The sequence below is a fragment of the Mesorhizobium sp. B2-5-11 genome, assembly GCF_006440835.1.
GTDB lineage: Bacteria > Pseudomonadota > Alphaproteobacteria > Rhizobiales > Rhizobiaceae > Mesorhizobium.
In genome coordinates this window covers 445751-561093 of the sequence record NZ_VFUK01000004.1, presented here as the reverse complement: position 1 = coordinate 561093, position 115343 = coordinate 445751, and the positions used below count along the sequence as shown (strand labels likewise).

The following is a 115343-nucleotide window of genomic DNA, read 5'->3' as shown; positions in this document are numbered from 1 at the left end:
AGTTCAACCGCCATCGGCATGTCGTTGACTACGCCAATTCTCATTCGTTGGTCGCCAATTTCGATCTCATTCAGTCGCCTCGCCGATCATGTCCACGACGGCATGGATCAGCGCCTCGTCCTGAAAGGTACTCTTGGTCAGATAATAGTCGGCACCGGCGTCAAGCCCGCGCGAGCGGTCTTCTTCCCGATCCTTGTATGAAACGATCATGATGGGTGTGTTCCTGAGATGGACGTCCTTTCTGATCAGGCTCACCAGTTCGATACCATCCATGCGCGGCATGTCTATGTCAGTGACGACGAGATCAAAAGGACCAGATCGGACGGCATTCCACCCGTCCATACCGTCGACTGCCACTTCGACGTCATAACCGTGATTGCCCAGCATCTTGCGCTGGAGTTCGCGAACCGTGAGTGAATCGTCAATCACCAGCACGCGCTTGCGTCTGCTCGGTCCGGGACCGCCCGCGGCTCGCCGAAGGGCTCGAAATCCGCTGGACGACGCAAGCTTTTCCACCGATCGAACCAGATCATCGACGTCGAAGATCAGAACAGGCGAACCGTCCTCCATCAGGGCCGCTGCGCTGATGTCCTTGATCTTGGCAAACCGGGAATCGAGAGGTCTGATCACCAGTTCGCGTTCCCCGAGAAAACGGTCGACGATTACGCCGTAGGCGTCCCCACGACCCGTTTCCACCACGACGACCGAGAGTTCCTCTGGTTCGGACGCAGACTCTCCTCGATCCAGCACCTCGCGCGCTGTCACCAACCCGATCTGTCGATCGTTCAAGCGAAAATGCGGGCGGCCCTGCAGGAGGTTGATCTCCACGCGCTGCAATTTCATTGTCTTGGAGATGGCAGCGAGTGGAAACGCATAGGGCTCCCCATCGACTTCGACGAGTAAGGTGCGCAGGACTGACAACGTCAGCGGCAGTTGCAGTTGAAACCGGGTTCCTCGACCAAATTCCGAGGAGACGCTCGTGATTCCGCGAACCTCCTTCGTCATCGCCTGCACTGCGTCGAGTCCCACGCCACGGCCGGAGACGTCGGACAGGCCAACTTTCATCGAAAAGCCGGGCAGAAAAAGGAATGCCAGCAATTCCGTTTCGCTGAGCGCGTCGGCGCTTTCCCTGGTTGCAAACTGCCGGGCGACGACAGTCTCGCGCAGCTTCGAGAGCTCGATCCCTCTGCCGTCGTCCACCACGGCTATTTGCAGCAGTCCGGCATTGTGCCTCGCTTCGAGCCTGATGAGTCCCTCTTCGGGTTTGCCGGTTGCGAGGCGCTCATCAGGCGGTTCAAGCCCATGGTCTACCGCGTTGCGCAGAAGATGCCCCAAGGGGGCATCCAGCTGCTCGAGGATATCGCGGTCGATGCCGGTCGAGCCGCCTACGATCTCCAGTCGCACCCGCTTGCCAAGTGTACGACCGAGGTCGCGGACCGTTCTTGCGTAGTGTCTCACCCCGTCTTCAAAAGGTCGCATCCGGCTCGCCAACGTCTCCTCGTACAATCGGTTGGCAAGATCGGTGGCTTTCCGATCGACTGAATCCAACTCATCGAGACGCTCCGCCAAGAAGGCTTGGCTCAACCGAAGCTTTCGCTGCGTTTCAACCAGCGCTTCCACCACAGCCGCATCTTTTGCGACCGGCAGCAGCACTGCATCAAGATTGTCGAACGCACTTGCGATGTCTGATTGAAGGTGCTTCAGCCGCAGCAGCCCGTCAGCGAATGGCCTGAGCCGCCGAGCTTCCATCAGCGACTCGCCGGCCAAACCGAGCAATCGGTTCAGGCTTTCTGCCGTCACCCGAACCATTCTATCTGAGCCGATGCTCCCTCGGGCTTGAGCTTTCGGCTCGACAAGGGGGTTCGCTGACGAGGTTGCCGCCGGCTCCTTTCGGCTATGCTCTGGCGTTGCGAAATCAGCTGCCGAATCTTGGGGTGCGGGCTCGGGGAGGGACAGTTCCTCGAACTTCGCCAGAAAGCTTTCGACTTCCGGGTTGACGCTCTCGTTCGATGATCCCGATGCGATCAATTTCAGAAGGTCAGAGCCTTGCAGAAGCGCATCTATATGCTCCTTGCGTACCCTCAGATGCCCACGTTGCGCGGCGACCAAGCAATCTTCCATTGCATTTGCAACTTTGACGGCGGGCGTCAGATCGATGATGCGGGCTGCTCCTTTCAGCGAATGCGCGGCCCGCATGCATTCTTCCAGTGCGTCGGTGGCGACAGGATCGCGTTCGAGCGCCAGAAGGCCGGAGGTCAAAGCCTGTGATTGCGTCTCCAGTTCGGCCTGGAAAAGGCTCAACATCGAAACCTGGCTGAAGTCCTCATCTGTCATGCCATGCTCCGATCCATCATCGTGAGCAGTTGTCCCGGGTCGAGACAGCCAACAGCCCGTTCCCGCCAGGGCAAAACGGCAACAGTAGCCGCCGACAGCGTCTTGCCGATCGTAGCTGGCACGGCGAGAGTGTCGCGTGCCCGGTAGCGATGTAAGCCGTGGACCTCATCAACCGTGAAAGCAACCCGCTTGTCCCGCTCGCCCACCACGACGAGGCGGCGAAATATCTTGGCTCGTCTGCCTTGTTCCTCCTCCTTGGCTTCGTCGATCCCGAGCAATTCAGCGAGCGACAGGCAAATCAGCAATTCGCCCCGGACATTGGCGATGCCGAGCACTGCACTATTCCTGCGGTGTGGAAGGGAATGAACGGGACGGGATTCAGCCACTTCATGAAAAATGCCAGCTGGAAGCGCCAGCCATTCGTTCCCCAACCGGAAGAGAACGGCCGTCTGCAGCGCTTCATCGTCCGTTGAAACGACCGCTGCACGACCAGCGTCATCAGGCCATTCGCCGCGATATGCCGAGGGCGCCGCACGATCAAGGAGGCGCCGTGCAATCTTCCTATAGGTCGGGCAATTCCGGCAGTGGAGATGCTGCTCCAGTTGGGGACAGGACTTGTCACCCCGAACGCCTATCCGCCGCCAGCAGTCGTCGATTTCAATCTGCTCCACTGGCAGAGCGATCCTTGTCGAAGCCGGCATCAGGTGCCGCTCCTTTTCTGGACCCGGACCAGCCTTCCGGCCAGCGCCTCGGCGCCGCTGTGGTCGCCTTGCTTGCGAAGCAGCAAAGCCAGGTGGACCAGAGCCTCTCGATGATTTGGCGCGAGATAGAGTGCCTTGCGATAGCTTTGCGCGGCCTTGGATGCAGCGCCATCCGCATCCTGAACGAGGCCCAGCAGATAGAAGATTTGCGCGGAAGGACCGAATTTCTCGAGATGGGCGAGGGCGACCTCCTGTGCCTCCTTTACCCGACCCGCATTGGCGATCCGTTCAACCGCGACTAGGCTTTCCGAGACCTGATCAACGGGCTTGGCCAGGGCCGGCGCACTGTTTTCCTTGCCGACGGTCAGTCGTGGCGGAAGAACGGGCTTGCTCTTGTTGAGCTTCGGGGTTGATGTCCGCACCGGGATAGCAGTTGTCGGCGCCGCGGCCTTGATGGGCTCCGATTCCAGGAAGGCAAAGGCCAAGGGCCATTCAGCGGAAATAAAGCCATGCAGCCTTGGAAGTGCTGCTTCCGCGGGACCGACCAGAAGAAGTCCGTCCGTGGCCAAGAGATCTTTCAGGCGGGTCAATGCGCGATCCTGCAGTTCGCGATTGAAATAGATCAGCAAATTCCGACAGAGTAGGATGTCATAGACCTCTTGCCCAAAAATTGCGCGAGTACCGAATAGGTTGCCGACCCTGAAGCGAACCTGTTTCAGCACCGCAGCACTGGGCCGCAACCCACCCTCGACCGCTTCGAAATAGCGGTCCCTGAATTCGAGATAGCTGCCGCGAAAGGAATTGCGCCCGTAGACGGCACGTTCAGCCAACGCGATATTGCGGGTACTGACGTCCACCGCATCGATGTTGAACTCGTGCGCTTCAAAGCCGGCATCGAACATGGCCATTGCGACCGAATAGGCCTCTTCACCGGTTGAACATGGCAGGCTCAAGACTTTTGTCGGCTGAGCACGCTTGTGCACGCGCGCATGCCGCGCCAACATCGTGAACGCTTCTCGGTCGCGAAAGAACCAAGTCTCCGGGATCACCACCGCATTGATCAGCTCCTGCAGCTCCTGCGGGGAACCGGTCAAGTGTTCCCTATAGGCCTGAGGATTGGCAATCCGGCACGCTGCCATCCGGTCTCTGACCGCCTGACGGACCACTGTCGGGCCAACGCTGGCACTGTCCAGTCCAATGGTTTCCATCAGGAGCTTTTCTATTGCGCCGGTCATTAAACACTCATCGCGGCCTGGCGGAGCAATGCGGTACGAATCTCTTCCGAAAGCAGCGCTTCCGCTTTGACCCACTGAATGATCTCCGTGCCATCCGAAGCCACCGGACCAAGATAAGACGGCGTTTCTGGCTCGAGGCCGAACGGCGCGAAGTCGGCAGGGTCTCGCTCGACCGTATCCGTCACCCGTTCCGCGACCAACCCAAGCAGGCGTTGCTCGCCATCTCGCGCCGGGTAGCGCGTAACAACGATCCGGGTGCTCAATAGGCGCTCCGATGGCCGGCCAAGCGCAAGAAGAGTAACATCGATGAGAGGGATGGGTATTCCGTTATAACTGACCAGACCGACCACACCGGTTGGCGCACCCGGCAGAACTTTCACATCGATATAGGGCAGCACCTCTTCAATTTGGTGGACATCGATCAAGTAGCGATCCGAACCCATACTGAAGGCGAGGAATAGCATTATCACCTCCTACTGCCGGCCCGCTATGCTCTCAGCTTGAACCTTGAAATGCTGCTTCGCATGCTACCTGAGACTTGATTGAGCTCGTCGATCGCGAGCGTCGATTGCTGAAGGGACTCGACTGTTTGCTGAGCTGCCTCGCTTAGCTGGGTTAGCGTGTCGCTTATCTGTCCCGCGCCGATCGCCTGTGCTTGCATGCCTTCATTGGCGACTTCGAAACGTGGCACCAACCCCTGGACCTGCTGGATGATGTCGAAGAGTTGCCCGCCGACCTGCTGGATTTCGTGCATGCCCCGGCGGACCTGCTCGGAAAACTTGTCCATGCCCATCACACCGGCAGCAACTGCCGACTGGATGTCTTTGACCATCTGCTCGATATCGTAAGTGGAGACGGCCGTCTGGTCCGCAAGCCTTCGGATCTCTGTCGCCACCACTGCAAAGCCCCGGCCATATTGGCCGGCCTTCTCAGCCTCGATGGAAGCGTTGAGCGACAACAGGTTCGTCTGATCGGCCACTTTGGTGATGGTGGTCACCACCTGATTGATGCTGCCAGCTTTCTCGCTGAGGATTGCGAGTTTGGAATTGATCGCACCCGCCGCGTCCATGACCTGCTGCATGGTTCCTTCCATGCGGGTCAGCCCCTCTTGCCCTCCGCCCGCGACGGCAGCCGTTTGCTCGGCAACTGTCGAGACCTCGTTCATCGTGCGAACCAGCTCGTTTGAAGTGGCGGAAATTTCCTTGGCTGTCGCGCGGATCTCAGTCGTGGTCGCGGCGATTTCAGTCGCTGTTGCCTGCTGCTGCTTGGAGGTTGCAGCAATCTCAGTTATCGACGTGCCGACCTGTATGCTGGACCTTTGTACCTGACCAATGAGAGTTGTGAGATCGTCTGCCATTGCGTTGAAGCCGTCGGCAAGCACGCTGAATTCGTCCCGGCGCCTCAGATCGAGGCGTTCGCTGAAGTCGCCTTGCCGTATCATTTGAACCGCGTCGACCAAACGTGTGAGCGGAGCTGTGACAGCGCGAAACAGCTGGTAACCCAAAAGAAGGGCTAGTCCGAGGGCTATCAACAAGCCCACGCTCAAACCGACTTCCGCCGTGCTAACGATTGAGCTGATTCGCTGCGTCGCGCTGTTTGCCTCGCCTCTGTGATCCTCGAGCATGGCTTGCAGAGCGGACTGCAATTTCACAAAGATCGGCTCTACCGTGTTCTTGATGACCGGACTTTCATTGGGAGTTTCACCTTTCGACAAGGCAGCTCGGCTCGTGTCCAGCACAGCAGTTTCCGCCAGCCGAAATTGGTTGGCGAGTTCTTTGACGACTGCGTAATTCTGCTTGTCGATGTCGGAGACGATCGTTGCTTCATACTCGTCCATCAACCGCCGCACTTGGTCGCGATTGGTCGCGATCGTGCTTTCAAGCGTGCTTTTATCCGACGGGTTGTCCTGGAGGGCATATTCCTGAAGCAGGCTATGTGCCTTCATCTGCCCCATCATGATCTCGGTGCTGTGATAGAGGTCTGGAAGGATGCCCTTCTCGACCTCAGTTGCCTCCCGCTCCGCCTGAAGAAACCAGGCGTACGCGATAACGGCGATCACGGACATAACCACCAGAACGGCAGCGAAACTGACGAGGATGCGGTGGCGTATTGTCAGACTCGTCATGGAACCGGTTCACCTATGGGGGCATCGAGGCCTGCGCGAAAAGCGCTCGTTCCGACGTTTCGAAAAGGTGCGTCGAAAAGCAGCAGTCTTATGCAGAATGGTTTCTTTTCCGTTCCATCGCTAATGATGGCAAAGCGGCTCGCCAGTCGGCGCCCCCAATAAGCGTGGTCAAAGGCATGTCTCGCCGTCGACATAGATAAATCCGACATCGGCTGGGGCGGCACGCACCGTCAAGTGGAGCGTGCATGAGCTGCTTGAGGCCAGGAGTTGAATGACTGCTTAGTCCGCTTGATGCCGAAAGCCGACCTCTCGCTTGCGTCCACTAATTTCACCTTGAATCCAACGCAAAGTAAAAAAGGGCCGAGCTGAGACACATATGGTGTGCGCGCCGAGCGGACTTTGCGCTGCCGCCCGAGAACCATCTTGGAACGAAGCCAAACGTTCTCTAATTGCAGATGCTGGTGACTTGGAAGGACGCGCACAACGGAAATCCAAGGAATTTTCGACGCACTCGCAACATCCAAGCATGAGCGGTGGAGAGAAGTTCTATACTCACCTGTTCGACCCGGGGCCTGATGACCGTCCCATGCCGGGGTTGATCCATATGGCGTGGCGTCGCAGGCGCGAACCTTCAAATTTTCCGTGATAAAGAGAATGCTGGATTCAGTAGGCTGACAATTGTAGTGCCGAGAATAGATGAGGCCCGCAATCGCTTGAAGAAATTGGAGTGAAGCTGGCCGCTGAACCGGAGGCTGACTGCGGAAGGATCGCTACGAGTTCATCTGCAAGGCGTGGGCGTCACAGCCGGAACGCTTCAGACTCAATCCGCTCCAGCAAATGCCGGGACCAAACATTTAGGCGATCAACCGGGGTGGGCAAGATGTGCCGCGTGCGCAGATATCAGGGCCCTGAATCTGCCGCTCAACAGGCACCTCGCCGCTGGCCAATCGCTCGCCGCTGGAAAACGCGGCCGCGCTGGCTGAGGAAAAACATCTTCGGCTGGGCCGGCGACTCTATGCCATGAAGCCTCCGGCAGGCTTGGACCGCGCGAAAAAAGGCGGCGTCGCCCGGCTGGGTCTGTCACACTACACCACGACGGACGAGGTCGACCAAGCCATAGAGGCCGTTGCCCGGCTCGCGGTCCGACGGGGGGCATTAAGTAGGCAAAAAGGGGACCAGCTGTGGCTGCTGTGGATAATGGTCCTGGTGTCTTGCTGATTGGGCCAGCTAGCGCGCACTCTCACAGCTATGGTGGCAGAGCATGTCGAATTGGCCTTGTTTGAGCAGTCACTCGGCAACATCGAAGGCCTCAATCGACCGTTCTGTGATCGTGTGGCGGACGCTGCGGAAAAAACCGAAGGGTCGGTTCTGTTCGATGTCCGCGTTGACGGCGATACCTGGGTTCAGCGGATAGCTGCGATTGGATATGGCGTGATAGGTACAGCTATAATCGTGATGGGGAAGAACGGACAACTTAGATGCGCATCGGTAGACGGGGATACCGCTCTTTTGGTGTCAGAACTGGCTGCCTGGAATGCGTCTCCGCTTGGTGAGCAAGCGAAGATTGATCAACGCGGAGCAGCCAACATCCTGCTGGCGACGCTCCGTAGTTCAGGTCACTTCGGCAGTGGTGGCTGGCGTTCCTGAGCGAGGCTTATGCAGCCTTCTGGCTAACCACCAGCGGGATAGTCGAGTTCCAACGATCCAGATTTCCAGGGCGGCAAATTGCTTGCCCTGTGACGTCCCGTGACTGACGGTCAGGTCTCCCTGCCTGGGCGGGTTGGCTACAATACCGGCTTCGCCAAAGCGGTCGATCTTGCTGGAAGCTTGCTGCCGCGGTCACGGGTTGGGCCATGCCGCATGGCAGCTACGTACAGGCAGCCTTACAGCAGCAGAATGAAAACCGACCGTCCTATTCCCGCCTGTACGGCACGCCCAGCATAGCCGGTGCGCTGGTCCGCGAGCGACGGATCATCAACGCAACGATCGCCGCAACATAAGGCATCATCAACATATATTGGTAGGGAATGGCGATACCGACGCCCTGGATTTGCAATTGCAGCGCGTCGAGGAAGGAGAACACCAGAGCCGCCACGCAAATCGGGTAGGGGCGCCATAGGCCGGCGATGACGATGATGATGGCCAGCCAGCCGCGCCCGTTGGTCATGTCCGGCACGAAACGCGCCGCCTGGCCGACGGAGAGAAACGCGCCGGCAACGCCCGCCATCAGGCCACCGAAGAGCACGGCGGCATATTGCACCGGCGCGACCTTTACCCCCTTAACATCGAGGGCCTTGGGATTGTCGCCGGCGCAGCGCACGATCAGTCCATAACGCGTCCGGAACAGGAAGAGCCATACCGCCGGCACCATCAGAAAGGCTATGTAGGTCAGCACCCGCTGGTCAAACAGGATGGGGCCCAGCACGGGAATATCGCTCAGCCCCGGCACCGGCACATCGGCGAAGAAAGGGATGGTCGGCGTCTTGCCGTCGCCAGCGAAAGCGGAACGCAACCAGTATGTGGAAAGGCCGGCGCCGAGCAGGTTGACGGCAAGACCGGTGACGATCTGCTCTACTTTCAGCGTGATCACCAGCACGGCAAAGACGAGAGCCATCAGCGCGCCGGTAAATCCGGCAGCGAGGACGCCCAGCCATAACGACCCGCTTTCATAGGCGGCGAGATAGCCGGTGAAGGCTCCCATCAGCATCATGCCCTCAAGACCCATATTGTAGACGCCGCTGCGCTCGGCGATAAGTTCTCCAAGTGCGGCGAGCAGGAGCGGGGTGCTGATGCGGATGGTGGCCGCCGCCACACTGACCAGGATTGAGGTTTGAAAGAGTGCGTCAAGCACGGCCGACCCTCCGCAGGCGGAAATTGCACGCTGCCCAGCCAGCTAGGAAGAACAAAAGCAGGATCGCCTGGATGGCGTATATCAGCGCCGAGGGCACGCCGGTCTTGATCTGCATGAGCGTAGCGCCGTTGAGCAACGCTCCGAACAACACCGAGGCAACGACGACGCCAAGCGGATGCAATTGGCCGAGGATGGCCACGATGATGCCGCTGTAGCCGTAACCTGCTATTACGCCTGCCTTCAGGCGGTAATGGACGCCGTAGACTTCCGTGATCCCCGCGAGCCCCGCAAGCGCGCCGGAAACCAGAAGCACAACTATGACCAGCCTTCGAGTATTGGTGCCCTGTACATCGAGCGCGCGCATGTTGGACCCGGCAGCCTTGATCTCATAGCCCAGCGGTGTGCGCGTCAACAGCATGTGAACCAAGCCAGCCGCCACAATCGCCAGCAGGAAGCCGGAATGCAGGCGTGAACCGGAAAACAGCAACGGAAGCACCGAGCCCGGATCGACCTTCGGCGTCTGTTCGAAGAAGGCGCCCGCCTCGCTCCATGGGCCGCGCAGCAGCAGCAGCGAAAGGACATAGACGATGATGTAGTTGAGCATGACGGTCGAGATCACCTCATCGACCGAGAAGCGGGTCTTCAGCACGCCCGCAAGGCCGGCATAGAGTGCGCCGCCGACAATGCCACCGATTATAACCACAGGAATTTGGATGAAAGGCGAAAATCCGGTGAGATTGTGCTGCGCCCAATAAGCGAACATGGCGCCGGCAAAAACCTGGCCTTCGGCGCCAATGTTCCAGATACGCGCGCGGAAGGCGACACAGGCGGCAAGACCGGTGAAGATCAGGGGCGTTGCCTTGACCAGCGTTTCGCCGGCGGCGCGCAACGAGCCAAAGCTGCCTTTCAGGAGAGCCGTGAAGGCGGCACCCGGGCTGGCGCCCGCGGCGGCGAAAAGCAGACTGCAAACCAAAACCGCCGCGATCGCCGCCAAAGCAAGTGCAACAATGCGCGCGGTCGGCCGCGGTTCCAGCCGGCGCTCGAGGCGCCACTCCACGAGATTGAAATCGGTCACGCCGCAGCCTCGCTCCCATGGCCGGCCATCAGGCTGCCGATTTCGTCATAGGTGGTTTTTTCCGTATCGAGCACCGCAAGGACGCGGCCGCGAAACATCACACATATACGACTGCTGAGAGCGAAAAGATCCTCCAGTTCCTCGCTCGCAAGCAGGATGGCGCAGCCTTCGTCGCGCTTGTGCAGGAGTTGTCGGTAGACGAATTCGATGGCGCCGACATCGAGGCCGCGCGTCGGCTGGTTGCACAGCAGAAGCCGCTTCGCTTTGGCGAACTCGCGGGCGAGGATGACCTTCTGCGCGTTGCCGCCAGACAATTTGCGAGAGGGTGACGACGGCCCGGTTGCGGCAATCGAATAGGCAGCGATGACCATGCGTGCATTTGCGTCGAGCGCCGCGGTGTCGATAAATGGCCCATTGCGCCAGCGCGTTTGCCATTGTTGGCCGAGTACAAGATTCTCGCCGATATCGAGATCGGCAACGAGCCCGTCGCGGAAGCGGTCGCTGGGCACGTAGCCAATGCCTTTCGCAGCAATCGTCGCCGGTGAGTACGCCTGCAGAGTTTCGCCATCGAGCAAGACCGTGCCGCCGTCGGGCGCGGCGAGGCCTGCGAGGCACTCGAACAGCTCATCTTGGCCATTCCCGGAAACGCCGGCGATGCCGACGATCTCGCCGGCTGCGATGTCGAGCGATGCGTTGTCCAGCACGGGCCTTCCATCGCGCAGGTGCGTGAGCCCACGCACCGAAAGCACCGTCTCGCCGGTCGCTTTCGCATCTGCGGCGCGCGCCGGCGCCGCAACGGAGCGGCCGACCATCATGGTGGTGAGTTGGTCGCGGCTGACGTTCGAGGTTACGACCGTTCCGACCAGTCTGCCCTTGCGAAGCACGCTGACCCGGTCGGATTGCATCACTTCCGACATCTTATGGCTGATCAGCACGACCAACAGATCTTCACTGGTGAGCCGCCGCACGATCGCAAACAGGCGGCGCGATTCCTCGGGCGTCAGCACCGCCGTCGGTTCGTCGAGGATAAGCAGTCTGGCGCCAGTGTAGAGCGCCTTGACAATCTCGACCCATTGCTGTTCGCCGACGGAAAGGTCGCCGACGTGCCGGTGTGGGTTGAGCGAGATGCCGTAGGTGGAGCAGATCGTCTCGATCCTGGACAGAGCCTCAGCCCGGCCGAGCCGCCAGCCGGAGCCCGTGCCTACCGCCACATTCTCCAGCACAGTGAAGCTGGGCACTAAGACGAAATGCTGGTGCACCATGCCGATGCCGGCGCGGATGGCTTCGCCCGGCGAGCCTAGCTGGACGGTCTTGCCGTCCACCCGAATTTCGCCGGCGTCTGGCTGGTAGAGCCCATAAAGGCAGGACGACAGTGTCGACTTGCCTGCGCCATTCTCCCCCAACAAGCAATGCAATTCTCCGGGCATGACGTCGAGCGAGACGTCGTCATTGGCGGCAAGCGCAGCGAAACGCTTCGTCAGGTGCCGAACCGACAGGCGCGGTATCTTGCTCATCTCGGATCGACCCGGCTTGGCACCACCTCCGGCGTCAGTCCGATTTCGGCTCGTTCACATTGAGCTCGATTTTCTTCTCGCCGCTCTGGATGGCCTTGGCCGTTTCAGCCGCAAGCGCCTTTACGTCATCGGGCATTTTGGCTTCCCAAGCAGGATTGAGGATGAGGTCGCCCGAACCCTGCTGCCAGCTGAACCACCTTGGTTCCTTCGGCGCGTCGAATTTGGCGTTCATGGTCTTTGCCTTCCACCATTCATCGATGATCCAATTAATGTGCGGATCCCATTTGACGATGGTGGAGGCGACGATCGACTTCGGCGCCACTTTCGACATGTCCACATAATTGCCGAAGCAGCCTATGCCGCGCTCCTCACAAACCTCGAAGGCGCCCGACATCTGGTAGATCATGTCCGCGCCGGCGGCGATCTGCGCCGAGGTCGCCTCGTTCGATTTAGCCGGATCGAACCAGGACTGGATGAAGGTGATCTTCTGTTTCACCTTTGGGTTCGCTTCCTTGGCGCCGGTGAAGAAGGCATTGATCTGATCGTTGGTATCTTCGGCCGGGAAGGTGGAGATGGCGCCGATGACATTCGACTTCGTGAGTTTGCCGGCCAGTTGCCCCATCACGTAGGCAGGCTCGTGCGCGTGGACGAATATCCAATAGGCATTGCCGCCGAGTCCGCGATTGCCCGAACCGCTCATGACGAACATCGTATCGGGGAATTCGTCCTTCAGCTTCTCGATCGCATCTGCATAGGCGGTGTCGCCGAACAAGATGTCGTAGTCGCCGGTCTCAGCATAGGTGCGGAACACCTGCTCGGCATTGTCGTAAACGTTCTCGGTATAATTGACCTCGATGTCGAGGCCGTGGGGCTTGGCGGCGATGATCCGGTCCATGGAACTCACGAAGGATGATTCCCACGGTGCTTCCTTGCCCGCCGAAAGAATGCCGGCGATCCTGAGCTTGGTCGGCTCTTCGGCTTGTACGCGGCCGCCCCACAGCCACGTCGCGGCCACGAGCGAAACAGCGACAACAAGGTTTTTCAGCATGGTTCCCTCCCTTTTCTAGCGTTCCCAGTCATGAAGCCGGCTTAACGGATCGACCACCGTCAGGTTTATGCAATCGATCAGGCCGAGATCGGTTATCGCGAAATCGGGAATCGCGGTGATCTGCAGCACGAACATGTACATGAAAGGCCATGGCAGCCTACAGCCGAGCGCGCGCGCGGCCGCGTCGAGCTCCTGCTCTTTCTTCGCCATCTCTGGAGGATCAATGTCCGATACGATTCCGCCGATCGGCAGGGGCAGGAATGACACGATCCGACCGCCGTCCGCCACCGCCTGGCCGCCATTGTTCTCGATAATGTGGTTGATTGCCAACGACATGTCGTGGGGATTGGTGCCCACACAAACGATGTTGTTATCATCAGGCGCCGTCGAAGTGGCGAGTGCGCCGGAGCGCAGTCCGAAGCCTGAAGCGAACGCGACCGGCCGATGGGAAGTGCGGCCGTAGCGTTCGACGACGGTGAGATACTGCACGTCCTGTGATGGATCCGCGTCTATATAGCCGTCGCGGACCGGGAGCACGACATCACGTCGCGTGCGTACGAATATTCTCTCGGGCGTAACGGCGATCGCCAGCACGGCCGCCTTGTCGCCCGCTCCGGGCGCGCGCACCAATAGGTCTTTCTGTGAAACCGGCGCTACCTTGAATGTGTTGGTGACAACGGCGCTGCGGGCAGGCGGCGCAAGATCGTCCACGAGCTTGCCGTCGCGAGCGGCCAGCTTGCCTTTCGCGATGACACCTGAGACATGGAAGTCCGCGATATCCTTGACCAGCAGGATATCGGCGGCGAGCCCGGGCGAGATCGAGCCGACCTTCTGGCCGATGCGCAGCGCCTCGGCGCCGTTGATGGTCGCCATCTGGATGGCGGTGAGCGGCGGAACTCCCATCGCGACCGCCATGCGGATCATGTTGTCGAGGTGGCCGCGGGCCAGGATATCCGAGGCGACCACGTCATCGGTGCAGAAGCTGACCCGGCTCGTCGCGGCTATTCCCATCTCGGTGACCATCCGCAGGTTCTCTTCGAGAAAATGGGAGATCGAAGATTCGCGAATGACGACATGCATGCCTTTGCGCAGCTTCTCCAGCATCTCGTCCGCCGTGTAGCTCTCGTGGTCGGAGCGCACTCCGGCCTGCAGGTAGCTGTTCAATCGATTGCCGCGACACATCGGCGAGCAGCCGAGGATCGGCAGACGGCTCTTTTCGGCGATCTCGACCGCCTGCAGAACGTGCTCATCCATCGTGTCGACGAACTCGCGCACCGTCTCCCATATGCCGACGCATTCCGGCCAGGAATGGGTGGCGCGGTGATCGTCCGGTCCGAAATAATAGCCGACGTTGGAGCGAGGCAGTGTGTAGGGCGTCTTGCATGGTGCGCCCCAGAAGATCTTGAGAGGGGTTGCCTTGGCCTCGTCGAGGAATTCGCGGGCGCCTTCCAGGCCGGACACCACGAGGATCTGGTCCAGGCCCGACACAATCGAAGTGGTGCCGAGCGGCACCACCGCCTTGGCGAAGCTAGTTACCGACATCTTGGAACATTCAACGTGGAGGTGGCCGTCTATCAGGCCAGGGCAGAGGAAATAACCAGTAGCATCGATCATCTCGGTCTCGGGGCCGCGGTACTCCGAGACGTCTCCGACAGCGACGATGCGATCCTTGTAGACGGCGACGTCGGCCGGATAGATCTCACCCGAAGCGACGTTGACTAGTGTGCCGCCGGTGACGATGAGAGTCGATTTATGCTCGGCGCGACCAGCACGGATGAATTCGCGTATGTCGGACAAATTCATCTCCGCTCGTGTGGCCTCGCTCGGGCTTGGGACCAAGCTTGTCTGCGCCAAAAATCCCACCTTGCGCGCTCTGATCCTGTCGTATTAGGGTCGTCCATGCAAATGGCAGTTTCTGGCTAGTTCTGGACGCACCGTTCAAATTCTTGGACGATCGATGGATTTTGAAGCGATCGATTATTTTATCAAAGTGGCGGAGGCGCAGTCGCTCTCGCACGCCGCGAAACTGTATGGACTGCCCAAGTCCAGCCTCAGTCACAAAGTGCGCGCGTTAGAGGATTCGCTCGGTGTCGCACTGTTTGTGCGCGACGGTCGGGAATTGCATTTGAGCGATGCCGGGGCCGAGTTCCTCGACCATGCGCAACGCATCAAGGAAAGTTGCGAAGGAGCCAAGGCGGCGATCGCCGAGGCGGGCCACGATATCGCCGGCACGCTGACGATCGGCTCGACCGGCGAGTTCGGCACTTCCTTCACCTCGGAACTGCTGTTCGCCTTCCGTCAACAGTATCCGCAGGTGAATGTCGACGTGATCTTCCTTTCGCTCGGCTATTTCCTGGCGCCCGAAAAGCACCAGCCTTTCGACGGCATATTCCATTGGGGCGAGCCGGCGAACTCAGACTACATCGCTCGCAAGCTCGGGGAGGCTTCCTTCTGTCTCTACGCCAGCCCGCGCTACATTGAGCAATTCGGGGAACCGTCGACGCCCGCAGACTTGGCGGGCCATGGGGCCGTCGCCTTCCGCCGCCCGAGCGGCGTGCAATCCTGGCACCTCGAGCGCGGCGCGGAAACGGTCGACTTCATGCCGACCGCGCAGTGCATGGCGAACGACTACTGGATGCTGAAATACTTCGCCGTAGCCGGCGAGGGTATCGTCTATCTGCCAGCCTTCTTCACCGAGATCGAGTGCAAGAACGGCGATCTGGTGCCGGTGCTCCCGCAATGGCGCTCGCCACTGGTTCCAATCAATCTGCTCTACATGCGACGCCGGTATGTGTCGCGTAAGTTCGCCGCTTTCCTTGATTTCTGCCTGGACTATTACCGCCAGCGCGCCGCTTACAGTTCGCCAAGATATTGCGTCGAGGTCGTGCGGCCCTTTGCGGGCGCGCGCGCCGGGGGAGAAAACAACAGATGATCCAGAGCTGGTTCGAATGCGCGCCGCAGTTGGTTGATGTCGCCATGGGACGCACGCCGGCCGACATGGTGGTCCGGAACGTGCGCTGGGTGAATGTCCATTCGGGCGAGATCATCCCCGCGACGGACATTGCCATCGCGGTCGGCCGCTTCGCCTTCGTCGGCCCGAATGCCGACCATGCCGTGGGCCCCGAGACGCAGATTATCGACGGAGAGGGCCGCTACGCGCTGCCGGGGCTGTGCGATGCGCATATGCATGTCGAGAGCGGCATGGTTACCGTTACCGAGTTCGCGCGTGCGGTCATCCCGCATGGCACCACCTCGATGTTCATCGACCCGCACGAGATCGCCAACGTCCTAGGCATGCCGGGCGTCAAGATGATGCACGACGAGGCTGCCGGACTGCCGATCAATGTGTTCGTGCAAATGCCGAGCTGCGTGCCGAGCGCTCCGGGCCTCGAGAACGCGGGTGCCAGCCTCGGTCCCGCCGACGTGCGTGAGGCGATGTCGTGGCCGAACATCGTCGGCCTCGGCGAGATGATGAACTTTCCTGGGGTGGTCGCCGGAAATGGCGACATGCTGGCCGAGATCGCTGCCACTCAGGCGGCAGGCAAGACGGTGGGCGGCCACTATGCCTCGAAGGATCTCGGTCTGCCCTTCCATGCCTATGTCGCCGCCGGTCCGTCCGACGATCACGAAGGCACCAGCCTGGCCGACTGCGTTGCGCGGGTGCGCCAGGGCATGCGCGCCATGTTACGGCTTGGCTCCGCCTGGTACGACGTCGCCGCGCAGATCAAGGCGCTGACCGAGCTCAGCCTGGACTCGCGCAATTTCGTGCTGTGTACCGACGACAGCCATTCCGGCACACTAGTCAATGACGGCCATATGAACCGCGTTGTGCGCCATGCCATCGCCCAGGGATTAAAGCCGATCACCGCGATTCAGATGGCCACCCTGAATACTGCTCAGCATTTCGGCATGGAGCGTGAGCTTGGCTCGATAACGCCCGGGCGGCGCGCCGACCTGGTTTTGACCTCCGATCTCACCGAACTCCCGGTCGAAACCGTCATCGCACGCGGCTGTGTGGTGTCGAACGACGGCAAGCTCGTCGCCGACATCACGCCCTACGACTATCCCGCCTCGACCAAGAACACGGTTCGCTTGGGCAAGAAGCTCTCAGCGGCGGACTTCGACATCGTGGCGCCCGAGGGTGCGAACCAGGTCATGGCGCGGGTCATCGGCGTGCTCGAGAACCAGGCACCGACCCGTGCCCTGGAGGCTTCGCTCGGCGTCTTGAATGGTATCGTTCAGATGGATCGGACCGGTGACGTCTGCCAGATCGCGCTGGTGGAACGGCATCACGGCACGGGAAAGGTCATCAACGCGTTTGTTTCCGGCTTCGGTTACGACAAACCATGCGCCATCGCCAGCACCGTCGCCCATGACAGTCATCACATGATCGTGGTGGGTACCAACAAGGACGACATGACGCTGGCGGCGAATCGGCTGGGACAGGTCGGCGGCGGCGTCGTGCTGTTCAGCGAAGGACGCGAACTTGCGCTTGTCAGGCTGCCGATCGCCGGACTGATGTCTGACCAGCGCGCCGAGATCGTGGCAGAAGAAGCCAATGGCCTGATCGCGGCGATGCTTGCCTGCGGATGCGCCCTCAATAATGCCTATATGCAGCACTCTCTGCTGGCGCTTGTCGTCATCCCGGAATTGCGCATCTCCGACATCGGACTGATCGATGTGTTGAAGTTCCAGCCGACCGAAGTGCTGGTCGCCACGACCACATGAGGAGGCGGATTTAACCTGACATCACCTTCGTCCTGATTATTTTCGGGTCGCTCCTCGTCTCTTCGGCATTCATCCAATAAATCAGAGCCCTTCCTCCCGCGCATAGGCAGCAAGAAGGTCCGGAAAGTCATTTTCGGGTTTCGCTTTCAGCAGTGCACGTGTGGTGATTGCATCAATATGATGGTCCATCAAGGCAGCCGCCTTGTTCCGGTCGGCCGCGGCCAGGGCGGCAATGATCTCGTGATGCTCGGATACGGCGCAGTCGGACGAATGCGGCCGTCCGTAGAGCGACAGGATGAGCGATGAACGCGAAACGAGTTCCGTGACATAGCGCAGCAACAGTTCGTTTCCGGTCAGCGAGGCAAGCAGCACATGAAATTCGCCGGCCAACTGAATCGACGACGCGGCATTGTTGGCTTTGGCCATCTCTTCCGCGTCGACATGAGCTTCGAGCTGTTTAATCTTTTGCGGCGTCAGCTTGCCGATTAGCGTGTCGACCACCAGCGCTTCAAGCGCCCGCCGCACCTCGAATATATTGTGGCCTTCCTCCAGGCTCGGCTGCGCGACGCAGGCGCCCTTGTGCGGGCGCAATTCGACCAGGCCTTCGCCGTTCAGTCTTGCCAGCGCCTGCCTGACAATGGTGCGGCTGACGCCCAGCCGCTCGCCGATCGAATCCTCAGGCAGCTTTGTTCCCGCGGTCAGCGCCTGGTCGAGTATGACGCGCTTCAACGTGCGATAGACCGCGTCGGACTTGGATACGGCGGATTTCGGATTTTTATTGCGAATGTTGATTGTCATGACCGATCCTGAAAATTCATATCCAAGCACACAAGAAGAAAAGCATCCGCAAAGCCGGAGTTTAGAGATGCAAACGGCCCGGCGTCGAGGGCCAATGCCGTCGGCTCGCGTGCCATCAAGGTTTATTCCAATCGTTGTGTGTCGTTTCTGGAGCCCTCATGCCATGAACATCCGATAGCTGGGAGGGAAAATCTCGGCGACCGTCGGATGTCGCCAGGTGCGTTGCGGATAACGCTGGACAAGCCGTTCGAACTGGGCCTGTGCGCGCTGGTGGGCTGCATCGAGATCGAAACCCGGAATGGTTCGGGCGCTCATCACGGTGCGCCCGTCAATGATGACCGTGTGCACATCGCGTCCGCTTGCGGACGTCGTCAGGCAGGCGATCGGATCGAGGACCTGTCCCAGATGGTTGCCGGACAGGTCGAACACGACGATGTCGGCGGCTGCTCCCGCCTGCAGACGTCCCAGGTCCGACCGGCCGAGCGCGTCGGCGCCGCCAATCGTGGCCGCGTCATAGAGATCGGCTGATTTCGGCGTCTCCAGATTGCCCGCCATGACGCGGCCGAGCATCAGGCCGACCTGCATGTTCTGCACCATGTCGGGTGGCCAGGTGTCCGTGCCCATGCCGATGCGCAGACCCTGGCCGCGAAGGCGGGCGAAATTGTCGAGCGCCGCGCCATGCCGCGCCATCACCAGCGGGCAATGCACCAATGTGGCACCCGAACCGGCGATGATTTCGAGATCATCGCCGTCGGCGTGGGTGCCATGCGGCAACAACGCTCTTTCGCTGAGAAAGCCGATGTCCTGGAGCCAGCGGGCGGATGTCGTGCCGAACCGGCGACGCACTGTCTCGATCTCGAATGAAGACTGGCAGCAATGCAGACGGACCGGCACGCCGAGGTCTCGCGCGGCATTGGCGGTCCTGCGCAACAGGTCGGCGGTCCAGAACTCGACACGGTCCGGTGCAAGCATGGTTCGCACCAATCCGCCGAAGCCCCCTTCGTGCTCCAGGCAAAAGGCAACGGCCCCGTCCAGACCCTCCGCGCCGCGCTCTTCGTCCACCTCGACGACGATGCCGCCATCCGCTTCGATGACGGAATGGCCGGCGCGAAAGGCAGGCCCGAGATAGACGCGAAGGCCCAACTCTGCGGCGCTTTCGGCGGCGGATGCGAATTCGTCCGATGTCTCGTTCCATGCACGATAAAACAGCGATGCGATCGGCAATGCAGTAGTGATGCCGTTGCGGATGAGTTGCGCGAAGGCATAGTGTTTTTGAAACGTCAGCTCCTCGCGCGCCAGCATTTCTACCGGCCCGGCTTCCACATAGTCGCGCGGCCAGACGCGGCCCTTCTTCCAGCCGGGTTGATGATCGAGGCCGAGCACGCCCGTATCCAGGTCCGAAAGCGCATCCAGATCGATGAAACCCGGGCCGATCAGCGCCCTGCCATGATCGATCCGCCGCTTTACAGGCCCGCCGTAGCGATGGCCGACGAAGACGATCCTGCCGTTCTCATGGACGACCTCGCCATTCTCCAGAAGGACATGGCGCCCGTCCCGGTGGCCGACAACCCATCGTGCGGTGAGCAGGACGGGTCCGTCGTCACGCTGGTTCGTCCGACGACTATGCGACATCGGGCAGATCTCCGGCCAGCGCACCGTCACGCACGAGCACGCGGCCGCCGCGGATGACCGTGCGCTTCCGTGGGGTCAGGGCCACGGCTTCCGCCAGGGTCCGCGCGCAAACCAGCACGACATCGCCGTGGCAACCGGGCGAAAGCCCATAATCCGTCAGGCCGATACCTAGCGCGCCGCCAAAGGTGCAAACGCGCGCCGTCTCTTCCAGATCGGCATCGTTGGTCATGCCGTTGCGCTGCGCAAGATATTTGGCCCGCTCCAGCATGTCGCCATTGCCCCATGGCTCCCAGGTGCCCTGGATGCCGTCGGAACCGGATGCCACGACGAGGCCGGACTGGCGCATCATGCGCAGCGGAACCGCCGGCGCGGATGGGCTGCCGACCGTCATGACGGCGATGTCTTCAGCCGCCAGCGCGTCGATCAACGTGTGCTGCCTATGCGTGTCCAGCATGCCGAGACAATAGGCATGGCTCACCATGACGCGGCCCTGAAGGGAGAGCGCCTTGGTCCGTTCGACGATCAGCTCAAGGCAGAAGGCGCCCAATTCTCCCGGTTCGTGCAGATGAATGTCGACCGGCTTGCCGTATCGATCCGCGAGCGCGAAGATTGCGTCCAGGTGGCGAACCGGATCCCGCTCGATCGTTGCCGGGTCGATGCCGCCGACAATATCGGCCCCCGCCTTCAATGCGTCCTCCATCAGCGCCTGCGTGCCTTCGCGTCCCAGCATGCCGCTTTGCGGGAAGGCGACGACCTGCACGTCGACCAATCCCTTGAAGGCTTCGCGCGTTGCAACGACACCCTCGATGTTGGTAATGCCAATTTCCGTATCCACATCGACATGGCTGCGGATATGCGTCACGCCGAAAGCCAGCGTCTGCACGATCTGACGCGCCGATTGCCTGCGCGCATCGATGCCGAGTTCCCGCTTGGCCTTCCTGTCGGCCAGGATCCTGTCGTTGCGCGTGGGTCCCACACGGTTCTGAAACCAGTCCCTGCCGACAAGCGTCTTATCGAGATGCGTGTGCGCCTCGACCAGGCCGGGCAGGGCAACCTGTCCAAGCCCGTCGATTTCATGCGCCGCTTTCCCGCTGGTTGCTTGCGCGAACCGACCGTCGCGAATGTAGAGGTCCGTGACAGCGCCGCCCAAGGGCCTGACATCGCGAATGAGAAGGTCTTCGGTCATCTGGGTCTCCCTGTTTGCGCCCCGGAACTCGGCCTATGCCAGCCCGGCGCGTTTCATCATCAGATGGAAGGCTCCTTCGGCGCGATCCAGAATGGCGTCTTCATCGTGATCGACGAGGCGGCGTCCACGCATGAGGACACGCCCGTCGACGATCGTCGTGTCAACATCCGCGCCGTTGGCGAAGCGTGCCAGCCGCTGCGCGGGGTGCGCCGGCGGCCACAGATGCGGCTGGCGCATGTTGACCAGGATGATGTCGGCGCGCTTGCCCGGTTCCAGCGAGCCGATTTCGTTCTCCATCGACAGGGCACGCGCGCCCTCGATGGTCGCCATCTCCAGCAATTGCATCGGCGGCAGGACCGCATCGTCCCTGAAGTGCCGGGCATGATAGCGGTGCGCCTGGAACATGTTGCGGAACATGTCGAAAGAGCGATCGGGCGCCGCCGCGTCGGTGCCGAGCGACACGGTGACACCCCTTTCCATCAGTTCCGTCGCCGGACAACGGCCCGAAACCGACATCAGAGCACTTGGATTATGCGCCACCTTGGCGTGGCTGCGTTTCAGCGCGGCGATGTCTGCCTCGGTCAGTTCGATGCAGTGCGCCAGCAGCGAATGCTCGTCGAACAGATCGAGCCGTTCCGCATTGGCGGCGATGGAACCGTCGCGATGACCATCCTGGATGAACAGCACGTTTTTTGCGCGAGCAAGGTCGCGAGCATTGCGGGACAGATTGTATACCGTTTGTTCGTCAAGTTCGCGCCGAGTGAACACCGGGAGAGAGACCGCAATCCGCACCCGGCCATCGCGACCAGCCCAATCATCGATGATTTCCGCGCACACTGCCAACTGGGTTTCCGGCGAAATGGTGATTTCGACATACGGAACGCATGCGTGGTCCCGATAGACATGGGACGAGGTCGGCCGGTTCGGCCCGACGGCGAGTATCTCGCGCACTCCCATTTCGGCGATGGCGGCAAGATGTGCCCGTGCTGCCCCCGGCGCCTCGGTGCGCATGATGTCCGGCCCGCCGCCAAACAGCAGGGCAGCGGTGGTCGTTCCGCATTTTATGCGCTCAAGGGCCGACAATGTGGCCTCGGCTGCCCAGAATTCCGTATCCGACGCCTCTGCATAGATACGCCCCGCGATAGTCATCCAGGCTTCGGAATCGTCTCCCAGGCCTTTGGTCAGCATGTGACCCGCATGCGCGTGCGTGTCGACGAGACCCGGCATGACAACCATTCCCGAAGCATCGATGCGCGCCACCTTCTGATCTGTGGCGGGGGCCGCGCCGTCGCCGGCGGTGACGATCCGGCCATCCTCCACCAGGACATGACCCCTCGAGAAAATCCGGCGCCCCGCATCCATGGTGACGATGACACCGTTTTCTATCAGCAAGGCCTGGGTCATTCGGAATCCCTTTTCGGAACGGTCACTTGAGCGGTTTTGCACATGAGAAACGAAATCGAACATGCCTGCCTTGATATTGTGCACAATGTGTGTACGATATCAATGGGGATAAATGGTATCCAATAGATCGGAAACTTCGTATACAAATGGGAGAAGAAAATGAGAAAATGCGTTAGGGTCCTGCTCGCCGGACTTGCGATGGTGATGTCGGTGACAGCGCCTTCGCTTGCACAGACACTGCGCTGGTCATCGGCCGGCGACGTCATTTCGTACGATCCGAATGCCCAGGTCGACAGTTTTACCCAGAGCGTCCAGAACATGGTGTTCGACGGGCTGGTGCGCCGCAACAAGGAAATGGCTATCGAGCCTGCGCTTGCGACCTCCTGGGAGATCGTCTCGCCGACGCGCTGGCGCTTCAAGCTGCGGCAGGGCGTCAAGTTCCACGAAGGTCAACCCTTCAATGCCGACGATGTCGTCGCCACCATCCAACGTCAGATCGATCCCGGCGCGCGCAACCGAGAAAACCTCTCCGCCGTAACCGGCGTCGAGAAGGTCGACGACTACACGGTCGACCTGATCCTGCGCGGACCCTATCCGCTGCTCCTGAACGATCTCGTCGCCATCTACATGATGAGCAAGCCATGGATGGAGGAGCACAATGCCCTCAAGCCCGGCAATGCCTCAACGGGGGTCGTCACCTACGCCAGCAATCATGCCAATGGCACCGGCGCGTTCAAGCTGGTCAGCTACGAGCCGGACTCGCGCTCGGTCTTCGCCGTCAACAAGGAATGGTGGGACAAGCCGCAGCACAATCTGACGGGGGTGGAATTCCGCCCGATCGCTTCGAACGCCACGCGCGTCGCGGCACTGCTTTCGGGCGAACTGGACATGATCGCGCCGGTTCCGTTGCAGGACATCGACCGGGTCGCCAACACCGCCGGCCTGAAGGTTGTGGAGAACCCGTCGCTGCGCGAGATCTTTCTCGGCTTCAGCTTCCGGCCGGAACTTCATGCAGCGCCCGGCAAGCCCAATCCGCTGCTGAACGTGAAAGTGCGCCAGGCGCTTTGGCACGCGGTCGACCTGAACACGATCCAGAAGCGTTTGATGCGCGGAAAGTCGCGCACCTCCGGCATGCTGGTCGCGCCACAGGTCACCGGCTACGATCAGTCGATCGACGTAGCGCTGGACTATGATGTCGCGAAGGCGAAATCCATGCTGGCGGAAGCCGGCTATCCCGACGGCTTCAAGGTTGGACTGGCCTGTTCCAACGACCGCTACATCGCCGACGAACAGATCTGCCTGGCAATCGCGTCGATGTGGGCCAAGATCGGCGTCGAGGCCGACGTGCACGTCGAAAGCAAGACGACCTATTTCCCTCGAATGGATAAGGGCGATCTCGATATCTATATGCTCGGGTGGGCCTCGCTACCGCCGATGGATGGCTACAGCGTGCTGCAAGCCTTGCTGGCGACCAATGACGGCAATTATGGCGGCAGCAACCCCAACGGGCTTTCCAACGCCAAGATCGACGAATTGGCCCGTTCGGCATCGACCGAACTCGACGAGGCCAAGCGGGTGGATATGCTGAAGGCGGCCTTCAAGATCACGCATGATGAGGCCCTCTATCTGCCGCTGCACCAGCAGCCGGTCGCCTGGGCGATGAGCGACAAGGTCGACATGCCGCAATTCCCCGACGAGTATGTGCGTCCCTGGTTCGCGCATATGAACTAGGAAAACGCGCCGGTAAGGCGTGCCCGCGCTTGCGAGGGAGCTTTCGCGGACACGCCTGACTCCGTTGGAGCGCCTGCTATCCGTGGTGGATCGCGAGCTGCTCCAGCGGTGGCGCAAGCCCCGCCTGTCTCGATCCGCGCTTCTTGAAAGGTTTTTCCTGATGATCCGGATTCTATCGGTGCGGCTGTTGCAGGCCATCCTCGTGATGGTTGCCGTAACCGCCATCGCCTTCATCATGTTCCGTTTCGTCGGCGATCCGGTCGCCACGATGGTGCGCGAAGGCGCGAGCCAGGCTGAGAAGGATGCCTTGCGCGTCGCTCTCGGACTCGACAGGCCACTTTTCGTACAGTTCCTCGAATTCGTCGGGCGCGCGCTTCATGGCGACCTCGGCACCAGCTTTCGCTACCAGGAGCCTGTCGTCAGCCTGCTGTTGACCAGGCTCCCCGCAACGCTGGAACTGGTCGTGGTCGCGACCCTCCTGTCGCTGTTCATCGGCATCCCGACGGGGGTTCTCTGCGCCCTGAAGCCGAACGGCTTTCTGTCGCGGCTGATCCAGTCGCTGACCCTCGTCGGCATATCCATGCCGACATTCGTCACCGGCCTGCTGCTGATCCTGATCTTCGCCGTCAGTCTGCGCTGGCTGCCGTCCTCGGGGCGTGGCGAGCTTGTCGATCTCGGTTTCTGGAAGACAGGCTTCCTGACGGCTTCCGGCCTCAAATCGCTGATCCTGCCTTCGATCACACTGGCGCTGTTCCAGTTGACGCTGATCATGCGCCTCGTGCGCTCCGAGATGATCGACGTGCTCTCTTCGGACTATGTCCGCTTCGCCTTCGCGCGCGGTCTGCCCCGCCGCTACATCTACGGCCGTCTGGCGCTGCGCAATGCCCTGATGCCGGTCGTGACCGTCACCGGGCTGCAGATCGGGCAACTCATCGCCTTCGCCATTGTCACCGAAACCGTCTTTCAGTGGCCGGGCATGGGGCTGCTTTTCACCAACGCCGTCGGCTATCCGGACATCCCCGTCCTCGCGGCCTATCTGCTGTTCGTCGGCTTCCTGTTCGTCGTGATCAACATGGTCGTCGACATGCTCTACGCATTGATCGATCCGCGGCTGAGGACAAAATGATGGCAACGCAGGTGTCTCTGTCGCGCAGGCTTCCTCCCATCTCGGTCATGATCGCCGGCTTGATCCTGATGACCATGCTGGTGCTGGTGATCTTCGCTCCGTTGATCGCACCCATCGATCCGCGCGATGTCTCCTCGTATTCGCTGATCGACATGGAAATCCCGCCCGTGTTCATGGACGGTGGCGATCCGCGCTTCCTGCTGGGCACCGACAATCAGGGACGCGATCTGGTCTCGGTCATCCTCTTCGGCCTGCGCATATCGATGCTGATCGGCGCCGGGGCGGTATTGTTGGCCGCTGCCATAGGCGTCACGCTGGGATCGATAGCCGGCTATTTCGGCGGTATCATCGACAGCATCGTGATGCGGATCGCCGATGTTCTGGTGAGCTTTCCGACGATCCTCGTCGCGCTTCTGATCAGCGGCATAGCCCGCGCGCAATTGAGCGCCGATACGGTCTCGAGCTGGGCACCGGTCATCCTGATCTTCGCGATCGCCGTCAACGAATGGGTGCAATATGCCCGCACCGTGCGGGCCTCCAGCATGGTGGAAATTTCCCGCGACTATGTACGAGCCGCCAAGGTCATCGGTCTTCCCTCCCGCCGCATCATGATGCGGCACATCCTGCCCAACGTGATGAGCTCCGTCATGGTGATCGCCACCATCAATCTGGCGGGCGCGATCTTGACGGAGGCGACCCTCTCGTTCCTCGGCGCCGGCATGCCGGCCACCTATCCCTCGCTCGGCACGCTGATCCGCATCGGCAACGAGTTCCTGTTCTCTGGCCTGTGGTGGATCGCCGTTATGCCCGCCGTCGTGCTGGTCGTCCTGGTTCTGGCAGTCAACATAATCGGCGATTACCTGCGCGATCGCTTCAACCCCAAACTGATGGCGAACTGATGGAAAACACAACGCCACACGCACTCGATATCAGGAACCTGCGGGTCGAATATCCGCTTGCCAACGGCAGCATTCTCGCTGCCGTCGACAACATCGACCTGACGATCCGGCCCGGCGAGATACATGCACTGGTGGGAGAATCCGGTGCGGGAAAAACCACCGTCGGCAATGCGCTGATGGGCTTGTTGCAGGCTCCCGGCAGGATTGCTTCCGGCACCATCACCATAGCGGGCAAGCCGATCGACATCCGAACCGGTCGCACCAAGGGGATCATTCCAGGCCGTGACGTCGGCGCGATCTTTCAGGATCCGATGACAAGCCTGAACCCGCTTTTCACCGTGGAAAGCCAGTTGTGCGAAGGCATGCTGGCGCATCTGAAGATCGGGCGCCGCGAAGCCAGGGCCCGCGCGCTCGAATTGATGAGAGCCGTCGGCATTCCCGAGCCGGAACGCCGGCTGGGCAACTATCCGCATCAATTGTCGGGCGGCCAACGCCAGCGTGTCGTCATCGCCACCGCACTTGCCTGCGACCCAAGGCTGATCGTCGCCGACGAGCCGACGACGGCGCTCGACGTGTCGGTGCAAGCGCAAATCCTCAAGTTGATCCGCGAACTTGCCGATGATCGCCGCGTCGGCGTCCTGCTGGTTACCCACAATATGGGCGTGGTTGCGGAAATTGCCGACCGGGTCACGATCATGCAGAACGGTTGCGTGGTCGAGAGTGGATTGACACGCGATGTGCTGACGGCGCCCAAGGCGCCTTACGCGCGCACGCTGATCGCCGCCGTTCCGCCGATCGACATTCGCCTTGACCGTCTGCCGGTCCCAAGCGAGGAAACGAAGACGACACTGGAGGCGCGCGAAGCCGTGCGCTCCAAGAACACCGGCACCGCTGCGGGGAGCAACGGCGAAGCCGCGCTGACTGTACGCAATCTTTGCGTGGAATACGGCCAGCGCTCGTTCATCCCGGGCCGCAAGGCATCGGTCTTCAAGGCCGTGAAGGACGTCTCCTTCGAGGTGCGCCGCGGCGAAATCTTCGGGCTTGTCGGCGAGTCCGGTTGCGGCAAGACCACGGTCGCCAACACCATTGCCGGTCTCGTGACGCAGAGTTCGGGAACCATAGAGTTTCAGGGCACGGCATTGGCCGCCCGTCGCGACAAGACCGTGCGCCAGTCACTCCAGATGGTGTTCCAGGACCCGTATTCGGCCCTCAATCCAAGGCTGCGGATCAATTCGGCGATCGCGGAGCCAATCCTGTTCTACAAGCTTGCCTCCAGCGCGGCGGAAGCGCGGCTGGACGCCGAGACATTGCTCGAGGCGGTGGGCCTGCCGGCGCAGGCCGGCTCTCGGTTCGCCCATGCCTTTTCAGGCGGCCAGCGCCAGCGCATCGCGATTGCGAGGGCGCTCGGCCCCCGGCCATCGCTGCTGATCTGCGACGAGCCGACCTCGGCGCTCGACGTGTCGGTGCAGGCGCAAATTCTCAACCTGTTGAAGGACCTACGAGATCTTGCCGGGCTGTCGATGCTGTTCATCAGCCACGACCTCGCGGTGATACGGCAGATGTGCGACCGGGTCGCCGTGATGAAAGGCGGCGAGATCGTCGAACTCGCGGATACCGAAACATTGTTCTCCGCGCCCACTCACGAATACACGCGCGAACTCCTGCGCCTCGCGCCTTCGCTCGACCGCATCCTTTGCAGCGAAAAAAGAGAAGCGAGCCTGTGATGGCAGACATTCTGATCAGAAACGGCACCGTCATCGCTGTCGATCCCGATCGGCGGATCATTCCCGATGGCGCCGTAGCCATCGAGGGAGACCGCATCGTGGCCGTCGGCGCTTCGCAAGACGTGGCGCGGGACCATCCGGCGCGCGAGACGATCGACGCCCGCGGCATGGCCGTCATGCCAGGCTTCGTCGACAGCCACGCCCATGCCGGGCACGGGCTGATCAAGACGATGGGCGGCGGCCGCAGCGACCTCTGGTACAGGGCATGCCAAGGTGCCTATACGGTGGGTTCGACGCCGGAATTCTGGCATGCGGAGGCGCAGCTTGCCGCGCTGGAACGCCTGCGTTTCGGCGTGACGACCGGCGTGTCCTTGCTGGGCGGCGGCGATTCGGTCATGCGCACCGACGATCCGGCCTATGGCAACGCCCATATGGAAGGCGTGCTTGGCATCGGCACGCGCTCCGTGGTCGCCGTCGGCACCACGCGCCCGCCGCACCCCCTGACCTATGCACGTTGGGAAGGCGCCAGCCGTGCCGATTATCCAGTGTCGTTCGACCAGCAGCTTGCCACCTCGCAAAAGCTGGCCGACCGCTGGCACGGCACCCACGAGGATCGTCTGCATCTCGCCCTGCTGACGCCGACCATGCATCAGGAACATCTTGATGGTCCCGGGGCAGGGGACGCCATCGCGCAATCGCGCAAGGTCAGGCAGATCGCCGAACAGCGCGGCCTGATCTTCACCCAGGATGGTCATACCAAGGGCAGCGTGAAGATCGCCAGGGAGATCGGCATTCTGGGGCCGCGCACACTGCTGTCGCATGCGACCGCCCTGACTGATGAGGAAATAGCGATCTGCGCCGAAACCGGCACGAGCATCGTGCACAATCCGAGCGCCGTGGCCGCCATTCTCGCGCGCTGCCCGGTCACGGAACTTCTCGATGCCGGCGTCGTGGTGGCCATCGGCTCCGATGCGACGGCGCCGGACCGCTCCGCGGACATGTTCCGTCACATGCAGCAATGCATGCACTATCATCGCACCCATTTCCACGATCCGAGTTGGCTTCCGCCGGGCAAGACGCTGGAGATGTGCACCATCGACGGCGCGCGTGTCCTGGGCCTCGACCATCAGGTCGGATCGCTGGAGCCGGGCAAGAAGGCCGACGTCATTCTGGTCGACTTGCGGCGCCCGCATCTCTACCCGGCCAACATGCCGGAATTCCGTGTCACCTATTTTGCCAACGGCAACGACGTCCACACCGTGCTGGTCGGCGGACGCGTGCTGTTGCGCGACCGCAAGCCGGTTCATGTCGATCAGGATGCCGTGCTCGATGCTGCGCAACGGGAGACGGAACTGATGATTGAGCGGCTGGGCCTGCGCGATCTGCTCAGGACCCCGGACCGGTTCTGGCGGCACAGCCGCGACACGGATCTGATCGGATAGGCTTCAATATCGAGACAGTCCCATCAGCGATGCGGAACGGCAGCGATGCACGTTCCGTCGGACGGCGGCTATAGGAATTTTCGCATGGTACGCATCGGCATCATCAATCCCAATTCGACCGTGTCGATGACGGGATCCATCGCCGTCGCGGCGCGGCGAACCGCGCAGGCCGGCACCGAAATCATCGCCATGCAGAACGACAGCGGCCCGGCTTCCATCGAAGGCCCGATCGATGGCGCGAAGGCGGTCCCGGGTCTTCTCGACCGGATCGAACGGGCCGAGCGCAGTGACGCCGTGGAGGCCTATATCATCGCCTGCTTCGACGATACCGGGCTCGACGCCGCGCGGATGCTGACGCGCAAGCCCGTTATCGGCATAGGCGAGGCCGCCGCCCGCGTCGCCAGCATCGTGGCGAGGCGCTTCACAGTTATCACCACCTTGCCGGTTTCCGTTCCTATTATCGAGGACAATCTGGTTCGCTACGGCCTTTCGCCATTCGCCACCGTGCGGGCGAGCGGCATTCCCGTCCTGGCGCTGGAAGCGAATGGCGAGGCAGCCTTGTCGATCATCAGCGAAGAAATCCAGGAGGCGCTGCGGGTCGATCGCGCCGACGCCATCGTGCTTGGCTGCGCCGGCATGTCGGATATGGCGCGGCGACTGGCCAGCCTTCACGGTGTCCCGGTCGTCGAAGGGGTGTCGGCGGCTGTCAGGCTCGCGGAATTGCTCGTCGGCCTGGAACTTCATCCCAGGCAGGATGCTTTCGCCACCTCTCGGCGGAGCATGACGGCTTCGCTCGCCGCAGCAACCCGCTCGGCTTCCACGCACAGCGTGTCGGGGGGCTGATGCCGATGGTCAAGCGCAGACTTTTGCTGGGCGTCATCGTCGCCTGCATTCCATTGATAGCGTTGGGGCAGAACATGAATGAGACAAGGCCTCACTCGGCTGCGGCAAATGACGATGTCTCCATGATCAAGATGCTTGTTTCCGAGGGGGTCCGGATCGACGCGCGCGACGAGAATGGCCGCACGGCTCTTCTCGTCGCGACCCACGGCAACAAGGTCAGCGCTGCCAGGACTCTCATCGAGGCTGGCGCGGACGTCAACGCCAAGGACGATATCCAGGATAGTCCATATCTCTACGCCGGCGCACGCGGGCATCTCGAAATCCTGAAGATGACGCTTGCGCACGGCGCCGACCTCAAGAGCACCAATCGCTATGGCGGCACCGCGCTCATTCCGGCCGCCGAACGCGGACATGTCGAGACCGTCGGCGCGCTGATCGATGCCGGTGTCGATGTCGATCACGTCAACAAGCTCGGCTGGACCGCGTTGCTGGAGGCCATCATCCTCGGCGATGGCGGGCAGCGTCATGTCGAGATCGTGAAGCGGCTGATCGAGGCCGGCGCCAACGTCAATCTCGCCGACAAGGACGGGGCGACACCGCTGCGGCACGCGCGCAGGAACGGCTATGCGCAGATGATAACCCTGCTGGTGCAAGCGGGCGCCAGATGAACAGCGCGAAAATGTCGATGACCGCGCAACCTGTAACCGACAGGCAATGGACCCTGCTTGCCCTCGTCGTGCTAATCGGGATCAACCTGCGTCCCTTCCTGACGGCCCCGGGACCGATATTGGCTGATATCGTGGCCGACACCGGGATGGGCTATGGCAGCCTGGCCATGCTGACGCTGTTGCCGATGCTGCTGATGGGCCTCGGTGCGTTCGTTGCACCGGGCATCCAGGCGGCCGTCGGAACGCGCCGGGGCCTGCTCGCGGCGCTAACGGTGCTGACAGCGGGCTCGCTGCTCAGGCTTGTCGTGCCCGGCGGCCTGTCGTTGATCCTGACGGCGGCACTTTGCGGGGCGGGGGTGGCCTTCATCCAGGCCGCGTTTCCGGGGATCATCAAGGCAAAGTTCCCGACCAGCACACCCGCCGTGACCGGCCTCTATTCCTGCATGATCATGGGCGGTGGGGCGCTTGGCGCACGTCTGGCGCCCCTGCTCGTCAACAACGGATACGACTGGCGGGCAGCCCTTGCCTGGCTCGCGGCTCCCGCCGCCATCGCGCTGTGCGCCGCATTCCGCGTTCTGTCCGACGCCAAGGCTTCAAGACCCGATCGCGCCTTGACTGGCTTTCTGCTTCGCCGTCCACGGACCTGGGTCCTGATGGCGGCCTTCGGCCTGGTCAACTCCGGCTATTCATCTATGGTCGCCTGGCTTGCGCCCTACTACCAGGCGCAAGGATGGAGCAGTGCCGCCAGCGGCAATCTTGTGGCCGTGATGGCCATTTGCCAGGCGGCTTCGGCCCTGGTGCTGCCTGTCCTGGCGCGCCGGGGCATCGACCGCCGTCCCTGGCTCTGGCTGACCCTGCTGTTGCAGGCTGCGGGGTTTGCCGGACTTGCCGTTTTTCCCGCATTGTCGCCCGTTCTGTGGGTGGGAATATGCGGGGCCGGTCTTGGCGGAAGCTTCTCGCTTGCAATCGTCACGGCGCTCGATCATCTGCCGCGGCCGGAGCAAGCGGGCGCGCTGGCTGCGCTGATGCAGGGCGGCGGTTTTCTGATCGCCGCGCTTGGTCCATTCGCCACCGCGCTTCTGCATGGCTGGAGCGGGAGCTTCAGCAGCGGATGGATCATGCATCTCGGCTGCGTGACCGTCACAGCGTTTCTCTATCTGCACTTCAACCCAAAACGGTACGCCGACGTCATGAGGGGCTCGGAACAAGAGCAGTGCGAAATGGTAGTTTAACGAAGCGGAATGCAAGTTCTGAACTCAATGACGACGTACGTCTCCGCGGGGTGAGCAGCAGGCGCTTGCGCCGCATCTCGGCCGTGGAGATCGGCTCTGCCGGATCATCGGGGCCGGGCTGGCGCAGACGACGATATACCTCCTGCAGCTCATCGTCGCCGGCTATGCGCTGTCCAAGCGCCCGCCGGTCGCGCGCTCTGTACTTCCCCGACAGTTCTCCATCCGCCAAATCGCAATTGGGGTTGCAGGCGCCCAGACAACAGCCGGGCCGATAAAGTCACACGCCATCGTTGCGAAACTACACAAACATCATCACGATGATCGCTCCGATAACTATCAGGACAAGCCCACCGATAAGCATCGGCAGCAGAGTGTTGTCCGGGTCGATATCAGAATCAATGTCCTTTGTGACCTGTTGATCATTCTTCTTTGGTTCAGCCATGGCCCATCTCACATCCGAGCAAAAACAGCGCGCGTCGAAGCCGCGCAACATTATACGGTCTTGCGTGTCGCCCCGGTGCGAACGGGTGGTATCTGACCGCCGAGGAAGTCTTCGGGCATCAGTGTGATGTCGGCGAGCGTGTAGCGGTCAAGGACGTTCAGGAAGGAGGCTGTCGCTTCGTGAAACATGCCTGAAAGCTTGCAGGAGGCGGTTAGCACACATCGGTTTCCGGTCGCGAAACATTCGACCAGCGCGAAATCCGGCTCGGTTAACCGCACGACATCGCCAATCCGGATCATCTCAGGCCGGCGCCCGAGAATGAGACCACCGGAACGGCCGCGGATTGCCTTCATATAGCCGCCACGGGTCAGGGTGTTGGCGACCTTGTTCAGATGCGTCTTCGACACGTTGAAGGTGCGGGCAACCTCCTCGATCGTTATAAGCCGGCTACCGGCGGCGGCAGTGTACATCAGCATCCGCAATGCATAATCCGAAAAGCTGGTCAGCCGCATGAATCACGGCTTCCTGTTGATCGCTGTGCATTGTAGGAACCACTCACAAACCGGTCGTGCATCACAAGTCTCTCTCGACGATAGGTTCGATGCCGATCGTGGTCTCGCCGCGGTTGAAGGCGATCGCGAGACGGAAACTGTGAGCAATTCGCAGCGCGCGATCCATAAAAAGCGTCGCCACCTCGGCCGGGCAAATGCGACGCACCGTTGTCCGAAACAATATTAGCCAGCGACGGAAATGCGCCGCGCCGAGGCCAGCTATGACCAGGTGCGGCGGCAGTGGCCTGCCGTCGTATCGGGATGTCCGAAGTAGAGTAGCGGACCAGAAGTCACACATCTTCGCCAGATGCTGCGGCCATTTATCTGGCTCGATCCGATCGTGGAAAATGGGACCGAGAAGGTCATCACGGCGAATTTCGTCATAAAACCCGTGGACTACACCGCGGATCATTGCCTCGTCGAGTATGTTGGGCAATGGCACGCCGTCGACCACGATTGTTCTCTTGCTTCGACCGTTCGCGGTCATTCCGAAGCTCCTGTTTTCTCCGATGCAAGCTGGCTGAAGCCTTGGTTCGCTCTTCGATGTGATCCTCTATATAAGATATATTATCAATCTATCTTATTGCGTGGCAAGACGCCGTGATGCCGCACCAGAAATGGGTCTGTCCGACCAAGCGGCGAATGACGAGCCCTTAATCCTAGGCATTTCCGAACTGCCTGGACATCACCCCAGGCCCGAGGCCGGAAGTATCTAAATTGGCGGGGAATTCCCGATGTGGCTCAGTTTCGAGAGTCGCCAACGCCTCATCAGATGACCGTGCCAGCCGGAGTCGCTCCCGAACCTGAAGTGCGATCTACGACAACGGCAAATCCTTCACGACGGAAATCCTGGCGTCCTCAATTCGCACTCCACTCCATGTCAAACAGGCGGCGATCGCAGGCGCGGATGTCGCGACCGTACCACCAGCGATACTCAGAAACCTCGCCAGACATCCACTCACCGACAAGGGCCTCAAGTCGTTTCTTGCCGACTGGGGAAAGACTGGGCAGGCGATCTTGTAGTTGTGCGCAGTGGAATCGCGGAGGGAAAGCCATCATGAAAACTGCACTCAACTATCGATTAAATTCGTTTGCATGATGTCCGCGAGAGCGGGAGACTGCGGTCTGAGCCACTCAGCCCAGTACATGACGCAGTCGGAATGTCGGCGCGGATAATGCTGAGAATCTGAAGGCGCACTAGCCAGGCAGAAGGTACCCCGAAGCAGTGTGCCGCCTCGCCGCACGAGCGGTTTTGACACGGATCGCCAAGGACGAGAATATGGCTGAAGCTGATACCAAATCAAACGGACCGGATCTGGTCCAGGGGATCGCGCTGTCCGACCTTCCCGATGGCGGAAAGCTTGTCGGCCATTGCGGCGACGAGCAGGTGTTGCTGGTGCGCCGCGGGGCCGAGATCTTCGCCATCGGCGCGACATGCACACATTACGGCGGGCCGCTCGGTGACGGTCTTGTGGTGTCGGATTCCATTCGATGTCCGTGGCACCACGCTTGCTTCGATCTGCGCACAGGCGAGGCCTTGCGAGCGCCTGCCTTCAATCCACTCGCTTGCTGGTCGGTGGAACAGCGCGATGGGCGGATATTCGTGGGCGAGAAACTCAAACGGACGGCGCCGAAGCCGCGCGGCGGAAGCGCGGGCGGGGTCCCCGAGAAAGTCGTCATTGTCGGCGGCGGCGCGGCCGGTTTCGCGGCGGCCGAAATGCTGCGGCGAGAGCAGTACCAGGGCAGCATCGTCATGATCAGCGACGACCATGCGCCGCCCGTCGACCGGCCGAATCTCTCCAAGGACTACCTCGCAGGGAAGGCTCCGGAGGATTGGATTCCGCTGCGCGGCCAGAAATTCTATTCAAAAAACAACATCGACCTGCGTCTCGATACGAAGGCCGTCGATATCGACCTGCGTTCTCGCGAGGTCATTCTGGCTGACGGAAGCAGGATTCCTTACGATAGACTGCTACTTGCCACGGGGGCCGAACCGGTGCGCCTCTCCATCCCCGGCGCGGATCAGCCACATGTTCACACGCTGCGCTCGCTTGCAGATTGCAAGGTGATCATCGAGCGAGCCACGACTGCGCGCCGCGCCATCGTGCTTGGCGCCAGTTTCATTGGCTTGGAAGTTGCCGCAGCGCTGCGCGCGCGCAATATCGAAGTTCATGTCGTGGCGCCGGATAAACGACCCATGGAACGGGCCCTCGGTCCGCAAATGGGTGACTTCATCCGCGCACTCCATGAGGAGCATGGAGTCGTGTTCCATATCGAGGACACCGCGAGCAGCATCGACGGCAACAAAGTGAAACTAAGCAGTGGCAACATGTTGACGGCGGATTTCGTCGTCGCCGGCGTCGGCGTGCGTCCGCGGACCGGGCTTGCCGAAAGGGCGGGGCTCACTCTTGACCGCGGCGTCGCCGTAAATGCCTTTCTGGAGACGAGCGCACCGGACATATTCGCGGCCGGCGACATTGCGCGGTGGCCGGATCCTCACACTGGCGAGAACATTCGGGTCGAGCACTGGGTGGTTGCAGAGAGGCAGGGGCAAACCGCGGCCCTGAACATCCTCGGCCATCGCGAGAAATTCGCGGCCGTGCCGTTCTTCTGGAGCCAGCACTACGACGTTCCCATCAACTATGTCGGCCATGCCGGGCAATGGGACGAGATTGCTGTCGATGGAGACATCGGTGCCAGGGACTGCCTGCTGCGCTTCAAGCGCGAAGGGCGCACGCTGGCTGTCGCTTCGATCTTCCGTGACATCGAAAGTCTAGGGGCGGAGATGGAAATGGAGCGCCAAATGGCAAGGTAGCAAGCGCTCTTGGGCACCGCGATCCGTAGAGAGCGCAACCCGTATGGCGCAGCGGTGCGTCGCTGTGACTGAAAGGAGTTCGACTTATGTCCACAGTGCAACAGGAACCGAGCACCACCAACGGATTGGACGCGGTTCATTCAAAGATCGTCAAGTTCGCTACCGGTGTGGCCAGGGAAGCGTCCGATGAGGCGCCGACCTCGGTCGAAATCTTTTCGGACAGGGGCCGCTGGTACTGCAGGGTCCGTCGCGGCGATGAAAAGACTCGGCCAATGGGTCCCTATTCCAAACAACAGGCTGAGCGGATCCAAGAGGCTCGGAGACTGTTGATTGCCAAAAGAGGCACCGCTCGGATCATGTTCGAGTAGGGAGGACATTCACAATCACGTCGGCCGGCGTACTTCTCACCACAACCATCGTTCATCATCGACTTTTTTGAAACTGTGCAGGTAGACCTCCGGCTTTGAGGGTTGTCGCGTTGTGAAGCCGCGTTGCGCGGCAGGGTGTCTGTTGACGTTTTCCCCTTGGCCAAGCCGGCATCGTCGCAGCGTCGCCAGAGGGCGCCTCTTCTGGCAATTTTCATCGTTCCACCCACCTGGTAGCCTGATCCTCCAGGCAGGACGGCCTGTCTTCGTCGCCTCGACCAACCAGGAAATTTCCGCAACAAGGTTCTTGTCGGATGGAAGGATACGCGTGAAGCCAAGCGTGCGATTACCGATGCCGTGCCCCTTTTTCAAATGGCTCAGGAGGTTGGTATAATCACGATCGAGGATGCCGCGACCGATGAAACCTGGAATAGCCTGAACGATGCGTCGCCTTCCATTCGAGCCACGGCGTAAGGGCGAAGGCTGACGTGTCTCCGGAAAGATCTGATGGTGGATCAATCGCTGATATGGCCGACGCGATGCATGCGGATCTGACCATATCCGGCGCCTGAGGCTACAGCAGGTTCAGGGAGTGGATCTTTGGCGGTGCTACCCGCTCGCGGCTTGAGAATGATCGACTGAACCGGTCATGCCGATTTGATCGTGATACACAAATCGTGGATGCACATTGTCAAAAGCTGAAATTCCGCGCGGCTCGAGCGCTCCGGGTTGACCTGACAAGGCTGTCAGGCAGGCATCGGATGAGCATGCACTCGTTACTCGCCTTCCGTGGCGATCAACATCCAATTGCGCTTTGTTGACGGGGTGTCACAGGCGAACGTCCACGTATCGATCACCTCAACGATCTGCTGGGGATCGCCGGCGACGATCGCATCGTTGGCCGAGCGTGTAACGCTGACCACGTCGGAAACGAAGCGAACGGCAATCTCAGCGGTGCCGTTCTCCGCAAGAGCGTCGACGACCTTTGCTTCCTTCGTGCCAATGAAGGTGAGTTGCAGCATCTCCCCCCGATCCCGGCGGCCGGCAATCGCTCGTCCGAAGATATCGAGCACTTCCGGCCCGACGAGACGCTTCAACGTTGGGATGTCGCTGTCCGCATACGCGCGCAGGATAGCTTCATAAGCCATATTGGCACCGGTCAGAAACGCGGCAAGGTCGAAAGTTGGGTCGATCTCTCGGATCGCATCCAAGCGTGTGTCCGTATAGGATATATCGTCGATACTGCCGGTTCGCTGCTCTGTCGGCGCATCGTCCTGCTTGGCCTTGTCGTTGCCCGAGCGCGGCAGAGTTTGGCCCCAACTGCCCAGCAATGCCCAATAAAACGCTATGATCGCCACGAGCAGGATCTGGTTGTTTGGATCTGTGGTTTCGTTCATGACGTTCTCCCGACAGAATGTCGAAGCAGGCGCCGGTTCGGAACCGGAGCTGAATTTCAGGCAACGCGCGGCAGCTTCTCCCATTGATGGAAGGGCGGCGGCGATGGCAGCTGCCATTCCAGCGTCGTCGCCCCTTCGCCCCAAGGATTGGCGCTTGCCTGGCGTCTTCGGCTGAAGGCCTCGGCAACCGCGATGAAGAAGACGGCAAGCCCGGCCGTTGAGATGTAGGAACCGATCGACGAGACGAAATTCCAGCCGGCAAAAGCATCGGGATAGTCGGCGTAACGTCGCGGCATGCCGGCCATGCCCAGAAAATGCTGCGGGAAAAAGACGAGGTTGACGCCGATGAACATCAGCCAGAAATGCAGCTTGCCGAGCGTTTCGCTGTACATATAGCCGGTCATCTTCGGGAACCAGTAGTAGAAGCCGGCAAAGATCGCGAAGACCGCCCCCAAAGACAGCACATAGTGGAAGTGAGCGATCACGAAATAAGTGTCGTGGTACACGCGGTCGATACCGGGGTTCGCAACCATGATGCCAGTGACGCCACCAATGGTGAACAGCAGGACGAAACCGAGAGCCCACATCATGGGTGTCTTGAACTCTATCGATCCTCCCCACATGGTCGCCAACCACGAAAACACCTTCACGCCGGTTGGAACGGCGATGACCATCGATGCGAAGGCGAAGTAGCGCTGCGTGTCGACCGACAGGCCGGTCGTATACATATGATGCGCCCAGACGACAAAGCCGATCGCGCCGATTGCCACCATTGCATAGGCCATGCCGAGATAGCCGAAGATCGGCTTCTTGGCGAAGGTCGAGATGACGTGGCTGATGATGCCGAAGCCAGGCAGGATCATGATGTAGACTTCGGGATGGCCGAAGAACCAGAACAGATGCTGGTAGAGGATCGGATCGCCGCCGCCCGACGGCGAAAAGAAGGTCGTTCCGAAATTGCGATCGGTCAACAGCATGGTGACCGCGCCGGCGAGCACCGGCAGCGACATGAGAAGCATGAAGGCGGTGACCAGCATCGACCAGGCGAACAGAGGCATCTTGTGCATGGTCATGCCGGGTGCGCGCATGTTGAAGATGGTCGTGATGAAGTTGATCGCGCCGAGGATCGAGGAGGCCCCCGAAAGGTGGATGGACAGAATAACGAGGTCGACGGCGGGACCTGGCTGGCCCTCCGTCGAATAAGGCGGATAGAGCGTCCAGCCGCCGCCATGGCCGAGCGTACCGGGCGCTCCCGGAACGAACATCGAGGTGATGAAGAGGATGAATGACACCACCAGCAGCCACAACGAGATGTTGTTCAAGCGGGGGAAAGCCATGTCGGGTGCGCCAATCATGATCGGCACCATCCAGTTGCCGAAGCCACCAATCAGCGCCGGCATGAGCACGAAAAAGATCATGACCAGCCCATGGGCACTGACGACGACATTGTAGACGCCCGGATCGCCAAATATCTGCAAACCCGGTTCCTGCAACTCCATGCGGATCAACACGGAAAGCGCCGTACCGAAGACGCCTGCCATGATCGAGAACAGCAGGTAAAGCGTCCCGATATCCTTGTGGTTGGTCGAGAACAGCCATCGGACGAGAAACCGGGGCTTGTGATCATCCAAGGTCGAGGCTGGATTGGACATGATGTGCTTCCTGCTCTCCACTGCCGGCAGGCAGACGGGCTCAACGATGGACGATCCCTGCGATCCGCCATCACACGAGGCCAGCTCTTGCCCGCGTTTATTCATTCATCCGTGACGACCACATCCATCGGAATGTCCTGCGGCTGCGGATAGATGGTTCGGATCCTGCTACGGGCGTAACCGACACCGACGACGAGAGGCCGCCTGGGCGCCGCGGCCAGGGTCCGGTCGAAGAAGCCGCCGCCATAACCCAGGCGATAGTTAGCCTCGTCGAAACCGACAACGGGCGCGATGACCACATCCGGTTGGACCGATGGCCCGTGTGGCGGGACAAGAATATTCCAGATGCCGCGTTCCAGCGGATCTCCGGGTCGCCAGACGCGAAACTCCAGCGGCCAACCTTTTTTTATGACGACCGGCAACGCGATCCGACCGCCGCGCTCGATCACCTTTATCGCCCAGTTGCGGAGGTCGGGCTCACCGCGGAACGGCCAATAGCCGCTGACGATCCGCCCGCTCACCCGACCGACGGCCAGGTCGAGAACGGAAGCGATGCGTAAAGACCTCGCATTGCGTTCCTCGGCGTCGATCGCGAGACGCTCATCGATTAGACGCTTGCGTTCCGCCTTGCGCCATCGACAGACCTCGGGCCATGCGTCCTGAACGGCCGGCTCAGTGCCGTACCCCGGGACAAGCTGATGCATAAAGCATGGCGGAGAGGCGTATTCTCTCGTCTCCGGGTAAACATCCTCCTGATCAGACATCGCATGCTCCATATCCGTTGCAGCGGAGCCCCGCCTTCGTGGACGTTGCGCTGCGTAAAACAGGAAGGCAAACGGAATTAAATGCTGTATTGATGCAAGATTATTGCACTAATGCCGGAACCAGCATGGACATCGACCGCGCGCGCACGTTTTTGGAAATCGTCCATTCCGGCAGCTTTCTGAGAGCTGCCGACCGACTCCACGTCACCCAGACCACTGTCAGCGCGCGAATACGCACGCTGGAGGAAGAGCTCGGACGTCAGCTCTTTGTCCGCAATCGCAATGGTGCGCAGTTGACGCAGGCGGGCCGGGAGTTCGAGCGGTTCGCGCAGTCATTCGTGCAAATCTGGGAACGAGCACGCCACCAGCTCGCCATCCCATCGGGACGGACAAGCGTCGTTGCCCTGGGCGGGGAGCTCAGCCTGTGGAACCCGCTGCTGCTCGATTGGCTGGTCTGGATGAAGAAGGCCAGGCCGGAAATCGCCATCCAAGCCCAGGTCGGCGTGCCGGACCAGCTCCTCGAGCAGCTCAGGACTGGCGTTCTCGACATCGCGGTGCTCTATGCGCCGAAGCTGCTGCCAGGCTTCAGGGTGGAGCTCCTCGTGGAGGAGCAGCTCGTCCTGGTTCGGAGCACGGACGGGGACTCAGAGTTGGACGCCTCAAGGGACTATGTCTATGTCGATTGGGGGCCGCTGTTTGCGGCCCAACATGGCGCCAGTTCCTCTGCCTTCGGCGAGCCGGGATTAATGGTCGGCCTTGGTCCGCTTGGGCTGAGCTACATTCTGCGCGCCGGCGGAATGGGCTATTTCCGTAGGGGCGCGGCAGCGCCCCATATCGAGGCCGGGCAGCTGGAGGTCGTGGAGGGCGCGCCGGAATTCACCTATCCGGCCTATGCAGTCTATCCGGATGCAAGCGCGTCGCGAACCGACGTACAGGAGGCGCTACGTGGATTGAAGCAGGTGGTGAAATGACCGTGTTCTGTCAGTTCCAAATCACTGATCATGCGGCCGGAAAGAAATCCACCGCCATGGGATTGATCGAACATGCCTTATCCGTTCCACACCATCGGCCACTCGACCCGGCCGACCGCCGAATTCGTCGCCCTGTTGCGGGTTGGCGAGATTACCCTGGTGGTCGACATAAGGACCATCCGGCGATCGCGGACTAACCCGCAATTCAACAGCGAAACGCTGCCGGACAGCCTTGCGGATTTCGCGATCGGATATGAGCATATTGCCGAGCTTGGCGGCCTGCGCGGCAGAGCGCACGCCATTCCACCGACGCTCAACGCATTCTGGCTCAACCAGAGTTTTCACAACTACGCCGACTACGCGCTGTCAGCGGAGTTTCATGGCGGTCTGGAGCGGCTTGTGTCCCTTGGCAGGCAGCAGCGGTGCGCCATCATGTGCTCGGAAACGCTTTGGTGGCGTTGCCACAGAAGAATCGTCGCGGACTATCTGATCAGTCGTGGCGAGTCCGTTTTTCATCTGATGGGCCATGACAAGGTCGAGCCGGCGAAGCTCACCGACGGTGCGGAGGCAAGGCTCGACGGAACGCTTGTCTACCCGCTTCACAGCGTTCTGGGTAGTCAAGGCCTCAGGCGGCCGACGGCCCCGGGTCGTCGAACCCGTCGTTGAAAGCCGCCATGACCCTGTTTTCCGCTTTGGGTTGTGACTCATCAGAGTGATGGGCGATGCGCAAAACCGGTCCGTTCGGTCGCCACGGGTCCGGCGCTGCACCCCCCGCCAGCTCCAATCTCTCCCGCCTTGCCGCTTCCGGCTGGTAGACCACTTCATGCACAGTCAGCGTTTCATGGCCGCCCTGCGCGGTCGGAATGGACATGGACTGACCTTCGGCCAGACCAAGCAGCGCCAGGCCGCGCGGGTTGGTGATCGGCAAAAGCATGCCAACCAGACCGCGCATCTCGTCATGTGCGACGATGCGGGTCTCGGCAGGGCCGTCGTTTACACGATAGGTCACTCGGGTGCTGAGCGTCACGACCGTTGGCGGAATGTCTTCTCGAAACATCACGATTGCGCTCGAAATCTTCCGTTGAAGGACAACGGACAAGGCATCGCCGCGGGGATGGCGCTCTTGCATCACTTCAAGAATCGTGAAGTCCTTGGTGGTCAGTTGACAGCTATCGATAGTGGGCATGGTGCGTCTCCAAGACGGACCCGTGAAAGGGTTCCGGCGTCAAGCATTTGATCGGATGTGGAAGCTACCCCTGTGCCGGACCAGGACAGGCCGGCGCAGGGGTCACACTCCCGCGATCAGGCTGCCTGCGTGATTAAGGAGACGGATGGAAACGCCCATGTCTAGGCGTCTGCCGGGATCGCCGAAGACGCTGGTGCGCGCCGATCGACTGCATCGCCTTCCGCAGCGGGTTGGCCTACGGCAAGCACCGACAGTTCGTGCCGGCGCCCATCGCGCGCTGTCCACATGATCGACTGTCCGGCCGAGAGGCCGATCAGGGCCGTGCCGATCGGCGTGAGGACTGAAACCTTGCCTTCGGAGATGTCCGCGTCGCCAGGAAAAACCAGCGTGACTGTTTTGGCATTGCCAGTATCGGGCTTGAATGTCACCGTCGAACCCATCTGGACGGTGCCGGCGGAGACCCAATCATCGGCGACGATACGTGCCCGCTCGAGTTCGGCGAGCAGTTCATCGGAGGCCTCCGGATTGCGCGCGGCCACGGTGCTCGCAACCGCCGACAGACGCGCATGGTCTGACTGTGAGATGCGGATGTTCGGCTTGCGCCGCGTTTTCGTGTTGTCTTGCATTTGAATACTCGTGCTTCCGCTCGGACCAGCCGCCACGGAGGGTGCCGGAATCGAGCCAATTCGTGAAAATCTTGATGGAACGCCAATGCTCCGGAGGCTTGAGGTCCTGCGGAACCATCCCATGTGGGTAATCGCACCGCCCCTCGGCTCGGGGCACGCATGGCAGCCGAGCCGGGGGCTACATTCCCGCTATGGGGCAAACCCGGAAAAGAAAATCGCGACGAATTCTGACTGCGGCGTTCATAGGACCATAGTTGGTGAAGCAATCCGGGAAGTCAAGTCAGCCACCTCGGTGCAGTTTGGCGGGTATCAATCCTAAACTAGTCAGAGCGGGCGCCAAGCAACGTTCTTATCACCAGCTCTCTTCCGGCCCGGTTTATCCCGGTCCCGCTGGGTCTTTCTTCAGCCAGCCCGAGAAAGACAAGACGTTCGGCCAAGGCTTTCGATAGAGATGGGTAGGGTCCACGGTTCATTCGCTTGAGTGCCGTCTGCTCCTCCTTGGTGAGATCGTCCCAGATAACTGTCATGAGAGCCATCTCCCTTGTGTGCACTATCAAGCCGATGCCGATCCTGGATTGTCCAGCGACGGGCTGCGACCATGAATTCATTGGGCCCCGAAGGTCTTGCTTATGGAACGGCATCTGTTCCGACAATGCCGCCTTCATTCTCCAGAACGCCGATCCGCTTGACTTCCGAGCGGTTGAGCTTCAGGCGAACGCCAATACCGCCGCCGTTCTCGGCAATGAAAACGGCGCCGGCGCTTTCAAGCGCGGTTTGCAGCGTGTCGCAGATATCTCGGTCAGGAAGGTTGATCCGGCGCTCGAATTCTTCGATGACCAGCGCATCCACGCCTGAATTGCCGGCGAGCTTTTCACGGGTCCATTCGACCAGTGCGCGAGCGGCACGGCATTGAGCACCAGTGATCATCCTCAAAATCTCCTTCTGGATCGCTTTGGGAGCGAATTGCCGCCTGCTGAAACCCAGGACGCTGGGAGTGCGACGGCCGCGTCCGTAAAAAATGCATATCGAATCCGAAAAGGAAAGGGTTGCGCTCCTCACCACGATCGAATCATGATGCAAAATAATTGTGCTGAAGCGGCAATAAATTTCGTTTGTCTTGCAGATAAGGATGAGTGAAGCTCGTGCGTAGCGAAACGACAGATTGGGTGCCAGCCAGCAGGTCTCAACGCTAGGGGACTGTTTGGCGATATCGCGCGAAGGGCACCTTGGGCTCGGCAATGACAATAATGGACAGGCTTGAACACGATTTCGGCAGGATCCTTTCTGGCCCGGACATTCGGCGTCATGTCGTCGGTCGAATGGTATCTGCCAATCGCCCTGACGCAGATGACGGCATCCCAATCGTACCCGTGGATGACAATGCTCTCAAAACCCGGCTGCGCGAGGAACTGCTCCTGCAAGCACGGACCCGGCTGCCGATCACCTATGCAAGACTGGCCAAGAGCATGGTTGGTTCGCAAGCAACAGGCGTGATCCAGGGTGCACTCGAACAACTGATGGACGACGATGCGGACGAAGGCCTGCCATTGCTTGCGGCCGTTGCCGTGAACGCGCTCGATCCTGGTTTGCCCGCTCCCTGGTTCTTCCACAAAGCCGAGGACATGGGGCTGTTCGCTGGCGATCCGACCGATCTGGAAGCGTACGCTTTCCATGCAAGGGAGTTTTGTCGCGCGATCCATCTCCATGCTGGCAACGGGCAAGGCTCTGGAACGACCTTGCCGCCGGTACTGCCGCCTGCAGGCCGGTGAAGGAGAACGAAATGCTGATCGCCAAGGACGTCATGACGTCGCCGGCCATCGCGGTAGGGCCTGACAGTACGGTGGACGAGGTCGCCGATATTCTTCTGTCGCACGGGATCAGCGCCGTGCCGGTGATCGATCGAGGTGCGCTGCTGGGCATCGTCAGTGAAGGAGACCTGATCCGCCGGGCGGAGATCGGAACAGCACCGCAGGGTCGTTCCTGGTGGCTTCATTTATTCACCAACAACGCGGTTCAGGCGGAAGACTATGTCAAATCTCATTCCGATCATGTGATCGACGTCATGACACAGCAGGTTGCGACGGTGGTCGAGAGTACGCCAGTCGCCGAGATCGCAACCCTGCTTGAGCACAATCGGATCAAGCGTGTCCCAGTGCTGCGCGACGGGCAGGTGGTGGGATCGTCAGTCGCGCTAATCTGGTGCGAGCGCTGGTCATTGCCAGGAAAGGGTGGCGCGCTCCGGCCTTGCATGACGACAGCAGCATCAGGATGGAGATTGTCGATGCCTTGCGATCCGAATCGTGGCCCTCGAGTTCGGACGTGATCGTGAACAACGGCGTGGTCACCCTGTGGGGAACGTATCTGTCGGAGCAGGAGCGGAAAGCCTCGATCGTCCTGGCTGAAAACACCGCTGGCGTGCGGGCTATCGATGACCATCGCATTCCCTTCGATATGACCTACGGCTTGGTCTGAAGGCCACCGAATGACATTCGTGGTCACCGACAATTGCATCAAATGCAAATACATGGACTGCGTGGAAGTCTGCCCGGTGGACTGCTTCTACGAAGGCGAGAACATGCTCGTCATCCATCCCGATGAATGCATCGACTGCGGCGTCTGCGAGCCGGAATGCCCGGCGAAGGCCATTTTTCCCGATACCGAGCCTGGTCTCGAGGATTGGCTCGCGCTGAACGCCGAGTATGCGTCTGTGTGGCCCAATATTGCGATCAAGCGCGATCCACCCGCCGACGCCAAGGCGTTCGACGGCGAAGCGGACAAGCTCGCGAAATATTTTTCGCCGGAACCTGGGTCGGGTGACTGATCAAAATGAACGCATGTGCGCACCAGCCGTCGCCACTTTATCTGGGCATTGACACTGGCGGCACGTACACCGATGCCGTGCTGTGGTCGGAATCCACAGGCATCGTGGCCAAGGCCAAGTCGCTGACCACGCGACACGATCTTGCCGAGGGCATCGCCGGCGCCGCAGACGCTGTTTTGTCCGAGGCAGTCATCGAGCCCAGCGCGATCAAGCTCGTCTCGATGTCGACCACGCTGGCCACCAACGCCCTCGTCGAAGGGCAGGGCGGGCGGGTCGCGCTGGTGATGATCGGCTTCACTGAAGCCGACCTTGCCCGGAACGGATTGTCAAAAGCCCTCGGCTCCGATCCCGTGATCTTTTGCCCGGGCGGACATGACGTCCACGGAGATCCGCGTGAGCTGGTGCTCGACGCTCTCGTGGCTGCGCTGCCGTTTCTCGCCGACACAGTTTCAGGCGTCGCCGTGGCCTCCTATTTTGCCGTTCGTAATCCCGAACACGAAATCGCGGTACGTGACGTCATCCGCGAGCGCACCGGGCTCCCGGTGACCTGTTCGCATGAATTGTCGTCGAAACTCGGCGGCCCGCGTCGGGCGCTGACCACGCTTCTCAACGCCCGGTTGATCTCGATGATCGATCGCCTTGTCGACGCCACCGAGAGCTTTCTGGCAAGACGCGGGATCGTCGCTCCGCTCATGGTCGTGCGTGGCGACGGCGCGCTCATTACCGCAGAATTCGCCCGCGCTCGGCCAATCGAGACCATTCTGTCAGGACCAGCGGCAAGCCTGGTGGGGGCGCGGTACATGACCGGCATCGATGATGCGGTGGTGTCCGACATCGGCGGCACCACCACCGACGTCGCAGTCCTGGACGGCGGCCGCCTGCGGCTCGATCCGGAAGGCGCCACCGTCGGCGGAATGCGAACCATGGTGGAAGCCGTCGCCATGCGCACCTTTGGCCTTGGTGGGGATTCGGAAGTTTCGCTTCATGAGCAGTCGTTGGCTTCGACGATCGTGCTCGGGCCCCGGCGGCTGGTACCGCTCGCGCTCGCCGCGGTGAAACACGGCGATGCCATATACCAAGGTCTCAAGCGGCAATTGCTCAGTCCCAACACCAGCCGACTGGACGGCCGCTTCGCATTGCGCACAGGCGTGCCCGAACGTCTAGCCGCAGGCCTGACGGTTACCGAGACGCGGCTCTATGCTGACATTTCGGCAATTCCCGCCGCGCTCGACCGGTTGCTCGTATCGACGTCACAGGTCGCGACGCTCAATCGCCTCGTCGCACGTGGCCTGGTGCATATCGTCGGCTTCACGCCATCCGATGCAGCCCATGTGCTCGGCCGGCAAGGGAACTGGGATCCTGTCGCGGCTCGACTGGGCGCCGAATTGTTCTCACGCAAGCGCGACGGCCAGGGGCATCGTGTCGCCAAAGGCGCAGAAGCGTTTTCCGAGATGGTTCTTGCCGCCGTCACCCGGCGTTCTGCCGAAGTAATTCTTGAATCGGTATTTGCCGAGGACGGGCTGGAGGGCGGCGTCTCCGTTGCCAACCCGCTGGTTCAGCGGGCGGTTGGCGGGCGAGGCGGCATGGCGCGGCTGTCGATCGCGCTCGACCGGCCGGTGATCGGCCTCGGGGCGTCGGCTTCGCTGCACTTTGCCGGGCTGCCGCAATTGATCGGCAATGAATGCAGCATTGCCGAACACGCCGATGTCGCAAATGCGTTGGGCGCCGTGGTTGGGCAGGTGCGAATGTCAGCGGAAGCGCGTGTCAGCCAACCGGAGATCGGGCTTTTCCGTCTCAATTCCGGCGAGCGGCTGGACGACTATGACACCGAGGACGAGGCGATGGCCGCAGCCGAAGCCCACATTCGAGTCTTGGCGGCAGGTCTTGCCGAGCGCGCCGGGGCCGATCAGGCTCGGATCGAGATCGCACGCGACATAAGAGCTGCTACAATCGAAGGCGAGCGCAGTTTCGTGGAAGCCATCGTCGTCGCGACAGCCACCGGGCGGCCGCGAATCGCGTCGTGACATGCACGCGTTGTTGTGAGTGAAGCGTTGTCGGGTGACAATGCTCTGACAGTATTTTTTCCTGAGGCGGCGATCGCCTCGTATGCCGCTGCCGCCGGAGAGGAAAAGCGGCCGGTCGCTCCGCAGGTCATCCCAGTTGAAGCTGCCGGACGGGCCGTCGATCTCTATTTCGCTTCCCTGTTCGAGATTGTCATGCAGCCAATTGGAAGCGAGGCCGCCGGGGACGCGCTTGACGGTTATCCTGAGGTCTCCCACCCGGGTTGGCGGCGAAGAGATCGAGTAAGTCCGGACGGCCGGAGCGCCGTCGATCACGAGGTTCAGAGTGATAAACTGCCCGGCTTTGAACTGGCCGGCCTGCCCGCGCTTTGGACAAAAGACGAAGGTCTTCACGTCGTGCGTCTCCTGAACGATGCCGCGACAGATCAGCGTGTGACGTCCGCTGACGCGGTCGGATCGGCAGGAGGGAGGGAAAGAAACGAGGGCGTTCATCATCTGGCTCCCATTAAGGGGCCAAGAATGCCAGCAGGCCTACGTTCGATACAGGAGGAACCTCAAGCATCTATGATCGACAATATCGATCAAGCTTCCAGCGACATGACCGCAAGATGAAGCGCGCGAATGCCTTTCTTTATGATTGGCTCATGCCGGCGTCGCGCGAGAATTGCGGTGTAGACGGGCTGATGCAGAGTTGGAGCACCTTCCACAATGTGGGAGGGTTGCTCGGCGGCGAAGCGACGCGCATCGTCGGCGCGCATGTAGCAGGTGCCGCCTGCGCGCCTCAGCATATTGTCGGCCAGCGTTTCGGAGCCCATCGAAAGCCGGCACGCAGTCAGATTTGGCAACGCCTCGGCATGAGCCTTCTCGAGCGCAACGGTGTAACCCGGCCGGATGTAATTGTCCGGGCTTACATCGCTAAGCCGGCGTGCCTTGGTCGAGACCATTGTATATTCCTCGACCATCAGTTGGTCATATGTGATCTCGGGCAGGTAGCGTGGAGCATAAACAACAGCAATATCGAGGTTTCCCAGGCTCAGATCAGATATCATCTGCGGCGAGTAGTCGGATTCGACATGGATCGAGGACCGCGGCAAGACTTGCAGCAGCATTTCCAACCAACCCGGCAGGATCGAGCGGGTCATTCCAACCTGGGCAGCGACCCGAAGGCTGCCTTCGAATCTGTTAAAGGCGCGCACGTCGTGACGGGCCTGGGACCAGGTCGACAGCATTGACCGCGCGTAAACCTCAAACCGCCGCCCTGCCGCGGTCGGCTCGGCACCGGCGCGGCCGCGATGGAAGAGTTCGGACCCCACGGCGGCCTCCAGGTTCTTGACACGGGTGCTGACCGTCGATTGCGTCAGTCCGAGGCGCTCCGCCGACCGGTTGAAGTTTCGCGATTCAATGATGTCGAGAAACGTTTCTATTTGTTCCAACTGCATAGGCGAGCCATCGATTTTTGCGATCGTATCTAGCTGTTCATACGCTTGATCCGTGCACTATCAAAGCGGAAGTTCGGTGCAGAAGCCACGGCGTCAGTGACGGCCGCATCAAAGGAAGAGGGAAAAATGTTCATAGTCGATTGCGATTGCCACAACTATTGGTCCAACGCGACGGTGCTGGAGCCCTACCTGTCCGGTGTCTGGAAAGACATGTTCATCGAGGGCGAGAAGACCGGCCCGGTCGGCGCTTTTCCGCACGGCCATCGCCCCTGGTTTCATCCGCAGGATTTCTCCCGCAAGGATGTGCGACCGAAGGTGGAGGCGGACAACTACCTGATCATGAAGGAGAAGCACCTCGATAAATACAATGTCGGAGTGGCAATCCTAACTGGCGACGAGCCCATCGAAGCGTCGACACTGGCAAATCCCTATTACGCTAGCGCGCTGGTAAGCGCCTACAACGACTACCAGATCAATGAATGGCTGCCGAAAGACAGCCGCTTCATGGGCTCCATCATCATCGCACCGCAAGACCCGCGCCTTGCGGCGGCGGAGATCCGGCGCCTCGGCGAGCATCCCCGGATGGCGCAAGTTCTGGCCTCCCAAGGCTCTGTGCGGCCGTATGGCGACCCGTTCTATCACCCGATCTTCGAGGCCTGTGCCGAGGTCGGTTTGCCGTTCGCCATACATCTTGGTGGACATGGCGGCATCAACTGGAACGCTGTCGCGCCAGCGCCCACCACTTTCTTCTGGGAGACCCATGCGATCCTGCACATGTCGGCCATGTCGCATGTGGCAAGCATGATTGCGCATGGCGTTTTTGAGAAATGGCCGGACCTCTACTTCGTGATCATCGAGTGCGGCGTCGCCTGGGTCCCGTCGGTCCTGTGGCGCCTGGATGCCGACTACAAAGCACTGCGAAAAGAGACGCCATGGCTGAAAATGCTGCCGTCGGAATATTGCCGGCGCAACATCCGCTTTTCCACCCAACCGCTGGAGCAGCCTTCGAATGTCAACCACCTCTGGGCGATCCTGGAGGCCATGGACGGGGAGAACACGCTGCTGTTTGCGTCCGACTACCCCCATTGGGACTACGATGACGTCAACACTTTGCACATCCCGCCGGAATGGCGCCGCAAGGTGCTCGGCCAGAATGCGCTGGACGTTTACAAGCGCATTCCCCGCCCGCAAGCCGCTGCTGCAGCGTGACGACCTGACATGGCTGAGAAGACGTATATTTGTCGCGCCGACGAGATCCAGGTCGGAACGCCGTTCATCGCCAAGGTGCGCAGCCTGTCGATCGGCGTGTTCCGGATCGGCGATAGTTTCCATGCGCTGCTGAATGTATGCCCGCATCGAGGGGCCCCCCTTTGTGAGGGACCGCAATGCGGAACGACTGCTCCCGTCGAGCGAGCCGAATTCATCTATCACCGTGAGAATGAAATCGTTCGCTGTGCCTGGCACGGGTGGGAATTCGACATCAGGTCGGGCGCAGCATTGGTCAACCCGTCCGTTCGCGCGAGGACGTTCCCAGTCTCCGTCGAGGCAGGGAGCATATACGTGACGGCCTGAGCATGGAGACACCCTCTGCCTACAGAGCGGGTATCGGAATCTCAACGACCGCCTTATGCGCTTCATCGTTTTTGCTAATGCGGCACAATTTGGGATGGATTGCCTGCACGTTTCGCTAACTTGACCAATAAGCTGAGAAAAATCAGCGCAACTCAACTGGGGAACGATATGAAAAACCGACTTCTTGCACCATCTCTCGGCGTTCTATTGTTGGCGCCGGTATCGTCGGCGTTCGGTGCAGACGTGACTATGCCGGATCCAAACTATGCTACCGCAACGGCGGTCATGAACGTCATCAAGAACGCGGCCGAACAGGAGCTTGGGCTCGACGTTTCCACCGTCACCACCACCGCAGTCCCAGTCATTTGGGAAGCCATGGATCGCAACAAAGGGGAGGTCGACATCTGGCCAGATGTCTGGCTGCCGAACCAGCAGGGCCTGGTAGACAAATATGTCAAAAGCGCCGGCACGGTGAAACTCGCGCAGAACGGCTACGAAGCCAAGCAAGGCTACTGCGTCACCCAGGTCACGATCGACAAATATGGCATCAAGGATGTCGCGGATCTCACCAATCCGGACAACGCCAAGATCTTCGACACCAATGGCGACGGCAAGGGCGAAATCTGGATCGGCGCGTCAGGCTGGCAGTCGACAAACATCGAAAAGGTGCGGGCCCGCGACTATGGATTCGCCGATTTCTTCGATCTCCAGGTGACCGACGAAGCGGTGGCCGCGGCATCGCTCGACCGGGCCGCGAAGGCAGACAAGCCATGGGTCGGCTACTGCTACGGCCCACACCAGAATTTCGCCCGCTACAAGCTTGCCTTTCTCACCGAACCGAAACACGACCCAGCCAAGTTCATGATGCTGCAGCCGAGCGAGGATCCTCAATGGTTCGAAAAATCGAAAGTGTCGTCGGCATATGCTGACACCACCGTGCACATCGCCTATGCTGGTTCGCTGGCCCAGCGGCAACCGGAACTGACCGCCGCCCTGGATCGGATTACTTTCAATCCGGACGACATCAGCAAATGGGCCTATGCAATCATCGTCGACAAGAAGCCGGCAGGCGATGTGGCGAAGGAATGGATCAAAGCCCACCCCGACGACGTGGCGAAGTGGTTCGGTCATTGAAGGCCAGGGCCGGCATTGCAGGCTCTGAACCGGCCTGCACTGTTGCCCGGCCGCTCAAATCCGTGATCGGACGGGAGCGGTAGACGGTGGACACCGCACCGATCATTGCGCCGGGAGGACCCGGCCTGGCGGACCGCGGAGACGCGGCAAGCCACGGTGCCGCCATCATTTTGAAGGGCGTCTGGAAAATCTTTGGCGCCCGCGCGCCAGTGGCGATGATGGCGATTTTGCGCGACCGCCTGGACAAGGACGAAGTGGCCAGGCGCTTCGGATGTGTCGTGGGCGTCGCCAACGTCAACATTTCGGTTCGGCCGGGTGAAATCTTCTGCGTCATGGGCCTGTCGGGCAGTGGCAAATCGACATTGATCCGCCATATAAACCGCCTGCTCGAGCCGTCCGCCGGCGAGATTTTCGTCGACGGTGAAAACGTCATGGCCAAGTCGCCCGCTGAGTTGAGGGCATTGCGGTCTCGCAGGATCGCCATGGTGTTCCAGAGCTTCGGTCTGCTTCCGCATCGCACCGTACGCGACAACGTCGCGCTCCCGCTGGAGATCCAAGCCGCGACCAAGCAGCGGAGATTTGACGCGGCCGAGGCGGCACTTGCCAAGGTGAACCTGTCGGGCTGGGGGGATCGCTACTGCCATGAGCTCTCAGGCGGCATGCAGCAGCGCGTCGGCCTCGCCCGCGCTTTGGCTGCCGATCCAGCGATCCTGCTCATGGACGAGCCATTCAGCGCGCTCGATCCCTTGATAAGGCGGCAACTTCAAGACGAGTTCCTGGCCCTCTCGCGCTCGATGGGAAAGACAGTGATCTTCATCACCCATGACCTCGACGAGGCGATCCGGATCGGCGATCGCATCGCGATCATGAAAGATGGCGTCATCGTCCAGACCGACACGCCCGAGGAGATCGTCACATCTCCGAAGCACGACTATGTCGCGAAATTCGTCGCCGACATCTCGCGCCTGAAGGTGATCACCGCCGGGCGCATCATGGAGTCGGTCGAGAGTTTCAAGAGCCGGTCTCATCCGGAATTGGACGTCGAGCGGTTGCGCAGGGTGGATTCTCGAGAATCCCTGGCCGAACTCGTCGAACTCGCGGCACGGGATGCCGCACCGCTTGCTGTGACAGATCCCGGTGGGTCTGTCGTCGGCATCGTCGACAGGCAGATCCTGCTCGACGGTCTGCGAAAGGGCGAAATCCGTGAACGCCCATGATCCTGTCGCTGTGCAATCGATAGAGCACGCCCAACCGGTAGAGGAAGGACTCGTACGAGAATTCGTCCTCCGCAACCCCGATTACTATATCGATGTGTTCGCCCGCATCCGGCGGGCTTCCGGTGCCGTCTGGCCGTTCAACCTGGCGGCCGCGCTGCTTGGACCGGTGTGGGCCGCTGCCCGAGGCATCACACTTCTGTTCTGGCTCATCTTCTTCCTGGAGACGCTTGCGGTGGTTCAGATCGGCGTCGGCGCGGCTGGCAACCTCGGCGCCGGGGAGCAAGCACGCGCCGAACGCGTCACCAAGCAGGCACAGGTGCGCGCGGAACAGGCAAAGGCCGCCGAGGCAGCGGGGGCGGACAATGCAGCTGGCCTGAAATCATCAGCGGCCGCTCTGGAGAAAGCTGCCAACACGGCCAGAATGCGGGCCGACGCCGCAAAAGCGAAGGCGCCGGTTGTAATTGGGTCCGGCATTGTCACTTTGCTCTTCGCCAGGTTGATCGCCGGTTTCCTCGCCAACCGGATGCTGGAGCGGCGCTTCGCGCGCTGGCGTTCGAACCCGACGCTTCAGCGCGGGCTCAATCATCCGCTGGCGCTATGCGCCCTTGCCTTCTGCATCGCAGCCTATGGGCTTTCGGTCTATCGCTTCGCCGCGCCGACACCAGCCGTCTGGCTGATTGCCGCGCCCTCGAATCGCGAGTGGCAGGCCGCGTTGTCATCGGGTCTGGACAGCCTGATGGGAGCGGTGTCGCATCTCGGGGAGGGCTTTTTCGGCGGCATCACAGGCGCAATATCGTTGGTGCTCGATGCCTTGGCCTATGGACTGACGGGCATGCCCTGGCCAGTGACAATGGCGATCATTCTAGCCCTGGCCTGGCAACTGGCGGGGCCGCGCGTCGCCATCTTCACCGCGGCTGCGCTCGCCTATCTTGCCGTGCTTGGCTTTTGGGAAAAGAGCCTGGAAACAGTCGCCCTGTTGGGCACATCGGCCATTATCTGCCTCGCGATAGGAATTCCGCTTGGGATATGGTGCGGGCGCCGACCGCGCGTCTATGCCGCCGTGCGGCCGGTGCTCGACTTCATGCAGACCATGCCGGCATTTGTCTATTTGATCCCGGTGATCGCATTGTTCGGCATCGGCAAGCCGCCCGGCGTCATCGCCACGCTGATTTTCGGTACTCCGCCAGTGGTGCGCCTGACCGCGCTCGGCTTGCAGGGTGTCCCGCCGGCCATTAGAGAGGCCGCGCAAGCCTATGGTGCAACAAGATGGTTTCTCCTGACCCGGGTCGACCTCCCGCTAGCGATGCCTTCCATCATGGCCGGCATAAACCAGACCATTTTGATGTGCCTTTCAATGGTGGTCATCGCTTCCCTGATCGGCGCCAAAGGGTTGGGAGAAGATGTCCTCAATGCGCTTCAATACGCAGCTGTCGGGCAGGGACTGCTCGCGGGCTTCGCCATACTTCTCTGCGCCATGATCATCGACCGTATCGTGCAAGGACGAACCAGATAAAGCCGTTTGGGAACGATCTTCTCGCGGAGCTCGGCCGGTCAACATTCCACGAACGGGCCATCAAAGATGCGGTGCCGGCTCTAGAAATAAGCCTGGTCCGGCTCGCTGGCCTTGCGGTTGGCGATGAAGGCCCGGAGCGCTTCGTCGATCGCCGGATCGAGCCCCGGATCCTGGTAGTCGTCGAGCAGCCTCTTCCATTGCCGGTTGGCGCGTTGCGCGGCGTCGAGCCGGCCGTCCTCGTTCCATTGCTCGAAGGAATTGTTGTCGCTGCTGGTGGAGCGATAGAAGGCCGAGAGGAAATTGGACTGCGTATGCGCACTGCCCAGGAAATGCGATCCCGGCCCGACCGCTTCGATCGCCTCCATCGCCTGCGCATTGAGCGACAGATCGATGCCTTCGAACAGGCTGGCGACCTTGCCGCAGAGATCGGCGTCGATGACCGTCTTTTCGAAACCGGTGACCAGTCCGCCCTCGAGCCAGCCGGTGGCGTGGTTGATCACGTTGGCGCCGGCAAACATCGACATCAATATGCCCCATGTCGCTTCCTGCTCGGCCTGTGCGTCGGGAAGCTTTGAGGCCGACAGCGAACCGACGGTGTGGAACGGCACGCCGACGCGACGCGCCAACTGCCCGCAGGCGAGCACCATCTTGCCCGCTTCCGGCGTCCCGAATGTCGGCGCTCCACTCTGCATCGAGATCGTGCTGGCAAAGCTTCCCATCAGGCAGGGCGCGCCGGGGTTGATCAGCTGTACGAGGCTGAGACAGGCGAGCGCCTCGGCCAGCACCTGCGCCAGCGTGCCGGCGACCGTGCACGGGCTCATCGCGCCGGCCAGCGTCCATGGCGTGCAGGCGACCGGCTGGTTGTTGCGGGCGCAGACCTTCAGCGAACCCGACATGTTGGCGTCGAGCACCAGCGGTGCATTGGTGTTGGAGACGTTGTAGAGCACAGCGTTGTGGGCGACGAACTCCTCGCCGAAGACGATCTTGGCCATGTCGACCGCGTCCTGCGCTCGCCTCGACCCGATGAACGCGCCCATGAAGGCACGGTCCGAATGGCGGATGTGGGTGTAGAGCATGTCGAGATGACGCTTGTTGGCCGGCAGGTCGACAGGCTCGCAAACGACGCCGCCCGAATGATGTAGATGCGGGATCATCTGATGGATCTTCACCAGATCGCGGAAGTCCGCGATCGTCGCGTAGCGACGGCCACGATCGAGATCGTGGACGAAGGGCGGTCCCCACGACGGACACAGCACGGTGTTGTCGCCGCCGATCACCACCGTGTTGGCCGGGTTGCGGGCGTGCTGCTTGAATTGCGAAGGCGCGGTGGCGCGGACGATCTTGCGGCACATGCCGGGCTCGAAGCGAACCCTGGTGCCCTGCACGTCGGCGCCTGCATCGCGAAAGATGTCGAGGATCTCGGGATCGTCATGGAACTCCATGCCGACCTCCTTGAGCAGCCGGTCGGCATTCGCCTCGATCAGGCTCAGGCCTTCCTCGTCGAGGATATTGAACGTGCCGATCCGCCGGCTGATGTAGGGACGCCGCGGCGCCTGCTGGGCCAGGCGCTGGCCTTGCCTTCCCGCTCGGCCCCCGCTTCGTGGCGCTGGAGCGTCGATCATCGCGTCCTTGTCCATTTTCGTCTCCGTGATCAGGCAGGCATGAAGGCGGCCGGCGCATCGGCCTGAAGGCCGCGCAGCCGCAGATTGTCCGGATCGTAAGGCGCTTTCTTCAGCTCCCGCGCCGTCAGTTCCCTGCCGAGGATCGAGACGGTCAGGCCTTCAGCCGCAACACCGGGTCGCAGATAGGCGAGCGCAACGGTCTTGCCGGTGCGGAAGCCGTGGCTGCCGGAGGTAACGACCCCGACCGGGCGCCCCGCCTGCATCACGGCGTGGGCGTAGAACGGCAGCCTTTCGCGGTCGTCATCGATCTCGAGCAGCAGCATGGACCAGGCGCTTTCGCCGATGCGCTCCAGCATCGCCTCACGGCCGACGAACGTCCGGTTGTCAGTCTTGACCAGCGCACCCAGCCCAGCCTCCAGCGGCGTACGTTCGGTGGTCAGGTCGGCGCCCCAAGCACGATAACCTTTTTCCAACCGCATCGCGTTGAGCGCGTAGATGCCGAACGGACGCAGGTCGAACTGCGTTCCGACCTTGGTGATCGCTTCGTAGAGCTTGCCGAACTGCGCCAACTGAACGTGCAGTTCCCATCCGAGCTCACCGGCATAAGAGACCCGGAGCGCTGCCGTCTTGATGCCGGCCACGCGGATGATCTGCGCGGAAAGCCAGGGGAATGCAGCATTCGATAGATCGGCTTCGCAGATCTTTCCCAAGAGGTCGCGAGCACGCGGTCCCATTACGCCGAGCACGCCGCGCCTTTCGGTGACGTTGTCGATCGTCACACCTGGAAAGGCTGCGGCGCGTGAGCGTAGCAGACCTTCGTCATGTCGCTCCGCAAGTGCTGCGCTGGTCAGGTAGAACCCTTCGTCGCCGAGTCGGGTCACGGTAAATTCCGACGCCACGCCGCCCTTTGCCGTCAGCGCGTGAATGAGCCCGATGCGGCCGTGACGTTCCGGTGGTCGGTTGGCGCCGAGCGAAGCCATGAAGGCGCTGGCGCCTGGTCCGCCGATCTCGAATTTGGAGAAGGCCGAAAGGTCGATGGCGCCGACGCTGGCCTGCACGTCACGGCACTCGCCGCGCACCGCGTCGAACCAGCCGGGCTTGCGGAAGGTCAGTGGCGGGTCACGGTCGGCGCCCTTGGCAGCGAACCAGTTCGGCCGCTCCCAGCCATAGGCGGCGCCCAGCACTGCCCCCTGGCTTCTCTGAAGTTCGAGCGCCGGCGTCGTGCGGCGCGGGCGGCCGGCCTCGCGTTCCTCGTTGGGATAGTGGATGCCGAATTGCAGGCCGAACCCTTCCACCGCCTTGTCGATGCGATAGTCGCGGTCGGCATAATTGCCGAAGCGGCGTGGGTCGATGGCAAGCGCATCCATTGGCGGTGATCCGTCGACGATCCAGTCGGCGAGAAAGCGACCGGCGCCGCCGCCTTCCATCACGCCCATGCTTGAGCCGGTGAGCAGCCAGGCATTGCCGAGGCCGAATGCCGGACCGACCAGCGGATTGGCATCCGGCGTGAAGGTGATCGGCCCGTTGACCACCGTCTTGATGCCGGCATTGGCGAGTGCCGGGACACGCTCCATCGCCAGCGCGATGATGTGCTCGACCCGATCCAGGTCGGGCGGCAGCAAGTCCATGCCGAATTCTGGTGGCACGCCATCGACCGCCCAGGGGTGAGCCGACTTTTCATAGGGGCCGACGATAAAGCCGTCGCGCTCCTGGCGCAGATACCAGCTTTCTTCCGGATCGCGGATGATCGGCAGTTCCTTGGCGCCGGCGGCGATCCGGTCGGCAATCTCGGGGACGGTATCGGTCACGACATATTGGTGCAGCATCGGCACCACGGGCAGGTCGAGCCCCATCATGGCGCCAATCTCGCGGCACCATGTGCCGGCCGCGTTCACCACATGCTCCGCGACAATGTCACCCTGTTGTGTGCGGACCAGCCACTCGCCCGATGGCTTGCGCTCGATTGCCAGGACCGGATTGTGGCGCACGATCTCGGCGCCGCGCGAGCGCGCGCCGCTGGCCATTGCGTTGGTCGCCAGCGTCGGATCGACATGACCGTCATTGGGCTCGTAGATCGCGCCTATGATGCCGTCGGTATGGCAGAGCGGATAGATCTGCTTGAGCTCATCGGGACTGAGAATGTGGAAGTCATGGCCGACGAACCGGCCAAGCCCCTGCACATGGCGGAATTCGTCCATGCGCTCCGGCGAGCGCGTAATGCGCAATGCGCCGCTTGGGTGGAAACCTGTCGGCAACCCGGTCTCGGCGGTCAGGATTTCGCGATAGAGCCGCACCGAATGCGCGCGCATCTCCATGATCGTCGCATTGTGGGCGAAATGCGTGCAGAGCCCGGCGGCGTGCCAGGTCGAGCCTGCTGTCAGCTCCTGCCTCTCGACGAGCATGACATCGCTCCAGCCGCGCTTGGCCAGGTGATAGAGCAGCGACACGCCCATGGCGCCGCCGCCGATAACGACCACGCGGGCCTGTTGTCTCATGAATTTTCCTCCGCGCTTACGCGCATGCGCGATCCGGTTGGGTCATAGGGTGGCTTGTCGAGTGGGCGCAGCCTGTAGCGCGCACCGGCCACCGCGATCTGGTAGTCGCAGGCAAGCAGCTGCGTTTTCGTCTCGCCTGGATCACAGGCAACGTAGCCCAGGCAAAGGCTGAGCCCCGTGCGAACGCCGAGGCCACCTGACGTCGTCAACCCGGCAAGTTTGCCGTCGCGATAGATCGGTTCGTCATGCAGCAGAAGCGGATTGTCGCCGTCGACGGCGAAATGCATGAGCCGGCGCTTCAGGCCATCGGCCTTCTGCTTCAGCAGGGCATCGCGGCCGATGAAATCATCCCTCTTCCAGGACACCGCGAAGGACAGGCCCGCCTCCAGCGGCGTGTCCTTCGGCCCGATATCATGGCCCCAATGGCGATAGCCCTTTTCCAACCGGCAGCCATCCAGCGCGTAGTGGCCACAAAAGGTCAGGCCATGGGCGCCGCCCGCTGAGACGATCATGGCAAGCAGGCTCTCGGCGTGTTCGACCGGCACATAAAGCTCGAAGCCGAGCTCGCCGACAAAGCTGACACGTGTGGCCCGCACATTCGCGGTGCCGATGTCGATGCGGCGCGAAGTCGAGAACGGGAAGGCTGCGTCCGAAAGATCGACGTCAGTCAGGCTCTGCAGCAGCGCCCGCGAATTCGGCCCCATGACCCCGAGAACGGCCTCCGCGGACGTGGCGTCGAAGACCGAGACGTTGAGACCAAGATCCTCAGCATGGCGCGCGATCCAGGCAAAATCTTTCTGTCTGGTCGCGGCACCTGAAATAACCCGGAAGCCGTGCTCGTCGACTCGCGTGACCGTCACATCGGCCTCGATGCCGCCGCGTGCGTTGAGCATCTGCGTATAGACGGCGCGGCCTTCGGGCCTGTCGACGTCCCCCGCGCACAGGCTTTGCATCAGCTGGATCGCGTCGCGTCCACGCACATCGATCTTGGTGAAGGGCGAAAGCTCGAACAGGCCAACGCCTTGCGCCATTCGCTCGGCTTCGGCCTTGGCCGGGCTCCACCATTTCTGAGCGCCGACGGAATAGCCGCGCGTCTCCGTGCCGCCGAACCAGAGCGGTCGCTCCCAGCCGGTCGGCGCGCCGAACACAGCACCCGCTTCGGCGAACGTACGGTGAAAGGCGCAACGCCGCACCTCGCGCCCGGCGGCGGCCTGCTTGTAAGGCCAATGCATGCGGAAGAGGTCGGCAACCGCTTCCTCCATCCTGGCGCCGACGAAAGAGCGCGCCGCGGCGGCGCGGTCGAAACGGGCGATGTCAAGCGCCCACAGATCGAGGCTGGGCTCGCCGTCGACGATCCATTCGGCCATGGCCTTGCCGGCGCCGGCCGACGACATCATGCCTGTCGAGTTGAAGCCGGCGGCGACATAGAAGCCGCGCAGATAGGGCGACTCGCCCATCAGCGGCCGCGTGTCGGGGGTAAAACTCTCCGGGCCATTCATGAAGTGCCTGATGCCGGTCTGCGACAGCGCCGGCAGGAGTTTCAGCCCGGCCGACATGAAAGGCTCGAACTGCTCCCAATCCTCGGGCAGTTCGAGGAATGGCCTGTCGCCAACCGGTCCGCGAACGTCGAAGAGCTTGGCGTTCGGCTCGAAGCCGCCCAGCACCAGCTTGCCCGAATCACCCTTGATGTAGATGCCTTCGTCGAGGTCGCGCAGGATGGGAAACGGATCCTGCAGGCCGGCGATCGGCTCCGTCACGACATACATGTGCTCGACGGCCTGCAGCGGCACAGGAACGCCGGCGAGCGCGCCGATATCGCGCGCCCAGGCGCCGGCACAGTTGACGACGGTCTCGCAATCGATGGTGGCGCCGGAGGCCAGCTTGACGCCAGCGACCCGGCCGTTGCGGGTCACGATGCCCGAACAGGCTAACCCCTCGAGGATGCGGATACCGGCGGCGCGGGCCCGTTTTGCATAGGCCGCACAGATATCAACTGGATTGGCCTGGCCGTCTTCCTCGACCCACAGCGCGCCCTCGACGCCATCGGTGACGATGCCGCGCACGTGCTCGGCCACGCCCGCCTGATCGACAATCCCAACGGTGAGGCCGCAGACATTGCCCAAATGCGCGATGCGCTTCAGTTCGTCCATGCGCTCCGCACGTCGCGCCAGCCACAGGCCGCCGGTGCGGCGGTAGCCGGACGCCTGGCCCGTCAGTTCCTCGAGGCGTGGAAACAGCTCGGTCGCATATTGCGCCAGCCTTGTCAGGTTGAGGCTGGCGCGTAACGGACCGACGATTCCGGCGGCGTGCCAGGATGTGCCGCTGGTCAGTTGGTGGCGCTCCAGAAGGACGACATCGCTCACGCCCAGTTCGGCAAGGTGATAGGCTATGCCGAGGCCAATGACACCGCCGCCAATGATCACGATGCGTGCGCTGCCATTCACCTTGTGGGATACCTTCGCTGGATTGGAACAGCGCGATCTTTTCCCGCTAAACTACTTGCGCTCAACCCAAATTTCGCAACATTAGGAAAACTTATGATGCTTCACGGGCGGAGTTGCGGGTGAAGAGCGGCAGTTTCGATTTCAACCTTTTCCGATCGATCGAGGTTTTCGTCGCCATCGTCGAGACCAGGCACGTCACCCAGGCGGCACAGATGCTGGGCATGACTCAATCGGCCGCTTCGCAGCATCTGAAGAACCTGGAAAGCGCGCTCGGCGTCAGCCTGATCGATCGCAATTTGCGGCCGATCGAGCTCACCAAAGCCGGCATCGCGCTGCATCGCCGCGCCGTTGCCATACTGGCCGAGGTCGAGGGCCTGCGCACCGACGCGCGGCGCGTCAATGCAGCACCGCTGCCGCTGTTGCGCATCGCGCTTCTGGCGTCGATCGCGACAACACTGGCGCCGGCGCTTTCGGTCCTTGCCCGCAAGGGTTTCGGCATTCCCGAGCTCAGCCTGTTCGCGGGTTTGGCGACCGACCACGTCGCCTTGCTGCGGGCCCGCCGCGCCGACCTCGCCGTCACCTCCGGCGAGCTGTTCGAGATCGAGGGACTGACGCGCTATCCTGTGATGACCGAAAAATTCCTGCTGGTGACGCCAAAGGGTTTTGCCGGCGATGTCGGTGACATCGTCAAGCTCTCCAAGAAGCTCGCCTTCGTGCGCTTCTCGCGCGAGACGCCGGTTGGCCTGCGCGTCGACCAGCATCTGAGCCGCCTGCGCATCGAGATCCCGCGTGCCATGGAAGGTGACCGCTCCAGCGTGGTGATGGCGCCGGTCGCGGCCGGCATGGGCTTTGCGATCCTGACGCCGACCCTGCTCATCGACGGGCTGGCGGAGGGTATGGAGATTGACGTCCATCCCTTGCCGTTCACCGGGCTGTCGCGCAACATCCTTCTGGTCGCGCGCGAGCGGGAGCTCGGAAACCTCCCCGAGGCTTTCGCCACGCGTACCGCGGAAGTGCTGACCAACGCGATCAGCACCCGCCTGCCTGGCCTTCCCGCCGACTGCTATGCCGTCGATCGCCCCTCGTCGCATGACTAATCAACTCCATCAGTTATCCTGATAAGGAGGTTTGGCGGTGTGCGCGCCGCGCATTCCGTGTTTTCAATCCAGGAGTTCGCAACACGGGAGACACGGCATGAACGCTCCGCACGTCCATTCCAACCTGGACATCGACTGGTCGACCGAGGCCATCGTCGATCGGCGGAACCGCTTCTATTCGGCCACGCAGCGCAAGTTCGTTCCTTACAAGGACCCGCTGATCCTCAAGCGCGGCAAGGGCCAGTATGTCTGGGACGAGAAGGATCGTAAATACATCGACCTGCTCGGCATGAATCTTTGCATCTCGGTCGGCCACGCGCATCCGCAGGTGGTCAAGGCGGCCACCGAGCAACTGGCGGAACTGACGCATTGCACGACGATGTTCTACCACCCGGTTCCGGCTCAGTACGCGGAGGAACTGGTGGCAACGATGCCGGCCGGTCACGATTGGGTCGTACATTTCACCAACAGCGGGGCCGAAGCGATCGATCTTGCGCTGCTGATGGCGCGCTCGCATACCGGCAACATCGACATGCTGGCGCTTGCCTCGAGCTATCACGGCGCCACTTTCGGCGCGCAGTCGGTGACCGGGATAGCGGGTTTTCGCCATCCCGTGCCCCAGCTTGGCGGGGTCACTTTCGTGGCCGAGCCCAACCAGTATCGCGGCATTCATGGCGAAGGCTTGCAGCCCTATCTCGACGAGGTCGAGCGCGCCATAGCGAGTTCAACCAGCGGCGGGCTGGCCGGCATGATTATCGAGCCGGTGCAGGGCTATGGCGGCATCGTGCCGATGCCGCCGGGCTACATTGCCGGCGCTGTCGAGCGTGTCCGCGCGGCCGGCGGTCTCTGTATCATTGATGAAGTGCAATCCGGTGTCGCCCGAACCGGCGATGCCTTCTGGGCGTTTGAATCCCATGGCATTGTGCCCGATATCGTCGTCATCGCCAAAGGTGTGGGCAACGGCATCCCGCTCGGCGCGGTCATCGCCAAGCGAGATGTCGCTGAATCCATGGCCGATAAATTTCTGTTCCACACCTATGGCGCCAATCCGGTGGCATGCGCGGCCGGCCGAGCCGTGCTAAAGGTCATAAAAGAGGAACGACTCCAGGAGAACGCCCGGGATGTTGGCGCGGTGCTCAAGGGTCGCCTTAACGACATGAAGGAGCGCTTTCCAATCATCGGCGATATCAGGGGCCGTGGGCTTATGCTTGCGATCGAACTCGTCAAGGACGGCGCGACGAAAGAGCCGGCGCCGGAGGAGACGCTCGCCATTTTCGAGGAAACGCGCCGCAACGGGCTCGTCGCCAGCCGCTCGGGACCGTACCGCAATGTCATCCGCATGTGTCCGCCGCTTTGCTTGGCAATGTCCGATATCGAGGATGTCGTCGACCGCTTCGAAAAAAGCTTTGCGGCATTCAGCGGTCAATAACGGTTCCTGTGCTCGGAGGGGCACAAACCTTTGGCGGCGGCTGAGCAGCAGAGAGAATCATTCGGAAAGGACCGGGCCCGCCCAAACCGGCTCTGTCGACGTGCGGAGGCTGAGCTGTCAGAAACATGCTTGTTGGATTGAGGTCAGTTATCCTCTGGGAGCCATCCAGTCTTTGCTCGGTCATAGCAAGATCGTGAACACGGTCCGCTATCTGGGAGTCGATGTAGAAGATGCTCTCGAACTTGCCGAGGCAACTGAGGTGTGATCAAGAGCGGCTCCACTTCACGAGTGGAGCCGTGAACAATTTGCGCGTGCATCTCGGCCATTTGGTGAACGCTGCCAGTGGCTGAAAGCTGGCATTCGACGCATGCAGAGAAGGCTTTCTGCTCATCGTTCGTCATGTGATAGGGTGATTTCAATTCGATAGGAAGATCATCCTTATGGCTGCGTCGCCGCTCGTGAGGTCCCGCCGTAGCCGGTGAACAGACATGCACGCTTTCAACTATCCCAGCTGGAACAGGATCGTCTTCGACCGCAGCCGTGGCACGCCGTTGAACGAGCAACTTTTCGAGCAGTTACGCCGCTGGATACGGGATGGCATCGTGGCGCCAGGAGCGCGCCTGCCGCCAAGCCGCGTCATGGCCGAGGAACTCGGGCTCTCGCGCAACACCGTTGTCCTCGCCTATGAGCGACTTGCCACGGAGGGCTATGTCGCACGTCGGATCGGCGCCGGCACCTTCGTCGAAACCATGCTGCCGGAAGACAATCACCCCCGAGCCGAGACGGCGGTCATACCGGTGTCAGGTCCAAATGCGCTCCCGGCACCCTCGCGCCGCGGCCAGGCGCTGCTCGACATGAACCTGCCAGCGGAACGCATCGAGACCTACGATCTCAGCGCCGGCGTGCCGGCGCTGAACGAGTTCCCCTATGACGAGTTCGCTCAGATCGCTAGCCGCCGCTGGCGCGAGCACGCCAGCGCCCACACCGGCTATGACTATTCGCGCGGCGCGCCACTGCTGGCCACCCGCATCGCGGGCTATCTGGCGGAGGCTAAAGCGATCAACTGTCGTCCCGAACAGATCATCGTCATCGGCAATACGCTGCAAGCGGCCGCTCTCGCGTCTCATGTTCTGCTCGACCGCGGCGACACCGTTCTGGTCGAGGATCCTTGCCACATGCCCGAGATCGCCACGCTGGAAGCCTTCGGCCTTGTCACCGTTCCCGCCCCGCTCGACAGGCAAGGCTTCGATACAGAAGCCGCCGGCGTGATGGTCCGAGAGGCGCGTATGGCCGTTGTCTCCCCGACCGAGCAATGGCCGTTCGGCTGCACGATGACGTCGGATCGCCGGCAAAAGCTGCTTGATTGGGCGGCGGACCGGCCCGGCTGGATATTCGAGGATGATTCCAATAGCGAGATCCGCTGGTCGGGCGAAGCGCAGACGACGCTCTACGCGCGCGATCCGCGGCGGGTCATCTATGCCGGCTCGTTCAACCGCATGCTGGCGCCCGGCCTGCGGCTCGCCTATTTGATCGCGCCGATGCCGCTGGTCGAGGCGTTCGCCCTCGCCCAGCGTATTTTCTCCTTCTACGCACCGCTACCGGACCAGGCGCTGGTCGCCGACTTCATGGACCAGGGGCGACTCGCCTCGCACCTTCGGCGTATGCGCACCATCTACCGCGATCGCGCCGCCTGCCTGACACAATGCCTGCGCGCAAAGCTGCGAGACGGCTTCGACGTTCCCGACGTTCACGCCGGCCTGCACCTGACCGTCCACGCACGCGAACCGTTTGACGACGTGGCCGTATCGCGAACACTGCTCCAGAAGGGGCTGGACTGCCCACCACTCTCGCGCTACGCACGCCGGGAAACCAAGCCGAGGGGTCTTGTGCTGGGCTTCGGCAACACGTCGGTCCGCCGCATCCCGCGTTGCGTCGACATCCTCGCGCAGACTATCCTCGAACACGGTTGACGACGCATTCACAGCCCACGGGACTGGAATTGGTCCGCTGCCCGTCGGCGAAATTGGCTCTTTGGGCAGCCGCGCTTCCGGGACAATCTCCGTGTCCAGCCGATCGGGAGGCAAGGGCACCAAGTGGACATGGACCAAAACACCGTCCTGCGGGCAAATAACATCCGTAAGAGCTTCGGCGCTCTGGAAGTCTTGAAAGGCGTCGACCTGGTCGCCCATGCCCATGACGTGATCACCATGATCGGCGCCAGCGGGTCGGGCAAGAGCACCTTCCTGCGCTGCATGAATCTTCTGGAAATTCCCGACGCCGGCACGATCGCGGTGGAAGGCGAGGAATTGACGCTGGATCGCAGTTCGGGGCGCGCGAAGCTGAATGCGCGCCAGATCAATCGCATCCGCAGCCGCATCGGCATGGTCTTCCAGAGCTTCAATCTGTGGAGCCAGCGCACCGTGCTCGACAACGTGATGCTTGCACCGATGAAGGTGCTCGGCCTGTCCAAACAGGAGGCCCGGCAGCGAGCCGGGGCCTATCTCGCCAAGGTCGGGCTGTTCGAGAAGCGCGACCACTACCCCGCGCATATTTCCGGCGGCCAGCAGCAGCGCGTCGGCATCGCCCGCGCGCTGGCGATGGAGCCGAAGCTGATGCTGTTCGACGAGCCGACCTCCGCGCTCGACCCGGAACTGGTCGGCGAGGTGCTCTCGGTCATGCGCACGCTCGCCGAAGAAGGACGCACGATGATCGTCGTCACCCATGAAATAGGTTTCGCGCGCGAGATCTCGCGCGAGGTGCTCTTTCTCCACCAGGGCATGGTGGAGGAGCGCGGCCCGCCGGGACAGGTTCTCGGCGATCCGCAATCGGCGCGCTGCCGGGCCTTCCTGCAGCGCGTTCTTTGAACAGGACAAACAACAGGGGAACATGATGAAAAAACTTGTCTTGATGCTTGCGGCCGGCCTCGCCGCCTTCGCCGCGCAGGTCTCGGCGCGCGACCTGCGCGTCGGCAGTGAATGCACATACCCGCCGTTCAACTACAAGGACGCGAACGGCGAGTTGCGCGGCTTCGACATCGATGTCGCGAAGGAAGTTGTCAAGCGCCTCGGCGCCGACGCCTCCTTTGTCTGCATGCCTTTCGATTCGCTTATTCCGGGCCTTGTCGCCGGCAAGTTCGATCTTCTCGCCGCGTCGATGTCGATCACCGACGAGCGCAAGAAGAGCATCGACTTTTCGATCCCGTACCGCTCCTCCACCGCCCGGTTCGTCGGTCCGGACGGAAGCGATGCCAAGCCGCTGACGGACGACGGCAAGCCCAACCCCGATGGTCTCAAGGGCAAGACCATCGGGATCGAGCGTGCCTCAACTTACGAGAACTACATGCGAGACAACTTTCCTGAGGCCACGATCCAGCTCTACGACACGGCCGACAACATGCTGCTCGACCTGACCTCCAAGCGGACCGATCTCGTCTTCGCCGGCCCGATCAAGCTCGCCAACGACTTCCTCAACAAGGACCGAGGCAAGGGTTACAAATTCATCGGTCCGGAGATCAAGGACGTGAAGTATTTCGGGCCAGGCGTGGGCATCGGCATGCGCAAGGACGATGCCGGCCTGCGCGACGAGCTCGACAAGGCGATGAAGGCCATGATCGACGACGGCACGTTCAAGACCATCAACGACAAGTACTGGTCGTTCAGCGTGCTGCCGGCATCGAACTAGGCCGAGCCGTACGGTTCATCGCCGGCCATTTCACCCGATGGCCGGCGTCTTTCTTCTTGCCACCGCAGGAGCGGCAGATGGACATTTTCCAGGGATGGGGTTTGGAGGTCGCGAGCGGGCTCATGACCACCGTCGAGGTCGCGCTGCTGTCGCTGGCGGTCGGCCTCGTTTGGGGCATTCTCGGCGCGCTGGCACAGCTCTCCTCGAACTGTGTGCTGCGCGCCACCGGCCGGGGCTTCACTCTGGTCGTGCGCGGCACGCCCGAACTCCTCATCATCCTCATCGCCTATTTCGGCGGCACGGTGGCCCTGACCGGCTTGGCGAAGATGATTGACCCCAGCATCCACTTTCTCGAAGTGCCGGCGATGCCGGCCGGCGTCTTCGCGCTCAGCCTGGTCTTCGGCGGCTACGCGGCCGAGGTGCTGCGCGGCGCCTATCTCGCCATTCCCAAGGGCGAGATCGAGGCGGCAGATGCCTTCGGCATGTCGGCCGCGACCAGCTTCATCCACATCCGCCTGCCGCTGATGTGGCGCTACGCGCTGCCCGGCCTCGGCAACAACTGGATCTCGCTCATCAAGGACACGTCGCTTATCTCCATCGTCGGGCTGGAGGAGCTGATGCGCATCTCCACCATGGCGACGCAGGTCAATGGCGAACCCTTCCGCTTCTACCTCGCCGCGGCGCTGATCTACCTCCTGCTCACCATACTGAACACCTCGATTGTCGACGCGCTGGAACGGCGTGCGACGCGCGGCGAGAGGAAGCTGGCGCGATGAACTTCGAGCTTATGGTCGAGAGCCTGCCGGCGCTGCTGTCGGCCACCGTCACGACGATCGAACTGCTCGTCGCCTCACTCTTCTGCGGCATGGCGGTGGCACTTCCCGTCGCCATCCTGCGCGTCAGCGGCCCGGCGCCGGTGCGCCTCCTGCTGCACTGGTACATTTACTTCTTCCGCGGCACGCCGCTCCTGGTCCAGATATTCCTTGTCTATTACGGTCTCGCCCAGCTCGAGGTCGTTCGCGACAGCTTTCTGTGGCCATATCTGCGCCAGGCCTGGGTGTGCGCCATTCTGACCTTCAGCCTGAACACGGCCGCCTACACCGCCTACATCCTGCGCGGCGCCATCGAGGCGGTGCCAGCCGGTGAGATCGAGGCGGCGCGTGCCTGCGGCATGTCGACGGCGTTGACCTACCGCACGATCATCCTGCCGGGCGCTTTCCGCATCGCCCTGCCGGCTTACGGCAACGAGGTGGTCAGCATGCTGAAATCCACATCACTCGCCTCGACCATCACCGTCATGGAGCTGACCGGCGCCGCCAACACGATCGTCGCCCGCACCTTCGCGCCCTATGAGCTCTTCATCACCGCGGCGCTTATCTACCTCACCATTACCTACGTGCTCACCACGGCGTTGCGCGCCCTCGAATACAGGCTTTCACGACACACGCGTCCTCTGGACGAACCCGCAACCCCACTCATAGAGGGAGCCGACAATGCCGGCATCTGACCCCAAGACCTTTACGGCTTTCGCCGGTTCGCTGGCAGACGTCAGCCGGGCGACAATCCAGGAAGCGCTCAGCGAGCAACACGGCTTCGTTTCCAAGGGCGATGCAAGCCCTGTCACCGCGGTAGACCGGGAGGTCGAGGAGAGGCTGCGCGCGCGCATCCAGGAGGCGTATCCCGACCACGGCATCCTCGGCGAGGAATTTGGGTCCGTCGGCCTCGACGCGGAATGGGTCTGGGTCATCGATCCGATCGACGGCACCAAAGCCTTCATCACCGGCATTCCGACCTTCGGCACGCTGATCGCGCTGGCCCGCAACGGCGTTCCCATGCTCGGGGTCATCGACAATCCCGTCACCAACGAGCGCTGGCTGGGCGCCGACGGTTCGCCGACCACCCTCAACGGCAAGCCCGTACGCACGCGCGCCTGCCAGGACCTTAGCGAGGCCCTTGTCGGCAACGGCAACCCGGAATCCTTCGACGACAAGGATACGGCCGCCTACAAGAGGCTGCGCCGCCAGGTGCGCTGGAGCGTCTATGGCGGCGGTTGCCATGCCTATGGCCGCGTCGCCGACGGCGCGCTGGACATCAATGTGGACGGGGGGCTGGACGCCTTCGATTATTGCGCACTGATCCCGATCGTGCGTAACGCCGGTGGCGTCATGACCGACTGGCAGGGCGGCGAGCTGACGATCCGTTCCGGCCGCCGTTCCGTCGTGGCCAGCGCCACACCTGAGTTGCACAGAACTGTGCTAGGCATCCTGGCCAACGCGACCTCACCGGCCCGCGCGGCTTCCTGAAGAAGAGGAATCGTACACACATGCAGATCGAAGAATTCACCCTCGAACGCATCCAGTCGCTCTACGAGAACATCGTCGAGTACAACCTCTCCGATAGCGGGGTACACCCCTATTCGCTCAACGAACTGCTGAGCCCGGAGGAACGCGAAAAGGTGCTTGCCGCCGAACTCGGTTACGGCTGGACGAACGGTGCCGTCGTCCTTCGCGAGGCGATCGCGGCCACATACAAGGATCGTACGGCCGACGAGGTGATGGTCACCAACGGCTCGGCCGAAGCCAATTTCCTGATGGCGATGACGCTGCTGGAGCCGGGCGACGAGATCATCGTCGTCGTCCCCAACTACCTGCAGATCAGGGGATGGGCGAAGGCGCTCGGCGCGATGGTCCGTGATGTGCCGCTGCGCGAGGAACTGGGCTGGCTGCCCGATCCGGCCGATATCCGCGCGGCGATTTCGCCCCGCACCAAGGTCATCACGCTCTGCACGCCCAACAATCCGACCGGACGCGTGGTGCCGGCGGACCTGCTCGGGGAAATTGTGGCCATCGCACGCACCAACGGCATCTGGCTACATACGGACGAGGTCTACAAGGGAGCCGAATACGGTACCCTCGAGCCGCCGAGCAGCGTCGACCTTTATGAGAAAGCCATCGTCACCAGCGGCTTGTCGAAGGCGATGGCGATGCCGGGCCTGCGCATCGGCTGGCTGGTCGGCCCCGCTGCCGAGATCTATGCCTCCTGGCAGCGCAAGGACTATACCTCCATCACCACCGGCGCGGTCAGCGAACTGGTCGCGTCGATGGTGTTGCAGCCGGCGCGCCGCAAGGCGATCCTCGACCGCAGCCGGGACCTCCTGTCACGCAATGTCGACATGATGGTGCGCTGGGTCCGCGCCAACGAGGGGCTGGTCTCGCTGGCGCCGCCGCAGGCAGGCGGCATGGCGTTCGTGCGCTATCACTTGCCGATAAATTCGACCGAGCTGGCGCATCGCGTCAAGGACGAGCAGGGCGTGCTTGTCGCGCCGGGCGACGTCTACGGCATGGACGGCTATTTCCGCGTCGGCATCGGCGCGCCGGCGCATGTCCTGGAAGGCGGGTTGGAACGTGTGCAGCTCTTCCTGCGCGGCCTTGCCCGCTCGGCGGCCTGAACGGAACGACCATGGCTAGGCCAGCCGCAAACATGCCGCTCATCCTCGACCGAGCGGAGATCCTGCGGCGGCTCGACCACGCCGCCGGTATTGCGGCCGTTCGCGAAAGCCTCGTCGCCTACAGCGCCGGGGCAGTCCAGCAGCCGCCCGTCGTCCACATGGGATTCGCGGCGGCGAACGGCGATTGCCATGTGAAATGCGCCCATGTATCGGGCGCGTCGATCTTCGTCGTCAAAGTCGCGACTGGGTTCTACGACAATCCGACCAAGGGCCTTCCAAGCGGCAACGGCATGATGGTGGCGCTGTCGGCCACGACAGGCGAACCGGTAGCGCTGCTGTTCGACCAAGGCATGCTGACCGACTGGCGCACTGGCTATGCCGGCGCGCTGGCGACCCGGCTGTGCTGGCCCAAGGGCGCGACGCGCCTCGGCATCGTCGGCACCGGAACCCAGGCACGCATGCAGTTACGCGCGCTGCGAGCGCTGGCTCGCGGCGAGCCGCTTTCGGTCGCGGTATGGGGCCGCTCGCCAGCGGCGGCGGGACGCTTCGCCGCCGACGTGGCCGACCTTGGCCTCCAGGTATCGCCAGTCGGCTCGCTCGCCGACCTTTGTTCCGATTCACAAGTGATTATCACCACGACGCCCGCGACCGCGCCGCTGGTGCGCGCTGAATGGATCGCGCCCGGCACGCACATTACAGCCGTCGGAGCCGATGCGCCCGGCAAACAGGAATTGGAGAATACGCTGGTCGCGCGCGCCGACACGTTGCTCGCCGATTCGGCCCTGCAGAGCATCGACCATGGCGAGTTCGCTCATGCCATCGCGGCCGGCCTCGTCGAGCCAGAGCGGATCGGTGAGATCGGCGTATCGCTGCGGACTGGCTCATTGACGCGCAAGCGTGGCGACATCAGCATCGCCGACCTGACCGGCCTCGGCGCAGAGGACGCGGCAATCGCCAGCGCCATCCTCGCGAGCGCCGGCACAGCCGCAAACTCTTGACCCAGGACAGAACCATGTCGAACGAAGGTGACATCGCCGCCGCTGCCGCGCGTTCCGTGCGGGCGCATGCCCGCATCCGCGGCCACATCGCGAAGACGCCGCTGCTGGGCGCGTCCGCCGTCGGCGACGCGATCGGTAGCACCGTTTTGTTCAAATGCGAAAATTTCCAGTTCACCAACTCCTTCAAGGCGCGAGGCGCCTTCTCGAAGCTGACCGCGATGGACGATGCGACCGGGGGCCGGCCGTTCGTCACCGCCTCGTCCGGCAACCACGGCATAGCCTCCAGCTTCGCGGCGTCGCGCCTGTTCCGAAAATTGTCGGTCGTGCTTCCGCACAATGTCACGAAGGCCAAACTGGCGCGCATACGGTCCTTTGGCGTCGACGTGATCCTGCATGGCGACGAAAGCGGCCAGTCCGAGGCGCACGCGCGCCGCCTGGGCGAGGAGAAGGGACTCGTCTACGTATCTCCGTACAACGATCCCGACGTTGTTGCTGGCCAGGGCACGATCGGGCTCGAACTGCTGGAAGAGCATTCGCGTATCGACAATGTCTTCATCGCCATGGGCGGCGGCGGGTTGATCGGCGGCATCGGCGCCGTGATGAAGGCCTTCAGTCCGCGCACGCGGATCATCGGCTGCGCGGCCGCCAACAGCATGGCGCTGGCAGCGTCGATGGAAGCGGGCAAGGTGATCGATGTCGAGCACTTGCCGACGTTGGCCGACGGCGTCGCCGGCGGCATGGATGAGGATTCAGTCACGCTCGGCCTCGCCCGGTCGGTCGTCGACGATGTGGTCATCTGTTCCGAAGCCGAGATCGCCGGCGCGCTCGCCCGTCTCGCGATCGAAGAGCATCTATTGGTCGAGGGTGCAGCCGGCCTAGCGCTGGCAGGGCTGATGAAGCACCCGGAACGGTACCGCGGCCAAGTCAATGCGATCGTGCTGTGCGGCGGGAATTTCGACTACGACGAACTGACGGCCGCGATCGCGGCGGTGCGACCGACCTGAAAGGGAATTCCATGACGACTGGACGATGGGACATCGAGGCGGTGCGCGGGGCCTTCCCGGCGCTGGCGATCACCGACGACGGCAAGCCACGTATCTATCTCGACGCGCCGGGCGGCTCGCAAGTACCGGCACGCGTGGTCGAGCGCATGAGCGAGGTGATGCTGCGAAGCTGCGCCAACGAGGGCGGTGCCTTCCACACCTCGCGTGATAGCGACCGCATCTTGGTGGGAGCGCATGCAGCGGCGGCCGCCTTGCTCGGTGCACAGCCGGACGAGATCGTCTTCGGCCTCAACAGCACCTCGCTGATCTTCCATTTTTCGCGCATGGTGGCACGCGACTGGAAACCGGGCGACGAGATCGTGCTTACCCGCATGGACCATGATGGCAATGTCGGCCCGTGGATCATCGCAGCCGAGGAACGTGGCGTCACCGTCCGCTGGCTCGAGTTCGATACCGAAACCTTCGAATATCGCTACGACATGCTGGACCAACTGATCGGCCCGCGCACGCGTCTGGTTGCCTGCAATCACGCGAGCAACATCTTCGGCACCGTCAACGACGTTGCCCGTATCGTGGCTGCTGGTAAAGCTGCCGGCGCCGTCACCATGGTCGATGCCGTGCAGTCGGCGCCGCATTTGGCCCTCGACGTGTCGGCGATCGGCTGCGACCTGCTCGCATGCTCTGCCTACAAGTTCTTCGGTCCGCACGCCGGGGTCATGTATATACGGCCGGAGCTGCGCGACCGGCTCACGCCGCTCAAGGTGCGGCCCGCCTCCTTCGACATGCCGTGGCGCCACACCCCCGGCACTCCCTCCTTCGAGGCGCAGGCCGGCACGCAGGCGGCGATCGAGCACATCGCTTGGCTCGGCGAGCAGTGCGCCGGCGTCGACGTTGCCGCGCCGCTGCGCCAGCGCATCGTGGCGGGATTGGAGGCGGCGACCGACTACGAAGCCGGACTGATGGACCGGTTCCTGGCGGGTGTTGCCGGCATTCCCGGTTTCAAGCTCTGCGGCATCGCCAGCCGCAACCGGCTGGACGCCCGTGTGCCCACCTTCAGCTTCCGGCTGGCCAAGAGGTCGCCGCAGGAGATCGCAGCCGCGCTGGCGGGCGAAAACATCTTCGGCTGGGCCGGCGATTTCTACGCTTATGAAGCCTCCGGCCTGCTCGGTCTGCGCGAGCAAGGCGGAGTCGCTCGGCTCGGCCTATCGCATTACACCACAGTAGACGAGGTCGACCAGGCCGTTTTGGCCGTCGCCCGGCTGGCAGCCTGACGGGGGAAAGCATGGACTACGCACGCATGGTGATCGAGAAGGAATCACCGGAGGAATACGGCTATGACCGCATTCGCTTCAACCTGTCGGAAAGCTCCGTACGAGACCGTAAGCTGTCCGATTTCCATCTCTCCGTCCCTGACCTGCTGCTGCCCTATGGCGAGCATCGCGGCGACCCTGAGCTTCGGGCGTTGGTAGCCGCGCAGGGCAAGGGCCTCGGCCCCAACGACGTTTTGGTGGCCGCCGGCGCCGCTGGCGCGCTGTTCATCATCGCCACCACGCTTCTATCGCGCGACGACCATCTTGTCGTGGTGCGGCCGAACTATGCCACTAACATCGAGACGCCGCGCGCCATCGGCTGCGGCATCACCTTTATCGACCTCAAATTCGACGATCGGTTCGGCCTCGACATCGATGCCGTCGCCAGCGCTCTGCGCCCGAACACCCGCTATGTCAGCATCACCTGCCCGCATAACCCAACCGGCACGATGATCGGCCGCCCTCAACTGGACGCGCTGATCGCCTTGGTCGAAAAGGCGGGATGCAGGCTACTGGTGGACGAAACCTACCGCGACCTGACCCATGGCGAGATGCTGCCCCCCGCCGCCTCGCTCAGCCCCGCCGCGATCAGTGTGGCTTCGCTGTCCAAGGCTTACGGCGCGCCGGGCATCCGCGTGGGCTGGATCATGACGCGCGACGTGCACTTGATGGAGCGCTTCCTGGCGGCGAAGGAGCAGATCGGCATCTGCGGCAGCGTCGTCGACGAGTGGATCGGCGCCCGCATCCTGGAAGGCCGCGACGCCTTCCTCGCCGCGCAGGCGCCAGTGCTAGCCGGACGCCTTGCCATCATGCGCGATTGGATTGAGAGCGACGAGCTGATCGAATGGGTCGAGCCCCAGGGCGGCGTGGTCTGCTTCCCCCGTTTCCGTCATGGTCCGGGATTCGATTTCGACGACTTTTACGCAGACCTGCTGGAAAGCTATGGCACCTATGTCGGTCCGGGCCACTGGTTCGAGATGCCGCGCAACCACATGCGTGTCGGCTTCCTCTATCCTCTTGAGGACGAACTGCGGGGTGGCCTGGCGGCGATCTCCGCAGCGATTCGCAAGCATTCTTCCCGGCAAAGGTCGTGACATATACGGCGATGTCCTGCCGCTGAAGGCGGCCGTCGCCGGGGCACCGGGTGAGGCCGACGCGCGCCCTTCGACGATGGCAGTAAGGTCTATCTGGAAATTCCTGTGCCGCATCGATCAGGGCGAGGCACCCCCGCTCTTCATCATCGGGCGGGCGGAGGCAGCCAGCGACAAAGCGGCGCCTGATCCTGGGCTGCAGATCACGCTCGCGCATCAACCGCTTGACCTTCTTGGGGCTGACGACGATGCCGCGCTGCCAGCGCCGCCTGCATGCGGCGATAGCCGTAAGCTTCGAAGCTGTCGGAGATTTGACCCATCGTCTCGACGAGCGCTGTGTCATCCACGGCGGTGTCGGGCTGATCGTAGTAGGTTGATCGCGCGCCATCAGCCGGCAATCCTGCTTGTTCAATTTGTCCGGTCCCAGGGGCGAACTCCAGATGGAAGGCGAATTTCCGCAGTCTTGGGTGCGATTCAGTCAGCTCGTGACATTCGTGAACGCGCGCAGCAAAGAGACCGTTTATTCTCGCGGCATCCCGAAACGGTCGCGAATTTTCCTTAACGGGTACCGCTTTTGACGATCTATCTACTCGCCATCCAGGGGCATAGATTGCAGGAAACAGCAGATACTCTCGGATCCGCCACTCTGCGTGGGCGGCTCTACGCACGGGCGAGATCATTTTGGGTCACTTAGTCAGGGTGCAGCGTGGGCTATTGCGTGAGTTTTCGAACCCCAAGTCGGCCAGGGGCGAAAGGAAAATACGCTATGGGCTGTGGCACAAAGAGAATGGATCGGCCACCTAAGAAGGCCGCGCGAGGGCCGTCCAGTGTGCGTGGCCCCAAATGTTAGTGAGCCGGACAGCGGCCGTTTAGCAGTACATGCAGAGCTCAGAGGCCGGGTGACAGTGAAGGGAAGTGGCCGCACCAAGGGGAGTTGTTCTACGAGCAACTCACAATGTCCTACTCACGCATTCGTGGCTGTCATTATCCCTGCCTACAACGCAGAACAATTTATCGAACGCACCTTGGCGTCGGTGATAAACCAGACCTACAGAAACATCGAAATAATAGTCGTTGATGACGGTTCGACTGATGAAACTGCATCAATCGTCCGCCGACTATCCAATGACGACCCGCGTATCAAGCTGCTCCAACAGAAGAACAGTGGCGTCGCGTCGGCGCGGAATACGGGGATACGTGCAAGCAAGGGCATCTATATAGCACCTATAGACGCCGACGATCTCTGGCACCCAACCAAACTCGAAAAGCAGCTGCGTGTTTTCGCTGCAGCAGGCAATGATGTTGGGCTTGTCTATACGCTTTACCGGACGATTGATGCCGATGATAAGGCGATCATTACGCCTAAGCGCATGCACCCGCACGGATGGGTATTCATGCAGCATCTCGGACAGAACTTTATCGGTCACGGAAGTTCGGCAATGTTCCGGCGCGATGTCTTACTCGAAATGGGTGGCTATTCCTCGCGACTGCGCGAAAACGGTGCGGAGGGTTGTGAGGACTTCTTCCTCCAATTGAGTATCGCCTCGAAATACCGATTCGATGTCGTCAAGGAGCACTTGGTCGGATACCGCCGAACGCCAGGAGCCATGTCGCAAGATTTCGTCCGAATGCTCATCTCGCGTCGGATGGTGCTCGAGAGCCTCTTTGCTCGCTGCAGCGAGATGGTGAGCCCGATCCTATCGGATGTGATGTTCCGTAACGATGTCGAGATCGCCAGGCTCGGGCTTAAAAGGCGCCGCTTTGCTGCCGTCGGCATGAACTTCGCCAGAGTGCTCTGGCGATCGCCCTCGCAGTTCGCGAAAGTCGTCGGTGCGACGCTTGCCATTTTCCGGCGCAAGGCGAAACAAGGAACCAAACTGGAACGCGAAGGCCGCAGCTCGGGGATCGGGAAACCGTTCTGGGACTACGCTGTCGATGAGCTTTTCGATCGCGGCGAGAATACCGATTACCGTGCCTTGCTCAACAATCTGGCTGCAATGGACAGCAAACTTGGACCCTGCGGAGGCTATTTGGCGCAGCATCCCGAACGAGGAACCTTTGCAATGCCCCAAGAGGGCAGCGGCTCAGACAGCCCGTTTCTCCTTAGAGGCTTGGAATGAAGAAGCTGCTGCTGTCGGAAGAGCAGATGTCGTCGGGCCGCAATTTGGCTCAGAGGGCAGAATGCACTTTTGAGCGGACAGTGAATGAACCGACGGTCAGTGTGACCGTGCTCATTGTCACCTACAATCACGCTCGCTACGTAGCGGCAGCGATCGACAGCGTTCTCATGCAAGATACGGAATCCGGTGTCGAGATCCTGATCAGCGAAGATTTTTCGACGGACGGTACCCGGGAGATCGTGGAGCGGTATGTATCCGATTATCCCGAAAGACTATCGGCGATCTATTCTGGCAGCAATTTGAGATCCAACGAGGTCGTTGCGAGAGGACTCCGGGTTGCGCGCGGGCGCTATGTCTCGATCCTTGATGGCGACGACCTGTGGACATCCAAGACCAAGCTGCGAGATCAGGTGGCCCATCTTGACGCGCATCCTGAGCTCTCGGCCATATTTTACAATGCGCTCGTGGCGCACGGCGACGAGATCACGTCGCGGCGGTGGACGCCACGGGATCAGAAGCCCTTAATCACACAAAGGGAAATTTGGGAAGGCAATCCCTTCGCCACTTGCGGCGGTATGATGCGAACCGCGTGCGTTCGGGATGTACCGTCTTGGTATGCAGATTTCTTTCCGATTACTGATTGGCCGCTGTATGTGCATTGCGCAAAGACAGCAGACCTCGCCTTTGTCGACGAGGTGGCAGGTATCTATCGTCTGCACCCGGGTGGGCTTGTATCGGCGCTGCCAAGCCCGCTCAGGCTTGATGCGATCGAGGGATTCTACCGGCGAATGGCGAATGTCATGGATGCCCGTGGGGCACAGTTTGCCCGTGGCGGCTGTTCCCGCTACTTTTACGAATGGTCGAAGCAGTATCTGAACGGAGGTGACTTGCCGTCGGCCAGATCGTGCTTCCTACGATTGCTGCGAAGCGGCACTGGCGGAAACAACGTGCCGAAACGCGATATCGCGCGGTTGGCACTGCTCCTGCTGAAATCCTCGGTGCTCGGGAGATGACGGCTTTCCGCAACTTCGAGAATCGCGATCCGGTCCCGTCATTGCCACAGGCGGCTGTTCGTCCGAAGTGGTCGGTGATGATCCCCGTCTATAATAGCGCCCGCTTTCTTGCCTCAACGCTGCAAAGCGTGCTCGCGCAAGCCCCTGACCCGGCTCATATGCAGATCGAAGTGGTTGACGATTGTTCGTCCGACGATCCGCAAAAAGTCGTGAACGAAATCGGGGGAAGGCGTGTCGGCTTTTTCCGCCAGCCGCAAAACCTCGGCCACATCGGCAACTTCCATACCTGTCTGAGCCGAGCCCAGGGGGAACTTGTCCATCTCCTGCACGGCGACGATGCCGTCCGACCAGAATTTTACGAATTGCTCGGTCGGGGTTTCGATGCGGATCCGAGAGTAGGAGCGGCGTTCTGCCGGACGGTCTTCATGGACGCCCACGGACAGGAGTTGTCGATCGAACCTGCAATGCAGTCAGTCTCCGGAAGGCTTGAGAATGCGGTGATCCGATTGGCGCTCGAACAGCGCATCATGACGCCGTCCATCGCGGTCCGACGCGCGGTCTACGAAGAACTCGGCGGCTTCGACCGGCGGCTGAAATGCAGCGAAGACTGGGAGATGTGGATACGCATCGCTTCTCGTTTTCCTGTCTGGTACGAACCGCAAGCCCTTGCGCTTTATCGGATGCACCCGCAATCGAACACAGGGCGCCATATCCGGAATGCCGCGGACATGGCCTACACGCGAATGGCGATTGATATTTTCAAGAGCTATCTTCCAAGCGAACTCGCGGACGATGTCGCCGCATCGGCTCGGCGGACTTATTCGCAAAGCGCTCTCGAAACCGGACGGCGGCTGCTTAGCTCTGGTGATTGGGCTGGATGCCTCGCGCAAATGAGTGAAGCCTTCCACCTCGATCCGTCGCTCAAGACAATTGGACGTATGCTGTGGCTCGTTGCGAAGCAGGGAGGCGAGATTGTCCGCCCAAATTGAAACTGTGCAACGGCAGCCGGCACGGCTGCGGCAAGGTGAGCCTGTCCGTCTCGTTTTGGCCGGATGTGGCGCCGTCACGAAGCTCTACTATGCGGAAGCGCTGTCGCGCCTTCAAGGCAGAGGCCAGATCGCAGTCGCAGCCATCTTTGATCCCGAAGCGAAATCCGCCGCGGTCGTACAGGCGCGGCTGCCCGGAGCGAAGGTTGCAGCCAGTTTCGACGGCCTTCTGGCTGTGGGCGCCGATGTGGCGATCATCGCTTCCCCGCCTCGATACCATCTTGATCAGTCGATGCAGGCGTTGCGGGCCGGCATGCATGTTCTGTGCGAGAAGCCGATGGCCACGAGCAGCTCCGACGCAGACCTTATCCTGGCGGTAGCGGCAGCCAACAATCTACATGTGGCAACAGGCCTCGTCAGAAGGCAGTTCCCTGCCACCCGATCGATAAAGGCCATGGTCGAGGGCGGATTGATCGGAAAAATTCAAGGTGTCTGTTGTTTTGAGGGTGGCCCTTTCCAGTGGCCTGTCGCTTCGACGAGCTATTTCAGCCGCGCGGAATCCGGCGGTGGCGTGCTTCAGGACATAGGCACGCATTGCCTTGACCTCCTGACCTGGTGGTTCGGAGAGCCCCATGAAATCCACTACGCCGATGACGCAATGGGCGGCGTCGAGGCGAACTGCCTTGTCCGGTTAGGTTTTGGCGGCTTCGAGGCAACGGTCCGGCTGAGCCGTGATTGGGCTCGTCCGAACCTTTACCGTCTTGAGGGCGAACGTGGCTCGATTTCTTGGGCAGTCAATGAGACGGAGCTTGTAGAGATCGCCTTGAAAGGATGCCGCACGGCAGCCACCGCCTCCTTCACCAACACCGACGACCGGTCGCGCGATTTCGTCGACGCGTTCTGCGATCAGATTTCGGACTTGGTCGACACGGTCCGAAATGGAACCCTCCTTTCCGGGTCAGCCACAGCGGGGCGCAACGTGCTCAAGCGAATCGAGGAATGCTATGCCAGACGGAAACGGCTGGACATGCCTTGGCTCGGAGCAGAAGACTTTCGCCACGTCATTGCTTCCGCCGAGACCAGACAATGACCGGCACTGTTGCCGTGCTTGGCGCCAACGGCTTCATAGGTTGCCGGACAGTGGAGTTGCTGCATCTTTCCGGCTGGGCTGAGGTGAGGCCGATCGTTCGCAGGCCGAGTGCTTTCGCCAGCCTGTCCCGCTTTGCGATCGATGGAAGGGTGGCGGACGCGCATGACGTTCCGGCTCTTACTGCGGCCCTTCTTGGCTGTCAGTCCGTTGTTCATGCAGTTGCCGGTGATAGTCGCACGATCGTCGATGCCGTCGAGCCTGTCTATCTTGCCGCCGCCGCTGCGGGCGTCGTTCGCCTGGTCTACCTCAGTAGCGCATCCGTTCATGGCCAATCGCCGCTGCCCGGAACGGACGAAACGAGCGCGCTGCACGACGGCCAGACGGTCGAGTACAACAATGCCAAGGTTCGTGCTGAACGTCGTCTCGGGGAATTGTCACGGGACGGTGCAGTCCAGGTGGTGGTGCTGCGGCCCGGAATTGTCTTTGGCCCGCGCTCCAGCTGGACGGGGGGCTTCGCCAACGATCTCCTCGACGGCTCTGCCTATCTGGTGGATGGCGGCCATGGCATCTGCAACAGCGCTTATGTCGACAATGTCGTTCATGCGATCAAGCTTGCCATCGAAGTGCCCGAGGCAGCTGGGCGAACTTATCTGGTCGGGGACCGCGAAAGGATAAGTTGGGCAGATCTTTGCCGCCCGATAGCCGAGGCATTGGGCTTCGACCTGGCTGCGATTTCGGTTTCCGCGCCATTGTCATTCGCGCCGAACTGGACACAATGGCTGAGAGATGGCGACCTTTACCGGCGGCTTGTCCAAAGCCTCCCGAGACCCGTTCGTAGCGGACTAAAGGTAGGCTATGCCGAGTGGCGGAAATCAGGGCTCGATCAGAGGCCGCCTATGGCTCCAAAGATCAAGGTATCTGAAGAACGTGCGCTGTTGCACCGGTGTCGGGTGAAACTCCCGTCGGCTAAGGCCGAGCGCGAGCTCGGATACCAGCCGGTGGTCGGCTTCGAGGAGGCATGTCGGCGCTCAGTCGCATGGCTAACCTTTGCCGGCTACCCGACTGCGCAGAGCCAAGTGGGCGAAAGATGACCGTCAGACCCGCCGCAGCCTGTGTCTCGGTTGTCATTACGACCTATAACCATGCTCGATTTCTCGCGGAAGCGATCGACAGTGTCCGGAACCAGAGCGTGCGGCCCGATGAGATCATCGTTGTGGACGATGGTTCGTTGGACAATCCCGAAAATGTTGTTCGCCGGTATGTCGACGTCCACTACATCCGCCAAGAAAACCAGGGTTTAGCCGCTGCCCGCAATACGGGAATGAAGGCAGCACGTGGCGAATTCATCGCGTTCCTGGATGCCGATGACAGGCTGCGCCCGACGGCGCTCGCTACCAATCTTGCTTTGTTCCATGACAGTCCGGATTGCGCCTTTGTCTATGGAGCCTATTGCTACATCGATGAGGCCGGCGCAGTCAGGAATTCAGTTCCGCTGAGGCCGGTGGGAGAGGACCCGTATGCCGGATTCTTGACCGGCAACCTGATTGGAATGCATGCGACAGTGCTCTATCGGCGTAGCACATTGGAGGCTGCTGGCGGATTTGACCGATCCCTGCGGGCTTGCGAGGATTACGACGTCTACCTTCGCCTGTCTCGGGCAAACAAGGCCGCATGCACCCCGGAGTGTCTCGCAGATTACCGCAGGCACGCAACGAATATGTCCAACAGCAATCCGATGATGTTGCGCGCGGCGCTCAAAGTCCTTGGCCGGCAGAGGAATCTTGCGCGGACCAATCCAGACTGGACGGCCGCCTACCATCAGGGCGTCGAAAATTGGAAACGCTATTATGCGCACATGCAACTGGGACAGCTTAGTACAGCGGTTCGATCCCGTTCTTCGCTCGGCGGTCAGCTCCTGAACACCATTGCCGTTTCGCTCGCAGCGCCATTGCAGACCACCATGATGCTGCGGCAGCGTTTCAAGGGCTGGTCAAGTCGGCGCCGATCGGGCGTCCGGTTCGGTGACCTCAGCCGCCCGCTGCCCTTCAGTACAAATTTCGGTTTTGATCGCGGCAAGCCAGTGGACCGCCGCTATGTCGAGACTTTCCTCGCATCATGTTCGCTGAACATATCCGGCAGGGTTCTGGAGATCGGGGACAACGCCTATACGACCCGCTTCGGAGGCAGTCGAGTTGCCAGGAGCGACGTTCTAAACCGATATGAAGGTCACCCGCTGACGACCTTCGTTGGCGATCTGGCCAACGGCGACGACCTGCCGCTCGAGACATTTGACTGCATCGTGCTCACCCAGACCCTGCACCTCCTTTTCAACATGCCTGTCGCGGTTGCAACCCTATGGCGGATGCTGAAACCGGGAGGCGTGCTTCTGGTCACGGTCCCTTGGGTAAGCCCGATTGACCGAGGAGAATGGGGCGAGAGCTGGTTCTGGTCGATAACCCCGGCGGCGCTGGGCCGGCTTCTCTCAGACAGGTTCGGGGTGGAGAATGTCGAAGTCCGCCACTATGGAAACGCCTATTCGGCTACCGGGTTTCTCTATGGCTTGGCGGAGCATGAGCTGAATTCGGCAATGCTCGATGTGCATGACCCATGTTGCCCGGTGATTGTCGCCGCGCGCGCTTTCAGGCGACGAGCGGCGTGACAGTGCGTCAAGCTCTTAGCAAGCTCCTGCGACGGGGCCGATTGCTTGCCGGTTACAACCGGCCGCTCGTGCTGATGTATCATCGCGTCGGAGAACCACGCGTCGATCCTTGGGAACTCTCGGTCTCGCCACAAAATTTCGCACGCCAAATCGAAATCCTGACAAAGGCGCGCGATATTGTTCCCCTGCAATGGCTGGCACAACGGCTTCGGGACGGAAAGCCAGCGAGAAATGCCGCGGCAGTTACCTTTGACGACGGTTATGCGGATGTCGTGCAAAATGCCGTGCCGGTCATGCTACGCATGAACGCTCCTGTGACCGTCTTCGTCACTACCCACGCGCTCAGCGACCCCTCAGTGTTCTGGTGGGATATTCTGTCGCGCATCACTTTGGAAACGCCTGCTCTCCCGGAGAGGCTCGCGATCCAGATCGCAGGCCGAAACTATGATTGGCTCGTGACGGAGGACGCCACGCGCGCGAAATCGAATCTCGTCATCAGCCGCACGGCGCTCCATTTCGGCTTGCACGCACTGCTGAAGCCGTTGAGAGTACACGAACGGAGGAGGGCGCTGCAGCAGCTGGCAAGATGGGCAGGAACCGACGCCAGCCCCCGAAGGCGTGACCGCGCCATGACTCATTCGGAGCTGCGGCATCTCGCCGACACCGATGGCGTTTCGATCGGTGCCCACACCTGCACGCATCCATCCCTGCCGTTGCTGAAACGGGACAGTCTTGAACGCGAGATCTCTGCTAGCCGTCAACAATGCGAAGAGATTACAGGGCGGAGGGTGGCGGGATTCGCATACCCCTTCGGAGACTTCGACGACAGCACCGCCGAAGCGGTAAGATCTGCTGGCATGGACTATGCAGTAACCACCCTGCCGCGTGAAGCTGGGCTCAGGGTCGACCCTTTCCGACTGCCGCGGGTCACGGTCGCTGATTGGGGTGAGATAGAGTTCCGGCGCGCGGTCCTTTGCCATGGCTGACCATGCATGCCGAGAACCGCGCGTCACGGGAATCATCGTCGTGTTCAACGGCGAGAAATATCTCCGAGAAGCTATTGACAGCGTTGTAGGTCAAAGCTTCACCGACTGGGAACTCCTCGTCGTCGACGATGGCTCGACGGACCGGTCATCTGTCATCGTGCGCGACTATGCGCAGCGCTTGCCAGGCAAGGTGCGACTACTCTCCCATCCCGACAAGGGCAATCATGGTATCAGCGCGTCGCGCAACCGCGGGCTGGCCGAGGCGCGGGGCGCCTATGTCGCGTTTCTCGATGCAGACGATACATGGCTGCCCGAAAAGCTGTCCGAACAAGTCTCCATCATGGAAAACGATCCGGCGCTCGGTCTAATCTACGGCCGGACGTTGATCTGGCATAGCTGGGCAAAGCTTGCTGGTCGTGCGGACTACTATTACCCGCTCGGAGTCGAACCGAACGCCCGATACGATCCGCCCGTGCTGCTGGAACTGCTGCTGCAGAACCAAGCCCAGACGCCGACAACTTGCAACGCCCTGATGCGTTCAAGTTTGTTGGCAACGCTCGGGGGATTCGAGAACAGCTTCCGCCTGATGTTCGAAGACCAGACCTTCTTTGCGAAGGCGCTCGCATTCGCGCCCGTCTACGTGTCCGGCCAGACCTGGGCGAGATACCGCCAGCACGTCGAAAGCTGCTCTGCCGCTTCTGCCAGGGCAGGCGCTGACGAAGCCGCGCGTATCACGTTTCTCAGATGGCTGAATGGGGTGATGGCGGATCAGGGCGCCTCCTTCCGCATTCGTTCCGCAATCTGGAAAGTGCTCGCGCGCGAAACCTGGAAGACGAGCAAGCGAAGCATCGTAAGACGGCTGCAGCGATGACTTCCGTGCCGCGGGTGACGATCATAACCCCCTTCCTCAATGCGGCGTCAAATCTGGGTGAAGCGATCGCCAGCGTCCGGGCCCAGACGATTGCAGATTGGGAGCTCTTGCTGGTTGACGACAATTCGACGGACGACAGTATCAGGATCGCCAATGATGCCGCGGCAATCGATCCTCGAATTAAGGTGCTGCGCAGGCCTCCCGGATCCAAGCGTGGCGCCGCGGCAGCGAGAAACGCCGGAATAGCGGCCAGCTGCGGCGATTTGCTTGCCTTCCTGGATGCAGATGATTTGTACGAGCCGCATATGCTGCAGACGGTCCTGGCGGCAGCCGATGCCAACCCGGATGCCGCAATGATTTTCGGGCCGACCAAATGGTGGTACCCGGATGGAGCGCGCTCCGACTGGGTCGAGCCGACGGATGGACTTGCCGCACGCTTACATCAGCCTCCCCGGCTTTTGGGTCGGCTGCTGCTGATGCAGGACGGCCACGTGCCGTGCACCTGTTCCGTGCTCTTGCGGAGAAGCGCGATTAGCACGGTTGGTGGCTTTGAGGAGCACTTTGAGCTCTATGAAGACCAGGCTCTGTGGGCGAAGCTATTCCTGCGATTCCCAGCCTTTATCACTCCTGTAACTCTCGCACGTTACCGGCAGCATTCCTGTTCGGCCTCGGCGATTGCCACTCAGCGAGGGCTCTACGATCGGATGGGGAAACACCCCGCCCGCGCCGCTTTTCTGGACTGGATCGCGGAGCATATGATGGAAAGTGGAACGCGGGATTTCCGCCTCCAATTGGCGCTGCGGCTGGCACGCGCGCCCTATGTCACGCCTGCAACGATCGGAAGCAAAGCCGAACGGCTTGCCCTGAAGATCATGATGTGGACAGCAAAGCAGCGGCGCAGGGTTTGGCGACAGCTTGCGCACGTGGCCAGGTGAAAACAGGCGTCACTTCCTGACCACCCATCGATGCGGGAAGCTGACATTGCCAAAGCCAGGCTGGGCGCTGACCGGTCGATCGTCGAGCAAACCGGGCATGACATCGAACACGGCGGCCGTCTCGACATGGTCTTCGACCACCCTGTCGTCCGCCACCAGCGCTACGTCAATCCTGTAGCGCCCTGGTCTCAGCATAAGGCTGTCTACATGTACCGTGTAGACTTCGCCCTGACGGTCATGCAGGGAATGTTCCCGGCTATCAAATGAGGTCACAGGATCCCCGAGATCATCAATGATAGTCACAAGGCACTGCAATGTTTCGCGCGGCCCATCAACCTGAAACCGAAAAGTCGCCGGCTGCCCGGACGCGACGGAACCCATTTCATTGAAGACTTCGATGCCGACCACACGGAGGCGGCCGCGCCCGGTACGCGTGGATCGCACACTCAGATCGGTTCCTGCGCGGGCCTCCAGCGTCTGGAGATAATCCCGGACCACGTCCTGAGTCGGGCCGTCCGCCTGGATCGTCCCGCCGTCGATAAGGATTGCGCGGGTGCAAAGTCGCTGCAGAACCGGCATCTGGTGACTGACGATCAGCACGGTGCGGCCTGTCCCGGCGATGCTCGCTGCCTTGGCAATGCATTTCTTCTGGAACGTGGCATCGCCGACGGCCAAGACCTCATCGACCACCAGAATGTCGGGATTGACGTGGGCGGCAATCGCGAAGGCCAGACGCAAGTACATGCCGCTTGAGTATCGTTTGACAGGCGTATCGAGAAACGGCTCGACCCCGGAGAAATCCACGATCTCGTCAAGCTTGGAATTGATCTCGACGCGCCGCATGCCGAGTATGGCCGCGTTGAGATAAATGTTCTCACGGCCGGTCAGTTCGGCATGGAACCCCGTGCCGACCTCCAGCAAAGCTCCCAGCCGTCCATGTATCGTCGCGCGGCCGGAAGTCGGCTCCACGATCTTCGCCAGTATCTTGAGAATGGTGCTCTTTCCTGCACCGTTGGGACCGATCACGGCAAGGACTTCGCCTGCGTGCACCTCGAAGGAGACGTTTTTCAACGCCCAGAACGGCTCGTCCGCACCTTTGCGGTGGCTTGTATCGGCCTCCCCGCGAAGACCCCGCCTTTTGCTGGCGAGCGCGTCTCGCAGCGTGGGGAAGCTGTTGTTCGCCACACCAAGTCTATACGCCTTGGAGAGATTGGCAGCCTGGATCACGATGTCGGTCATCACTCAGATCAGGTCCGGAAACGCGCGTTCGGATTTTGAGAAGATAGTCAGTCCGGCAACGAGAAGGGCTAGCGAGGAGAGCGTTGATATCGAGATCATGAGCCAGTCCGCAGGCGTGCCCAGCACGCTCCAGCGGATGGCTTCGACTGTCCCAACCATTGGGTTCAGACTATAGAGCGGCCGCCACAATTGAGGGACGAGATTGGCTGGATACACGATCGGGGTCATGAACAGAAGTATCTGAAGGCTGAACGGCAACAGATAGCCCACATCGCGAAAGCGAACGTTGATCGCCGACAATGCCACGCCCACTCCAGTCGCTGACGCAGCCATTACGAGCACGAACAGCGGCAAGAAGACTGCTTGTGGTGCCGGCCAGCTTCCGAATGCCAGCATGGCGGCGAACAAAAGAGCGAAGCCGACGAGCATATCGGTCAGGCATGAGGCCATCGTGGAGATGGGAATGATCAGACGCGGGAAATAGACGCGTTTCACCAGTTCCTGGTTTCTGACGAGGCTGCCCGTCATGCTGGCGACGGCTCGCGAAAAAAAACTCCATGGCACAAGCCCACACAGAACAAATAGCGGGTATGGCGCGCCGTTGGATGAAATGCCTGCGAGCTTGCCGAAGAAGATGCTGAAGACCGACATAGCAACGAGCGGCTGCAGCATTGCCCAAAGGATGCCCAGATAAGTCTGCCGGTATTTGACCTTGAAATCACGCCAGGCCAGGAAGAACACAACTTCCCGATATCGCCAAAGCTCGGAAGGTTCGAACAGTCCCCGCTTGCGGGACGGATCGATGATTGTCACGACAGCTGATTGCGCGCCTGTCTGGTCCGACACGATGATGGCGTCCGCCTCCCTTGACAGCCCCATTGAGGCCTACATTTCCGCGCAGTGCAATCAGCACTTTTGATGGTGCCTGCCGTTCACGAGCCTCACCATTCGAGAGCGCATAGCAGCCGCCCTCAATGCTCGACCAGATCCTCCGGAGGCGCGAGATCGCGCCGCATATCCCCGTTGTTCGATAAGTCCAATCGGACGGAGGGCATTTCTCGCACACGGACTTTATATTCGATCCGGATGCGAACGAACACCTGCCCGGGCCGTCTGAGTTTCTACCGCTATTCTCCCACCTGTGCTGGGTTGTCGAGGATACATTTCCCTATTGAACTTGTGGTGATGTTATGCCCATCGAAGATAGTCAGGCTACAGAAATCTTTCGTTTTTACAGTGTAGTGTATGCACTGCACCGCTGGTGACAGGGTCCTTAAGATGTGCCATTGTCCAATGGGGTGGTACTATTTGCGCGGATTAGGGTTGTTCGGGCGATGCGCGTTGCGCGAACCATCATTGCGTGGAGGGAGTGACATCTCATTGGAAATTCAGACGGCTTGACGAGTCAGCGTTCATAGCTCCTGAGCAAGCTGCAAAGCTTTGGGTCGGAAATGAAAAGTGTTCTTGTCGCGGGAGCAGCCGGGTTCATCGGATCCCACCTGGTTGATCGACTGTTGTTAAGGCAAGAAATCAATCGAATTGTTGCTGTTGACAATTTCTGGACTGGTACTCGTGCCAATCTGGATCATATCGCCGACCCTCGCTTGGTCGTGGTAGATGTGGCTGTTGAAGATTTTCAGCAGGGGAGCCTTTTTGACGAGATCTATCATCTCGCCTCGCCTGCTTCGCCTCCCTGGTATATGCAAGATCCGGTACGAACCATCTCGGCCAACGTAATAGGAACTATGCGGCTTCTGACCCTTCTTCGCGCCGGGGGCCGCTTCTGTTTCACGTCCACGTCTGAGGTTTACGGCGATCCGCTGGTAACGCCGCAACCGGAAACTTATAGGGGCTCCGTTGATTGCACCGGGCCGCGTTCATCGTATGACGAAGGTAAGCGTTGCGCCGAGGCCCTGCTTTTTGCGAGTAACCGATTGAGCGGGCTCGACATTCGAGTTGCAAGATTGTTCAACGTCTACGGACCTAGGACACGACCTGACGATGGACGTGCAGTATCAAATTTCATCACGAATGCGCTGTTCGGCAAACCTATAATCGTTTTTGGCGACGGCTTGCAGTCGCGGAGTTGGGGATACGTCAGCGATATCGTGGACGGCCTAGAACAATTCTTCTGGGGGGAGGAGCATGGTTATATTGGTCCCCTGAACATCGGAAACGATCGCGAGATTTCCGTTGTCGATGTTGCCCGTTACGTCGCGGGCTTGGTGCCAGGCACCAAAATCGTGCATGTTGATCCGATCCCCCAAGATCCGACGAACCGCTGTCCGGACTTAACTCTAGCGCGGAGGATCATCCCCGGCTGGGCCTGTCAAATACCTCTTGAAGAGGGTGTGCGCCTCACCCTGGACTGGTTTCGCCACCAGCAACAGAACGATTTGTCCAGTGTGTCCTCAGACTCGATGGTTGCCGCATCGGTGTGAGTGGGATCCGCCCGATAAAATGTGACCGAAAAAGGGGAGAAATGTGCTCGCCGCAATCCGGTTCCTTCGACCAACGTCGCGGTATGTTCAACCGGCCAGTTCGATGCTGTGAACGCGCGCTTCTGTGCATCGTTCAGGGCCACCGAAGGCGACATACAAGTGCGGGAGGCTCCTCCCGCGGCAATGCATGCTTCCTCCAACGCGTGGTCGGCAACCTTATGGGTGTTCGAGCGGCGCGGATGGCCTTGGCGACGATTCCAGTTCGTGATGGTCACTCACATCTTGCGCTGGCAGGTAATAAAGCCCGTACGACCGGAAGGCTGGGCGATCAGAGGCAGTGGCATGTCTTGATCAGGAAGATTACTCCCACGGAGTAAGGCAGGGCTAAAAGCCCCAAGGCGATCCAGAAGCCGGGTTCGGCCATTGCGGCGAGATCTGACAGAAGTTGCTTCATGTCGCCTCGGTCCTCGCCCCTGATCGCTCCGCATCGATCCACAAGGAAAGAGCCCGCTCTTGAGGGAGGGGGAAGCGGGCTCTTGGCTGGGGCTTATGACCCAGCAGCACGGCGGACTTGAATTTGTACTGCGCCGGCTGCTGTCCAAACCATAATCGGGCAGCTTTGTTCCCCCGTCGGTCGGCTATGGTCCTGGGCGCAGCCCGTGGTCCCGCCGAGGCGGCGAGACTGGTCTATCTCAAAGCATAGAGATAGGCGGCGATGTCACGCGCTTGCTGCTCGGTGATGCCGGTGGAGGGCATGGCGGTGTGCGGATTAATGTCCCTTGCTGATCGTATCCAGCGGATCATGTTCTCCGGATTGTTAGCCAGCACGCCGCCAACATAAATCCTGTCAGATAGACTGGCGTCCAGGCGTGGGCCGACGTGGCCTACCGCACCGGGTACACCGGTGATGGTGTGGCAGCCGGCGCAGCCATTCGCCAGCATGATCGATACCGCACGTGCACCGACGCCGCCGGTAGCGGCGTCCGCCTCTTGCTGCACCCGACGGACCCGGTCGGCCCACAATGCTAGCGCGCCGCCCGCGACGACCAGCAGAATGCACACGGCGATGATCAATTTAGATGGGCCAGAACGCATGCGCGACCTTCCTGGTTCCGCTCGTCGTTATCCAGAGGCCGGCCAGCAATAGCGCTGCCCCGCCATAGATAAGGCCGGCCGGGACCCACATAACGAGCCCGGCAAGCTGCTGGTCCTCGATCGGGCTTAAATTCCACACTGCCGCCCCGGCAGCATTCTCCGGGTACCAGAGCTTCGGCGATAGAAGAAGAAGGACGCCGAGCAGGCCGGTGTGCAGGGAGGTGAAGAAAAGATGCATCACGGCACTTCCATAGGCCTGCTGCTGGCCTTGGCGCGGCAGCAACGCCCACCAGAAGAGCAGGCCGGTGCCGAGGAAGCTCGCATGTTGGGCATAATGCAGCACGCCATGCTCGAGCGCTGCCTCAAACAGGACCGGAATGTGCCACACCCATATCGCGAACCCGTGAACAATCGTTGCGGTGACAGGCCGGCTCGCAAAGGTCCAGAGCGCTCGCAGCGATTTGCCATGCCCAACCATACCCAGGGCACGCCGGAACGTTACGGGAAATGCCCACAGCAGAGCAGGGGCGGGGCAGGCGATGACCAGCAGCGGCGCCGCCACTGCCATCAGCAACTCGTGTTCGATCATGTGCGCGACAAACAGCCGCTCGCCGAGAGCATGGATCGGACTGACCAACGCTGCCGTCAGTACGCTCCAGCCGGCGGCAAACAGCAGCGCCTGACGCATCCGTAGCGGACGGCCGCGAGTGCTGCGGCGCCACAGCCGCATCGCACCGGCCATGTAGATGAGCGCGACGGCCGTCAGCGGGGCCGTGATGGGAAGCGCAAGTGTCCATCCGACCTCGGGCGCGCCGGAGCCATAGCAGATCGAGGTGGAGAAGAGAGTGGCCAGGTTCATCGCAGACACTCGTCCAGGATAAGTGCGGCGCTTCCCTGCATGATGATGACCAGTGCAAACAGGAGAGCCGCCAGCATGCCGAGATCGGCGACGAAATGCTCGGTACCGCGCGTGCGTTCTGCTTTGAAAGCAGCGCCGCCTTGCCGCTTTGCCTGCCAGGACAGAGCACCGCCCAGAAGCGAGAACAAGGCCAGCAGCAACGCTAAGGGAAGCACGACCGGCACCTGGTGATTGCATTGCCAGGGAACCAGCGAGTAGTTCAGTTGCGTCGAGACCGCCCAAGCCAACGGGCCCGACAAAAGCCCACCCCAGGAAGTTCCCAACCGGACCGCGCGCATGTCAGCCGAGCCTCGGTACCCAGTAGATCAGCAGATAGATCGGAAGCCAGGTTGCGACCACGAAATCCCAATAGAAAACATTGTCGCCGACGTCGCCGAAGCGTCGCCCGCTATAGCCATGGCGCGTGAACATCAGCACCGTCAGCACGATCGTATCGCCGACATCTGTTATCAGATGCGTGGTGTGGAGCCCGAGCAGCACCCAAAGCATCGAGCCGTAGGCGTTCGTATCCCAGTAAACGTTCAAGGCCGGAAACTCGAACCAGCGCACAAGGAGCGGGGCGAGGCCGAGCAGCGACATGACAACCAGTCCGATCCGCACCGGCACGATGGCGCATTGCTTGGCATAGCGATCGAGGATGTGGTTCGGCACCAGGCTGGCGATCAGCAGCAGCGTGACGATCGTTCCTGGCCAATGGTTCGGCTGCGGTGCACTCAACGGCCATTCAGGCCAAGAGACCGCCAAGTAGAGATAGGCGGCTGCGGCGAGCGCAAAGCCGGTGCCCTCCAGAGCCATGAAAGCGAGCGTGCCCCACCAGGTCGGGCTGCGCGGACCATACCCAAAGGTGGGGAGACCGGAAACATCTGTGACGGGACGCTCGTTCATTCCTCGTCCTCCGGATCACCTTTTGGCCAGAACCAGCCGATCAAGGTGACGGCGATTGGCAGGGCGCCCCACACGATGGCCCAGGGGGTGAAGATCGAATAGAGAAACGTGCCGCCTACGGCGAACGCTGCAAAGAGCGGCCAGATCGACGGTGTCGCCGATTTCTCGCGAATGTCGGGATGGGCTTCAGCGACTGTCGAGACCAGCAGCTCGCGCGCGTCGACGCGAAGCCCGGTCGCTACGGGAAGAGCGTCGCGCTCGGCCCAGAGTGGCTCCGCGTTGGTGACGACCGGAATGCGCGCGAAATTATAGCTCGGCGGCGGCGAGGGCGTTGCCCATTCCAGGGTGCCGGCCTCCCAGGGATTGTTGCCTGCCGCTGCGCCTTTCAACGCGCCATGCACAAGATTGAAGGTGAACAGGACGAAACTCAGGAAGAAGACCACCGCGCCTGCTGTTATGAACAGGTTGATGTTCCCCCAGCCAAGCTCGGCCGGATAGGTGTAGACCCGTCGCGGCATGCCCCACAGCCCCACGATGTGCATCGGGAAAAAGGCGGCGTTGAAGCCAATGAAGGCCAGCCAGAAATGCAAGCGGCCCAGGCGCTCGCTCATCATTCGGCCGGTGATTTTAGGAAACCAGAAATAGGCCGCACCCAGCAGCGGGAATACCGATCCGCCGATCAGCACATAGTGGAAATGCGCGACGACGAAGTAGGTGTCGTGCACCTGCAGATCCAGCGGCACGGAGGCCAGCATGACGCCGGTGAGACCGCCGATGACGAAGATGAAGAAGAAGCCGAACACGAACAACATTGGCGTGCGGATCACCGGTCTGCCGTCCCACATCGTTGCCAGCCAGCAGAAGATCTGTACGCCGTTGGGAATAGCGATCATCATGCTGGAAGCGGTGAAGAAGCTGGCGCCGAGCTTGGGCAGGCCTGTCGCGAACATATGGTGGACCCACAGGCCAAAGGACAGGAAGCCGACCGCGATCAACGACAGAACCATGCCGAGATGGCCGAACACCGGTCGGCGGGCGAAAGCCGGGATGATCGAGGAGACCATGCCGGTCGCCGGCAGGAAGATGATGTAGACCTCGGGGTGACCGAAGAACCAGAACAGATGCTGGAACAGCAAGGCATCACCGCCTTCGGCCGGGTTGAAGATGTGTGTGCCGACCAGCCTGTCGAGGATCAGGAATGTCGAGGTGATCATCACCGCCGGCATTGCGAAGACGACGACAAAGGAGGTGACCAGCATCGCCCAGACGTATAGCGGGATCTTGTCCAGCGACATGCCGGGAGCACGCTGCTTCAAGATCGTGACGATCGTCGCCACTGCCACAGCCAGTGAAGACACCTCGGTATAGGTAATCATCTGCGCCCAGACGTCGGCGCGCTTGCCAGGGGCGAATTCGGGACCGGACAGCGGCACATAGGCGAACCAGCCGACGTCCGGCGCCATGTTGAGAGCGAAAGACACCCAGGCGAACAGGCCGCCCGAAACATAGACCCAGTAACTGAACGCATTCAGCCGCGGAAACGCAATGTTGCGGGTGCCGACCATCAGCGGCACGAGATAAATGCCGGTCGCCTGCACGATCGGTACCGCGAACAGGAACATCATCGTGACGCCGTGCATGGTAAACAGCTGGTTGTAGAGGTCCGGCCCGATCAGCCCACGCTGTGGTCCCGAGAGCTGAACACGCATAGCCACTGCGTTGAGCCCGCCCAGACACAGAAAGACAAAGGCAGTGATCAGATAGCGCCTGGCGATCACCTTGTGGTCGACGCTCGACAGCGCGCCGATGATGCCCGGGGGCGTACGCCAGGTGCGCTCCAGCCACCGCTGGAGATCGGCTTGCTCCATGCCGGTATCGCGCGGTCCGTCATGCTCGGGAGCGAGATCTCCCTTTGCTTGCGCCTCCGCCCGCAGGTCACGTCCGCTCGTCAGGTCGGCGCTGGTCATTTCAGCCCCTCGAGGTAGGCAATGATGGCATTGAGCTCGTCGCCATTGAGAGCCGTTACAGGCATGTGGGAGCCGGGCTTGATGCCTTGCGGGTCGGTGATCCAAGCGGCGAGATTGCCGCGGCTCATCGTCAGCGTTCCGGCTGCGAGAGTTTGCCGGCTGGCTATATGGGTAAGATCGGGCGCTACCGTGCCGCCTGCGGGTGTGCCGCCGATCCTGTGGCACATCACGCAGGGCCGCTGGAGGAAAAGATCCGCGCCGGCCTTGGCTTCGGCATTGGTCGGAGCGGCGGCAGGCCGCAACTGGTCGTCCAGCCAGGCATCGAACTGCGGCCGCGGCTCGGCAATGATGAAGGTGCCCATGTTGGCGTGCTGCGCGCCGCAGAACTCAGCACATTGACCACGATAGACGCCTGGCTTGTCAGCCCTGATGTCCAGCACATTCATATGTCCGGGGATGAGGTCGAGCTTGCCGGCAAGGCTCGGCACCCAGAAGGAGTGGATTACGTCTGTTGAACTCAAAAGAAGCCGAACCGGCTCGCCGGCCGGAATATGGATCTCGTTCGCCGTCGTCAGGATGCGGCTTGGCTGAGCATTCTCGTAGCGCACTTCCCACCACCATTGGTGGCCGGTCACGCGGACCGTCAGCGCCTCGTCCGATCCGATCCCGGCAAGGGTCCGGTTGGCGAAGAAGCTCAGCAGGGTCAGCCCAATTAGGATCGCCGCAGTCACCCCAACCGCGGTCAAGACCACGCGCATTTTGCGATGTTCGGAAGCGAGGTCGAGCACGAGCGGATCTTTTCCTGTTCGAACTCGCTGGAACAGGGTGGCGACCAGCACGACCATCACCAGCATCCACACGGCCGCGCACAGGGCAGTGAAAAACCAGATCAACCAGGCGAGCTCGCCCGCGGCCGGGCCTTTCGGATCGAGAGCGGACTGCCAGCCGCTGCAACCTGAAAGCGCCAGGAGAGCGGCTGCGCAACTCGCTTTGGGAAAAAATCGTTTCACGGCGATTTCCCCAGCGTCGCGGCATCGGGGAGGCGATTTTCCGACGGATGGACCATCATGTCGTCGTTACGCTGCGGTGCGGCGGAGGAGGGGGCGTTGCCGCTCAGCGAACGTACGAAGGCTGCAAGCTCCCAAATCTGATCATCGGGTATCTTGTTTCGGAAGCTAGGCATGCCGTTAGGCCGCCCGTCCCGGATCGTTGCGTGGATACTCTCGATCGAGCTGCCGTAAACCCACTTCTCATCCATCAGCGCCGGTCCCATGCCGCCGCCGCCATTGGCATGGCACCCCGAGCAATTGAACCAGCTGAACAGGCGCTTGCCCTCGCTGAGATGAAAGGCGTTGGCCTCGAAGCTGGCAGCCTTGTTGTCGCTCGGGAGCGGCCTTTGGCCGCCTGGCTCCAGCGCAGTCACCGGCGTTGGCTGTTGGCCGGACCCAAGGGCCGATTGCGGACGTGTGTCGCGCTCTTCCCGCTGGCAAGCGGCAAGGGCCAGCATCGCCGACAAGAGCACGGTGAGGTTCCGCCTCATCGGTCCGCGCTCCCGCCGGTATCAAGGCGCGGCACACCGTATCGGGCCAGGGTCGCGTCGATCTCAGCCTTGTGCTTGGCAAGGGCTGCATCCACTTCGTCGCGCAGCGCGTCGTCCCCGCGTCGGACGCCCATGGAGATGTCGTAGACCATTGGCAATTGAGGCCCGTCGATTCGAGGTGTCACGGGCGTGATGCGCAGCGGTGTCTTCTGCTTGGCGGCGAAATAACCGGCGAGCGGGCCCCAGACGACGGCAACATCGATCTCGCCGCTGGCCACCGCCTCGACAATGCGCGCGGGCGGGTTGGGAGCCGAATAGTCGCCATAGACTGGATAGCCGACGAGATGACCGACAATGCCGCGGCGGCCGAGTGCCTGGGCCGGTGGGGAGTTGGCCCCGTCATCGCCGATGAGCTGCACGCCGATGCGCAGAGTGCGCAGGCGTGGATCGTTGAAAGACGTGATCTCGGGACTGTCCCGCCGCGTCACGAAGACATAGGTCGAGCGGTAATAGGGAGCGGTGGCGCGGAGAATTTCGAGATTGGCGGGAGTGCCAGGTATGAGATCGCACAGGCCTGCCTTGAGCGTGTTGCGAACGAAACCGCGGCGTTGGGCCCACCAGGTATAGGAAAGTCTTGCATCCAGCTCTTTGGCGATGATCTGGGCAATCTTGTTTTCGAAGCCCTGTCCAGCGGCGTTGGAAAACGGCATGTTGTTAGGGTCGGCACATACCTTGAGTTCACGTGCGTCGGCGGCAACCGCGAAGAGCAGCGAGGCAAACGCTACCACCGCGACCACAAGACGCCCGTTCGCCTCGCGTCTTCGAACTGCCTTCAACTCGAAAGCATCAGGGGAGCCGGAACACATAGAGCGTGCCTCCCGCCGTGGTCGCGTTCTTCAGGTCTTTCATCGCATTGACGAAGCCGAGCGCGGCGGTAGCGTCGCGCGGGTCGAGGTCGCCCGATACGATCGCGCCGGCCCAACCGCCGACGCCCGACAGGATCGCGACGTATTGGTGCCCGTCGGGGCCGCGATAGGTGACCGGCTGGCCGATGATCCCGGACGAGGTCTTGAACTGCCAAAGCAATTCCCCTGTCCTTGCGCTCACAGCTTTGAACCAGCCCTCCATTGTGCCGTAGAACACGACGTTGCCGGCGGTGGCGACCGCGCCACTCCACACCGGAAAATTCTCTTTAAGGTTCCAAGCTGGCTTTGCGGCCGCGATGTCCCAGGCGGTGAAGGCACCGCGGTTGCCACCCGGGCCCGGGATCATGCGCACATTCATGCCGACATAGGGGGTGCCGGCGATGTAGTTCACCTCGAGGCCTTCTTCGTCCATGCACAGATTGTTGTGTGGGATGTAGAGCAGTCCTGTCTTCGGCGAGAACGCAGATGGCTGCCAATCCTTGAGCCCGGATGCTGTCGGGCAGATATCCCGGATCACCCTGCCGGTGCCGGTTTTCTTGTCCGGGTTTTCGATCAGGCGCCCGGTTTTCAGATCGACGCCCTTGCTGGAATTGACGACCCCATAGGGTGTCGCTGACAGGACTTCCCCGGTGGTCCGATCCAGAATGTAGAGATAGCCGTTGCGCTCCGGGCGGACGAGCACTTTGCGCGGCTTACCCTGCCAATTCATATCGAGCAGGATCTGCTCGTTGATGCCGTCGTAGTCGTGCAGGTCGTGCGGGCTCCATTGGTAGAACCATTTCGCGGCTCCGGTATCGGGATCGCGCGCGAAAATCCCGGAGGTCCATTTGTTGTCGCCGGGCCGAAGGTCCGGATTCCACGGCCCTGGATTGCCGGTCCCGTGATAGATCAAGTTGAGGTCCGGATCGTAAGAGATCCAGCCCCACATGTTGCCGCCGCCGATCTTCCAGGCTTCCGGCGGCCATGTGGTCACGCCAAGGTCCTTGCCCCTGTCCATGTCGTAATGCGGCTTGAAATCCGGCCCGATCAGCACGTCCTTGTCCGGTCCGGTGCCGTAAGCCGTCCAGACGACATGTCCGTCGCCCGCGTCCAGCGCCTTGACCCAGCCGCGCACACCCATCTCGCCGCCGGAATTGCCGACCAGCACTTTGCCCTTCACCACAAGCGGCGCCATGGTTATGGTCTCGCCGATATTGATGTTGCCGACATGCGCGTTCCAGACCGGTTGGCCAGTGGCGGCATCCAGCGCGATCGTGTGACCATCCAGCGTGTTGAAGAAGAGGCGCCCGTCGGCGAAGACCGCACCGCGGTTGACCACGTCGCAGCAGGCAACGCCCTGCGCGGCAGGCTCAGGATTTGGCTCGTACTTCCATTTCATCGGCGCGCCCGGTTTGGAAAGATCGAGCGCGTAGACGATGTTTGGAAAAGGTGTCACGATATACATCGTGTTGCCGACGACGAGTGGCGCCGCTTCCTGACCCTTGTTCACTCCGGTCGAAAAAGTGAAGGCAACTTGAAGGTTCTTGACATTGTCCTCGTTAATGTCCGCCAGTTCGCTGTAGCGCGTCGAGGCATAATTCTTAGCCGGCATTGTCCATTGGCCGTCATCAGGTGGCGCGGCCGCGGCGGGCGGTGTGATGGCAGGTGTCACCGCGGACTGCGCGGCCGCGGCGTTCAGCAATGAGCAGCCTGCGGCCAGCACCAGCCACTTCAACGGCCTAAAGTCGAAACCGCGGCCCCTTTCCGCTCCTCGGCCGTCTGGTGTCGCAGATGCGTATTTCCCCGCCACTTTCAGAGATCCCCTCATTTGCGGATCGAACCTCCCACTCCGGCGCCGAGTTCGGCCGCGACGTCCGCCTCGGTTCCCGCGCACAACGGATGACCCCAGCCGGAGGCGCTCTTTCCGCCAGGATCGAGATCGTAGACGATGGCGTCCTTGGCGTTGGGGTTGACGCCCGCCGGAACCTTGTCCAGGCCCAGGGCCGCACGCAGGCGCCAAGCGACATTGTGATCGGCGCAGGAGGAGTCGCCGCTGATGCCAAGCCCGCCGACAATCGTTTTGCCGTCGTAGAGAGCAAGGCCGCCGCCAAATGCCACGACGCCGCCGATCGGCTTGCCAATCAGCGGATCGCTCGCACTCCCAAAGGTCTTGCTGTCGCCGGCATAAGCGGCTGCCTGGTTGAGAGGATTGGTAAGCTGCAAGCCGAACAAGGGGCCACCCGGCTGAACAGAAGCATATAGATTCGCCGTCGAGAGAGCCATCTGGGCAACGCTGAGCCCGTTGGCCGTGCTGGCCTTTTCGGCTGCGATCAGCCGGCTGCCGGGCCACTGCGCATAGCTGGTGGGGCCGCTGAAAGCAACGGCGCAAACTGTCCCGTCACGCGTAACGATCGCCGCCCATTCATTGGTCTCGAAGCCGCCATTGGCGGGGCCTCCGCTTGCTTTGACGTTTGCCTTGAGGGCAGCCAGGAGCTTGGCGTGGTCGGCGGGGCAGGGTAGCTGTGCCCAGGCCCTGCTTTGCAGCAATGCACAATTAACGAGTACCAGGAGGCTGAAAGCCAGGGAGGAAAGCTGTGGGCGACCCATGATCCGGAGCATTCGTTGAACACAATGTGGAAAGTGGGAGCGCTCACAGAGCAAGGAATCCTCGCCAGATCCCTTGGCAAACTGAGCTATGTTCCCACGCTTTCAATGGAACTCGGACGAGGCCCCTATGTTCCTAGTTCCTGAAATTATGATGGAAGGCACAGACGTTGCGACCATGGGCAGCAGTTCACTCTGCTGCCGACCGTGAGCGGGCCGATATAGACATTGCCGGGCCAAACAGCTCGACTAGTTCCTCACGGCTCTTCGCACCTATGGATTTTCGACGCCTGAAAGTGCGGACGCTATGCGCAAGGTAACCGAACCGATGGACAGGCGGTTTTGCGCCCAGGCCACAGACCTGGAACAGCGTTATGGCATCATGTGAGCCTGATGCGCATCCATCGCTCCCATGTTCTGGCTGAGATGGTTCATGATCCACACCGAGCCCAAAACGACCAAGGTCACGATCAGCACACCGAAAGCGAGCGCGAGCACGTTGTTGGTGTTGTCAGGTCCTGTCGTCAGGTGCAGGAAAAAGACGAGATGGACGCCCATTTGTGCGATGGCAAGCACCGTCAGGGCCGAGATCACGGCCGGCTGGTAAATTAGATCGGTTTGTGCCGCAATGAAGGACGCCACTGACAACAGGATTGCCAGGCCAAAGCCCAGCAGATAGCCGGAAAGGCCTCCCGCCACCTCGTGTTCCTCGCTGCGTTCTTCGCCTGGTGCGGAATCGCGGCGGTCAAGCATGTCCTCGTGCCGGCTGTCCATTTCGCTCATGATGACGCTCCCAGCAGATAGACCAGGGTGAAGATGGCGATCCAGATAATGTCCAGCGCGTGCCAGAACAGGCTGAAGCAGTGAAGCCGGCGCAATATGTCGGGACGAAAGCCTTTTATCCAGAGCTGCGCCATCATGGTGCCGAGCCAAAGCAGGCCAAGTCCAACATGGGTTCCGTGGCAGCCCACAAGGGCGAAGAACGCGGACAGGAAGGCGCTGCGTGATGGGCCCGCCTGCTCATTCACCATGGCCGCGAATTCCTGCACCTCCAGGAACAGGAAGGCTGCACCAAGCAGGCCGGTCACCAGCAACCAGAACTGGGTGGCGGCCATTGACCGGCGGTGGGTCGCGAGCATCGCAAGGCCGCCGGTGAAGCTCGAGGTGAGCAGCAGCGCCGTCTGTGCCGCGACGCGCGTCAACTCAAACAGCTCCTTGCCTGTTGGCCCGCCCGCCGCCGAATTGGACAGGACGGCATACGCGGCGAAGAAAGCCGAGAACATTATGATGTCCGACAACAGGAAGATCCAAAAGCCGTAGGCAACCGTGACGAACTTCGAGGCCGGGCCTCCCTCGCCGTGGCCGGTCGCCGAGAACACGTGATGGCCATGCCCTGCGGTGCGGCCCAGCCGGTAGGGATCGCGCGTTGCGGTGCCGGCGGGGATGTCGCTCATGCCACACGCTCGCGTCTACGCATCCAGGCACGCTGGGCTGCCTTGCGGTCAAGATCGATGCGGCCGACCTCGTCGGCAGGGATCTCGTAATCGCCATGCTCGCGCCAGGCGAATACAACGAAGGTGGCATAGGCCCCGATGAAGCCGACAATCGCCAACCACCAGATGTGCCAGATGAGCGCGAAGCCAATCAGAGTGCTGAAGAAGGCGGTGACGAAGCCTGTGGGGCTATTACGCGGCATCTCGATCGCCTCGTAGTCCTCTTCGGTCTCCTGACTCTGCTCGTCCATTGCCCTTTGCTTGATGGTCCAGTAGGGCTCCTCGTTTTCGACATGCGGCAGCCGCGCGTAGTTGAAGACGGGCGGCGGCGAGGATGTCGACCATTCCAGCGAGCGCCCGTCCCAAGGGTCGCCGGTCTCGTCGCGCAACTCGTCGCGATGCCTGATCGAGACGACAAGCTGCGTGACCTGGCATGCGGCGCCGACGATCATCACCACGATTCCGAAGGCCGCCACGACAAGCCACGGCGCCCACATATCCATGTCGATATGCTGAAGGCGGCGGGTCATGCCGAGAAGGCCGACGATATAGAGTGGCACGAACACCAGAATGTAGCCGGCAAGCGTGACCCAGAACGCCGCCTTGCCCCAACCTTCATGCAGCCGGAACCCGAAGGCTTTCGGGAACCAGTAGGTGAAGCCGGCAAAGGCCGCGAACAGCACGCCCGAGATGATGACGTTGTGAAAATGCGCCACGAGAAAGAGCGAATTGTGCAGCATGAAATCGGCCGGCGGAACGGCGAGCAGCACGCCGGTCATGCCGCCGATGATGAAAGTGGTGACAAAGCCTAGCGCCCACAGCATTGGTGTTTCGAAGCGCACGCGCCCGCCATACATGGTGAAGAGCCAGTTGTAGATCTTGACCCCGGTGCCGACGGCGATAACCGAGGTGGCGATGCCGAAAGCCGCATTGACATCAGCGCCGGCGCCCATGGTGAAGAAGTGGTGCAGCCAGACCATGAAGGAGACGATGCAGATGAACATCGTCGCCGCAACCATCGAACGATAGCCGAACAGCGGTTTCGACGAGAAGGTCGAGAAGATCTCCGAATAGATCCCGAAGGCGGGAAGCACGAGGATGTAGACCTCGGGGTGACCCCAGGCCCAGATGAGATTGACGAACATCATCTGGTTACCGCCGGCTTCGTTGGTGAAAAAATGGAAGCCGAGATAACGGTCGAGGGTTAGCATGGCGAGGGTTGCGGTAAGGATAGGGAATGCGGCGACGATGAGCATGTTGGAGGCAAGCGAGGTCCAGCAGAACATCGGCATGCGCAGATAGCCCATGCCTGGCGCGCGCATCTTGAGGATGGTGGTCGCCAGGTTGACGCCCGTGAGCAGGGTGCCGACGCCGGAGATCTGGATCGACCACAAATAATAATCGACGCCGACGCCTGGCGAGTAGGTCGTCTCCGACAGCGGTGCATAAGGTAGCCACCCGGTGCGCGCGAACTCGCCGACGACGAGCGAAATGTTGACGAGCAGCGCGCCGGTCGCGGTCAGCCAGAAGCTCACTGAGTTCAGCGTCGGGAAGGCGACGTCGCGGATGCCGAGCTGCAGCGGGATGACGAAATTCATCAGCCCAATGACAAAGGGCATCGCGGCGAAGAAGATCATGATCGTGCCGTGGGCCGAAAAGACCTGGTCGTAGTGCTCCGGCGGCAGGTATCCCGGCCCGTGGATGGCGAGCACCTGCTGGGTGCGCATCATGACGGCGTCAACGAAGCCGCGCAGAAGCATCAGCGCCGCCAGCACGATATACATGACGCCGATCCGCTTGTGGTCGACGGAGGTTATCCACTCATGCCAAAGGTAGGGCCAGTAGCCTTTGATCGTTACCCAGATCAGAACGGCGGCGGCGGCCAGGAAGACGATCAGGGCCGCGCCGAGCGGAATAGGCTGGTCAAAGGGAACGGCCGACCAGTCGAGCTTGCCGAGCATCGTCATCCTCCTTCATCGTGCTGGTGAGCCATGGGCGGCGCTCCCGCCTTGGGCTCAGCTTTCGGGCTCACCTGCGGCTCTCCGGCGGCGGTTCCAGCAGGTCCCGGCCCCGGAGGTAGCGTCTGGTGCACGACCGCATCGAACAAGCCCGGCTGCACATGGCCGAACGAGGATGCCGGCGCGTTGATGCTTTGCCTGGCAAGCTGGCGATAGGCGCTGGCGTTGAGCACGCCGCCTCCGCCATGCAAGGAGGAGGCCCAACTGGCGAAGGCGTCAGCCGAGATTGCCCTGACACGGAAATTCATGTCCGAAAAGCCATCGCCACTGAAATGCGCCGACAGGCCGAAGTACTCGCCCTCGCGATCAGCCTGCAGGTTGACCTCGGTCTGCATGCCGTTCATGGCATAGACCATGCTGCCGAGCTGGGGCACAAAGAAGGTGTTCATGACGCTGGCCGAGGTCAATCTGAAACGCACCGGCATGCCGGTTGGAATAATCAGCTGGTTGACCGTTCCGACACCTTGATCGGGATAGAGGAACAGCCACTTCCAGTCGAGCGCCACGACTTGGATTTCGAGTGGCGGCCGGCTGGAGTCGATCGGCTTGCGAGGATCGAGATGGTACGATCCATAATAGATCAAGCCACCGAGGAAGAGGATGGTCAGCGTCGGAATCGACCAGACGATGAGCTCGATCCGGCCGGAATAGGTGAACTCTGGATCATACCGAGCCCTGCGGTTCGAGGCACGGAATATCCAGGCGAAGGCAAGCAGCGCGACCAGCGTCGGAATGACGATGACCAGCATGACGGCCAGTGAGTTCAGGAGGATCGTGCGGTTCCCCGCGCCGACCGGTCCCTGCGGGTCGAGCACGCCTCCCGCGCAACCCGACAGGGTTACCGCCGCGAAAATCCAGAGAAGCGATAGGCCTCGACTACAACGGTGTAACACTGGAAAACATCTTAGCCAGCCGCCGTCCCGGGGATGAGTACCTGCATAACTGAGGCGCGGGCTGCTTGTTCCGCAAAGATGCGCTTTTGTCTCCAACGGCGAAGGGCGCTGCATCGAGATGACGGAGCGTCTCGCGCGCCCCATGCTCCGATCTCAACTTGTTCTACGTCAGCGTTACGGCAAGCTGGCGCCCGTGTGGTCGGCCTGCCTTGTCGGCCACGCAATTCGCCTCAACATTTCGCGAAAAGAGACTGCGCCTAACGTGCTGCAGGCTGGATGCTTCTCCTGCGGGAACGGACAGCAAATGTCCAACTCGGGGGTACCGCCGGTGCTACGGCGAACGCGAGCCCTACAAGATGCAACCCAACCTCGGGCGAGACGCCGTTGCGCGCTGGGACGTTTCGCGATCACGCAATATCGGTTGGCTTGGCTCTTAAAGGTTCCGCCCCCGTGTGCTCCTCCCCGGCGAGCTGTTGAGCCCGCGGCTCGCGATCCGCGTCGGCACGTCTCCGATTGCCTGCTATGTAGGTGCGATTTCAGGCAACCAACTCGAGCTGCCAGCATTGATTTGGGATAGTCTCGGGAGAAATGCCATGCTGCAATTCAACCTGCCTCGAGAAGTTGCAATCGGTGATGAAGTTGCCCTGACGAGTACGGTCATGGACATGCTTCCCAGTGGGCGCGCCAGGGTGAGCATCCCCTCCTATGATCGTCCTTATGCGATCGATGCGCCCCCCAGAACTCACGTCGGAGACAAAGTCGTTCTTGTTGGGGACGTCACTCGGGTCGATCCTGAAACCAACAAGCTGAGCGTACGAATTGACTGTGGCGGGGTGGTTACCGTCCACAAATCGGCAATCATAAGGCTCAAGAAAAATTGCGCGGCCCGAAATGGCTGACGCATCACCCTGCGACGTAAGGCTCGCCAACGAGGCCGAGCTCGCGGGATGGGATTATCCACGCCATCTCACCGCGCCAGCCTTACCGACGGGCTGCGCTCGATGAAGCTTGACCTCATCGGCGAGGTGGCCGAACTCGCGCGTTATATCGGCTACTGGAAGCCCTATGCGACGAGCCATGAAGGGCTTGACGCCAACCGTGCAATCCAGACCGGGGGTCCGCAACGCGGTGTTGGCACTGGCGGAAGCGGCCAAAAAACGGCGTGCAGGGCAGTTTCCACCGATCGTGACATCAATCGGGACAGGCCACGACGCTCCGCGTCCGATATGGCGTGACGGATGAGGGAGATGCCACACTGGGTTCGCGGTGCCTGGATTCTTTTGAAGGATGCCGTCACCGGCTTCATCAACGACAATGCGTTGAGCCACGGGGCAGCGGTGGCTTTCTACGCCACGACATCGCTGGCGCCGATCCTTCTGATCGTCGTGGCGGTCGCTGGTCTGGCGGTGGGCAAGGATGCGGCCCAGCTCGCCCTGTCAGCGGAGATATCCGGCGCGATGGGCGCGCAGAGTGCCGATCTGCTCAAGGCGACGATCGAGACGGCTTCGCACCGATGGTCCGGGACGCTTGCCACGCTCATCGGATTGGTGACGCTTTTCTTCACTGCCTCCGGTGTTTTCGGTGAGATGCAACAGTCGTTGAACGAGATCTGGAAGGTAAAAGCCGACGGCCTGTCGCTTTCGCGCCTGGTGCGGGCGCGCGCGGCAAGCCTCGGCCTGGTTGCCGCGTTGGGCTTCATGCTGCTGGTATCGCTGGCGGCAAGCGCAGCGATCACCGCGCTGAGCGATGTCATCAATCACCACCTGCCGTTCGGCGAACTGGTGCTCAGCACGGTCAACACGGTTGTCTCTTTCTTGCTAATTGGGCTGCTCTTCGCAGCGATCTACAAGGTCCTGCCGGATCGCACGCTCAAATGGCGCGATGTTGCCGTCGGTTCGGTGGTTACTGCGTTGCTGTTCACCATCGGCAAGTCGCTGATCGGCTGGTATATCGGCACCAGCGCGATAGCGACTTCCTACGGAGCGGCAGGCGCGCTTATGGTGGTGCTGCTTTGGGTCTATTATTCAGCGCAGATATTCCTGTTCGGTGCAGAAATTACGCGCGCTTACTCGGTCAGGCGCGGAAGCCGGCCAGACCTTGCGCCGGTAGTGGCGTTGAGCGGCGACAAGATAGACACGCCGCGCCGGCCTGAGGTGCATGACGGCGAGATCGCCGCATGGATTGTGGTAAGCAGCCTGATCACCGCGCTGCTCTCGCATTTGTCGCGGCGAAAGCAGGATTGACGCCGCGCGGGGGCACCGTTGGCATGGAAAGCCGCACCATCCGTGATGCGATCGCGTGCGTCGATGCTGATCAGGCGGGCGGAACGGAACGATCCGGCTGACGTTTGTGCCAAGGATCGGCGCGACAGGAGGACTGCATGGCGGCCCCACGAGCAGTTTGGAAAGGGTTTCTGAAAGTCGGGTCCGTGTCGTGCGGAGTGAAGCTTGTGGGTGCAACCAGCGAGGCATCGAAAATCCACTTCAAGATTTTGAATCGGAAAGATGGATTACCCGTCAAGGCTGCCTATGTTGACGAAGAGACGGGCGATGTCGTCGTTAGCGAAAACCAAGTCAAAGGCTACGAGGCAGACGCGGGCGATTTCATCAAGGTCGAACCGGACGAGATCAAAAAGCTCAAGATGACGTCTGAGCACACGCTTGAGGTCGACGAGTTTGTCGCCATCAAGGACATCGACACGCGCTACCTGGAAAAGCCCTACTACCTGATCCCTGCCGACGGCGCTTCCACCGAGGCCTTCTCAGTGCTGCGCGAAGCGATGGCCAAGAAGGCTGTGGCGGCGCGGTCCTGCGTGGTGCTGTACCAACGCGGGCGCGAAGTCGTGATACAGCCATATGGCAAGGGAATGCTGCTTACCGAGTTGCGGACCCATGACGAGATGATCTCGGAAGAGACCGTATTCAAAGACCTGGAAAGCCATGAATACGATCAGGAACTGCTCGAAATCGCAGGCCTGCTGATCGACAAAAAAGTGACCAAGTTTGATCCGTCGAAATTTGAAGACACCTACGAGGATGCGCTCATCGCGTTGATCGACGCAAAACGCAAGGGCAAGCAGCCGCCCAAACCGGTGCCCCCGCCCAAGGAGAACGTTATCGATCTGGCGTCGGTTCTCCGCAAGAGTCTCGCCAAGGAAGGCATCAAGGACCGCCCCAAAGCCAAAGCCGGACGCAAATCGGCATAGTCGCGGATTTGGCTGTCTGCCTTCTTCGAATTATGACCGAAAACGATCCTGTGCCGGGATCAGAAAAGATCGATTGGTCGCTCGGGCTCGGGGCTTCCGGCCGAGTCATTCGCGCGGTGCAGGGGCGCGTCGCCTTTAACCCCAAGATGCACGTCCCATCGACTGCGAAAAGGCGGGGTTTGCAGACAGGCGGTGACGGCTGCCGCCCCTCCAGTCAATAATGTGCTTCTTTTCACATGGAGATACTCACCGAAAGATACATTGATCAAATCATATTGTTCGATTTTGGGGTCGAAAGGGGAATCGCCAACATATGCACGTCGCAATAAGGAGAATTGGACGAGATGCAATTCATTGGGATAAATTGCACATAACGCAATGACTCGATGAATTGTAGGTTGAGGGGCAACAAAGGCATTGCGAACATCTGTCGTCTTGTCTGTGATTTAACCATAGCTGGTACACGAAAAGGCAATTGGTGATCGTCGGGCCGGGCTAGCGCTATTCCTCCGCGGTTTGGAGATGGTGCGTCCGCTCCCGAATGTGCCCAGCGTCGCGATACAAGCGGCGTGAGTTGGATGTCCAAGAGAGGGCTTGCAGTGCACTAACGTGCATATCTCGACGAGTGTTGGTGTTGCCGGAACCGTGGTCGACCAGGCAGGGAGAACTCAGATGTACACTCATATCCTCGTGAGCACGGATGGCTCCGACGTCGCCAGGAAGGGCGTTGAGCAGGGGATAGCCCTGGCGAAAGCCTTGGCTGCCAAGGCGACAGTTGTCACGGTCACGGAGCCAATGCTGATTGACTATGGAACCGGATTTACCTCCGGGTCTATTCCTTCGCAGGAGGAGGTTGATAGTTTTGAGGCCGCGAGCAAGGAATTCGCAGGGCAAGTCCTCGATCAAGTCAGGGAGGCAGCCGACCGGATGGGGGTTTCCGCAGAATTTCTACATGTCCCGGATACCTACCCGGCCAAGGCGATTATCGACACCGCCAAGTCACGAGGCTGCGATCTGATTGTGATGGCTTCCCATGGCCGTCGTGGCATCAGAAAGCTTTTGCTGGGAAGCCAGACGTCGGAGGTTCTCGCGGATGGAAGTGTGCCTGTATTGGTCGTACGGTAGCCAAACGAAACCGGAGAAGCGCCGGCTTCCTTTGCGCTCAACCTTCCGGAGAGACGGTGTCCTGTGACGAGGATGTCTCCACGCGTCGGCCTCGGCATTTAGAGGTGCCGCGCAATGGCATTCATGATTGCCGCAGGCTAGACAACGATAACCCGCGCGCCGTTGCGCACCGTTCCGAAGAGTTCAAAAATATGCTCGTTCAACATCCTGATGCAGCCGGATGATGCAGCTTTTCCAATGGTCCACGGCTCATTGGTCCCATGAATGCGATACAGCGTGTCCTGGCCATTGCGATACAGATACAGCGCCCGGGCGCCGAGAGGATTGTTTGGGCCTCCCGGAACGCGCTGCGGCAAGCTCGGATTACGGCGTCGCATGTTGGCGGTGGGGGTCCAGGTCGGCCATTGGGCTCTTCGTTCAACGATGGCCTCTCCACCCCATCGCTGTCCATCCCGACCGACAGCGATGCCGAAGCGGATCGCCCTGCCTGCGTCTTCGACATAGTACAGGAAGCGCTCCTGCTTGTTGATTAGGATTGTTCCGGCGGTTTCCCTACCCAAGTAAGGCACTGTTTGCCGACGGAATTGCTGGGGGATGCGCGTCTTGTCTACGAGAGGGATGTCAAAAGGCTTATCTGGAATTCTCCCGATATACCAACTCTTTTGGGAAGCTTCCGCATGCCCGGACAGCGCCAGAAATGATATTCCCCCAACGATCACGGATCGTCTGCTCAAAGAATTCACCAAATGAACCTCCGAAATTTAATGACTTCTTGGCTGGCATTTTATGAGCTTCGATGAGCCTGCGCTATCGGGACAAACATTTCTGACATCGGCCTCTCCGCTGAGGGTGCAATCTCTTATGTCATACGAGCGCCTCGTCAGACTGCGTGGTGTTCCCGGCGGGCAGTTCGAACCGGCGTCCAATCTCCAGCTTCGCCAAGGAATGGGTTCACTCTTGTCTTCGACAAGATTACCTCAGCCGAAGATTCCAATCACGTACTCGAAAGCTGATGGCTGAGAAGGCAATTGTTGGCCAGGAGGCTGTTCAGAGAAGGTTTGCCGTTGTTCGACCGCTCCGCCAACGGAGGGTGCTTGAGGCCCAGCCAGCCCGCCTCCCGCGCCTCTTTGGGCGAGATTCCGAACTCGCGCCTGAATGTCCGGCTATATGTCGAGGGATCCATGAAGCCCCACTCCTCCGCAATGCTCGAAATCGGGCGTCCATCCGCGATGTTTCCGAGCGCGTCCCTCGTTTTCAGCAGCCGCTGTCGCCGGATATAGTGCGAGATTCCTCCGGCTGGTTCGAAAATCCGATAAAGTCGAGAGCGTGAAATGCCGAGGTCTTGCGAGAGCTTTCCCGGTGTCAGATTCCGGTCGGCCAGATTGGCTATTATGATCTTGTTCGCGCGGGCCATGATGACCGCGTCGATCGGCTCCTGTGCTTCGAAAAAGTGATCCCGGGACGGGGAAATGCACGCGGCAAGCAGGCTGGTGGTCGCCGATGCGACATACGGGACGTCGCTTTCCGTGCGATGGGGGAAGGAATGATAGAGCAGCAGAACATAGTCGGCGACGAATGCGGCCATCTCGGGCCGGATATCGAGCGTGAAGGGTTGCGAGAAGGCGAAATCCCGCGGAAGGAATAGCGCAAGGACACCGTCATCCTCACCCTGGTCTTCATGGGGTGCACCCAGGCATTGCCAGCGCAGCTGTCCCATTCTTGGCGTGCCGCCGCCCGCGGGGATTGTCTGGGGCACCGAAAGAGCCCAGTGGTCGAACACCGGACTCTTTCTGCTGCGCCACCGCCGACGGTACCCCATCCCGGGATATTCGATGAAAGCCAGCACGAGGCTCTCCAACCGCCACGCCCGCTCGCGCGCAGAGAACGAGCCGAACTCGTCTCGCAGCAATTCGACGTCGGCTATATTTGAGTGCCAACTCCGGAAAAGGTCGAATTGCTCGGGCGGTGGCGCCTGCGAGGTATCAACGTCTACGACGCATCTTAGAGGTTCTGGGGTCCCGATCGTTTCGCTTTCGCTGACAATTGATGGCTTGTCTTGCATTGAGGCAAACTCATTGCTTGAAAGAGGGTGACGGCAACCCCATGGAATTCTCGATCAAGAGACCAGACGTATCGGGCTCATCCCCGGCGGATGTAGCCGCGGCGAGATCGAGGTTATGGGACTTGAAATCCCGACACCCGCACCTGCTTGGGTGGTATAGAACCAGTCGACAAGAACATCTCGCCCAGCCAGCAGAATCGATGATGTGCGGATGTCGGCAGCGTGTATGGCAACTGCTCCAGCGATCGGCTCGCCAAGAGTATCGCTTCGTACTGTTACCTCCATCACAAGCTCCTATCGAGCTAGTAGATCAACAATGAACGATGTGCTTTTCGCAAGGAGACGGTCCTGACAATTAAAAACCCAGAGTGGAGTTATCGAAAATCGTGATGCTAATGACGAGGACACGGCCAAGCTTAAACGGTCATCGATTTTTGAAAAATATGCGAGGAATCCATAATATGGGTTTGACGTATATTTCTTGTAGCTTGTGGGATGATCTCCAGGCGCCCCGACCTCTGCCAGGAATCCGTCACTGTCTTGAAGAAAGGGACAATCCCAATGAATTGTTGATCAGAAGGTTGCTCAGGATGCCAGCATCCGCGAGGGGCTCATCCACAGTCAGCCAGGTCGAATGCTTGACGCCCTGCCACCCGAGTTCGCGCGCTTCCCTTGGAGAGATGCCGAACTCTGTTTTGAACATCCGGCTGTAGGTAGACGGATCTTGGAAGCCCCATACTTCGGCAATGCTGGAGATCGTTCGCCTGTCCGAACTGTCCGCTAGAGCGTCGCGCGTTTTCAGCAGCCGCTTGCGCCGCACATAGTTGGACACACCGCCCACCGGCTCGAAAATCCGGTAGAGACGGGAGCGTGAGACACCGACCGCGCGGCAGAGTTTGTTGGGCGTCAAGTCGGGATCGCTCAACCTCTCTGCGATACGCTTGGCAATCCGAGCGGCAGACACCGCGTTCACAGGCCCTTGCGCCTCTGCCAGATGATCTTTTGTCGGCATAAGAGCAGCCGCGGAAATGTTGGCAGTCGCGGTGACGATATGGGGCAGATCCGCTTCTCTCAAATGAGGAAGTGAGCGGTGCAGCAGAACGGCGTAGTGCGCAAGAAAATCCAGTGCCTCGTCGCTGGCTTGGATTTTCGATGATCTGGTTGCCGGCCATGTGCGGGGCAGAAACAGTGTGATGAACAGATCATCGTTGCTCACTCCAACATCGGGCAAGGCCAGACACCTCATGCGGGGCCGACGAGATATCATCTCGCCGGCAGCAGACTGCGAGAACGGCACGGACAGCATCCAGTGATCCAACAGGGACCGTCTGCGATGTTCCCATTGTATCTCGTAGCCGGAGCCTGGGATTTCGATGGAACTCAACGCCAGATCGCCCAACTGCCATACCTGATGACGAGCCGGGAACACGGCGTGCTCGGCCCGAAGAAGCTGTATTTCGGCAACCCCGGCAAACCATGATCGATAGAAATCAAACTGTTCGGCTGGGGGTGCCGACAAGCTATTTACGTCGATGGCGCATCTTAGAGGCTCATCCGCAAAAGGGTCGGTGGGAATGCCGGCAGCGGTTACTCTCGCGTCCATAACAAACTCCTGTCGTACATGAGACGCCGAAGTATAGGCAGATCAAGAGGTCGGCAGGCCGTTTCCCGCAAGGAAACCGACAATAAAACACACCCTCAACCTGCCGCCGCGGATGAGATTGATTTTGAGGCAATCTTAAGCCGGAGATGCTCCCCTAGAGTGGGCTAGGAATCCCAAACGTAGACAATGCGTTTATTTCTCGTGAAAGCTGGGACAGCGTTTTCGCATCGTATTTACCCTTGCGACTATGGCCATTCTCATCGGCGCCGAGCGCGCCATGTGGAGTGACCTTGCGTTTCTCTTGCTTGCGACCAACCGGTCGGAAGGTTTGTTGCGGCCCCACTGAGGTCGCGCCATCAGAATCTCCTGACGGCCAACCAATTTCTATCCACTTTCCGACGGAGTGCCCGAAAGCTCTCGGAAAGGGGTGGTTCAGTAGGCAACTAGGCCGAATGCGGGCTGCACATAGCTGTGATGAGGCCCTACGCGTAGGTGTGTCGTTGGCTTTAGGATTCGCCGACCGCGGGGATCCGGCATTTCTGCCGACTGCCTCCGTCCACAGGAGCCGACGGCTTCATCGTCTTCCCATCCTGATCAAAATGCCTGAGGCACCGCGTTAACCAGCCTCGGATCGGCAGGTTTGAGCATCCCATCAGTCTGGTGCTGCGTGTCTCCAGAAGCGCCGACGCGCCTCACTGGGGGAGCATCCGAAGATTGACGTATAGGCTCCAGCGAAACGGCCCAGGTGCCAGAAACCAAAGCTCATGGCGATGTCGGTGATCGAGAGGCGATCGCCCTGCGTCAGGATAAGGCCGTGCGCGGCCCGAAGCCGCCGCTCCCGCTCGTAAGCTCGAGGGCTGACTCCCAGACGTTCCTGAAAGGCGCGCTCCAACATTCGCTCGCCAATGCCCAGTACCTCGCAGACTGCACTGACGGAAACAGGGCTATGAGGCCTTGCCTCCAGAATGGCCAGGGTGGCATCAACGATATCGCGCCGATCGCTGGAACCGAGGGCGCGGGGGGATGGTTGCTCCGTGAGGGAAAGCACCCGCGCGAGCGCGGCGCCCGCTTCGCTCGCCGCAACGGCCAGGCCGGCACTTAGGTCATAGCCACGCTGTGCTGCAGCTTCCGCGAACCCGACGGTTCGCAGCAGCCTCTGCTGAAGCTCCAGCTCGGCTCCTGCCGTGAGGCGTTGCTCATGTATCCCTGGCATCAGCGCGGTCCTCTGGCCCAGGTGGGAGGCTGATGCCGTGCGCAGAGACTCGAGCGCGGACCCACGCAGACCGATCCGCATGAGGCGATAGCTTCCTGGCATCTCCAGCTTGAATTCTGTTCCCGGGCCGATGATCCGCAACTGCGGTACTTCACTCCGTTGTCCGTTGAAGGTCGTGCCTTCGCCCCAGAGGAACACCGCCGTCAACGCATCGTCATTGATCGCCCCGGACATGGCGATGCCACCCTTGTCCCGCAAATCGAGGACGAACGCGTCGCCATAGTCTATCGTTGCAAGGCTCGATGCATGGCGCTGCTCGCCAATCTGCTGGATATGGAATTCCGCGTCGGGATCGGACTCGCGGGTGCGCGCGACCACGGAATTATACTGGCGGGCGTACCAGTTAGGAGCCTCCAACAACGAGGGCCTCTCCAAGTCTTTTGTCCGGACTGGAGTTGGACGCGATCGCTTTCGTCCAACTCGATCAAGCAACCGAGTCCGGCTTGTTTCTGCGGGCGATCTTTATAATCAGAAGAATGATTCCGATAGCAAAGAGAAGACAGCCAACCATGATGCTCGATGGAGAGCCATAGCGATAGCCCGATGCAAAAATGAGAAAGCCTATGAGCAAGAGGCCGATAGCTATCAATTTGTTTGCCAACAAGGCCTTGGTGTTTCCTTCCATTGTAGCAGCTCCTTAAAATTTGACGTTTCGAGGTGGTGTCGAGGGTCTTTCTGGCTTTCGCTCTATTCGGTCTTTTCTTCCGGCTCCCAGGAAGCCGACTGAACATTCGAGTCGAGCGCGAGGTGAGCGACGACGCGTTCGACTGATTGCGCATCATCACGGTTGCTGAACAACGTTGCTTCTATTCTCATGGCGTCGCCCTCATTGATGGGATGGCTGTTAAGGGAGCGTAGGCGGAGGAGGTTTGTATTGATGGTCTGAAGCAGAATCGATCTGAGCAAATAAACATTATCTCGTGAGCATACGATCTCTATGGTGTACGTGTATTCGACGGCAGGTTGTTCCTGAGAGTGCCTTCGAAAGAATCTTGAGAAATTAGGAAGAAGCGAATTGAGTATAATAATGAGCATTGCGGTTTCCGCGGCCAGCAGCAGAAAGCCAAAGCCTACGAAGACCCCGACAGAGCCAGTGCTCCAGATCGTCGCGGACGTACTCAACCCTCTTATGTTGGAACCGTCCCTGATGATCAGGCCGGCGCCAAGGAACCCAATGCCGGTTACGACCTGAGCCCCCATTCTAAGATCGAGACCTGAGCCAAGAGCGCCCGGCAGCGAGGAGTATGCCGCCGCGCCCAGTGCGACCAGCGCGTGCGTCACAAGTCCTGTATATTGTTGCCGGTACTGGCGTTCCGCACCGATCAGCGCGCCGAGCAGCAACGCAAGCACAAGCTTCAGCAGGATTGATTGAGTTATCGCGACTTCAGCTTCCAAATGTTCATTCCGTCTGATTCAAAATGCAGGGGCTTTCATCACATGGCGCCGATCTCGGACGCCGGCTGCTGGGACACGGATTGCCGGGATGCCGACCGCTTCAGGATTGTGAGCGGCAGATGGAGAACGAGGGAGGCGTTATCGAAGATGATCTGCCGGGTCTCTTCGGCTTTGTCTTCGACCGGCATATCTTCGTTCACGATGAGACGGCGCAGCAGGGGCCCGGACCTCAACAGCTTCATCAGTGTTTCCGACGTTGCAAAGCCGCTGTGGCCGCCGCCGTCCACGTCGGAAATGTCGATAACCTGAATGTCCTTTTTCTGGAGGAGCGGGATATCGAAGCCACTGCCGACTCGTGGCTGGCCACCTGCAATGCGCCGCGACAGGCTCAAGGCGCGATCTCGCCGAGAGACAACGATCGTGAAGGGGTGCGGCAGTTGGGGTATGTCCCTGACTTGGCTGCTGAAGACATCTGGATCGATATCGGGCGCGGCAAGCAAGACGCCGCGGATTCTTGAGGTAACCGCCGCCTTACCTTGCAATACAAGGGTGCGAAGCGCCTCCATTACGACATACGCGCCCATGGAATGGCCGACGATGAAAACACCGCTAGCGTTCGA

At 61.1% G+C, this 115343-nt stretch carries 107 protein-coding genes and 2 pseudogenes (2 of these 109 running past the window's edge); 55 read left to right on the top strand and 54 right to left on the bottom strand.

Annotation, left to right across the window (positions count from 1 at the left end; translation table 11 throughout):
• The 6 genes in view from FJ490_RS16585 to FJ490_RS16560 are tightly spaced (at most 23 nt apart) and all read right to left on the bottom strand, a layout consistent with a single transcriptional unit that may run on beyond the window.
• Positions 1 to 44, bottom strand: the 5' portion of a protein-coding gene (locus tag FJ490_RS16585) for a chemotaxis response regulator protein-glutamate methylesterase (protein ID WP_140729583.1). 994 nt of this gene lie to the left of the window's left edge; 44 of the gene's 1038 nt are visible here — the first part of the coding sequence; its start codon is at positions 42 to 44; its stop codon lies off the left edge, out of view.
• Between the two features lie 22 nt (positions 45 to 66).
• Positions 67 to 2334, bottom strand: coding sequence for a hybrid sensor histidine kinase/response regulator (locus tag FJ490_RS16580; protein WP_140657141.1), 2268 nt, complete (start codon positions 2332 to 2334; stop codon positions 67 to 69).
• Complete coding sequence (locus FJ490_RS16575; RefSeq protein WP_140500724.1) at positions 2331 to 3035, bottom strand: chemotaxis protein CheW; 705 nt, start codon at positions 3033 to 3035, stop codon at positions 2331 to 2333. Before FJ490_RS16575 ends, FJ490_RS16580 begins: the two co-directional genes overlap by 4 nt.
• Positions 3035 to 4270 carry a protein-glutamate O-methyltransferase CheR gene (locus FJ490_RS16570; RefSeq protein ID WP_140500723.1) on the bottom strand — a complete coding sequence of 412 codons (1236 nt, stop codon included), beginning with the start codon at positions 4268 to 4270 and terminating at the stop codon, positions 3035 to 3037. Before FJ490_RS16570 ends, FJ490_RS16575 begins: the two co-directional genes overlap by 1 nt.
• A complete protein-coding gene (locus FJ490_RS16565; protein WP_140500722.1) occupies positions 4270 to 4734 on the bottom strand; it encodes a chemotaxis protein CheW in 465 nt (154 codons plus the stop codon). Before FJ490_RS16565 ends, FJ490_RS16570 begins: the two co-directional genes overlap by 1 nt.
• Before the next feature lie 23 nt (positions 4735 to 4757).
• Positions 4758 to 6395 carry a methyl-accepting chemotaxis protein gene (locus tag FJ490_RS16560; protein ID WP_140500721.1) on the bottom strand — a complete coding sequence of 546 codons (1638 nt, stop codon included), beginning with the start codon at positions 6393 to 6395 and terminating at the stop codon, positions 4758 to 4760.
• Between the two features lie 1218 nt (positions 6396 to 7613).
• Between FJ490_RS16560 and FJ490_RS16550 the strand changes: the two genes are divergently transcribed.
• Entirely contained in the window at positions 7614 to 8042 is a 429-nt protein-coding gene (locus FJ490_RS16550; RefSeq protein ID WP_224680354.1) for a hypothetical protein, read from the top strand.
• 265 nt (positions 8043 to 8307) lie between these two features.
• Here FJ490_RS16550 and FJ490_RS16545 read toward each other — a convergent pair whose 3' ends face one another.
• The 5 genes from FJ490_RS16545 to FJ490_RS16525 are packed head-to-tail and all read right to left on the bottom strand — an operon-like array spanning position 8308 to position 14680.
• Positions 8308 to 9246, bottom strand: coding sequence for an ABC transporter permease (locus tag FJ490_RS16545; protein WP_140560694.1), 939 nt, complete (start codon positions 9244 to 9246; stop codon positions 8308 to 8310).
• Entirely contained in the window at positions 9239 to 10321 is a 1083-nt protein-coding gene (locus tag FJ490_RS16540; RefSeq protein WP_224680353.1) for an ABC transporter permease, read from the bottom strand. Before FJ490_RS16540 ends, FJ490_RS16545 begins: the two co-directional genes overlap by 8 nt.
• Positions 10318 to 11835: an ABC transporter ATP-binding protein gene (locus FJ490_RS16535; RefSeq protein ID WP_140729582.1), complete on the bottom strand. Its 1518-nt coding sequence runs from the start codon at positions 11833 to 11835 to the stop codon at positions 10318 to 10320. Before FJ490_RS16535 ends, FJ490_RS16540 begins: the two co-directional genes overlap by 4 nt.
• A 34-nt stretch (positions 11836 to 11869) precedes the next feature.
• Positions 11870 to 12883 (bottom strand): BMP family protein, encoded by a 1014-nt coding sequence (locus tag FJ490_RS16530; protein ID WP_140560696.1) that lies wholly within the window; start codon positions 12881 to 12883, stop codon positions 11870 to 11872.
• A gap of 15 nt (positions 12884 to 12898) precedes the next feature.
• Positions 12899 to 14680 carry an adenine deaminase gene (locus tag FJ490_RS16525; RefSeq protein WP_140500717.1) on the bottom strand — a complete coding sequence of 594 codons (1782 nt, stop codon included), beginning with the start codon at positions 14678 to 14680 and terminating at the stop codon, positions 12899 to 12901.
• A 160-nt stretch (positions 14681 to 14840) separates the two neighbouring features.
• On the opposite strand from FJ490_RS16525, the gene FJ490_RS16520 reads away from it, so the two are divergent.
• On the top strand, positions 14841 to 15815 hold the full coding sequence (locus FJ490_RS16520; RefSeq protein ID WP_140500716.1) for a LysR family transcriptional regulator: 975 nt from the start codon (positions 14841 to 14843) through the stop codon (positions 15813 to 15815).
• Positions 15812 to 17611: an adenine deaminase gene (ade, locus tag FJ490_RS16515; RefSeq protein ID WP_140729581.1), complete on the top strand. Its 1800-nt coding sequence runs from the start codon at positions 15812 to 15814 to the stop codon at positions 17609 to 17611. The genes FJ490_RS16520 and ade overlap by 4 nt, the downstream gene beginning before the upstream one ends.
• An 81-nt stretch (positions 17612 to 17692) precedes the next feature.
• Here the strand turns inward: ade and FJ490_RS16510 are convergent, their stop codons facing one another.
• The 4 genes from FJ490_RS16510 to FJ490_RS16495 form a co-directional block, all read right to left on the bottom strand.
• Complete coding sequence (locus FJ490_RS16510; RefSeq protein ID WP_140500714.1) at positions 17693 to 18409, bottom strand: GntR family transcriptional regulator; 717 nt, start codon at positions 18407 to 18409, stop codon at positions 17693 to 17695.
• 156 nt (positions 18410 to 18565) lie between these two features.
• A complete protein-coding gene (locus FJ490_RS16505) occupies positions 18566 to 20041 on the bottom strand; it encodes an amidohydrolase family protein (protein ID WP_140558788.1) in 1476 nt (491 codons plus the stop codon).
• Positions 20031 to 21227, bottom strand: a complete 1197-nt coding sequence (locus tag FJ490_RS16500; protein ID WP_140729580.1) for an amidohydrolase — start codon at positions 21225 to 21227, stop codon at positions 20031 to 20033. The genes FJ490_RS16505 and FJ490_RS16500 overlap by 11 nt, the downstream gene beginning before the upstream one ends.
• 33 nt (positions 21228 to 21260) lie before the next feature.
• Complete coding sequence (locus FJ490_RS16495; RefSeq protein ID WP_140729579.1) at positions 21261 to 22631, bottom strand: amidohydrolase family protein; 1371 nt, start codon at positions 22629 to 22631, stop codon at positions 21261 to 21263.
• Positions 22632 to 22790: 159 nt separating this feature from the next.
• Here FJ490_RS16495 and FJ490_RS16490 point away from each other — a divergent pair, with 159 nt between their 5' ends.
• The 8 genes from FJ490_RS16490 to FJ490_RS16455 all read left to right on the top strand — a co-directional run bounded on the left by FJ490_RS16490 (position 22791) and on the right by FJ490_RS16455 (position 32296).
• Positions 22791 to 24362, top strand: coding sequence for an ABC transporter substrate-binding protein (locus FJ490_RS16490; protein WP_140567947.1), 1572 nt, complete (start codon positions 22791 to 22793; stop codon positions 24360 to 24362).
• A 160-nt stretch (positions 24363 to 24522) separates the two neighbouring features.
• Positions 24523 to 25488 carry an ABC transporter permease gene (locus FJ490_RS16485; protein ID WP_140500709.1) on the top strand — a complete coding sequence of 322 codons (966 nt, stop codon included), beginning with the start codon at positions 24523 to 24525 and terminating at the stop codon, positions 25486 to 25488.
• Positions 25488 to 26387, top strand: a complete 900-nt coding sequence (locus FJ490_RS16480) for an ABC transporter permease (protein ID WP_140567952.1) — start codon at positions 25488 to 25490, stop codon at positions 26385 to 26387. Before FJ490_RS16485 ends, FJ490_RS16480 begins: the two co-directional genes overlap by 1 nt.
• Positions 26387 to 28111: an ABC transporter ATP-binding protein gene (locus FJ490_RS16475; protein WP_140567955.1), complete on the top strand. Its 1725-nt coding sequence runs from the start codon at positions 26387 to 26389 to the stop codon at positions 28109 to 28111. Before FJ490_RS16480 ends, FJ490_RS16475 begins: the two co-directional genes overlap by 1 nt.
• Positions 28111 to 29553 (top strand): amidohydrolase family protein, encoded by a 1443-nt coding sequence (locus FJ490_RS16470; RefSeq protein WP_140567958.1) that lies wholly within the window; start codon positions 28111 to 28113, stop codon positions 29551 to 29553. The genes FJ490_RS16475 and FJ490_RS16470 overlap by 1 nt, the downstream gene beginning before the upstream one ends.
• A gap of 45 nt (positions 29554 to 29598) precedes the next feature.
• The gene (locus FJ490_RS16465) at positions 29599 to 30396 is read left to right on the top strand and encodes an aspartate/glutamate racemase family protein (protein ID WP_246672845.1); all 798 of its coding nucleotides are present in this window, start codon (positions 29599 to 29601) and stop codon (positions 30394 to 30396) included.
• A gap of 5 nt (positions 30397 to 30401) precedes the next feature.
• Positions 30402 to 31064, top strand: a complete 663-nt coding sequence (locus FJ490_RS16460; RefSeq protein ID WP_140567963.1) for an ankyrin repeat domain-containing protein — start codon at positions 30402 to 30404, stop codon at positions 31062 to 31064.
• Positions 31061 to 32296 carry a cyanate transporter gene (locus FJ490_RS16455; RefSeq protein ID WP_246672848.1) on the top strand — a complete coding sequence of 412 codons (1236 nt, stop codon included), beginning with the start codon at positions 31061 to 31063 and terminating at the stop codon, positions 32294 to 32296. The genes FJ490_RS16460 and FJ490_RS16455 overlap by 4 nt, the downstream gene beginning before the upstream one ends.
• A 298-nt stretch (positions 32297 to 32594) precedes the next feature.
• On the opposite strand, the gene FJ490_RS32705 is transcribed toward FJ490_RS16455, so the two are convergent.
• From FJ490_RS32705 to FJ490_RS16445, 3 genes are all read right to left on the bottom strand, one after another.
• Positions 32595 to 32738, bottom strand: coding sequence for a hypothetical protein (locus tag FJ490_RS32705; protein WP_181165452.1), 144 nt, complete (start codon positions 32736 to 32738; stop codon positions 32595 to 32597).
• Between the two features lie 50 nt (positions 32739 to 32788).
• On the bottom strand, positions 32789 to 33250 hold the full coding sequence (locus FJ490_RS16450; RefSeq protein WP_140633793.1) for an Rrf2 family transcriptional regulator: 462 nt from the start codon (positions 33248 to 33250) through the stop codon (positions 32789 to 32791).
• A gap of 61 nt (positions 33251 to 33311) precedes the next feature.
• A complete protein-coding gene (locus tag FJ490_RS16445) occupies positions 33312 to 33776 on the bottom strand; it encodes a group III truncated hemoglobin (RefSeq protein ID WP_140500702.1) in 465 nt (154 codons plus the stop codon).
• 326 nt (positions 33777 to 34102) lie between these two features.
• Between FJ490_RS16445 and FJ490_RS16440 the strand changes: the two are divergent.
• Both FJ490_RS16440 and FJ490_RS16435 read left to right on the top strand, forming a co-directional pair.
• Positions 34103 to 34312 (top strand): annotated as a pseudogene (locus FJ490_RS16440) (transaldolase family protein); the annotation flags it as partial.
• A 256-nt stretch (positions 34313 to 34568) separates the two neighbouring features.
• On the top strand, positions 34569 to 36104 hold the full coding sequence (locus FJ490_RS16435) for an FAD-dependent oxidoreductase (RefSeq protein WP_140729578.1): 1536 nt from the start codon (positions 34569 to 34571) through the stop codon (positions 36102 to 36104).
• A 1141-nt stretch (positions 36105 to 37245) separates the two neighbouring features.
• Here the strand turns inward: FJ490_RS16435 and FJ490_RS16430 are convergent.
• The 3 genes from FJ490_RS16430 to FJ490_RS16420 all read right to left on the bottom strand — a co-directional run bounded on the left by FJ490_RS16430 (position 37246) and on the right by FJ490_RS16420 (position 40282).
• On the bottom strand, positions 37246 to 37866 hold the full coding sequence (locus FJ490_RS16430; RefSeq protein ID WP_181165451.1) for a Tim44/TimA family putative adaptor protein: 621 nt from the start codon (positions 37864 to 37866) through the stop codon (positions 37246 to 37248).
• 56 nt (positions 37867 to 37922) lie between these two features.
• A complete protein-coding gene (gene ctaD, locus FJ490_RS16425; protein WP_140729576.1) occupies positions 37923 to 39518 on the bottom strand; it encodes a cytochrome c oxidase subunit I in 1596 nt (531 codons plus the stop codon).
• Positions 39519 to 39619: 101 nt separating this feature from the next.
• Positions 39620 to 40282 (bottom strand): 5-formyltetrahydrofolate cyclo-ligase, encoded by a 663-nt coding sequence (locus FJ490_RS16420; protein ID WP_140729575.1) that lies wholly within the window; start codon positions 40280 to 40282, stop codon positions 39620 to 39622.
• 38 nt (positions 40283 to 40320) lie between these two features.
• On the opposite strand from FJ490_RS16420, the gene FJ490_RS16415 reads away from it, so the two are divergent.
• Complete coding sequence (locus FJ490_RS16415) at positions 40321 to 41253, top strand: LysR family transcriptional regulator (protein WP_246676474.1); 933 nt, start codon at positions 40321 to 40323, stop codon at positions 41251 to 41253.
• A gap of 72 nt (positions 41254 to 41325) precedes the next feature.
• Positions 41326 to 41919 (top strand): DUF488 domain-containing protein, encoded by a 594-nt coding sequence (locus tag FJ490_RS16410; protein ID WP_140729574.1) that lies wholly within the window; start codon positions 41326 to 41328, stop codon positions 41917 to 41919.
• On the opposite strand, the gene FJ490_RS16405 is transcribed toward FJ490_RS16410, so the two are convergent.
• From FJ490_RS16405 to FJ490_RS16390, 4 genes are all read right to left on the bottom strand, one after another.
• Complete coding sequence (locus tag FJ490_RS16405; protein WP_140729573.1) at positions 41879 to 42439, bottom strand: nucleoside-diphosphate kinase; 561 nt, start codon at positions 42437 to 42439, stop codon at positions 41879 to 41881. The genes FJ490_RS16410 and FJ490_RS16405 overlap by 41 nt on opposite strands.
• A gap of 161 nt (positions 42440 to 42600) precedes the next feature.
• On the bottom strand, positions 42601 to 43065 hold the full coding sequence (rnk, locus tag FJ490_RS16400; protein WP_140500694.1) for a nucleoside diphosphate kinase regulator: 465 nt from the start codon (positions 43063 to 43065) through the stop codon (positions 42601 to 42603).
• A gap of 320 nt (positions 43066 to 43385) precedes the next feature.
• Positions 43386 to 43592: a hypothetical protein gene (locus tag FJ490_RS16395; protein ID WP_140500693.1), complete on the bottom strand. Its 207-nt coding sequence runs from the start codon at positions 43590 to 43592 to the stop codon at positions 43386 to 43388.
• 100 nt (positions 43593 to 43692) lie between these two features.
• Positions 43693 to 44145 (bottom strand): hypothetical protein, encoded by a 453-nt coding sequence (locus FJ490_RS16390; RefSeq protein ID WP_246672850.1) that lies wholly within the window; start codon positions 44143 to 44145, stop codon positions 43693 to 43695.
• Between the two features lie 167 nt (positions 44146 to 44312).
• On the opposite strand from FJ490_RS16390, the gene FJ490_RS16385 reads away from it, so the two are divergent.
• The 6 genes from FJ490_RS16385 to FJ490_RS32700 are packed head-to-tail and all read left to right on the top strand — an operon-like array spanning position 44313 to position 48519.
• Positions 44313 to 44834, top strand: a complete 522-nt coding sequence (locus FJ490_RS16385; RefSeq protein WP_140729572.1) for a hypothetical protein — start codon at positions 44313 to 44315, stop codon at positions 44832 to 44834.
• Between the two features lie 11 nt (positions 44835 to 44845).
• Positions 44846 to 45388 carry a CBS domain-containing protein gene (locus tag FJ490_RS16380; protein WP_210239489.1) on the top strand — a complete coding sequence of 181 codons (543 nt, stop codon included), beginning with the start codon at positions 44846 to 44848 and terminating at the stop codon, positions 45386 to 45388.
• Complete coding sequence (locus FJ490_RS32940; RefSeq protein ID WP_140879976.1) at positions 45334 to 45537, top strand: BON domain-containing protein; 204 nt, start codon at positions 45334 to 45336, stop codon at positions 45535 to 45537. Before FJ490_RS16380 ends, FJ490_RS32940 begins: the two co-directional genes overlap by 55 nt.
• Positions 45538 to 45547: 10 nt before the next feature.
• Entirely contained in the window at positions 45548 to 45886 is a 339-nt protein-coding gene (gene fdxA / locus FJ490_RS16375; protein WP_140500691.1) for a ferredoxin FdxA, read from the top strand.
• Positions 45887 to 45891: 5 nt separating this feature from the next.
• Positions 45892 to 47910 (top strand): hydantoinase/oxoprolinase family protein, encoded by a 2019-nt coding sequence (locus FJ490_RS16370; RefSeq protein ID WP_140767664.1) that lies wholly within the window; start codon positions 45892 to 45894, stop codon positions 47908 to 47910.
• A gap of 15 nt (positions 47911 to 47925) precedes the next feature.
• Positions 47926 to 48519, top strand: coding sequence for a hypothetical protein (locus FJ490_RS32700; RefSeq protein WP_181165283.1), 594 nt, complete (start codon positions 47926 to 47928; stop codon positions 48517 to 48519).
• On the opposite strand, the gene FJ490_RS16360 is transcribed toward FJ490_RS32700, so the two are convergent.
• Positions 48489 to 49346, bottom strand: a complete 858-nt coding sequence (locus FJ490_RS16360) for a LysR family transcriptional regulator (protein ID WP_140728343.1) — start codon at positions 49344 to 49346, stop codon at positions 48489 to 48491. The two genes, FJ490_RS32700 and FJ490_RS16360, sit on opposite strands and share 31 nt — an antisense overlap.
• A gap of 126 nt (positions 49347 to 49472) precedes the next feature.
• Between FJ490_RS16360 and FJ490_RS16355 the strand changes: the two genes are divergently transcribed.
• From FJ490_RS16355 to FJ490_RS16335, 5 genes are all read left to right on the top strand, one after another.
• Entirely contained in the window at positions 49473 to 50555 is a 1083-nt protein-coding gene (locus tag FJ490_RS16355) for an amidohydrolase family protein (protein ID WP_140500737.1), read from the top strand.
• 9 nt (positions 50556 to 50564) lie between these two features.
• Complete coding sequence (locus FJ490_RS16350; protein ID WP_140500687.1) at positions 50565 to 50918, top strand: Rieske (2Fe-2S) protein; 354 nt, start codon at positions 50565 to 50567, stop codon at positions 50916 to 50918.
• A gap of 99 nt (positions 50919 to 51017) precedes the next feature.
• Positions 51018 to 52052, top strand: coding sequence for a glycine betaine ABC transporter substrate-binding protein (locus FJ490_RS16345; RefSeq protein ID WP_140521273.1), 1035 nt, complete (start codon positions 51018 to 51020; stop codon positions 52050 to 52052).
• 125 nt (positions 52053 to 52177) lie between these two features.
• Complete coding sequence (locus FJ490_RS16340; protein ID WP_226880602.1) at positions 52178 to 53269, top strand: betaine/proline/choline family ABC transporter ATP-binding protein; 1092 nt, start codon at positions 52178 to 52180, stop codon at positions 53267 to 53269.
• Positions 53256 to 54782: an ABC transporter permease subunit gene (locus FJ490_RS16335; RefSeq protein WP_210239463.1), complete on the top strand. Its 1527-nt coding sequence runs from the start codon at positions 53256 to 53258 to the stop codon at positions 54780 to 54782. The genes FJ490_RS16340 and FJ490_RS16335 overlap by 14 nt, the downstream gene beginning before the upstream one ends.
• Positions 54783 to 54862: 80 nt before the next feature.
• Here the strand turns inward: FJ490_RS16335 and FJ490_RS16330 are convergent, their stop codons facing one another.
• Genes FJ490_RS16330 through FJ490_RS16320 form a run of 3 tightly spaced genes read right to left on the bottom strand, consistent with a single transcriptional unit; the run spans position 54863 to position 61343 of the window.
• Positions 54863 to 56419, bottom strand: coding sequence for a trimethylamine methyltransferase family protein (locus FJ490_RS16330; protein ID WP_246672637.1), 1557 nt, complete (start codon positions 56417 to 56419; stop codon positions 54863 to 54865).
• A 14-nt stretch (positions 56420 to 56433) separates the two neighbouring features.
• Positions 56434 to 58899: an FAD-dependent oxidoreductase gene (locus FJ490_RS16325; protein WP_140630335.1), complete on the bottom strand. Its 2466-nt coding sequence runs from the start codon at positions 58897 to 58899 to the stop codon at positions 56434 to 56436.
• Positions 58896 to 61343, bottom strand: coding sequence for an FAD-dependent oxidoreductase (locus FJ490_RS16320; RefSeq protein ID WP_140728344.1), 2448 nt, complete (start codon positions 61341 to 61343; stop codon positions 58896 to 58898). Before FJ490_RS16320 ends, FJ490_RS16325 begins: the two co-directional genes overlap by 4 nt.
• 119 nt (positions 61344 to 61462) lie before the next feature.
• Here FJ490_RS16320 and FJ490_RS16315 point away from each other — a divergent pair, with 119 nt between their 5' ends.
• From FJ490_RS16315 to FJ490_RS16255, 14 genes and pseudogenes are all read left to right on the top strand, one after another.
• Entirely contained in the window at positions 61463 to 62440 is a 978-nt protein-coding gene (locus FJ490_RS16315; protein ID WP_140500683.1) for a LysR family transcriptional regulator, read from the top strand.
• Positions 62441 to 62537: 97 nt separating this feature from the next.
• Positions 62538 to 63869, top strand: a complete 1332-nt coding sequence (locus FJ490_RS16310; protein ID WP_140500682.1) for an aspartate aminotransferase family protein — start codon at positions 62538 to 62540, stop codon at positions 63867 to 63869.
• A gap of 154 nt (positions 63870 to 64023) precedes the next feature.
• Positions 64024 to 64134 (top strand): annotated as a pseudogene (locus tag FJ490_RS33125) (integrase); the annotation flags it as partial.
• 223 nt (positions 64135 to 64357) lie between these two features.
• The gene (locus tag FJ490_RS16305; protein ID WP_140500681.1) at positions 64358 to 65839 is read left to right on the top strand and encodes a PLP-dependent aminotransferase family protein; all 1482 of its coding nucleotides are present in this window, start codon (positions 64358 to 64360) and stop codon (positions 65837 to 65839) included.
• Positions 65840 to 65968: 129 nt separating this feature from the next.
• Positions 65969 to 66733 carry an ATP-binding cassette domain-containing protein gene (locus FJ490_RS16300; protein ID WP_140500680.1) on the top strand — a complete coding sequence of 255 codons (765 nt, stop codon included), beginning with the start codon at positions 65969 to 65971 and terminating at the stop codon, positions 66731 to 66733.
• 25 nt (positions 66734 to 66758) lie between these two features.
• Positions 66759 to 67550: a transporter substrate-binding domain-containing protein gene (locus tag FJ490_RS16295; RefSeq protein WP_181165247.1), complete on the top strand. Its 792-nt coding sequence runs from the start codon at positions 66759 to 66761 to the stop codon at positions 67548 to 67550.
• 77 nt (positions 67551 to 67627) lie between these two features.
• Positions 67628 to 68326 (top strand): ABC transporter permease subunit, encoded by a 699-nt coding sequence (locus tag FJ490_RS16290; protein WP_210239462.1) that lies wholly within the window; start codon positions 67628 to 67630, stop codon positions 68324 to 68326.
• Complete coding sequence (locus FJ490_RS16285) at positions 68323 to 69057, top strand: ABC transporter permease (protein WP_140500677.1); 735 nt, start codon at positions 68323 to 68325, stop codon at positions 69055 to 69057. The genes FJ490_RS16290 and FJ490_RS16285 overlap by 4 nt, the downstream gene beginning before the upstream one ends.
• The gene (gene hisN / locus FJ490_RS16280; protein WP_140500676.1) at positions 69044 to 69853 is read left to right on the top strand and encodes a histidinol-phosphatase; all 810 of its coding nucleotides are present in this window, start codon (positions 69044 to 69046) and stop codon (positions 69851 to 69853) included. The genes FJ490_RS16285 and hisN overlap by 14 nt, the downstream gene beginning before the upstream one ends.
• 20 nt (positions 69854 to 69873) lie before the next feature.
• On the top strand, positions 69874 to 70998 hold the full coding sequence (locus FJ490_RS16275; protein WP_140728345.1) for an aminotransferase class I/II-fold pyridoxal phosphate-dependent enzyme: 1125 nt from the start codon (positions 69874 to 69876) through the stop codon (positions 70996 to 70998).
• An 11-nt stretch (positions 70999 to 71009) separates the two neighbouring features.
• On the top strand, positions 71010 to 71996 hold the full coding sequence (locus FJ490_RS16270) for an ornithine cyclodeaminase family protein (protein ID WP_140728346.1): 987 nt from the start codon (positions 71010 to 71012) through the stop codon (positions 71994 to 71996).
• 14 nt (positions 71997 to 72010) lie between these two features.
• Complete coding sequence (locus FJ490_RS16265; RefSeq protein ID WP_140622704.1) at positions 72011 to 73000, top strand: pyridoxal-phosphate dependent enzyme; 990 nt, start codon at positions 72011 to 72013, stop codon at positions 72998 to 73000.
• An 11-nt stretch (positions 73001 to 73011) separates the two neighbouring features.
• Positions 73012 to 74271 (top strand): cysteine desulfurase-like protein, encoded by a 1260-nt coding sequence (locus FJ490_RS16260; RefSeq protein ID WP_140728347.1) that lies wholly within the window; start codon positions 73012 to 73014, stop codon positions 74269 to 74271.
• A gap of 11 nt (positions 74272 to 74282) precedes the next feature.
• A complete protein-coding gene (locus FJ490_RS16255; RefSeq protein WP_140728348.1) occupies positions 74283 to 75404 on the top strand; it encodes an aminotransferase class I/II-fold pyridoxal phosphate-dependent enzyme in 1122 nt (373 codons plus the stop codon).
• Between the two features lie 200 nt (positions 75405 to 75604).
• Here FJ490_RS16255 and FJ490_RS16250 read toward each other — a convergent pair whose 3' ends face one another.
• Positions 75605 to 76081 carry a hypothetical protein gene (locus FJ490_RS16250; protein ID WP_140517480.1) on the bottom strand — a complete coding sequence of 159 codons (477 nt, stop codon included), beginning with the start codon at positions 76079 to 76081 and terminating at the stop codon, positions 75605 to 75607.
• 294 nt (positions 76082 to 76375) lie between these two features.
• On the opposite strand from FJ490_RS16250, the gene FJ490_RS16245 reads away from it, so the two are divergent.
• From FJ490_RS16245 to FJ490_RS16205, 9 genes are read left to right on the top strand one after another with little or no spacing between them, the layout of a single operon-like run.
• On the top strand, positions 76376 to 77521 hold the full coding sequence (locus tag FJ490_RS16245) for a glycosyltransferase family A protein (RefSeq protein ID WP_181165248.1): 1146 nt from the start codon (positions 76376 to 76378) through the stop codon (positions 77519 to 77521).
• Positions 77518 to 78534: a glycosyltransferase gene (locus FJ490_RS16240; RefSeq protein WP_140517478.1), complete on the top strand. Its 1017-nt coding sequence runs from the start codon at positions 77518 to 77520 to the stop codon at positions 78532 to 78534. Before FJ490_RS16245 ends, FJ490_RS16240 begins: the two co-directional genes overlap by 4 nt.
• Positions 78531 to 79523 carry a glycosyltransferase gene (locus FJ490_RS16235; RefSeq protein WP_140622708.1) on the top strand — a complete coding sequence of 331 codons (993 nt, stop codon included), beginning with the start codon at positions 78531 to 78533 and terminating at the stop codon, positions 79521 to 79523. The genes FJ490_RS16240 and FJ490_RS16235 overlap by 4 nt, the downstream gene beginning before the upstream one ends.
• The gene (locus FJ490_RS16230) at positions 79507 to 80610 is read left to right on the top strand and encodes a Gfo/Idh/MocA family oxidoreductase (protein WP_181165249.1); all 1104 of its coding nucleotides are present in this window, start codon (positions 79507 to 79509) and stop codon (positions 80608 to 80610) included. The genes FJ490_RS16235 and FJ490_RS16230 overlap by 17 nt, the downstream gene beginning before the upstream one ends.
• A complete protein-coding gene (locus FJ490_RS16225; protein WP_181165250.1) occupies positions 80607 to 81701 on the top strand; it encodes an NAD-dependent epimerase/dehydratase family protein in 1095 nt (364 codons plus the stop codon). Before FJ490_RS16230 ends, FJ490_RS16225 begins: the two co-directional genes overlap by 4 nt.
• Positions 81698 to 83269: a glycosyltransferase gene (locus tag FJ490_RS16220; protein WP_140517474.1), complete on the top strand. Its 1572-nt coding sequence runs from the start codon at positions 81698 to 81700 to the stop codon at positions 83267 to 83269. Before FJ490_RS16225 ends, FJ490_RS16220 begins: the two co-directional genes overlap by 4 nt.
• A gap of 41 nt (positions 83270 to 83310) precedes the next feature.
• On the top strand, positions 83311 to 84255 hold the full coding sequence (locus FJ490_RS16215; RefSeq protein ID WP_181165251.1) for a polysaccharide deacetylase family protein: 945 nt from the start codon (positions 83311 to 83313) through the stop codon (positions 84253 to 84255).
• Complete coding sequence (locus FJ490_RS16210; protein ID WP_140622712.1) at positions 84248 to 85126, top strand: glycosyltransferase; 879 nt, start codon at positions 84248 to 84250, stop codon at positions 85124 to 85126. Before FJ490_RS16215 ends, FJ490_RS16210 begins: the two co-directional genes overlap by 8 nt.
• The gene (locus FJ490_RS16205) at positions 85123 to 86061 is read left to right on the top strand and encodes a glycosyltransferase (RefSeq protein ID WP_181165252.1); all 939 of its coding nucleotides are present in this window, start codon (positions 85123 to 85125) and stop codon (positions 86059 to 86061) included. The genes FJ490_RS16210 and FJ490_RS16205 overlap by 4 nt, the downstream gene beginning before the upstream one ends.
• A 9-nt stretch (positions 86062 to 86070) precedes the next feature.
• Here FJ490_RS16205 and FJ490_RS16200 read toward each other — a convergent pair whose 3' ends face one another.
• A complete protein-coding gene (locus tag FJ490_RS16200) occupies positions 86071 to 87300 on the bottom strand; it encodes an ABC transporter ATP-binding protein (RefSeq protein WP_140728350.1) in 1230 nt (409 codons plus the stop codon).
• Positions 87301 to 87303: 3 nt separating this feature from the next.
• On the bottom strand, positions 87304 to 88179 hold the full coding sequence (locus FJ490_RS16195; protein WP_140521294.1) for an ABC transporter permease: 876 nt from the start codon (positions 88177 to 88179) through the stop codon (positions 87304 to 87306).
• 572 nt (positions 88180 to 88751) lie between these two features.
• On the opposite strand from FJ490_RS16195, the gene FJ490_RS16190 reads away from it, so the two are divergent.
• Positions 88752 to 89741 (top strand): NAD-dependent epimerase/dehydratase family protein, encoded by a 990-nt coding sequence (locus tag FJ490_RS16190; protein ID WP_140728351.1) that lies wholly within the window; start codon positions 88752 to 88754, stop codon positions 89739 to 89741.
• A 328-nt stretch (positions 89742 to 90069) separates the two neighbouring features.
• Here the strand turns inward: FJ490_RS16190 and FJ490_RS33560 are convergent, their stop codons facing one another.
• The 15 genes from FJ490_RS33560 to cyoA all read right to left on the bottom strand — a co-directional run bounded on the left by FJ490_RS33560 (position 90070) and on the right by cyoA (position 104174).
• The gene (locus tag FJ490_RS33560; RefSeq protein ID WP_263486168.1) at positions 90070 to 90195 is read right to left on the bottom strand and encodes a hypothetical protein; all 126 of its coding nucleotides are present in this window, start codon (positions 90193 to 90195) and stop codon (positions 90070 to 90072) included.
• Positions 90196 to 90428: 233 nt separating this feature from the next.
• Positions 90429 to 90815, bottom strand: a complete 387-nt coding sequence (locus FJ490_RS16185; protein WP_246672639.1) for a c-type cytochrome — start codon at positions 90813 to 90815, stop codon at positions 90429 to 90431.
• Between the two features lies 1 nt (position 90816).
• Positions 90817 to 91695 carry a cytochrome c oxidase assembly protein gene (locus tag FJ490_RS16180; RefSeq protein ID WP_140728353.1) on the bottom strand — a complete coding sequence of 293 codons (879 nt, stop codon included), beginning with the start codon at positions 91693 to 91695 and terminating at the stop codon, positions 90817 to 90819.
• The gene (locus FJ490_RS16175) at positions 91692 to 92033 is read right to left on the bottom strand and encodes a hypothetical protein (protein WP_140500656.1); all 342 of its coding nucleotides are present in this window, start codon (positions 92031 to 92033) and stop codon (positions 91692 to 91694) included. The genes FJ490_RS16180 and FJ490_RS16175 overlap by 4 nt, the downstream gene beginning before the upstream one ends.
• 1 nt (position 92034) lies before the next feature.
• On the bottom strand, positions 92035 to 92640 hold the full coding sequence (locus FJ490_RS16170) for a cytochrome c oxidase subunit 3 (RefSeq protein WP_140728354.1): 606 nt from the start codon (positions 92638 to 92640) through the stop codon (positions 92035 to 92037).
• Positions 92637 to 94607, bottom strand: a complete 1971-nt coding sequence (ctaD, locus tag FJ490_RS16165) for a cytochrome c oxidase subunit I (RefSeq protein WP_140728355.1) — start codon at positions 94605 to 94607, stop codon at positions 92637 to 92639. Before ctaD (FJ490_RS16165) ends, FJ490_RS16170 begins: the two co-directional genes overlap by 4 nt.
• On the bottom strand, positions 94604 to 95617 hold the full coding sequence (gene coxB, locus FJ490_RS16160) for a cytochrome c oxidase subunit II (protein WP_140728356.1): 1014 nt from the start codon (positions 95615 to 95617) through the stop codon (positions 94604 to 94606). The genes ctaD (FJ490_RS16165) and coxB overlap by 4 nt, the downstream gene beginning before the upstream one ends.
• A complete protein-coding gene (locus FJ490_RS16155; RefSeq protein ID WP_140500652.1) occupies positions 95614 to 96147 on the bottom strand; it encodes a c-type cytochrome in 534 nt (177 codons plus the stop codon). The genes coxB and FJ490_RS16155 overlap by 4 nt, the downstream gene beginning before the upstream one ends.
• Complete coding sequence (locus tag FJ490_RS16150; RefSeq protein WP_140728357.1) at positions 96144 to 97013, bottom strand: substrate-binding domain-containing protein; 870 nt, start codon at positions 97011 to 97013, stop codon at positions 96144 to 96146. The genes FJ490_RS16155 and FJ490_RS16150 overlap by 4 nt, the downstream gene beginning before the upstream one ends.
• Entirely contained in the window at positions 96994 to 98754 is a 1761-nt protein-coding gene (locus FJ490_RS16145; protein WP_348640081.1) for a methanol/ethanol family PQQ-dependent dehydrogenase, read from the bottom strand. The genes FJ490_RS16150 and FJ490_RS16145 overlap by 20 nt, the downstream gene beginning before the upstream one ends.
• Positions 98755 to 98876: 122 nt before the next feature.
• Positions 98877 to 99599 carry a heme-binding protein gene (locus FJ490_RS16140; RefSeq protein WP_246672643.1) on the bottom strand — a complete coding sequence of 241 codons (723 nt, stop codon included), beginning with the start codon at positions 99597 to 99599 and terminating at the stop codon, positions 98877 to 98879.
• A gap of 429 nt (positions 99600 to 100028) precedes the next feature.
• Positions 100029 to 100439 carry a cytochrome o ubiquinol oxidase subunit IV gene (gene cyoD, locus FJ490_RS16135; protein ID WP_140558713.1) on the bottom strand — a complete coding sequence of 137 codons (411 nt, stop codon included), beginning with the start codon at positions 100437 to 100439 and terminating at the stop codon, positions 100029 to 100031.
• Complete coding sequence (gene cyoC / locus FJ490_RS16130; RefSeq protein ID WP_140500647.1) at positions 100436 to 101110, bottom strand: cytochrome o ubiquinol oxidase subunit III; 675 nt, start codon at positions 101108 to 101110, stop codon at positions 100436 to 100438. Before cyoC ends, cyoD begins: the two co-directional genes overlap by 4 nt.
• Positions 101107 to 103110, bottom strand: coding sequence for a cytochrome o ubiquinol oxidase subunit I (cyoB, locus tag FJ490_RS16125; RefSeq protein WP_181165253.1), 2004 nt, complete (start codon positions 103108 to 103110; stop codon positions 101107 to 101109). The genes cyoC and cyoB overlap by 4 nt, the downstream gene beginning before the upstream one ends.
• A 2-nt stretch (positions 103111 to 103112) precedes the next feature.
• On the bottom strand, positions 103113 to 104174 hold the full coding sequence (gene cyoA / locus FJ490_RS16120; protein WP_140559964.1) for a ubiquinol oxidase subunit II: 1062 nt from the start codon (positions 104172 to 104174) through the stop codon (positions 103113 to 103115).
• Between the two features lie 479 nt (positions 104175 to 104653).
• On the opposite strand from cyoA, the gene FJ490_RS16115 reads away from it, so the two are divergent.
• The 5 genes from FJ490_RS16115 to FJ490_RS16095 all read left to right on the top strand — a co-directional run bounded on the left by FJ490_RS16115 (position 104654) and on the right by FJ490_RS16095 (position 108390).
• Positions 104654 to 104959, top strand: a complete 306-nt coding sequence (locus tag FJ490_RS16115) for a preprotein translocase subunit YajC (RefSeq protein WP_140500644.1) — start codon at positions 104654 to 104656, stop codon at positions 104957 to 104959.
• A gap of 48 nt (positions 104960 to 105007) precedes the next feature.
• A complete protein-coding gene (locus FJ490_RS16110; RefSeq protein ID WP_140559924.1) occupies positions 105008 to 105295 on the top strand; it encodes a hypothetical protein in 288 nt (95 codons plus the stop codon).
• A gap of 12 nt (positions 105296 to 105307) precedes the next feature.
• The gene (locus tag FJ490_RS16105; protein ID WP_140559923.1) at positions 105308 to 106303 is read left to right on the top strand and encodes a YihY/virulence factor BrkB family protein; all 996 of its coding nucleotides are present in this window, start codon (positions 105308 to 105310) and stop codon (positions 106301 to 106303) included.
• Between the two features lie 137 nt (positions 106304 to 106440).
• A complete protein-coding gene (locus FJ490_RS16100) occupies positions 106441 to 107265 on the top strand; it encodes a Ku protein (protein WP_140559922.1) in 825 nt (274 codons plus the stop codon).
• Between the two features lie 672 nt (positions 107266 to 107937).
• Complete coding sequence (locus tag FJ490_RS16095; protein WP_140499425.1) at positions 107938 to 108390, top strand: universal stress protein; 453 nt, start codon at positions 107938 to 107940, stop codon at positions 108388 to 108390.
• A gap of 137 nt (positions 108391 to 108527) precedes the next feature.
• Here FJ490_RS16095 and FJ490_RS33555 read toward each other — a convergent pair whose 3' ends face one another.
• From FJ490_RS33555 to FJ490_RS16060, 7 genes are all read right to left on the bottom strand, one after another.
• The gene (locus tag FJ490_RS33555) at positions 108528 to 109109 is read right to left on the bottom strand and encodes a L,D-transpeptidase (protein ID WP_281405517.1); all 582 of its coding nucleotides are present in this window, start codon (positions 109107 to 109109) and stop codon (positions 108528 to 108530) included.
• 275 nt (positions 109110 to 109384) lie between these two features.
• Positions 109385 to 110452, bottom strand: coding sequence for a helix-turn-helix domain-containing protein (locus tag FJ490_RS16085; protein WP_140499423.1), 1068 nt, complete (start codon positions 110450 to 110452; stop codon positions 109385 to 109387).
• Positions 110453 to 110984: 532 nt separating this feature from the next.
• On the bottom strand, positions 110985 to 112055 hold the full coding sequence (locus FJ490_RS16080; RefSeq protein ID WP_140728359.1) for an AraC family transcriptional regulator: 1071 nt from the start codon (positions 112053 to 112055) through the stop codon (positions 110985 to 110987).
• Positions 112056 to 112707: 652 nt separating this feature from the next.
• The gene (locus FJ490_RS16075) at positions 112708 to 113688 is read right to left on the bottom strand and encodes an AraC family transcriptional regulator (RefSeq protein WP_140584247.1); all 981 of its coding nucleotides are present in this window, start codon (positions 113686 to 113688) and stop codon (positions 112708 to 112710) included.
• 64 nt (positions 113689 to 113752) lie between these two features.
• Positions 113753 to 113953: a hypothetical protein gene (locus FJ490_RS16070; protein ID WP_140499417.1), complete on the bottom strand. Its 201-nt coding sequence runs from the start codon at positions 113951 to 113953 to the stop codon at positions 113753 to 113755.
• Positions 113954 to 114015: 62 nt separating this feature from the next.
• Positions 114016 to 114723 carry an MgtC/SapB family protein gene (locus tag FJ490_RS16065; protein ID WP_181165254.1) on the bottom strand — a complete coding sequence of 236 codons (708 nt, stop codon included), beginning with the start codon at positions 114721 to 114723 and terminating at the stop codon, positions 114016 to 114018.
• A gap of 38 nt (positions 114724 to 114761) precedes the next feature.
• Positions 114762 to 115343, bottom strand: the 3' end of a protein-coding gene (locus tag FJ490_RS16060) for an alpha/beta fold hydrolase (protein ID WP_140499415.1). 600 nt of this gene lie beyond the right edge of the window; the window shows 582 of its 1182 coding nt (coding positions 601–1182); the start codon falls outside the window, past its right edge; the stop codon is at positions 114762 to 114764.

What these genes read in the sequence shown, in the direction of transcription:
- FJ490_RS16465 (WP_246672845.1), top strand. Translation starts at nt 29,599, where the DNA reads ATGCACGTTCCGTCGGACGGCGGCTATAGGAATTTTCGCATGGTACGC.
- FJ490_RS16350 (WP_140500687.1), top strand. Translation starts at nt 50,565, where the DNA reads ATGGCTGAGAAGACGTATATTTGTCGCGCCGACGAGATCCAGGTCGGA.
- FJ490_RS16205 (WP_181165252.1), top strand. Translation starts at nt 85,123, where the DNA reads ATGACTTCCGTGCCGCGGGTGACGATCATAACCCCCTTCCTCAATGCG.
- FJ490_RS16070 (WP_140499417.1), bottom strand. Translation starts at nt 113,953, where the DNA reads ATGGAAGGAAACACCAAGGCCTTGTTGGCAAACAAATTGATAGCTATC.
- FJ490_RS16500 (WP_140729580.1), bottom strand. Translation starts at nt 21,227, where the DNA reads ATGACCGAAGACCTTCTCATTCGCGATGTCAGGCCCTTGGGCGGCGCT.
- FJ490_RS16255 (WP_140728348.1), top strand. Translation starts at nt 74,283, where the DNA reads ATGGACTACGCACGCATGGTGATCGAGAAGGAATCACCGGAGGAATAC.
- FJ490_RS16460 (WP_140567963.1), top strand. Translation starts at nt 30,402, where the DNA reads ATGGTCAAGCGCAGACTTTTGCTGGGCGTCATCGTCGCCTGCATTCCA.
- ctaD (WP_140729576.1), bottom strand. Translation starts at nt 39,518, where the DNA reads ATGTCCAATCCAGCCTCGACCTTGGATGATCACAAGCCCCGGTTTCTC.
- FJ490_RS16360 (WP_140728343.1), bottom strand. Translation starts at nt 49,346, where the DNA reads ATGCAGTTGGAACAAATAGAAACGTTTCTCGACATCATTGAATCGCGA.
- FJ490_RS16305 (WP_140500681.1), top strand. Translation starts at nt 64,358, where the DNA reads ATGCACGCTTTCAACTATCCCAGCTGGAACAGGATCGTCTTCGACCGC.
- FJ490_RS16115 (WP_140500644.1), top strand. Translation starts at nt 104,654, where the DNA reads ATGCTGCAATTCAACCTGCCTCGAGAAGTTGCAATCGGTGATGAAGTT.
- FJ490_RS16580 (WP_140657141.1), bottom strand. Translation starts at nt 2,334, where the DNA reads ATGACAGATGAGGACTTCAGCCAGGTTTCGATGTTGAGCCTTTTCCAG.
- FJ490_RS16295 (WP_181165247.1), top strand. Translation starts at nt 66,759, where the DNA reads ATGAAAAAACTTGTCTTGATGCTTGCGGCCGGCCTCGCCGCCTTCGCC.
- ctaD (WP_140728355.1), bottom strand. Translation starts at nt 94,607, where the DNA reads ATGACCAGCGCCGACCTGACGAGCGGACGTGACCTGCGGGCGGAGGCG.
- FJ490_RS16180 (WP_140728353.1), bottom strand. Translation starts at nt 91,695, where the DNA reads ATGAACCTGGCCACTCTCTTCTCCACCTCGATCTGCTATGGCTCCGGC.
- FJ490_RS16110 (WP_140559924.1), top strand. Translation starts at nt 105,008, where the DNA reads ATGGGATTATCCACGCCATCTCACCGCGCCAGCCTTACCGACGGGCTG.
- FJ490_RS16310 (WP_140500682.1), top strand. Translation starts at nt 62,538, where the DNA reads ATGAACGCTCCGCACGTCCATTCCAACCTGGACATCGACTGGTCGACC.
- FJ490_RS16355 (WP_140500737.1), top strand. Translation starts at nt 49,473, where the DNA reads ATGTTCATAGTCGATTGCGATTGCCACAACTATTGGTCCAACGCGACG.
- FJ490_RS16085 (WP_140499423.1), bottom strand. Translation starts at nt 110,452, where the DNA reads ATGCAAGACAAGCCATCAATTGTCAGCGAAAGCGAAACGATCGGGACC.
- FJ490_RS16445 (WP_140500702.1), bottom strand. Translation starts at nt 33,776, where the DNA reads ATGACCGCGAACGGTCGAAGCAAGAGAACAATCGTGGTCGACGGCGTG.
- FJ490_RS16520 (WP_140500716.1), top strand. Translation starts at nt 14,841, where the DNA reads ATGGATTTTGAAGCGATCGATTATTTTATCAAAGTGGCGGAGGCGCAG.
- FJ490_RS16430 (WP_181165451.1), bottom strand. Translation starts at nt 37,866, where the DNA reads ATGAACGAAACCACAGATCCAAACAACCAGATCCTGCTCGTGGCGATC.
- FJ490_RS16240 (WP_140517478.1), top strand. Translation starts at nt 77,518, where the DNA reads ATGAAGAAGCTGCTGCTGTCGGAAGAGCAGATGTCGTCGGGCCGCAAT.
- ade (WP_140729581.1), top strand. Translation starts at nt 15,812, where the DNA reads ATGATCCAGAGCTGGTTCGAATGCGCGCCGCAGTTGGTTGATGTCGCC.
- cyoB (WP_181165253.1), bottom strand. Translation starts at nt 103,110, where the DNA reads ATGCTCGGCAAGCTCGACTGGTCGGCCGTTCCCTTTGACCAGCCTATT.
- cyoD (WP_140558713.1), bottom strand. Translation starts at nt 100,439, where the DNA reads ATGAGCGAAATGGACAGCCGGCACGAGGACATGCTTGACCGCCGCGAT.
- cyoC (WP_140500647.1), bottom strand. Translation starts at nt 101,110, where the DNA reads ATGAGCGACATCCCCGCCGGCACCGCAACGCGCGATCCCTACCGGCTG.
- FJ490_RS16380 (WP_210239489.1), top strand. Translation starts at nt 44,846, where the DNA reads ATGCTGATCGCCAAGGACGTCATGACGTCGCCGGCCATCGCGGTAGGG.
- FJ490_RS16475 (WP_140567955.1), top strand. Translation starts at nt 26,387, where the DNA reads ATGGAAAACACAACGCCACACGCACTCGATATCAGGAACCTGCGGGTC.
- FJ490_RS16490 (WP_140567947.1), top strand. Translation starts at nt 22,791, where the DNA reads ATGAGAAAATGCGTTAGGGTCCTGCTCGCCGGACTTGCGATGGTGATG.
- FJ490_RS16080 (WP_140728359.1), bottom strand. Translation starts at nt 112,055, where the DNA reads ATGGACGCGAGAGTAACCGCTGCCGGCATTCCCACCGACCCTTTTGCG.
- FJ490_RS32705 (WP_181165452.1), bottom strand. Translation starts at nt 32,738, where the DNA reads ATGGCTGAACCAAAGAAGAATGATCAACAGGTCACAAAGGACATTGAT.
- FJ490_RS16395 (WP_140500693.1), bottom strand. Translation starts at nt 43,592, where the DNA reads ATGACAGTTATCTGGGACGATCTCACCAAGGAGGAGCAGACGGCACTC.
- FJ490_RS16155 (WP_140500652.1), bottom strand. Translation starts at nt 96,147, where the DNA reads ATGAGGCGGAACCTCACCGTGCTCTTGTCGGCGATGCTGGCCCTTGCC.
- FJ490_RS16325 (WP_140630335.1), bottom strand. Translation starts at nt 58,899, where the DNA reads ATGAGACAACAGGCCCGCGTGGTCGTTATCGGCGGCGGCGCCATGGGC.
- FJ490_RS16480 (WP_140567952.1), top strand. Translation starts at nt 25,488, where the DNA reads ATGGCAACGCAGGTGTCTCTGTCGCGCAGGCTTCCTCCCATCTCGGTC.
- FJ490_RS16285 (WP_140500677.1), top strand. Translation starts at nt 68,323, where the DNA reads ATGAACTTCGAGCTTATGGTCGAGAGCCTGCCGGCGCTGCTGTCGGCC.
- FJ490_RS16300 (WP_140500680.1), top strand. Translation starts at nt 65,969, where the DNA reads ATGGACCAAAACACCGTCCTGCGGGCAAATAACATCCGTAAGAGCTTC.
- FJ490_RS16485 (WP_140500709.1), top strand. Translation starts at nt 24,523, where the DNA reads ATGATCCGGATTCTATCGGTGCGGCTGTTGCAGGCCATCCTCGTGATG.
- FJ490_RS16260 (WP_140728347.1), top strand. Translation starts at nt 73,012, where the DNA reads ATGACGACTGGACGATGGGACATCGAGGCGGTGCGCGGGGCCTTCCCG.
- FJ490_RS16220 (WP_140517474.1), top strand. Translation starts at nt 81,698, where the DNA reads ATGACCGTCAGACCCGCCGCAGCCTGTGTCTCGGTTGTCATTACGACC.
- FJ490_RS16225 (WP_181165250.1), top strand. Translation starts at nt 80,607, where the DNA reads ATGACCGGCACTGTTGCCGTGCTTGGCGCCAACGGCTTCATAGGTTGC.
- FJ490_RS16250 (WP_140517480.1), bottom strand. Translation starts at nt 76,081, where the DNA reads ATGATCTCGCCCGTGCGTAGAGCCGCCCACGCAGAGTGGCGGATCCGA.
- FJ490_RS32940 (WP_140879976.1), top strand. Translation starts at nt 45,334, where the DNA reads ATGGAGATTGTCGATGCCTTGCGATCCGAATCGTGGCCCTCGAGTTCG.
- FJ490_RS16535 (WP_140729582.1), bottom strand. Translation starts at nt 11,835, where the DNA reads ATGAGCAAGATACCGCGCCTGTCGGTTCGGCACCTGACGAAGCGTTTC.
- FJ490_RS16095 (WP_140499425.1), top strand. Translation starts at nt 107,938, where the DNA reads ATGTACACTCATATCCTCGTGAGCACGGATGGCTCCGACGTCGCCAGG.
- FJ490_RS16235 (WP_140622708.1), top strand. Translation starts at nt 78,531, where the DNA reads ATGACGGCTTTCCGCAACTTCGAGAATCGCGATCCGGTCCCGTCATTG.
- FJ490_RS33560 (WP_263486168.1), bottom strand. Translation starts at nt 90,195, where the DNA reads ATGAAGCAACTTCTGTCAGATCTCGCCGCAATGGCCGAACCCGGCTTC.
- FJ490_RS16210 (WP_140622712.1), top strand. Translation starts at nt 84,248, where the DNA reads ATGGCTGACCATGCATGCCGAGAACCGCGCGTCACGGGAATCATCGTC.
- FJ490_RS16420 (WP_140729575.1), bottom strand. Translation starts at nt 40,282, where the DNA reads ATGTCTGATCAGGAGGATGTTTACCCGGAGACGAGAGAATACGCCTCT.
- FJ490_RS16275 (WP_140728345.1), top strand. Translation starts at nt 69,874, where the DNA reads ATGCAGATCGAAGAATTCACCCTCGAACGCATCCAGTCGCTCTACGAG.
- FJ490_RS16200 (WP_140728350.1), bottom strand. Translation starts at nt 87,300, where the DNA reads ATGACCGACATCGTGATCCAGGCTGCCAATCTCTCCAAGGCGTATAGA.
- FJ490_RS16195 (WP_140521294.1), bottom strand. Translation starts at nt 88,179, where the DNA reads ATGGGGCTGTCAAGGGAGGCGGACGCCATCATCGTGTCGGACCAGACA.
- FJ490_RS16330 (WP_246672637.1), bottom strand. Translation starts at nt 56,419, where the DNA reads ATGGACAAGGACGCGATGATCGACGCTCCAGCGCCACGAAGCGGGGGC.
- FJ490_RS16265 (WP_140622704.1), top strand. Translation starts at nt 72,011, where the DNA reads ATGTCGAACGAAGGTGACATCGCCGCCGCTGCCGCGCGTTCCGTGCGG.
- FJ490_RS16270 (WP_140728346.1), top strand. Translation starts at nt 71,010, where the DNA reads ATGGCTAGGCCAGCCGCAAACATGCCGCTCATCCTCGACCGAGCGGAG.
- FJ490_RS16470 (WP_140567958.1), top strand. Translation starts at nt 28,111, where the DNA reads ATGGCAGACATTCTGATCAGAAACGGCACCGTCATCGCTGTCGATCCC.
- FJ490_RS16530 (WP_140560696.1), bottom strand. Translation starts at nt 12,883, where the DNA reads ATGCTGAAAAACCTTGTTGTCGCTGTTTCGCTCGTGGCCGCGACGTGG.
- FJ490_RS16290 (WP_210239462.1), top strand. Translation starts at nt 67,628, where the DNA reads ATGGACATTTTCCAGGGATGGGGTTTGGAGGTCGCGAGCGGGCTCATG.
- FJ490_RS16370 (WP_140767664.1), top strand. Translation starts at nt 45,892, where the DNA reads ATGAACGCATGTGCGCACCAGCCGTCGCCACTTTATCTGGGCATTGAC.
- FJ490_RS16435 (WP_140729578.1), top strand. Translation starts at nt 34,569, where the DNA reads ATGGCTGAAGCTGATACCAAATCAAACGGACCGGATCTGGTCCAGGGG.
- FJ490_RS16560 (WP_140500721.1), bottom strand. Translation starts at nt 6,395, where the DNA reads ATGACGAGTCTGACAATACGCCACCGCATCCTCGTCAGTTTCGCTGCC.
- FJ490_RS16405 (WP_140729573.1), bottom strand. Translation starts at nt 42,439, where the DNA reads ATGCCCACTATCGATAGCTGTCAACTGACCACCAAGGACTTCACGATT.
- hisN (WP_140500676.1), top strand. Translation starts at nt 69,044, where the DNA reads ATGCCGGCATCTGACCCCAAGACCTTTACGGCTTTCGCCGGTTCGCTG.
- FJ490_RS16100 (WP_140559922.1), top strand. Translation starts at nt 106,441, where the DNA reads ATGGCGGCCCCACGAGCAGTTTGGAAAGGGTTTCTGAAAGTCGGGTCC.
- FJ490_RS16190 (WP_140728351.1), top strand. Translation starts at nt 88,752, where the DNA reads ATGAAAAGTGTTCTTGTCGCGGGAGCAGCCGGGTTCATCGGATCCCAC.
- FJ490_RS16105 (WP_140559923.1), top strand. Translation starts at nt 105,308, where the DNA reads ATGCCACACTGGGTTCGCGGTGCCTGGATTCTTTTGAAGGATGCCGTC.
- FJ490_RS16510 (WP_140500714.1), bottom strand. Translation starts at nt 18,409, where the DNA reads ATGACAATCAACATTCGCAATAAAAATCCGAAATCCGCCGTATCCAAG.
- rnk (WP_140500694.1), bottom strand. Translation starts at nt 43,065, where the DNA reads ATGCAAGACAACACGAAAACGCGGCGCAAGCCGAACATCCGCATCTCA.
- FJ490_RS16385 (WP_140729572.1), top strand. Translation starts at nt 44,313, where the DNA reads ATGGACAGGCTTGAACACGATTTCGGCAGGATCCTTTCTGGCCCGGAC.
- fdxA (WP_140500691.1), top strand. Translation starts at nt 45,548, where the DNA reads ATGACATTCGTGGTCACCGACAATTGCATCAAATGCAAATACATGGAC.
- FJ490_RS16495 (WP_140729579.1), bottom strand. Translation starts at nt 22,631, where the DNA reads ATGACCCAGGCCTTGCTGATAGAAAACGGTGTCATCGTCACCATGGAT.
- FJ490_RS16450 (WP_140633793.1), bottom strand. Translation starts at nt 33,250, where the DNA reads ATGCGGCTGACCAGCTTTTCGGATTATGCATTGCGGATGCTGATGTAC.
- FJ490_RS16570 (WP_140500723.1), bottom strand. Translation starts at nt 4,270, where the DNA reads ATGACCGGCGCAATAGAAAAGCTCCTGATGGAAACCATTGGACTGGAC.
- FJ490_RS16565 (WP_140500722.1), bottom strand. Translation starts at nt 4,734, where the DNA reads ATGCTATTCCTCGCCTTCAGTATGGGTTCGGATCGCTACTTGATCGAT.
- FJ490_RS16150 (WP_140728357.1), bottom strand. Translation starts at nt 97,013, where the DNA reads ATGTGTTCCGGCTCCCCTGATGCTTTCGAGTTGAAGGCAGTTCGAAGA.
- FJ490_RS16505 (WP_140558788.1), bottom strand. Translation starts at nt 20,041, where the DNA reads ATGTCGCATAGTCGTCGGACGAACCAGCGTGACGACGGACCCGTCCTG.
- FJ490_RS16175 (WP_140500656.1), bottom strand. Translation starts at nt 92,033, where the DNA reads ATGCGCGCGGTCCGGTTGGGAACTTCCTGGGGTGGGCTTTTGTCGGGC.
- cyoA (WP_140559964.1), bottom strand. Translation starts at nt 104,174, where the DNA reads ATGCAGCGCCCTTCGCCGTTGGAGACAAAAGCGCATCTTTGCGGAACA.
- FJ490_RS16170 (WP_140728354.1), bottom strand. Translation starts at nt 92,640, where the DNA reads ATGAACGAGCGTCCCGTCACAGATGTTTCCGGTCTCCCCACCTTTGGG.
- FJ490_RS16455 (WP_246672848.1), top strand. Translation starts at nt 31,061, where the DNA reads ATGAACAGCGCGAAAATGTCGATGACCGCGCAACCTGTAACCGACAGG.
- FJ490_RS16410 (WP_140729574.1), top strand. Translation starts at nt 41,326, where the DNA reads ATGCCTTATCCGTTCCACACCATCGGCCACTCGACCCGGCCGACCGCC.
- FJ490_RS16575 (WP_140500724.1), bottom strand. Translation starts at nt 3,035, where the DNA reads ATGCCGGCTTCGACAAGGATCGCTCTGCCAGTGGAGCAGATTGAAATC.